This is a genomic window from Streptomyces alboflavus, assembly GCF_000716675.1.
GTDB lineage: Bacteria > Actinomycetota > Actinomycetes > Streptomycetales > Streptomycetaceae > Streptomyces > Streptomyces alboflavus.
In genome coordinates, this window is sequence record NZ_JNXT01000040.1 from 1 (window position 1) to 115,343 (window position 115,343).

At 71.0% G+C, this 115,343-nt stretch carries 91 protein-coding genes and 7 pseudogenes (1 of these 98 running past the window's edge); 43 read left to right on the top strand and 55 right to left on the bottom strand.

What is annotated here, in order from left to right; all coding sequences use genetic code 11:
- Positions 1–169 (top strand): annotated as a pseudogene (locus OO63_RS46985) (transcriptional regulator); the annotation flags it as partial.
- 34 nt (positions 170–203) lie between these two features.
- Here OO63_RS46985 and OO63_RS26980 read toward each other — a convergent pair.
- Positions 204–764, bottom strand: a complete 561-nt coding sequence (locus OO63_RS26980) for a GNAT family N-acetyltransferase (RefSeq protein WP_033264505.1) — start codon at positions 762–764, stop codon at positions 204–206.
- Positions 765–1,040: 276 nt separating this feature from the next.
- Between OO63_RS26980 and OO63_RS26985 the strand changes: the two genes are divergently transcribed.
- From OO63_RS26985 to OO63_RS26995, 3 genes are all read left to right on the top strand, one after another.
- Entirely contained in the window at positions 1,041–1,430 is a 390-nt protein-coding gene (locus OO63_RS26985) for a DUF1330 domain-containing protein (RefSeq protein WP_234311012.1), read from the top strand.
- Positions 1,431–1,461: 31 nt separating this feature from the next.
- Positions 1,462–2,202 carry a class I SAM-dependent methyltransferase gene (locus tag OO63_RS26990; RefSeq protein ID WP_030356629.1) on the top strand — a complete coding sequence of 247 codons (741 nt, stop codon included), beginning with the start codon at positions 1,462–1,464 and terminating at the stop codon, positions 2,200–2,202.
- Between the two features lie 368 nt (positions 2,203–2,570).
- A complete protein-coding gene (locus OO63_RS26995; RefSeq protein ID WP_030356630.1) occupies positions 2,571–3,110 on the top strand; it encodes a YrhB domain-containing protein in 540 nt (179 codons plus the stop codon).
- A gap of 75 nt (positions 3,111–3,185) precedes the next feature.
- Here the strand turns inward: OO63_RS26995 and OO63_RS27000 are convergent, their stop codons facing one another.
- Positions 3,186–3,848, bottom strand: coding sequence for an O-methyltransferase (locus OO63_RS27000; RefSeq protein WP_030356631.1), 663 nt, complete (start codon positions 3,846–3,848; stop codon positions 3,186–3,188).
- Positions 3,849–3,919: 71 nt separating this feature from the next.
- Here OO63_RS27000 and OO63_RS27005 point away from each other — a divergent pair, with 71 nt between their 5' ends.
- Together OO63_RS27005 and OO63_RS27010 are read left to right on the top strand one after the other, a co-directional pair.
- Positions 3,920–4,594, top strand: a complete 675-nt coding sequence (locus OO63_RS27005; protein ID WP_051811234.1) for a TetR/AcrR family transcriptional regulator — start codon at positions 3,920–3,922, stop codon at positions 4,592–4,594.
- Positions 4,591–4,965 (top strand): hypothetical protein, encoded by a 375-nt coding sequence (locus OO63_RS27010; protein WP_030356633.1) that lies wholly within the window; start codon positions 4,591–4,593, stop codon positions 4,963–4,965. The genes OO63_RS27005 and OO63_RS27010 overlap by 4 nt, the downstream gene beginning before the upstream one ends.
- Before the next feature lie 81 nt (positions 4,966–5,046).
- Here the strand turns inward: OO63_RS27010 and OO63_RS27015 are convergent, their stop codons facing one another.
- From OO63_RS27015 to OO63_RS27035, 5 genes are all read right to left on the bottom strand, one after another.
- On the bottom strand, positions 5,047–5,631 hold the full coding sequence (locus OO63_RS27015) for a DinB family protein (RefSeq protein ID WP_030356634.1): 585 nt from the start codon (positions 5,629–5,631) through the stop codon (positions 5,047–5,049).
- Positions 5,632–5,747: 116 nt separating this feature from the next.
- Entirely contained in the window at positions 5,748–6,338 is a 591-nt protein-coding gene (locus OO63_RS27020) for a GrpB family protein (protein WP_030356635.1), read from the bottom strand.
- Between the two features lie 48 nt (positions 6,339–6,386).
- Positions 6,387–7,565 (bottom strand): acyl-CoA dehydrogenase family protein, encoded by a 1,179-nt coding sequence (locus tag OO63_RS27025; protein ID WP_030356636.1) that lies wholly within the window; start codon positions 7,563–7,565, stop codon positions 6,387–6,389.
- A 336-nt stretch (positions 7,566–7,901) separates the two neighbouring features.
- Positions 7,902–8,306: a hypothetical protein gene (locus OO63_RS27030; RefSeq protein WP_030356637.1), complete on the bottom strand. Its 405-nt coding sequence runs from the start codon at positions 8,304–8,306 to the stop codon at positions 7,902–7,904.
- Between the two features lie 168 nt (positions 8,307–8,474).
- Positions 8,475–9,875 (bottom strand): amidohydrolase family protein, encoded by a 1,401-nt coding sequence (locus OO63_RS27035; RefSeq protein WP_234311015.1) that lies wholly within the window; start codon positions 9,873–9,875, stop codon positions 8,475–8,477.
- 295 nt (positions 9,876–10,170) lie between these two features.
- Between OO63_RS27035 and OO63_RS27040 the strand changes: the two genes are divergently transcribed.
- Positions 10,171–10,719, top strand: a complete 549-nt coding sequence (locus OO63_RS27040) for a CGNR zinc finger domain-containing protein (RefSeq protein WP_030356639.1) — start codon at positions 10,171–10,173, stop codon at positions 10,717–10,719.
- 87 nt (positions 10,720–10,806) lie between these two features.
- Here OO63_RS27040 and OO63_RS27045 read toward each other — a convergent pair whose 3' ends face one another.
- The 3 genes from OO63_RS27045 to OO63_RS27055 all read right to left on the bottom strand — a co-directional run bounded on the left by OO63_RS27045 (position 10,807) and on the right by OO63_RS27055 (position 16,375).
- Positions 10,807–11,355 (bottom strand): hypothetical protein, encoded by a 549-nt coding sequence (locus tag OO63_RS27045; RefSeq protein WP_030356640.1) that lies wholly within the window; start codon positions 11,353–11,355, stop codon positions 10,807–10,809.
- Positions 11,356–11,627: 272 nt separating this feature from the next.
- Positions 11,628–13,265 (bottom strand): ABC-F family ATP-binding cassette domain-containing protein, encoded by a 1,638-nt coding sequence (locus OO63_RS27050; RefSeq protein ID WP_030356641.1) that lies wholly within the window; start codon positions 13,263–13,265, stop codon positions 11,628–11,630.
- Positions 13,266–14,104: 839 nt separating this feature from the next.
- Complete coding sequence (locus tag OO63_RS27055; protein WP_030356642.1) at positions 14,105–16,375, bottom strand: MMPL family transporter; 2,271 nt, start codon at positions 16,373–16,375, stop codon at positions 14,105–14,107.
- Positions 16,376–16,551: 176 nt separating this feature from the next.
- Here OO63_RS27055 and OO63_RS27060 point away from each other — a divergent pair, with 176 nt between their 5' ends.
- Together OO63_RS27060 and OO63_RS27065 are read left to right on the top strand one after the other, a co-directional pair.
- Positions 16,552–17,724: a sensor histidine kinase gene (locus OO63_RS27060; protein WP_030356643.1), complete on the top strand. Its 1,173-nt coding sequence runs from the start codon at positions 16,552–16,554 to the stop codon at positions 17,722–17,724.
- Entirely contained in the window at positions 17,699–18,361 is a 663-nt protein-coding gene (locus OO63_RS27065; RefSeq protein WP_030356644.1) for a response regulator, read from the top strand. The genes OO63_RS27060 and OO63_RS27065 overlap by 26 nt, the downstream gene beginning before the upstream one ends.
- Positions 18,362–18,376: 15 nt before the next feature.
- On the opposite strand, the gene OO63_RS27070 is transcribed toward OO63_RS27065, so the two are convergent.
- The 3 genes from OO63_RS27070 to OO63_RS27080 are packed head-to-tail and all read right to left on the bottom strand — an operon-like array spanning position 18,377 to position 21,884.
- Positions 18,377–19,417: a ComEC/Rec2 family competence protein gene (locus OO63_RS27070; RefSeq protein WP_030356645.1), complete on the bottom strand. Its 1,041-nt coding sequence runs from the start codon at positions 19,415–19,417 to the stop codon at positions 18,377–18,379.
- Positions 19,417–20,709 carry a hypothetical protein gene (locus OO63_RS27075; RefSeq protein WP_030356646.1) on the bottom strand — a complete coding sequence of 431 codons (1,293 nt, stop codon included), beginning with the start codon at positions 20,707–20,709 and terminating at the stop codon, positions 19,417–19,419. The genes OO63_RS27070 and OO63_RS27075 overlap by 1 nt, the downstream gene beginning before the upstream one ends.
- Complete coding sequence (locus OO63_RS27080) at positions 20,706–21,884, bottom strand: caspase family protein (RefSeq protein ID WP_030356647.1); 1,179 nt, start codon at positions 21,882–21,884, stop codon at positions 20,706–20,708. The genes OO63_RS27075 and OO63_RS27080 overlap by 4 nt, the downstream gene beginning before the upstream one ends.
- Before the next feature lie 87 nt (positions 21,885–21,971).
- Between OO63_RS27080 and OO63_RS27085 the strand changes: the two genes are divergently transcribed.
- From OO63_RS27085 to OO63_RS27095, 3 genes are all read left to right on the top strand, one after another.
- Complete coding sequence (locus OO63_RS27085; protein WP_234311043.1) at positions 21,972–23,066, top strand: T6SS phospholipase effector Tle1-like catalytic domain-containing protein; 1,095 nt, start codon at positions 21,972–21,974, stop codon at positions 23,064–23,066.
- A gap of 464 nt (positions 23,067–23,530) precedes the next feature.
- Positions 23,531–23,806, top strand: a complete 276-nt coding sequence (locus OO63_RS27090; protein ID WP_030356649.1) for a hypothetical protein — start codon at positions 23,531–23,533, stop codon at positions 23,804–23,806.
- A gap of 212 nt (positions 23,807–24,018) precedes the next feature.
- On the top strand, positions 24,019–24,861 hold the full coding sequence (locus tag OO63_RS27095) for a MerR family transcriptional regulator (RefSeq protein ID WP_030356650.1): 843 nt from the start codon (positions 24,019–24,021) through the stop codon (positions 24,859–24,861).
- Positions 24,862–24,864: 3 nt separating this feature from the next.
- On the opposite strand, the gene OO63_RS27100 is transcribed toward OO63_RS27095, so the two are convergent.
- Together OO63_RS27100 and OO63_RS27105 are read right to left on the bottom strand one after the other, a co-directional pair.
- On the bottom strand, positions 24,865–25,731 hold the full coding sequence (locus OO63_RS27100) for a GNAT family N-acetyltransferase (RefSeq protein WP_030356651.1): 867 nt from the start codon (positions 25,729–25,731) through the stop codon (positions 24,865–24,867).
- A 192-nt stretch (positions 25,732–25,923) separates the two neighbouring features.
- On the bottom strand, positions 25,924–26,490 hold the full coding sequence (locus OO63_RS27105) for a TetR/AcrR family transcriptional regulator (RefSeq protein ID WP_030356652.1): 567 nt from the start codon (positions 26,488–26,490) through the stop codon (positions 25,924–25,926).
- Between the two features lie 37 nt (positions 26,491–26,527).
- Here OO63_RS27105 and OO63_RS27110 point away from each other — a divergent pair, with 37 nt between their 5' ends.
- On the top strand, positions 26,528–27,415 hold the full coding sequence (locus OO63_RS27110) for an SDR family oxidoreductase (protein WP_030356653.1): 888 nt from the start codon (positions 26,528–26,530) through the stop codon (positions 27,413–27,415).
- Between the two features lie 221 nt (positions 27,416–27,636).
- Here the strand turns inward: OO63_RS27110 and OO63_RS27115 are convergent, their stop codons facing one another.
- On the bottom strand, positions 27,637–29,127 hold the full coding sequence (locus OO63_RS27115; RefSeq protein ID WP_030356654.1) for a SulP family inorganic anion transporter: 1,491 nt from the start codon (positions 29,125–29,127) through the stop codon (positions 27,637–27,639).
- Between the two features lie 431 nt (positions 29,128–29,558).
- Between OO63_RS27115 and OO63_RS27120 the strand changes: the two genes are divergently transcribed.
- Positions 29,559–29,972: a MerR family transcriptional regulator gene (locus OO63_RS27120; RefSeq protein WP_030356655.1), complete on the top strand. Its 414-nt coding sequence runs from the start codon at positions 29,559–29,561 to the stop codon at positions 29,970–29,972.
- 441 nt (positions 29,973–30,413) lie between these two features.
- Here the strand turns inward: OO63_RS27120 and OO63_RS27125 are convergent, their stop codons facing one another.
- Both OO63_RS27125 and OO63_RS27130 read right to left on the bottom strand, forming a co-directional pair.
- Positions 30,414–33,548 (bottom strand): hypothetical protein, encoded by a 3,135-nt coding sequence (locus OO63_RS27125; protein WP_030356656.1) that lies wholly within the window; start codon positions 33,546–33,548, stop codon positions 30,414–30,416.
- Positions 33,548–34,030, bottom strand: coding sequence for a hypothetical protein (locus OO63_RS27130; RefSeq protein ID WP_051910198.1), 483 nt, complete (start codon positions 34,028–34,030; stop codon positions 33,548–33,550). The genes OO63_RS27125 and OO63_RS27130 overlap by 1 nt, the downstream gene beginning before the upstream one ends.
- A 279-nt stretch (positions 34,031–34,309) precedes the next feature.
- Between OO63_RS27130 and OO63_RS27135 the strand changes: the two genes are divergently transcribed.
- Both OO63_RS27135 and OO63_RS27140 read left to right on the top strand, forming a co-directional pair.
- Positions 34,310–35,509, top strand: coding sequence for an NAD(P)/FAD-dependent oxidoreductase (locus OO63_RS27135; protein WP_030356658.1), 1,200 nt, complete (start codon positions 34,310–34,312; stop codon positions 35,507–35,509).
- A 16-nt stretch (positions 35,510–35,525) separates the two neighbouring features.
- Positions 35,526–36,479 carry a sigma-70 family RNA polymerase sigma factor gene (locus tag OO63_RS27140; protein ID WP_030356659.1) on the top strand — a complete coding sequence of 318 codons (954 nt, stop codon included), beginning with the start codon at positions 35,526–35,528 and terminating at the stop codon, positions 36,477–36,479.
- Between the two features lie 233 nt (positions 36,480–36,712).
- Here OO63_RS27140 and OO63_RS27145 read toward each other — a convergent pair whose 3' ends face one another.
- The 4 genes from OO63_RS27145 to OO63_RS27160 form a co-directional block, all read right to left on the bottom strand.
- Positions 36,713–37,777 (bottom strand): PucR family transcriptional regulator, encoded by a 1,065-nt coding sequence (locus OO63_RS27145; RefSeq protein ID WP_030356660.1) that lies wholly within the window; start codon positions 37,775–37,777, stop codon positions 36,713–36,715.
- A 131-nt stretch (positions 37,778–37,908) separates the two neighbouring features.
- Positions 37,909–42,735, bottom strand: a complete 4,827-nt coding sequence (locus OO63_RS27150) for a DNA repair ATPase (protein WP_030356661.1) — start codon at positions 42,733–42,735, stop codon at positions 37,909–37,911.
- Positions 42,736–42,855: 120 nt separating this feature from the next.
- Positions 42,856–44,868, bottom strand: a complete 2,013-nt coding sequence (locus tag OO63_RS27155) for an SPFH domain-containing protein (RefSeq protein ID WP_030356662.1) — start codon at positions 44,866–44,868, stop codon at positions 42,856–42,858.
- Positions 44,869–44,930: 62 nt separating this feature from the next.
- Complete coding sequence (locus OO63_RS27160; protein ID WP_030356663.1) at positions 44,931–45,560, bottom strand: hypothetical protein; 630 nt, start codon at positions 45,558–45,560, stop codon at positions 44,931–44,933.
- A gap of 738 nt (positions 45,561–46,298) precedes the next feature.
- Here OO63_RS27160 and OO63_RS41675 point away from each other — a divergent pair.
- On the top strand, positions 46,299–47,006 hold the full coding sequence (locus OO63_RS41675) for an aldo/keto reductase (RefSeq protein ID WP_267885469.1): 708 nt from the start codon (positions 46,299–46,301) through the stop codon (positions 47,004–47,006).
- A gap of 71 nt (positions 47,007–47,077) precedes the next feature.
- Here OO63_RS41675 and OO63_RS27170 read toward each other — a convergent pair whose 3' ends face one another.
- The 3 genes from OO63_RS27170 to OO63_RS27180 all read right to left on the bottom strand — a co-directional run bounded on the left by OO63_RS27170 (position 47,078) and on the right by OO63_RS27180 (position 48,582).
- Positions 47,078–47,452 (bottom strand): hypothetical protein, encoded by a 375-nt coding sequence (locus OO63_RS27170; protein WP_030356664.1) that lies wholly within the window; start codon positions 47,450–47,452, stop codon positions 47,078–47,080.
- On the bottom strand, positions 47,452–47,691 hold the full coding sequence (locus OO63_RS27175) for a hypothetical protein (protein ID WP_030356665.1): 240 nt from the start codon (positions 47,689–47,691) through the stop codon (positions 47,452–47,454). Before OO63_RS27175 ends, OO63_RS27170 begins: the two co-directional genes overlap by 1 nt.
- A 699-nt stretch (positions 47,692–48,390) precedes the next feature.
- Positions 48,391–48,582: a hypothetical protein gene (locus tag OO63_RS27180; protein WP_030356666.1), complete on the bottom strand. Its 192-nt coding sequence runs from the start codon at positions 48,580–48,582 to the stop codon at positions 48,391–48,393.
- Positions 48,583–48,723: 141 nt separating this feature from the next.
- Here OO63_RS27180 and OO63_RS27185 point away from each other — a divergent pair, with 141 nt between their 5' ends.
- The 9 genes from OO63_RS27185 to OO63_RS27225 all read left to right on the top strand — a co-directional run bounded on the left by OO63_RS27185 (position 48,724) and on the right by OO63_RS27225 (position 56,060).
- Positions 48,724–49,254, top strand: a complete 531-nt coding sequence (locus tag OO63_RS27185) for an RNA polymerase sigma factor (protein ID WP_030356667.1) — start codon at positions 48,724–48,726, stop codon at positions 49,252–49,254.
- A complete protein-coding gene (locus OO63_RS27190) occupies positions 49,251–49,814 on the top strand; it encodes a hypothetical protein (protein ID WP_030356668.1) in 564 nt (187 codons plus the stop codon). The genes OO63_RS27185 and OO63_RS27190 overlap by 4 nt, the downstream gene beginning before the upstream one ends.
- 332 nt (positions 49,815–50,146) lie before the next feature.
- Positions 50,147–51,100, top strand: coding sequence for a beta-ketoacyl-ACP synthase III (locus tag OO63_RS27195; RefSeq protein WP_234311020.1), 954 nt, complete (start codon positions 50,147–50,149; stop codon positions 51,098–51,100).
- Between the two features lie 143 nt (positions 51,101–51,243).
- Positions 51,244–51,531, top strand: coding sequence for an acyl carrier protein (locus OO63_RS27200; RefSeq protein WP_030356670.1), 288 nt, complete (start codon positions 51,244–51,246; stop codon positions 51,529–51,531).
- Between the two features lie 43 nt (positions 51,532–51,574).
- On the top strand, positions 51,575–52,483 hold the full coding sequence (locus tag OO63_RS27205) for an alpha/beta fold hydrolase (protein ID WP_030356671.1): 909 nt from the start codon (positions 51,575–51,577) through the stop codon (positions 52,481–52,483).
- Between the two features lie 53 nt (positions 52,484–52,536).
- A complete protein-coding gene (locus OO63_RS27210) occupies positions 52,537–53,529 on the top strand; it encodes a 3-oxoacyl-ACP synthase III family protein (protein WP_030356672.1) in 993 nt (330 codons plus the stop codon).
- Between the two features lie 26 nt (positions 53,530–53,555).
- Complete coding sequence (locus OO63_RS27215; RefSeq protein WP_030356673.1) at positions 53,556–53,807, top strand: acyl carrier protein; 252 nt, start codon at positions 53,556–53,558, stop codon at positions 53,805–53,807.
- Between the two features lie 131 nt (positions 53,808–53,938).
- Positions 53,939–54,793, top strand: coding sequence for an alpha/beta fold hydrolase (locus tag OO63_RS45595; RefSeq protein WP_030356674.1), 855 nt, complete (start codon positions 53,939–53,941; stop codon positions 54,791–54,793).
- Positions 54,794–54,824: 31 nt separating this feature from the next.
- On the top strand, positions 54,825–56,060 hold the full coding sequence (locus OO63_RS27225) for a glycosyltransferase (RefSeq protein ID WP_051811236.1): 1,236 nt from the start codon (positions 54,825–54,827) through the stop codon (positions 56,058–56,060).
- A 451-nt stretch (positions 56,061–56,511) separates the two neighbouring features.
- Here OO63_RS27225 and OO63_RS27230 read toward each other — a convergent pair whose 3' ends face one another.
- Complete coding sequence (locus tag OO63_RS27230; RefSeq protein WP_030356676.1) at positions 56,512–57,597, bottom strand: SPFH domain-containing protein; 1,086 nt, start codon at positions 57,595–57,597, stop codon at positions 56,512–56,514.
- A gap of 51 nt (positions 57,598–57,648) precedes the next feature.
- Complete coding sequence (locus OO63_RS27235; protein WP_030356677.1) at positions 57,649–58,086, bottom strand: NfeD family protein; 438 nt, start codon at positions 58,084–58,086, stop codon at positions 57,649–57,651.
- Positions 58,087–58,224: 138 nt separating this feature from the next.
- Here OO63_RS27235 and OO63_RS43900 point away from each other — a divergent pair.
- From OO63_RS43900 to OO63_RS27245, 3 genes and pseudogenes are all read left to right on the top strand, one after another.
- Positions 58,225–58,351, top strand: a pseudogene (locus tag OO63_RS43900) (IS5/IS1182 family transposase); the annotation flags it as partial.
- A 175-nt stretch (positions 58,352–58,526) separates the two neighbouring features.
- Positions 58,527–59,891, top strand: a complete 1,365-nt coding sequence (locus OO63_RS27240) for an MFS transporter (protein ID WP_234311022.1) — start codon at positions 58,527–58,529, stop codon at positions 59,889–59,891.
- Entirely contained in the window at positions 59,851–70,746 is a 10,896-nt protein-coding gene (locus OO63_RS27245) for a hybrid non-ribosomal peptide synthetase/type I polyketide synthase (protein WP_033264506.1), read from the top strand. Before OO63_RS27240 ends, OO63_RS27245 begins: the two co-directional genes overlap by 41 nt.
- A 72-nt stretch (positions 70,747–70,818) precedes the next feature.
- Here the strand turns inward: OO63_RS27245 and OO63_RS47800 are convergent.
- From OO63_RS47800 to OO63_RS43910, 3 genes and pseudogenes are all read right to left on the bottom strand, one after another.
- Positions 70,819–71,072, bottom strand: a pseudogene (locus tag OO63_RS47800) (transposase family protein); the annotation flags it as partial.
- 332 nt (positions 71,073–71,404) lie between these two features.
- On the bottom strand, positions 71,405–71,560 hold the full coding sequence (locus OO63_RS46080) for a DUF6131 family protein (protein ID WP_169786640.1): 156 nt from the start codon (positions 71,558–71,560) through the stop codon (positions 71,405–71,407).
- 175 nt (positions 71,561–71,735) lie between these two features.
- Positions 71,736–72,265, bottom strand: a pseudogene (locus OO63_RS43910) (FAD-binding oxidoreductase); the annotation flags it as partial.
- Between the two features lie 337 nt (positions 72,266–72,602).
- Here OO63_RS43910 and OO63_RS27270 point away from each other — a divergent pair.
- Positions 72,603–73,562 carry a TIGR03557 family F420-dependent LLM class oxidoreductase gene (locus tag OO63_RS27270; RefSeq protein ID WP_030356684.1) on the top strand — a complete coding sequence of 320 codons (960 nt, stop codon included), beginning with the start codon at positions 72,603–72,605 and terminating at the stop codon, positions 73,560–73,562.
- Between the two features lie 689 nt (positions 73,563–74,251).
- On the opposite strand, the pseudogene OO63_RS46995 reads toward OO63_RS27270, so the two are convergent.
- The 18 genes and pseudogenes from OO63_RS46995 to OO63_RS27345 all read right to left on the bottom strand — a co-directional run.
- A pseudogene (locus tag OO63_RS46995) lies at positions 74,252–74,438 on the bottom strand (ISL3 family transposase); the annotation flags it as partial.
- Between the two features lie 148 nt (positions 74,439–74,586).
- Complete coding sequence (locus OO63_RS45605; protein WP_157854059.1) at positions 74,587–75,000, bottom strand: hypothetical protein; 414 nt, start codon at positions 74,998–75,000, stop codon at positions 74,587–74,589.
- A 397-nt stretch (positions 75,001–75,397) separates the two neighbouring features.
- The gene (locus tag OO63_RS41680; protein WP_157854060.1) at positions 75,398–78,514 is read right to left on the bottom strand and encodes a tetratricopeptide repeat protein; all 3,117 of its coding nucleotides are present in this window, start codon (positions 78,512–78,514) and stop codon (positions 75,398–75,400) included.
- 653 nt (positions 78,515–79,167) lie between these two features.
- A complete protein-coding gene (locus tag OO63_RS27280) occupies positions 79,168–79,938 on the bottom strand; it encodes an MBL fold metallo-hydrolase (protein ID WP_030356685.1) in 771 nt (256 codons plus the stop codon).
- Positions 79,939–79,986: 48 nt separating this feature from the next.
- Positions 79,987–80,315, bottom strand: a pseudogene (locus OO63_RS45610) (IS982 family transposase); the annotation flags it as partial.
- Positions 80,316–80,376: 61 nt separating this feature from the next.
- Positions 80,377–80,793 (bottom strand): SRPBCC family protein, encoded by a 417-nt coding sequence (locus OO63_RS27285; RefSeq protein WP_030356686.1) that lies wholly within the window; start codon positions 80,791–80,793, stop codon positions 80,377–80,379.
- A gap of 256 nt (positions 80,794–81,049) precedes the next feature.
- A complete protein-coding gene (locus tag OO63_RS27290) occupies positions 81,050–81,403 on the bottom strand; it encodes a hypothetical protein (RefSeq protein WP_030356687.1) in 354 nt (117 codons plus the stop codon).
- 41 nt (positions 81,404–81,444) lie between these two features.
- On the bottom strand, positions 81,445–82,605 hold the full coding sequence (locus OO63_RS27295; RefSeq protein ID WP_051811238.1) for a serine hydrolase domain-containing protein: 1,161 nt from the start codon (positions 82,603–82,605) through the stop codon (positions 81,445–81,447).
- 194 nt (positions 82,606–82,799) lie between these two features.
- On the bottom strand, positions 82,800–83,270 hold the full coding sequence (locus OO63_RS27300) for a GNAT family N-acetyltransferase (RefSeq protein ID WP_030356689.1): 471 nt from the start codon (positions 83,268–83,270) through the stop codon (positions 82,800–82,802).
- Positions 83,267–83,785 (bottom strand): hypothetical protein, encoded by a 519-nt coding sequence (locus tag OO63_RS27305; protein ID WP_030356690.1) that lies wholly within the window; start codon positions 83,783–83,785, stop codon positions 83,267–83,269. The genes OO63_RS27300 and OO63_RS27305 overlap by 4 nt, the downstream gene beginning before the upstream one ends.
- Positions 83,786–83,854: 69 nt before the next feature.
- On the bottom strand, positions 83,855–84,466 hold the full coding sequence (locus tag OO63_RS27310; protein ID WP_397622133.1) for a hypothetical protein: 612 nt from the start codon (positions 84,464–84,466) through the stop codon (positions 83,855–83,857).
- Positions 84,467–84,653: 187 nt separating this feature from the next.
- Complete coding sequence (locus OO63_RS27315) at positions 84,654–85,133, bottom strand: carboxymuconolactone decarboxylase family protein (RefSeq protein ID WP_030356692.1); 480 nt, start codon at positions 85,131–85,133, stop codon at positions 84,654–84,656.
- Positions 85,130–86,209, bottom strand: a complete 1,080-nt coding sequence (locus OO63_RS27320) for an NAD(P)H-dependent amine dehydrogenase family protein (RefSeq protein ID WP_030356693.1) — start codon at positions 86,207–86,209, stop codon at positions 85,130–85,132. The genes OO63_RS27315 and OO63_RS27320 overlap by 4 nt, the downstream gene beginning before the upstream one ends.
- A gap of 89 nt (positions 86,210–86,298) precedes the next feature.
- On the bottom strand, positions 86,299–87,246 hold the full coding sequence (locus tag OO63_RS27325) for a GDSL-type esterase/lipase family protein (protein ID WP_234311026.1): 948 nt from the start codon (positions 87,244–87,246) through the stop codon (positions 86,299–86,301).
- A 26-nt stretch (positions 87,247–87,272) separates the two neighbouring features.
- Complete coding sequence (locus tag OO63_RS42475; RefSeq protein ID WP_051811240.1) at positions 87,273–88,616, bottom strand: MFS transporter; 1,344 nt, start codon at positions 88,614–88,616, stop codon at positions 87,273–87,275.
- Entirely contained in the window at positions 88,613–91,186 is a 2,574-nt protein-coding gene (gene lanKC, locus OO63_RS27335; RefSeq protein WP_051811241.1) for a class III lanthionine synthetase LanKC, read from the bottom strand. The genes OO63_RS42475 and lanKC (OO63_RS27335) overlap by 4 nt, the downstream gene beginning before the upstream one ends.
- A 510-nt stretch (positions 91,187–91,696) precedes the next feature.
- Positions 91,697–94,312, bottom strand: a complete 2,616-nt coding sequence (gene lanKC / locus OO63_RS27340) for a class III lanthionine synthetase LanKC (RefSeq protein ID WP_051811242.1) — start codon at positions 94,310–94,312, stop codon at positions 91,697–91,699.
- A gap of 260 nt (positions 94,313–94,572) precedes the next feature.
- Positions 94,573–95,670, bottom strand: coding sequence for a radical SAM protein (locus OO63_RS27345; protein ID WP_030356698.1), 1,098 nt, complete (start codon positions 95,668–95,670; stop codon positions 94,573–94,575).
- Between the two features lie 353 nt (positions 95,671–96,023).
- Here OO63_RS27345 and OO63_RS42480 point away from each other — a divergent pair, with 353 nt between their 5' ends.
- The 9 genes and pseudogenes from OO63_RS42480 to OO63_RS27390 all read left to right on the top strand — a co-directional run bounded on the left by OO63_RS42480 (position 96,024) and on the right by OO63_RS27390 (position 104,796).
- Entirely contained in the window at positions 96,024–97,895 is a 1,872-nt protein-coding gene (locus OO63_RS42480; protein WP_051811243.1) for a sensor histidine kinase, read from the top strand.
- Complete coding sequence (locus OO63_RS27355) at positions 97,888–98,598, top strand: response regulator (protein ID WP_234311029.1); 711 nt, start codon at positions 97,888–97,890, stop codon at positions 98,596–98,598. The genes OO63_RS42480 and OO63_RS27355 overlap by 8 nt, the downstream gene beginning before the upstream one ends.
- Positions 98,599–99,156: 558 nt before the next feature.
- On the top strand, positions 99,157–99,561 hold the full coding sequence (locus tag OO63_RS27360) for a 6-pyruvoyl trahydropterin synthase family protein (protein WP_051811244.1): 405 nt from the start codon (positions 99,157–99,159) through the stop codon (positions 99,559–99,561).
- Positions 99,562–99,754: 193 nt separating this feature from the next.
- A pseudogene (locus tag OO63_RS41685) lies at positions 99,755–100,366 on the top strand (radical SAM protein); the annotation flags it as partial.
- Positions 100,366–100,986, top strand: coding sequence for a GTP cyclohydrolase I (gene folE, locus OO63_RS27370; RefSeq protein WP_030356702.1), 621 nt, complete (start codon positions 100,366–100,368; stop codon positions 100,984–100,986). The pseudogene OO63_RS41685 and the gene folE, both read left to right, overlap by 1 nt.
- Before the next feature lie 184 nt (positions 100,987–101,170).
- Positions 101,171–102,346 (top strand): IMP dehydrogenase, encoded by a 1,176-nt coding sequence (locus tag OO63_RS27375; protein ID WP_030356703.1) that lies wholly within the window; start codon positions 101,171–101,173, stop codon positions 102,344–102,346.
- The gene (locus OO63_RS42485; protein ID WP_051811245.1) at positions 102,343–102,927 is read left to right on the top strand and encodes a phosphoribosyltransferase; all 585 of its coding nucleotides are present in this window, start codon (positions 102,343–102,345) and stop codon (positions 102,925–102,927) included. The genes OO63_RS27375 and OO63_RS42485 overlap by 4 nt, the downstream gene beginning before the upstream one ends.
- Complete coding sequence (locus OO63_RS27385; RefSeq protein ID WP_234311031.1) at positions 102,924–104,219, top strand: UbiD family decarboxylase; 1,296 nt, start codon at positions 102,924–102,926, stop codon at positions 104,217–104,219. Before OO63_RS42485 ends, OO63_RS27385 begins: the two co-directional genes overlap by 4 nt.
- 70 nt (positions 104,220–104,289) lie before the next feature.
- A complete protein-coding gene (locus OO63_RS27390) occupies positions 104,290–104,796 on the top strand; it encodes an NUDIX domain-containing protein (protein WP_030356706.1) in 507 nt (168 codons plus the stop codon).
- On the opposite strand, the gene OO63_RS27395 is transcribed toward OO63_RS27390, so the two are convergent.
- On the bottom strand, positions 104,783–105,718 hold the full coding sequence (locus OO63_RS27395; RefSeq protein WP_030356707.1) for a carbohydrate kinase family protein: 936 nt from the start codon (positions 105,716–105,718) through the stop codon (positions 104,783–104,785). The two genes, OO63_RS27390 and OO63_RS27395, sit on opposite strands and share 14 nt — an antisense overlap.
- Before the next feature lie 109 nt (positions 105,719–105,827).
- On the opposite strand from OO63_RS27395, the gene OO63_RS27400 reads away from it, so the two are divergent.
- Positions 105,828–107,141: an MFS transporter gene (locus tag OO63_RS27400; RefSeq protein ID WP_157854062.1), complete on the top strand. Its 1,314-nt coding sequence runs from the start codon at positions 105,828–105,830 to the stop codon at positions 107,139–107,141.
- Positions 107,142–107,309: 168 nt separating this feature from the next.
- Positions 107,310–108,410, top strand: a complete 1,101-nt coding sequence (locus OO63_RS27405) for a hypothetical protein (RefSeq protein ID WP_030356709.1) — start codon at positions 107,310–107,312, stop codon at positions 108,408–108,410.
- An 8-nt stretch (positions 108,411–108,418) separates the two neighbouring features.
- Here OO63_RS27405 and OO63_RS27410 read toward each other — a convergent pair whose 3' ends face one another.
- A complete protein-coding gene (locus OO63_RS27410) occupies positions 108,419–108,826 on the bottom strand; it encodes a RidA family protein (RefSeq protein WP_030356710.1) in 408 nt (135 codons plus the stop codon).
- A 334-nt stretch (positions 108,827–109,160) separates the two neighbouring features.
- On the opposite strand from OO63_RS27410, the gene OO63_RS27415 reads away from it, so the two are divergent.
- Entirely contained in the window at positions 109,161–110,396 is a 1,236-nt protein-coding gene (locus OO63_RS27415; protein WP_234311033.1) for a lipase family protein, read from the top strand.
- Positions 110,397–110,576: 180 nt separating this feature from the next.
- On the opposite strand, the gene OO63_RS27420 is transcribed toward OO63_RS27415, so the two are convergent.
- Both OO63_RS27420 and OO63_RS27425 read right to left on the bottom strand, forming a co-directional pair.
- The gene (locus OO63_RS27420) at positions 110,577–110,987 is read right to left on the bottom strand and encodes a VOC family protein (RefSeq protein WP_030356712.1); all 411 of its coding nucleotides are present in this window, start codon (positions 110,985–110,987) and stop codon (positions 110,577–110,579) included.
- Positions 110,988–111,054: 67 nt separating this feature from the next.
- Positions 111,055–112,296 (bottom strand): winged helix DNA-binding domain-containing protein, encoded by a 1,242-nt coding sequence (locus OO63_RS27425; RefSeq protein WP_030356713.1) that lies wholly within the window; start codon positions 112,294–112,296, stop codon positions 111,055–111,057.
- Positions 112,297–112,466: 170 nt separating this feature from the next.
- Between OO63_RS27425 and OO63_RS27430 the strand changes: the two genes are divergently transcribed.
- The gene (locus OO63_RS27430) at positions 112,467–112,883 is read left to right on the top strand and encodes an MmpS family transport accessory protein (protein ID WP_030356714.1); all 417 of its coding nucleotides are present in this window, start codon (positions 112,467–112,469) and stop codon (positions 112,881–112,883) included.
- A gap of 85 nt (positions 112,884–112,968) precedes the next feature.
- Here OO63_RS27430 and OO63_RS27435 read toward each other — a convergent pair whose 3' ends face one another.
- The 3 genes in view from OO63_RS27435 to narJ are tightly spaced (each overlapping or abutting the next) and all read right to left on the bottom strand, a layout consistent with a single transcriptional unit that may run on beyond the window.
- Positions 112,969–114,003: a tellurite resistance/C4-dicarboxylate transporter family protein gene (locus tag OO63_RS27435; RefSeq protein ID WP_051811246.1), complete on the bottom strand. Its 1,035-nt coding sequence runs from the start codon at positions 114,001–114,003 to the stop codon at positions 112,969–112,971.
- The gene (gene narI / locus OO63_RS27440) at positions 114,003–114,791 is read right to left on the bottom strand and encodes a respiratory nitrate reductase subunit gamma (RefSeq protein WP_051811247.1); all 789 of its coding nucleotides are present in this window, start codon (positions 114,789–114,791) and stop codon (positions 114,003–114,005) included. Before narI ends, OO63_RS27435 begins: the two co-directional genes overlap by 1 nt.
- Positions 114,788–115,343: the 3' portion of a nitrate reductase molybdenum cofactor assembly chaperone gene (gene narJ / locus OO63_RS27445; RefSeq protein ID WP_033264507.1), read on the bottom strand. The gene runs 71 nt beyond the window's last position; the window shows 556 of its 627 coding nt (coding positions 72–627); the start codon falls outside the window, past its right edge — the gene reads right to left on this strand; its stop codon occupies positions 114,788–114,790. The genes narI and narJ overlap by 4 nt, the downstream gene beginning before the upstream one ends.

Genomic DNA, 115,343 nt, shown 5'->3' on the forward strand with positions numbered 1-115,343 from the left:
GGTCGTGGAATTCCGGAGCTTGAATGTCCGCCAGTGGGACGCGCTGGTAAGGGCCTGGACCGACGCGAACGACGAGGCGCTCGACGACGCCTGGGTGGAGAAGATCGTGGACCTGGGCAGCCAGTGGGGTCAGTACGAGTACGTGACCAACGTGGGATTCGCGGCCTGAGACGGACGGCGCGAAGCCCGCGGACGCCCGACGTTCACGAATACGGCAGGCCGACTGCGGCGGGCGACTCCTGCCCCCTCCCGTCCCGGACGGACTTTTCGAGGAGCGTGAAGGACTTCGCCGTACCGCCCGGCTGCGGCTTGCCCTCCCTATGACCCACCACCTGATAGCCGGCCCTGACGTAGTACGCACTCAGGCGGGCGTTTCCGGCCAAGCAGTCCAGACGTACAAGAGGCCGACCGACCTCGGCGACGCGGCGCTCCGCGACTCGCAAAAGGTGCTGCCCGGTCCCCGACGGAACACGGCTGTGGTCCACCATGAGCCTGTGCACATAGCCGGCCGTCGGAGGCTGCGGCCCCCAGGCATCCTCGTCCTCCCACCACAACTCCCAAGCACCGACCACACGATCAGCCGCCTGCGCGAGCCACACCTCCCCGTTCGCCATGATCCGGCGGAAGTGATCCCTGCCCAACTCGCCGGGCTGCCACTGCCCAGTGATGCCCTGGGCGATCATCCAGCGGGCGGCATCGTCACGGAGCCGGACGAGAGCGGAAAGGTCGGTGTCGTCGGCGAGACGGAAACGTAGATCATTCACGCCGCGATCCTCGCACGGACGCCCTGCTCTCCTCGGCTCCGTCATCGACTGAACCAGGCAGGCGCTCCTCGTCCGAAACCGGTTGGTCCGCTGGAAACACCCAGCTGGATGCTTCAACGCCCGTGCGAGACCGAGGGTGTCAAAGGTTGGGCGAGGCGTTCGTCCACGGCGTTTCCGCAGTGGCGCCGGCACCCGCGCTGCCGAGCAGAGCAACGGTGGTCAATTGCCTCTACCGTGACGGCAGTAGACGCCGTGTCCAAGCGAACGGGGAACCCCATGCCTGCCTACGTCATCGTCAACGTCGATGTGCTCGACGAGGAGGCCGCCCTGGCCTACGCGTCCGTGGCCCAGAAATCCATCCTCAGCCATGGCGGCCGTTACCTGGTCGCGGGCTCCACGCCCGAGCCCGTCGAAGGCACCTGGGACTCGTCCCGGTTCGTGGTCATCGAGTTTCCCGACATGGACCGGATCCGGGAGTGGTACGACTCGCCCGAGTACCGGCGTGCCCGAGAGATACGGGAGGGCAAGGTCCGGGTGGGCATGCTGTTCGTCGAGGGCGCCCCACCCGAGGGCTTCTCCCTCCCGGCCCAGGACCCGTCCGGCGGACCGCGGGCCGAGCCGGGGCCGGAGCGAGGCGAGGGCCGGCCGGCGCCCAAATCGTGTTGACCGCCCCGGCGGGCAGTGCTGGAGTCGGGACGTGGACAGCATCCCCGCCAACCGGCGGCTCTGGAACCAGATCAGCAGCGCCTACCAGGACGTGCACGACCCACGAATCGGCGCCACACCCCGCCTGTGGGGCATGTACTCCATCCCCGACACGCACCTGAAGGCCCTGGGCGACGTCACCGGCAAACGCGTCCTCGAACTCGGCTGCGGCGCCGGCCAGTGGTCCAGGGCGCTCGCCGCCGAGGGCGCCACCGTGGTCGGGCTCGACCTGTCCGAAGCCCAACTCGCCGCGGCGACCCGCGCGATGGGAGCGGCCCGCTACCCGCTGGTGCAAGGCGCCGCCGAACAACTCCCCTTCGCCGCAGGCAGCTTCGACCTGGTGTTCTGCGACTTCGGCGGGCTCAGCTGGGCGCCCCCGCACCTGGCCGTCCCACAGGCCGCACGCGTCCTGGACCGAGGCGGGCGCCTGGTGTTCAATGTCGCCAGCCCATGGTTCGAATCCTGCTACGACGAAGCCGCCAGCCGCGTGACCACGACGCTGCAGCAGGACTACTTCGGTCTGAACACGATCGCCGAAGGCGACGGCGCGACCAGCTATCAGCTGACCTACGGTGACTGGGTCAGGCTCCTGCGCGGCGCGGGTCTCATCATCGACGACCTCATCGAGCCACGACCCGAACCCGGAACACGCAACGGCTACAACGAAACCGACCCACCCGACTGGGCACACCGCTGGCCGGCGGAACTGCTGTGGGTAGCCCACAAACCGTAGGTTCCGCCGCGCGGAAGAGGGCGAACTGCGTGTCCTGGCGCAGATGGACCGCCGGTGAAGTCTCGCACCGCGAGCGCGACCTCCAGAAGCCTGACCAGCCACACGACCTGTGCCGCGACCGCTTCCGTAACCACCAGCGGCAGGGGAGAGGCCGGCGCGAGGTGTGCCTGTGGAACGATCACCGCACATCCGGAGTGCGAGCACGCCTCAGAGGGTGAATGCGGCGCCGAAGCACTCGTCAAAGGCCGACCCGGGGGAAGTCCAAGGGCGCCAGGTCAGCTTCAACAAGGCAGCGAGTGAGAGCAGAGCAACGAACGCAGGGCAGAAACCGGGTGCTCGTGCGCGGGTGCACGAGGGATGCTGCCGACATGATTGATCGCGAGTTCGCCATCCGGCTGACCCAGGAACACCTGGACCACCAGTACTCGGGGTGGCTGGTGGTGACCGAGACTGAGGAGCACGAGCTCGTCTGGATCGTCTACTACCAAAGCGCAGAGTACGTACGAACGGGAGATACCGCTCACATGGTGGGCGGCAACGGCCCTTATCTCGTGGATCGTGCCGACGGCGGCCTCCACCAAATCGGGCCCGTATCCGCGCTGACCGGCGAGTGGGAGGTCGACTACCGGACCCGCATCCGGAAGATGACTGTGCGAACCGCTGTGGATGACATGCACGACGACGTCCGTCGGGCAGCGGCCGCCCGCGGACGGATCCACGCCATGCACCTGCTGCGCCAACGGGTCCCCTCACTCGCTCACGCCGAGGTGATCGAATACGTGACCGCGTTGCAGAGTGGCCCCGCCCCGCTCCGCCTCGTGGCCATCGCCACTGAGGCCCTGGTTCCAGCCCTTAATCCGGTCGTCACAGTCCGGACCATTCGGCCCGGACAGGGCGCAGTTGACTGAACGCGCAACACGAGCCGCCGCGCGCTTCGAGTGACCGGAGCAGCGTGAGCTCGGCGGACTGCCTGGCGCAGGTCTCTAGAGTCGGCAGCTGATCTCCATCCCGTCCTCCACGGGGAACGTGACGCTCTGGTAGCCGTTCCGGGAGTCGCGGACGTAGTCGAGGTACGGCGCGAGGTCCTCCAGGTCGACGTCGTCGGCGACGACGAGGGTGCCGGGTGCGAGGCGTGGTTCGAGGAGTCGCAGGACGGGCAGGCACAGGTCTTTCCAGCCGTCGAGGAGGACGAAGTCCGCGGGGTCGGTGCGTGCGGCGAGGGTGTCGCGGGCATCGCCCTCGAGGACGGTGATCACGTCGTCGAGACCCGTCTCGGCGAACGTCCGGCGAGCGGCCGCGGCCTTGGCGGCGCTCAGCTCTGTACTGATCACGTGTCCCGTCCCGTTGTCGCGCACCGCGGCGGCGAGATGGAGCGTGGAGATGCCGAAGGACGTGCCGAACTCGACGACGGTGGCGGGGCGGACGGCCCGGATCAGGTTGTAGAGGAGGCGGCCGCCCTGGGCGGAAATCGGCATGTACACCTCCGCGTTGACGTCGGCCTGCTCCTGCGGGCCGAGGGGCGCGGAGCCCTGGGGCAGCGCCGCCCGGGCACGCCTGCTGGTCTCCTCGTCCTGCTCGGCATGCCGGAACATCCGGTTGAGGGCGGAGGAGACGCGGGGGTCTTCGAGGGTGTTGGTCGGTGTCATGAAACCTAGGCTAGACGCACCGTTGCGTAGCGTCTAGGGATTCTGGCCTACCCTGGCCCCAGGAGGCAGACATGGAACGAGGGAGTACGGCCGCCACGACGGCCGGGCCGGAACCGGCGGCACGCCACCACGGCAACAGGCACGGCCGCAGCGAACAGGCCCGGCAGGCGGTCCTTGAGGCGGCCGACGACCTCTTGGTCGAGAAGGGCTTCACCGGCGTCACCATCGAGGGCATCGCCGCCCGGGCGGGCGTCGCCAAGCAGACCGTCTACCGCTGGTGGAAGACCAAGACCGACATCCTCCTGGACGCCTTCCTCCAGGACGCGGCCGAAGCCCTGACCCCGCCGGACCACGGCGACCTGGCCCCGGACCTGCGCGCCCACCTGCGCCAACTGGCCCTGTTCCTCACCCGGTCCGACGCGGGCGCCGTCTTCAAGGCCCTCATCGGGCACGCCCAGCACGATCCCGCGTTCGCCGCCGCCCTGCGGTCCGCGTACCTCGACGAACAGCGCCGACGCGACCGACTCCCGCTGGAACGCGCGGTGGAGCGCGGCCAGCTCGCCGCCGGACTCGACCTGGCGGCGGAGGTCGACCAACTCGTGGGACCGGTCTACCACCGCGTCCTGGTCACGGCGGAACCCGTCGACCAGGCGTTCACCGACCGCCTCGTCGAGGATTTCCTGCACCGCGCGGACGTAGCGGACGTAGCCGAAGCCGCTGACGCGGGGGAGATGGGGAGCCGATGACTTTGGAGGCAGGCCAGCGCGTGGTGCTGGCGGCGGACACCCGGCTGACCGATTCGGTCGAGGTGTCGGGGGTCGTCGTCGGGTTCCTGTCCCTGGCGGCGGGCACCGGCGGGACCGTCGAGCAGGTGGTCGTCCACCAGAAGGAGAGCGACGACGGCGTGCGCGAGTACGAGCGGCTCAAGTCGCTGCTCGACTCCTTCGGGGGCCAGATGCCCACGGAGAGCAGGAGGCAGCTCGAGGAGAAGGTCGGCTCCCTGGAACCCGCGTGGACCGCCTTCCAGGAACGGGTGCCTCGCGTGAGCGTGCGGGTCCGCTTCGACAACGGGTTCATCCTCGACGGGGCCCAGGAGGACGTCTTCGTCCCCGCCTGAGGGCGCGTACCGGGCCGTGCCGGTGCCTGGCCGGTGGCGGTGGCCCAGATCCGCCGTCGACAGACCCTGAACGGGGAACTTCTAAGCCGTGACCGGTACGGCCGACCTGGCGGCCTTCTCGATCTTCGCGCGGTGGGCCGCCCGGGCTTCCTCGTCGATCGGCTGCTCGTTCTCGGAGCGCACCCCGGTCCGGCCGTCGACGCTCTCGCGCAGGATGTCGGCGTGCCCGGCATGCCGGATGGACTCGCCGAGGACATGGACCATGACGGCGAAAAGGTTCGTGTTGGGAGATGGCTCCGGCCACCACGGCACGTGGCCGGGGGCGTCGAGGGGAAGCTCGTTGATCGTCGCGTCCGAGTGTTCCCACGTACGTCGGTAGAACGCGATGATCTGTTCGCGGGTCTCGTCCTCGGTCGCCCACTGATCGCTGCCGTCGTGGTCCTGCCACCGGCACAGCGGTTCCGGGGAGGGGCGGTGGAAGACCTCGCCGAAGTATCTGGCCTCGACGGTGGCCACGTGTTTGACCAGACCGAGGAGGTTGGTCCCGGTGGCCGTCAACGGCTGGCGTGCGTCGTACTCGGACAAGCCGTCGAGCTTCCAGAGCAGCGCCTCGCGGTCCCGCCGCAGTCTCCCGTGCAGGATGTCCTTCGCGAATTCATCGATCATGCGGCATGAGCCTGCCACGGGCTGTTGATGGTCTCAAGATCCGTACGTGGTCCGACACGACAGGCAGAGCCGAGGCCGGCCCATGTCCGGCCCCGGCATGCGCAAGATCCCGAGTGCTACGCCACGGTGGGCGCCTGGTCGGCGGGTTCCCAGCCGGTCTCGGTCGCCCAGCGTTCGGCTGCCGTCATCAGAACCTCCGTGGCAGGGGACTTGATCTGCCCGTAGTCCGGCAGGTCCGGCACACTGAGAGCCAGCCGCTGCTTGAACGCCCCCCACGCCTGGCGCGCGGTTTCGTCCGCGCGCAAGTAGTCACGGAACAGGAGGGCGAAGCGAGCGTTCGGGCCGCCTCGCGCACGCAGATGGACGTTGCACCGGCGCACACCGGGCGGCGGCGCGAACACGAGCTTCCGGCATTCCTGCCGCCCGGAGATCTCCACGCGGTTCCATGGTTCGGGGCGGCAACGGAAGCCGATCGCGGCGAAGAGCCCGACGTACCGGGCCTCGTCGATCGTCGTGACCCGCACTTGAATGTCCACGCAGTCCTTGGCCGCCAGTCCTGGCACCGAGGTGGATCCCACATGGTCGATCGCGCAGGCGTGCTCTCCGAGAGCGTCCCGCAGCTTTCCGGCGAGCGACTCGAAGTCCGCTCGCCACTGCGGCTGGTAGTCCAACACGGCCACGGTGTTCGGCTCGTCAGGGAACGGCATGGCTCCAGCATGCACCGGTGGTGCCGAACCCCACCGGCGTTCCCGGGGTCAGGTCAGGTCGAGGAAGCTCCACCGGGCCTCGGGCTGGGCACCACTCAGCCACTTGCCGCAGTTCTGGAGCACGACCGGGCTCGACGTGATGTGCTGCGTGCCCGTCCCGAGGTCGCGCAGGAAGCGGTCGACCGGGCCGCGGCGGATCGCCGCCGAGCCGGCCCAGCGATGTGCAGTGCGGCCCACCTCGTACGCGGACGATGTCGTGTGGTTCAGGGTGAGACGGATCAGAGTGTCCTGCTCCGTGCTCGGCAACGCGCCCTGGTCCAAGGTCTGTTCGACGTCCCGCCAGACGTCGTACACCCAGGCCCGGGCTGCCCGGAGCGTGGCCTCCGCCGTCGCGTACTCGGCGTGGAACTGCGAGGTGTCGACGGCGGCGCCCCGCGAACCGGTCCGCGCCGCGGCGACCCGCTTCAGCTCGTCCAGGAGGCGTCGGCCGACGCCGAGGGCCCAGCCCGTGTGCCCGATGGCGGACATGTTGACCAGGCCGAGGCGGTAGACGGCGCCGCCGTTGACGGGGGTGTCCGTGGTCGCGACGTAGGTGTACTCCTGCGGTACGTACACGTCCGTGCAGTGGTAGTCGATGCTGTGTGTCGCGCGCAGCCCGAGCACGTCCCAGTTGCCGTCCAGCGTCACCTGCGACTTCGGCATCGCGAGGACGCGCAGCTCACCGGTGCCCTCGACCTGGATCGCGCTGTGGATGTGGGTGGCGTGCGCCATCCCGGAGGCGAACTGCCACTGGCCACTGACCCGGAAGCCGCCCGCCACGGGCACGGCACGGCCGGGGCGCGTGCCGTGCCCGGAGAGCAGTGCGTACTTGCCGTTCGCCACGTCGGGGAACAACTCGGCCGCCGCGTCCTCGGCGAGGTACGCCGCGGTGGTCCCTGTCATCAGCTGCAGCGCGAACATCGTCCACCCGGCCGAGGCGTCGTGGTAGCTCGCCCGCTCCACCGTCTCGATCAGCTGCCGCGGCGCGAACTCGAATCCGCCGAGGCTCAGCGGAAGCTCGGCCCGCACGATCCCGGTGTCGAACAGCGCCCGCGCGGTGTCCTCCGGGAGCATCCCCAACTCCTCAGCGGCGTCAGCCCGTTCGTCGAGCATCCCGCCGAGCGCGTCGATCCGCTCCAGCACATCCGCCAGTTCCGCACCGACATGCAGCTGACCCTTGTCCCCCATGAAGTTCCTCTCCTCGTGGCCTGTTCGCCGATCGTCTCACGCACCGGACCGGCGGACCGGGTCGGAGACCGCAACCAGTAGGAGACGTCGGCCTGTTGGAGTGCGATCCGTCTGCCCGGTCACACGCGATGTGCCGCTGCGGAGCAGGACGGCGAGACCCATCAGCGCGACGGCCGCGCACACGGCAACGCCGGTCCTCGGACCTGACCAGGTCCCGAAGACCGACGTCACGCGTGTCGTCCCGGATGGGCGCGAGAGAGCGTCCGGCACAGGACCGGAGCCCACGGTTGTCGCAGCGAGGCTTCTCGCGAGGGCCCGGCCGGGTGACCGGCCGACTCAGCCGCTCAGATACACCTTGGCGTCGGCGGCCTTCCACCAGCCCGTCGAGATCTTCGTGACCTTGCCACCGCAGTCCGTGTACTTGTCGGTCACGCCGGACGGCACGAAGACGATCTTGCCGTGCACGCAACGGCCGTTGCCCTTTGTGTCGTTGAGGGTGCCAGTCACGCTGCGCTTCCCGTTCCAGGCGCACTCCTTGTACTTCAGCTTGCCACCGTCGATCTTGATCGTCTTCTTCCAGCACGTGGGTGCCTGCGCGCCGACGTCCCCGGCCGACGACACGGCGGTCCGTTCGGTCGCCGGTGCGGCAGGCTGCGCCTGTGCGCCCACGGCCGGGAGCGCGAACACGGCCGTCCCCAGGGCAGCGGCACCCACCAGGCTCGTACGGATCTTGCTCATCATGGTTCTTTCCCCTTTGTTCCAGTGCTGCGCTGTGGCAGGTCGTCCTGCACTGGACCAACAAATCCGCCGCCACCAGGCGGGATCAAGGAGTTTCGGAGGCGACCGAAAGACGTGCCTGGAGCGTTTACGTGTCAGTGCTGCAGCACGCCCGCGACCGAACCGTGTCTCCTAGGCGGAAGTCAGGCGGGCCGCGGCCTCTTCGGCCGCGAGGACCACCTTCTCGGTGTTCACGTTGACCAGTTCGCCGCCGGTCTTGCGCAGTCGGCCGTCCACGTACACGTCAGTGACGTTGAGAGGCTGGCCGTTGAGGACGATCTGGCTCGTCCAGTCGAAGCGGGGGGCGAAGTTCAAGGTGCCCGGGTCGAGAACGAGGACGTCGGCGCGTTTCCCGGGGGTCAGCGAGCCCACCTGGTCGGCCATGCCGATGGCCTCGGCACCGCCCAGCGTGCCCATGCGCAGCACGGCGGGCAGCGTGGGGTGGATCTGCGGGTCCTCGTGCACGGCTCGCTGGAGGCCGACGGCGGCCTTCATGAGGGCGAACATGTCGGAGGTGTCGTTCGTCCCGCCGTCGTGGCCCAGACCCGTCTTCACCCCGGCCTTGTGCAGTTTCGGCAGGGGAGCGACTCCCGAGGCGAGGCGCATGTTGCTCAGCGGGCAGTGCGCCACCCGTACGTCGTGGTCGGCCAAGAGCGCGATCTCCTCGCGGTTCAGGTGGACGGCGTGGTTCATCAGCAGGCTGGGGCCGAAGGCGCCGATCTCACGCAGGGTCGCGATCTGTTCGTCGGCGCGGTCGGTGCGGTGCTCCAGGACGTGCGAGTTGAGCATCAGCCCCAGGTCCTGGGCCTGCTTCCAGGAGGCGCGGAGTGTGGCGACGCTTCCCTTGCGCGCGTGCACCGCGATCTGGGCGGAGGCCAGCGGCAGCGGGTCCAGGAGCCGCTCCTTGACCGTGCGGACCTGTTCTTCCGCGCCCTTGAAGGCGGCCATGGCGTAGACGAAACGCAGACCCGCGTCGTCCAGGGCCTGTACGTAGCGCTCGCTCGTCGCGTACGGGATCGCGTGCACCCAGTCGACCAGGGTGGTCACGCCCGCCTGGAGGGCGTCGAGCGCGGACAGGTGCACGAAGGCGTACATGCCAGCGGGGTCGATCTTCGGCAGGGTCGACAGGTTGCACGTCTTGAGCCAGCCGACCAGGTCTTGGTCCGAGCAGCCGCCTCGGATGCTGGACTGCCACAGGTGGTTGTGGATGTCCACGAACCCCGGCAGCACGAACTGCCCCTTCATGTCCCGCACCCGGGCGCCCCGCGGCGCCTTCAACTGCCGTCCGACCTCTGCGATCCTGCCGTCCCGCAAGAGCACATCGGCGTCCTTGAGCAGGCCGAGCTCCCCGTCGCCGATGTGGGGGTCCATGGTGAGGACGAGCGCGGCGCCCCGGAGGAGGGTGGCCTGCCCGGGTCGCTCGGTCACGGCTGCCGCCGGCGCGGCGGTCTTGGAGACAGCGGCCAGAGAGAGACCGCCGGCCCCGGCGAGAAGACTGCGACGGTTGAGGCGCATGGGGTTCTTGAGAGTCATTGCGACGTTATACCGCTCGGCGCGAGGCGATCGACAGACGGCATGAGGACCACAGTTCAAAAGCGAGGTTCCACGATGTGGATGCCGAGGGTGCTGCCGTAAGTATGCAGTCCGTAACCCTATAGACCACGATGATGCTCTCCACGTACGTCGTCGACGAGACCAAGCCCCTGGTGACCATGTACTGATTGAGGGCGGCGGGCCGGAGCGGTGCGCACCGCTCCGGCAAGGGGGTGCGTGGCGTCGACGTGCGTGACGGGTTGTGTTCTCGCCCATCACTGGCCAGTATGGTTACGTGAATCACGCTTTTCCCTGTGGGACGCTCCCTCTCGACTTCGTCGGCACGCTGCGTGCGCGGCGCAACGACGAGCCGATGGAGAAGCTCGCCACCCCCGAGTTGCTCGACGACTGGTTCGTCGAGTCCGGGATGCTCGATCTCGCGCCGTGCGCGAGCGAGGTGGACCTCGCCATCGCGATCGATCTGCGCGAGTCCATCTACGACCTGGTCGCCGCCTGTTTGGACGGCAGGCCGATGCCCACCGAAGCGGTCGCCGAGCTGAACCTCCAGGCGTCGGGCCTGCCGGTGACGCTGCGGCTCGGTCCCCACGGCATGACGCGTACCGGCTCGGTTGCGCAAGGGCTCGCAGCACTGGCCCGCGAGATGATCGTGATCGTCGGCGGCGACGACGGGGCCTTGTTGCGCGAGTGCGCCCGCTCTGAGTGCACCCAGGTCTACCTCGACCGCTCGCGTGGCCGCCGCCGGGAGTGGTGCGCCATGAAGACCTGCGGCAACCGGGTCAAGGCCGCCGCCTACCGGGCTCGCCAGCACGTCAGCCAGGGCTGACCGGCCCGGAGGGCACCCCGGACCCGGATCCGCCGACCGGGGCAGGAGCGGGTGCGTGACTACTTCCAGCTCGGCTACGGCCCGTGCTCACCCCTGCTTCACCAGGGTGTACATGACGGACCGCTGCTGCTTGTGCCGCTGGATGCGTCCCTTGGCGACAAGTGACTCAAGGGTGTTCCGCACCACCTGCGGTGTGGGATTGCGGTCGGGGTGTTTCTTCAGGAGCTCGTCCCGGAGCTCCTTCGCCAGGCGCGGCTCGTCGTACTTGGCGAGCAGCTTCGTGAGCAGGTCACCGAGCAGGGGCTGACGCGGCTTCCCCTTCGTGCCCGACTTCGCCGAGGTACCCGACGACGAACCCTTCGCCCGTTCCGTGCGCGGCGAAGGGGCCCCGGCCGCAGCCTGCTTCGGCCTCGCCGCGACACGCTCGTCCTGTGGCTGCTCGGGCAGTCGGGACGCATCCGTGAAGCCCTTGTAGCGCTCGGCGAGGCTGATGATGTCTCCCAGGAGGGCCTCCTCCTGTTTCAACATCGAGATCCTCTCCTGCAGCTCCTGCTGCAGGCGGCGGTTCTCCTCCAGGTCCGATACGGCTTGTTCCACGTACCGCGACCGGAGCGCGGCGGCTGACTGGCTGGTCACAACCGTTCACTCCCTCGATATGAATGACGTTGCGCATGCTACCCATGCCGAGGGGGCCGTGCAGATAGGTGTCGACGCCCGACGATCCGTCCGGCATGTTTGCTCTTCACGACAGGTGCTGATGTGCTCGCGCACCCAGGCCAGGCAGGCCCGGACGAGTAGACACATGCCTTCAGAGTTCATACGGACATGTGGCCGTCGCGCCACGTGATGGGTGCGACGGTCCGCGCCGGGCACGGAGCCGGGCGCGGACCGTCGCACACGTCGACGGCTCACACCGCCGGGGCCCCCGTCTCCAGGAGCTGCCCGTCGGCAAGCCGCAGCCAGCGGTTCACGCCGATCTCGGTGAGGAACCGTTCGTCGTGGCTGACCACCATGAAGGCGCCCTGGTAGGAGTTGAGCGCGCTCTCCAGTTGGCCCGCGCTGACCAGGTCGAGGTTGTTGGTGGGCTCGTCGAGGAGCAGCAAGTGCGGGGCGGGCTCGGCGCACAGGACGCATGCCAGCGTGGCGCGCAGGCGCTCGCCACCGGAGAGCACCCGGACCGGCAGATGTGCCCGGGCGCCCCGGAAGAGGAAGCGGGCGAGCAGGTTCATCCGCTCCGCGGCGGGCCGCTCGGGTGCGAACGCGGCGAAGTTCTCCGCGACGGTGCGGTCCACGTCCAGCAGGTCCAGGCGCTGCGAGAGGTAGGCGATACGGCCGTCGTTGCGCTTGATGTCCCCGCTGTCCGGCGTGAGTTCACCGGTGATCAGACGCATCAGGGTGGTCTTCCCGGCGCCGTTGGGCCCGGTCAGCGCGATCCGCTCGGGGCCTCGTACGGTCAGGTCGACGCCGCCAGGAGCGAACACGTCGATACCCCCGAGACGGACCTGGGCGCCTTGGCCGAGGAAGAGGTTGCGTCCTGCGGGCACCTGAGTGTCGGGCAGTTCCAGGGCGAGGCGCTGCTCGTCGCGCAGGGCGCGTCCGGCTTCGTCGAGGCGGGCCTTGGCCTCGCTGACCCGGGAGGCGTGCATCGTGCCGGACTTCCCGGCTGCCTCCTGAGCGCCACGCTTCATGTTGCCGGCGAAGATCTTGGGCAGACCGGCGTTCTTGAGGTTCTTGGCGGCGTTGCTCGCGCGGCGCTCGGCGCGTTCGCGGGCCTGCTGCAACTCCCGCTTCTCGCGCTTGAGGTCCTGCTCGGCGTTGCGGACGTTCTTCTCGGCGACCTCCTGCTCGGCGCGCACGGCTTCCTCGTACGCGGTGAAGTCGCCACCGTACAGGCGCAGTTCGTCGCTGCCGAGCTCGGCGATGCGTTCCATCCGGTCGAGCAGCTCGCGGTCGTGGCTGACCAGCAGCAGACAGCCGGAGAAGTCGGAGAGCACGTCGTAGAGCTTGTGCCGGGCTTCGAGGTCGAGGTTGTTCGTGGGCTCGTCGAGCAGCAGCACGTCGGGACGCTTGACCAACTGGGCGGCGAGGCCGAGGGAGACGACCTGGCCGCCGCTGAGGGTGCTGAGCCTGCGGTCCAGGGCGAGGCCGGCGAGGCCCAGTCGGTCGAGGTGGCCGCGGGTGCGTTCCTCGATGTCCCAGTCATCGCCGATCGTGGCGAAGTGCTCCTCGGCGACGTCGCCGGCCTCCACGGCGTCGATGGCGCGGATCACCGCGTCGACGCCGAGCACCTCGGCGACCGTGAGGCCGCCGGTCAGGGGGAGGCTCTGCGGCAGATGGCCGAGGGTGCCGCTGACGGTCAACGAGCCGGTGACGGGCTTGAGTTCGCCCGCGATCAGCTTGAGGAGGGTGCTCTTGCCGGCTCCGTTGGGTGCGACGAGCCCCGTGCGGCCGGTGGGCACGGTGAAGGACAGGTCGTGGAAGACCGGGGTGTCGTCGGGCCAGGCGAAGGACACGTTCGAGCAGACGACGGCGGCGGTGTGGGACATGGAGGTGACCTCGAGGGGTGTGAGGGCGGAGAACAGACCTCTGCCCTGGGCAGACGTGCGAAAAGGGGTACGACGAGACGGACCACGTCAGCGGCGCTCCTGAGCGCCTGCCGGTGGTCGTCGGAACGGGGTCTCACCCCGAGATGTCGTCGTCACCCGCCACGTCTGCGACTCCTCGATAGACAGTCGATGTGCCGCACAGAGTATCAGCTGCGTGAGACGTGGATCCGGGCTCGCCCGACGTGCTGGGAGCGGCCCAACCTCATCTGTGCGTGTGTCGATTCACGTCGGCTGTGTGTTCGCCGCGGATCTCCTGTGACGCCGCCGTTGACACCCACAGGAGGGACGTGTCACGTTCATAACCATTTAGGCGGGTGACGAATGCGGCCTCCTGTGAGGGACCGTCAATTGACCGATGTCCCGCCGCGAACTCGTGGCCAGAGCAGTAGCGGGTCGACGCCGCGCCGCCCGCCCCCAGTGGTCCCGTAAGACGTGACACATGTGTCGTCGCAACCAGACGCACACCTACCTCTTGGATGGGAAAGCAATGAAGAAGGCTCTGACGGCACTTGCGGCCGGTGTGCCGCTGGTCGCCGCGGCGGTGTACCTGCCGACTGCCTCGGCGGTGGACACCAGGGACAGCGCCACCACTGCCGTGTGCGCGGCGCCGTCCGTGCGGGCTCCGGCCGGCACTGACCTGCCGACGACACCTCCCGATCCGAGAAGGGCCGAACCGAGATGAGCACCCGTACCGCGCCCTTGACCGGCCAGGTGGCCACGGACGGACGGTCCGCGATGACGCACTGAGGCGCAGGACACCAAGGGCGGGCAGAACTGAGTCAACGGTCAACCAGCCGTGGACGCGGGGCCTCACCCGTGGGTTCGGCGTCGGTGCTGACCGGGCCGCGGGGAAGCAGCCGGTCCAGCCACCCCGGCAGCCACCAGTTGGCCCGGCCGAGGAGGGTCATGGTCGCCGGTACCAGCACCATGCGGACGACCGTCGCGTCGATGAGGATCGCGGTGGCCAGGCCGAGCCCGAACATCTTGGTGGAGGGGTCCTCGGTGACGGCGAAGGACAGGAAGACCGCCACCATGATGAGGGCGGCCGACGTGATGATCCGGGCGGTGCCCGCGACGCCCTCCACGATCGCCGTGCCGTTGTCGCCGGTGCGCACATACTCCTCGCGTACGCGGGAGAGGAGGAACACCTCGTAGTCCATCGACAGGCCGAACAGGATGGCGAAGAGGAACATCGGGATGAACGACACGATCGGAACCGTCGCTTCCAGCCCGATGAGTGCGCCTCCCCAGCCCCACTGGAAGACCGCGACCATCACGCCGTAGGCCGCGCCGATGCTCAGCAGATTCAGCAGTACCGCCTTGAGCGGTACGAGTATCGAGCGGAAGACCAGCATCAGCAGCAGGAACGACATCGCAAGCACGGCGGCGACGAACACCGGCAGGCGCTCGCTGGTGCGTTGGCCCACATCGGACAGGCTCGCGGCGGCGCCGCCGACGTGGGCCCTGGCCTGGCCGTGCCCGATCGCCGCGGGCAGCACCTCGGTGCGCAGCCGGGAAAGGGTGTCGGCCGTGGCCTTGTCCTGAGGGCTGGTGGTCGGGAACACCACGAGGGTCGCGACGCCGGTGGCCCGGTCGATGCGCGCCGGCGCGACGGACGCGATGCCCGGATCCGCCGTGACCGTCGCGACGAGACGGTCCACTACTCCTGGATCACCGGCGGGGTCCGCGGCGACGACGAGGGGACCGTTGGTGCCCGGGCCGAACCCCTCGGCGACGAGGTCGTAGGCCCGGCGCTCGGTACGGCTGTGGGGCAGTGAGCCGTCGTCGGGCAGGCCGACGCTCAGGCCGAGCACGGGCAGCGTCGCGGTCAGCAGCAGCCCCGCCGCGCCGACCGCGTACGGCACCGGGTGCCGGCTGACGTGCCCGATCCAGCGACGCCACCCGGCGGCGGGGGCGGCGCCTGCCGCCGGGGCCCGCCGTCGGCCGAGGCGGCCCGACCGCCCGGCCCGAAGTGCCCGGCCGATCCGGCCGATCCGGCCGGCCCGGGCAAGGCGCGGGCCCGCCGCGCCGAGGAAGGCCGGCAGCAGCGTCACCGACGCGAGCACCATCGTCAGGACGACGATCGAGACGGCAAGCCCGCCCACCGTCATGAACGGCACGTTCGCGACCGCCATACCGAGGATCGACACGACGACGGTGCCGCCGGCGAAGACCACCGGCCGCCCCGCCGTGGCCACGGCTCGTCCGGCCGCCTCGTGCGGATCGAGCCCGCGCGCGAGGTACTCCCGGTGCCTGGCGAGCACGAACAGCGCGTAGTCGATGCCCACTCCGAGCCCCACCATGCTGCCCAGGACCGGCGCGAAGGTGGGGACCTCTGTCACCCCCGCCAGTACCGTCATCGTGGCGACCCCGACGGTCAGCCCGAAGACCGCCATGCCGATCGGCAGCGCGGCGGCGACAAGCGAACCGAACGCCAGGAACAGGATCGCGGCCGCGGCGAGGAGGCCGATCAACTCGCTCGCGCCGCCGTCGGGGTCGGAGAAGGCGTAGAAGAGGCTCCCGCCCATCTCGATGCGGAGGGGCAGTTCGGCGCGCAGCCGGTCGCCGAGTTCGACGAGGGCGTCGAGGTCCTCGGCCGAAAGGCGGCTCTGGTCGGGGTACTGCACCCGGACGACCGCGGTGCGCCCGTCGGCCGAGACGAGGCCGCCGCGCACGGCGGTGTCCCCGCCCGCGTCGAGCGCACCCGCCGGGTCGCTCGCGCCGAGCACGTGCGGCAGCCGCTTCACCTCGGCCCGCAGCCGCGTGAGAGCGGTGCGCGCGCTGTCGTCGTCGAGGAACGTCGCACCGTCGTCGAGGGGGGTGACGACCACTTGGGCGGTCATCCCCTCCTGGCCGCTGCCGGCCCGTTCGATCAGTTCGGCGGCCCGCCCGGAGTCCAGTCCCGGAGCGGTCATCGAGTCCGCGGTCCGCCCGCCGAAGGCGACGGCGGCGAGGACGGCGAGCGTGGCGGCGATCAGCCATGCCGCGATCACCCGCCAGGGATGGCGGGCGGCGCCGGCGCCCAGGCGCAACAGGGCTTTCGAGAGCATCGGGTCCTCCAACCGCCTCGGCGGCCGTCCTTGTGCGGCCGCCGATGCGTAAGGTTCGTCGCCACGGCGCTCCGCGGCATCGGCCCGCGGGCCGCGGATCCGTGGGCCCCGGGGCGGAGTGACGACCCGTCCTTTCGGCCGATGCGCCCCGCGCCGCGGTCCCTAGGCTGAGAACCGTGCTCCGTGACGACCTGCGAACCCTGTGGACCGAACCCCGGCCGCCCGCCGCACGCGCCCGCGTGGGGCGGGACTGGGCGCTGCTCGCGGCGGGCCTCGCCGGCGTGGCGCTGGAGGCCACCCTGCGCGAGAACGTCGTGTGGCGGCCGGTGGCGGTGGTGTTCACCGTAGGGCTGTTCCTGCTGCCCCTGTGGCGCCGGACCCGGCCGCTGGCGACGGTGACGCTGGCGTTCGGCTCGGTGATCCTGCTTCAGACGGCCTCGCTGGTCGCCGCACCGCGCGAGCCCGTCGGCCTGTACACCGGCGCGGTCGTACTCGTGCTGGTGTACGCGCTGCCCCGGTGGGGATCGGGACGCGAGACCGTGCTGGGCGGCTCGGTGATCCTCGCGGCCGGCGCGCTGTGTTCCGTCACGGACCAGACCCCGGTCGGCGAGAACGTCGTGGGCTTCGTCTTCCTGCTGTTGCCCGGCGTGGTCGGAGCTGCCGTTCGGTTCCGGGGGAGCGCACGCGAGCGGCAGTTGGAGCAGTTGCGCTCCCGCGAGCGCGAGCAACTCGCCCGGGAACTGCACGACACGGTGGCCCACCACGTGTCGGCCATGGTGATCATCGCCCAGGCGGGCCGGGTGCTCGCGGGCACCGACACGTCCGCCGCCGTCGAGGCGCTGGCGGGGGTCGAGGAGGAAGGGGCGCGCACGCTGGAGGAAATGCGCGCCATGGTCGCCGCGCTGCGCGACCGCGGGGTCGGCGCCGAGCTGGCGCCCCCTGCCGGAGTCGCGGATCTGGAGCGCCTGGTGCGCACCCCGGGTGGCCGCCTCAGGGTCGACCTGGGGCTCGACGGCGAACTGGACGCGCTGCCCCCGGCCGTGGACGCGGCCGTCTACCGGATCGTGCAGGAGTCGGTGACCAACGCGCTGCGCCATGCGGTCGACGCGACCGAGCTCTTCGTTCGGGTCGCCGCGGAACGGCACACGGTACGGGTGAGCGTGCGCGACAACGGGCGGCGCACCGGCCGGGGTCGCGACGGATACGGACTGACCGGACTGCGCGAGCGCGCGACCCTGCTCGGCGGCACACTACGAGTCGGCCCGGGTACCGACCAGGGCTGGCATGTCGAAGCCGAACTGCCGAGAGCGAGGAGCGAGAGCGGTGTCCATTCGCGTCCTCGTCGCTGACGACCAGACGATCATCCGCACCGGGTTGCGGATCATGCTCAACGCCCAGCCCGGCATTGAGGTGGTCGGCGAGGCCGCCGACGGACAGGAAGCGGTACGTCTGGCCCGCGAACTGCGCCCCGACGTCAGCCTGTTCGACATCCGCATGCCCATACTCGACGGGCTCGAGGCCACCCGTTCGGTCGCAGGCCCGGGCGTCGTCGACCCGCTGGCCGTGGTCGTCATCACCACGTTCGACCTTGACGAGTACGTCTACGGCGCGCTGCGTGCCGGCGCCCGCGGATTCCTCCTCAAGGACACGGGGCCGGACCTTCTGGCGCAGGCCGTACGGTCGGCGTCCGACGGTGAGGCGCTCATCGCGCCCAGCGTCACCGTCCGGCTGCTCCAGGCCTTCGCGGACCTGCCCGCCGGCCGTCCCGTGGCCCAGCCGGTCTCCCCCGTCACCGCCCGCGAGGAGCAGGTGCTCCTCGCCGTCGCTCGCGGGCTGACCAACACCGAGGTCGCCGACGCACTGCACATCAGCCTCAGCACGGTGAAGACACATCTGGCCAGCCTGATGGCCAAACTCGGCGCCCGCAACCGGGTCGAGATCGCGATGTGGGCCTACGAAACACGCCGTATCCTCCCCGGAACCTGAGCCGGATCTCCACGGTCAGAACTCCACCGTGAAAAAGCCGTCCTCGTCGGCCGGTGCTGGTGCAAGCACGCGGTAGCCGAACTCCTGCTTCAGGTCGGCGAGGTCCCAGTTCTCCGCCCGGTCCCGGTAGTTGAAGACGAGTTCCTTGCTCGCCCCGCCGTTCTTGAGGATCCGGGCGATGGCGATGTCGTCCGGATGGCCGTGGACCTTTCCGTTGGTGGAGATCAGGTAGCGCCCGCAGTCGAGGAGGCCGAGGAGATCGTTCGACACGTTCTTGGAGCTGCCGTGGTGGGCGACCTTCAAGGCGTCGATCCGCAGGCGCCCGCCCTCGTCCTCGGCCCGCGGCCGGATGGACGCCACCAGGCGCGGGTCGTCCGCGTCGCCGGTGAAGACGATCCGGGTGCCCTCGAACTCGAAGAGCAGGGCGATGCTGGTCGGGTTCGTCGGGGACCTGTCCCGCTTGAACGGCACGGCGGCCAGCTCGTCGATGTCGATCGCGCCGAAACGCTCGATGCCGGGCACCGCCTCCCTCTCGACGGGGTCCACGCCCGGCATCAGCCCTGCCTCCGCACACTTCGCCTTCCACGTGGGAATCAGCGACTCCAGCAGCCGGCGGTCCGGCGCGAGCACTTCCATCGTGGAACCGTCGTCGAACCAGGTCAGGGGATGGCCGACTTCGATGCTGCGGCCCTCGAATGCCTTGTTCCAGGGGAGCTGTTGGGCGATGAGCTCGGTGGTGAGTTTCTCGCCGTCCACCGCGCCGAAGATCTCGCGGTCGTGGAGGTGGTCGAAGCCGTTGAACCACACGTCGCCGAACTCGACCGTCCGGTCGACGTCTTCGAGCAGTGCCAGTACGCCGAGGATGTGGTCCTGGTCGACGTGGGTCACCACGAGCACGTCGATCAGGCCGTCCAGCTCGGCGAGCAGGGGCTTGATCCGCCCATAGGTGCCGTGCCGTCCACCGTCGAAGAGGATCCTCCGGACGAAGGTGTCGTCGCCGTACTCGAGGAGCAGGCAGTCGCCGTCCTCCGCGGGCAGCATCCTGAGCCGGATCATCACGCACTCCCTTGCCTCAGGTCGAGAATCACGAACGGCTGACGCATGTCGGCCTGCCACGACAGGCGGCGCACCTCGTCGAGGCGGCGTACGCACGCGGGATCGTCGGGGAAGGCGGAGAGCCCGTCGACGAGCCAGACGAGCCCCAGCGTGTAGAAGGGGATGCCGCGGTCGCACGCCTCGATCAGGCCGTCCCGCGCCCGCCGCAGGTCCGGTGAGGCGCGGCGCAGCATCCGGATCGCCCGCAGGATCGCCCCGTCGCTGATCCAGGGGAAGGAGTCGGCGAGCCGCTCCAGCCAGGGATCCCAGTAGGTCTCGCCCCTCGTGTGGTCGGTGCCGATGAGGACGTAGGCCCCGGCCGCCGCCGCGAGCGGGTTCTGGTGCTTGGAGTACAGCATCGCCTCGACATCGGTGAAGAGCTGGGCGGCCATGTCGAGGGCGCCCAGGGACATGTACGCCAGACCGGCTCCGATCGCAGGATCGCGGACGGCGATGGCGACGGCGCTGCCGGTCGGGCTCTGCCGCAGATTGACCAGGACCTCGACCTCGCTGCCGCCCCAGGGCAGGGGGAGGGTGACCAGGCGTACGGATTCCTCGGCCTCCACGACCAGGAACTGCCGCTCCCCGGGTGGATCGCTGACGGCTCCGACGGGCCCGGTCGGGCCGAAGCGGTAGAGCGGTGAGACCGCCTCCCCGCGCACGTCGGGCTCAGGGAGGACGAGAGGTTCGCCCCGGGCGATCTGCCGGGCGACCGGCTCGTCCCGAGGGTTGTCCCCCAGAGCCAGCATCGACGCGAAGGTGCAGATCGCGGGCGAGGCGTCGCCGATCCAGGTGGCGAGCCCGGTCAGGTCCGCATCGGCCTGGACGGCGGCATCGCGCGGCGCGGACGCGGGGGCGACCATGGACCGCGAGGCGACCGAGGTGGCGAGCGGGACCTCGGCGGGGCTGTGGTAGACCCTGTCCGACTCGATGTTGCCCATGAGGTACTGCCAGGAGTGCGTCTCGTACGGCGAGTTCGTCATGTCGAACTCCACCGGCGTCTCCTCGCCCTCCACCGCCACGGCGTCCTCCGTCAGCACCAGCCCCGACGGCAGCGTCGCCGACACGAGGTAGCGGCCGGGCGTCACGGGGTACACCGCGGGGCGGCGATCGATCCCGCAGGGGATCAGGATGTTGCGTCGGCTCTGGCCCTTGAGGTCGGCCGAGAGGATGTCACCGACGATCACCGCCTCGTTGGACTCCCCGGTGGGGGAGCGGGCGAGGTGGAGCCTGACGGCGAGTGCGGTGCTCATGGCCGGGCCAATCGGACGCGGAAGAACGGCGGGCGGGCGTCGAGCTTCTTGCTGCGCAGGTCTTCGGGGCCCAGGACGGCCTCGACCTTGTACTGGCCGAGCGGCAGGAACGGGGCCCACTCGCGGAGGTCGGGTTCTTCGTCGGGGTCGGGAGGCGGGCGGCGCAGCGTCTCCGCGCCGCGCCGCTTGCACAGGAACTCGGCGCGCGCGTTGTCCTCGGGGTCCGTGCAGCCGATGTACACCGGGACGACCGGGGTGCCCTTCAGCTCGTGGAAGTCGAAGTCGAACGACTCGCCGCTCGTCGGTGTCGAGGCGCCCACGAGGGTGCCCGCGAACGAAGGCTCCTGCATGAAGCGGACGACCGAGCGCAGCAGGGTGGAGGTGGTCACCCGCCACACGCTGTCTTCGGTGTTCTCGCTCGCCGAGCCGTCGAAGCTCCGCAGCAGAGCGTCGGTGAACAGACTGACGCCACCGGCACGTCCGACGGCCGCCGCGCGGAGCATGGTCGAGTAGAGGACGGCGTGCACGCGCGGATCGAACCCGTCGGGGCGGAGGTTCCCGCCGATGACGACCCGTCCGAGCGTGTCCCTGCCCACCGTGTTGACGAGCGTGTCGGAGCCTTCCCGGCAGGCGTCGACGAAGAAGACCTGCTGGGCGGCCCTGCAGTTGTTGAGCCCCCGGACCAGCGCCTCGAAGTGCAGTGCGCCGTTCAGCGGGCTGTTGCGGTCGGCGAACATGTCCGCCGCCAGGAGGGAGGAGTCGGTGCCGAGCGAGACGCCGTGGCCGCAGAAGTAGAAGACGAGCCGAGCCTCGTCGTGGTCGCCCCGGTCCTTCCACTCCTCGATGGCGTGCACGATGTTGTCGATGGTTGCCGGTTCCACCACATGCTCCGCCTGCGTCTTCGGGTGGACGAAGGGGGTGGGATCCGCTTCGCTCAGCAGGAGTGCGAGCGTCGCCAGCGGCCTGCGCGCGTCGTGATACTGATCGATCATCCACGTGGCGAACGCGCGAGCCGAGAGAGGTGGTGAGGTCAGCTGCCTCAATCGCGCGGCGCCCGGGTGGTCCGTCGGCGAGGGACCACCGTTCAGATGTGTGTACGCCCCGACCCCGATGACGAGCGCGTGCGTGGACGAGGGCCCCGCGTTCTCGTCCATGTGCACCGTGAAACCGGCCATGGGACCTCCGCATGATGCACCGGCACGCCGGTAGGAGGCTTTGCTCCTATTATAGAAGTAGATGCGGACAACTGTCCCTTGGAGACCGTGATGGGCAAGAACATCGTGGTGTGCCTGGACGGTACGGGTAATCAGTTCAAGGCGCGCGGCAACACCAACGTCGTCAAGCTCTACGAGATGCTCGACCTCCGCGACCCCACCGCGCAGATCGCCTACTACGACCCCGGCGTCGGCACGTTCTCCGCCGCCGGTGCCTGGTCGCTCCCGGCCCGCAAGCTCTCCAAGCTGTTCGGGCTCGCCTTCGGCTCCGGACTCAAGGCCAATCTCGCCGAGGCCTATACGTATCTGATGCACCATTACGAACCCGGCGACCGGATCCATCTCTTCGGCTTCCGTCGGGGCGCCTACACCGCCCGCGCCCTCGCGGGGCTGCTCAAGTCCGTCGGCCTGCTGCGCCCCGGCTTGGAGAACCTCGTCCCGTACGCCATCGGCGTCTACGCCAAGAACCGCACCTTCAGCAAGGACGACTGGAAGCAACTGCACCAGTTCGCCGACGCGTTCAGCAGGAAGGTCGACGAACGGACGGGCGTCCCCGTCCACTTCATGGGGCTGTGGGACTCGGTGAAGGCCGCCGGACTGCTGCGCTGGAACCTGCGCTGGCTCTACACCCGGCGGATCTCCAACGTCGACCGGGTCCGCCACGCCGTCTCCATCGACGAGAAGCGCCGACCGTACGAGGAGTACCTCGTCCTCCCCCCGGAGGAACCGGCGGCACCGGGCCCGCTGATCGAGGAGGTCTGGTTCGCCGGCGTCCACTCCGACGTGGGCGGCACCTTCGAGGGCGACAAACCGAAGCAGCCAGGTACAGAACCCGCGAAGCTGTCCACGGTCACCCTCAAGTGGGTCGTGGACGGCGCCCTCGACTCCGGCCTGCTGCTCAAAGACGGGGCGTACGCGAAGCACGTCACACTCAGCCCCGCTCACGCAGAGGGCAGGGTGCACCGCATGGGCCGTGTCTGGGCCCTGCTCACCTACCGGCGCCGCCGCGTCCCCGACGGCGCCCGGGTACACGAGACCGTGCGGCTGCGCATCGAATCCGATGCCACGTACGGGAAGCGGATCCCGGCCGGTGTCGGGTGGGCGGACAAGGAATGGCTGTCGCCGCACCCGGGCGCCCGCTGACGGGATCACACCGTTCGATCCGGGCGCGGGAGCTCCATCGGTGTATCCCGACCGGGTTCTCGTTCGCCCAGACCCACCCCCACGCGGCGTGTACTTCGCGTACGAGGGGCAGTGCGGGACGCAGCTCGCGTTGCCCACGCACCGGCTGTCCGGGGCGGGCCGCCCGTGCCGCCCGCGCGGGACATGGCCGCGCCCGCCGCCGTAGCGGGGGTTGGGGGGCCCGACGTGCTCGCGCTGTTCGTCGGCATCGGCGGCCACCCCCAACTCCTCCTCGGCCGCCCGGTAGTGGCGCTCCAGGCCGTCGTACGTGATGGGCCACCGCCGTCCGTACCCGAAGGGCTCGGTGTCGAAGTCCTCCGGGAGCATGCGCGGCGCCAGGCCGGTCCAGACGTTGCCGGTGCCACGAGTCGACGCTTGGGCCCTGCCTGCTGCATCCTGGACACACCGACTGACAAGGGGCAGCGATGATCGCGCGCGTGGCCGTTTGGGAACCGATGCCGACCGACGATCGTGACTGGGTGCTGGACGCTGCCGCCGGCGTGCCCGGCGTCCACGGCAGCTATCACCTCATCGATCCCGTCACCGGCAACGGCCTGAGCGTCGCCTTCTTCGAGGATGAAGCCGCTGCTCAATCCGCGCGAGAGGCGATCGAGAAGCGCGCGGAGGAGATCGGCTGGAACAGTGCTCCGCATCCGGCGCCCGCTTCCACGACCATCTATGACGTCATCCGCCACACGTAGCTCGGCAAGGCCACTGCACGCGGCGTCGCGGCCGACTCGGTCGAAACCGACATCGGCTGCCTGAGCCGATCGCTTGCCGAGGCGTGGACGTGGCCTGCGGTGGTGGTGTTCTCGCGGGCGGACTTCCGTGCGGAGCTGGGGGCGTGGTTGCACCTGCCGTAGCGGCATGTGTTGTCCTCGGAGGCACCACCGCACGAAAGGCTCCGTCTGCGATGTACCCCTCCGTCACACCTCCCCGCCAGGTCAAGATCGGTGATGCCGCGGCCTTCGCCGGGACCACCCCGCGCGCGATCCGCCACTACCACCAGATCGGTCTGCTGCCGGAGCCCGAGCGAGGCGGGGACGGCCGCCGCCGCTACGGCTACGACGACATGATCCGCCTGCTGTGGATCCGCAAGATGGCAGAGGCCGGCATCAGCCTCGACGACATGCGGGCCGCCTTCGACGAAACCCGGGGCATCGAGGAGAACCTGGGCCGACTGGAGGAATCCCTGGCCGCCCAGGAAGCGGACATCAGGCGTCAGCGCGCCGCCGTCCAGCGCCTGCGGGTCGTGGGCAACCCGCTGGGGTTGCTCTCCGACCTGGTGACGGACCGGCTCAGCGACCTGCCCCCTGGAGCGCTACGCCCCTCCGACCTGGAATCCCTGCTGGTCACGGAACGGGTCTTCGGCCCGCTGGGCGCCGCTGTGCAGGCCAGCGTGTTCATCGTGCTGGCCACCCACCCCGACCTGCGGGCTGAGGAGGACCGTCTCGACGCGGCCGAGGCCGCCCTCGACGACGGCGTCGACCCCGATGACCCACGCGTCGAGGAACTCGCCGCACGGCGATTCGCCCACCACAAGGCCCTGCATCAGGCCATCGAGGCTGCCGGGCTGGACACGGCCGAGGAGAAGCTCTTCGACATCTACGATGCCGACCTGCAAGGGGAGGAAACCATCCGGATGAGCGCCTTCGAAGCCGTCACCAAGATGCCGTACGACTTCTCTCCCGCCCGGATGCGCTGCATGGAACTCACGGCACAACTCCTCGGCCGGGACGACTCCGCGGGCAGCTGATTCTCAGGCGGCCCGGCTGACGTCCAGCCGTTCGGGCGACGGCTCGTACCCAGCAGCCCTGTAGGCGGCGACGGCGGCAGCGTTCGAGCTCGGGGTGCTGACGAGAGCGCTTGACGCACCCAGTTCACGCAGCGCCGCCGCAGCGGCGACGCTGATCGCCGTCCCGTAGCCGTGACCGCGATGGTCGGCGTGTACGCCGACCGGCTCCAGCAGGCCGGGCTTGCCGGGCCCGGCCGACCAGACCGTCGCCGCGGCCACCGCGGTGTCCTGGTCGTCGTAGCCGATCAGGCAGCGCGCGTCGGCGTAGACCGGCCCGGCCGCGAGGACGTGCCAGATCTCCTCGGTGAACATCGGGCTGCTGAACGCCGAGCGGTGCACCGCGGTCCGCACCCCCGCCGTCTGCGGACCGGCTACCTCGATCCGCAGGCCGGAGTCCTGCACCGGCCCGGAGAGGTCGCGGCGCAGCGGCGTCCACGGCTCGTCCAGTTTCCAGCCCGCCTCCAACAGGACCTCGCGGAGCAGGGCGCCGTCCGGGATCTCGAGACCGACCTTCCCGGGCGGCAGGACCCCGCTCTCCGGATCACTGAGGTCCGCCAGCAGCCGGCGCGCCAGAGCGCCGTCCTGTCGCAGGTCCGGCGCGGTCGTCAGGCGCAGCACGTTGGGGCCGTCCAGGTACCCGACAGCGATGATCCGTCCGTCCACACTCCAGGTGCGCACGGCCGCGGCCAGCCGCTCCGCGCCCAGCGCCCAGGCCCAGCCGAGGTCGCCCGGATGGAGCTGCAGCGGAGTGCGGTCGTCCTGCCATGCGCGCAGGGCATCCACGGCCCCCGTCAGCCCGTCGACACCGGGCTCGTTCAGAGCGATCGTCATGCCCGCATCTCACACCGCCCCGGCGACCGGCCGCACTTGGTTTTACCCAGCCAGGCAGACCGACAGGGCACGCCCTGGGCACCCCCAGGCTCCTCAGAGACCGGGACGCTCTCGCTGAGATCACCATGGACATGGAGCTGAACGTCAGCGTCCTCTCCACTATGTTGGGGTTGAACTCCCTGGCCCGGACCGCTACTTGGGCTGCTCGCTCACCGCTCGGTGAAGAGTTCGCCGTACGAGTTCGTCCACGCTGTGCCGTGGTACGAGTCCGTCGGCGGCGGCCCGCAGGCCCGTGTAGACGGTGCTCCAGATCGTCAGCTCTATCCACCTCGCGGGAACCGCCGAGTCGAGTGCCCCTTCACGCTGGCCTCGTTCGATCTCGGCGAGGATCAGCTCGTCGACCTCTCGTGCGATACCGGCGTCAGCCTCAGAAGGCGTGCCTTCGGTGCTGGTGAACAAGAAGCTCATCCGATCACCGGCGTGCACCATCGCGGTGACGATCCGTTGGATCACCTGGAGCGCCGAGTCTGTGGCGGGGCCGGCCTGCTCGATCGCGGCTCGAAGCGTCGTCCACGAGTCGGTGATGAGTGCTGCGTGCAGGACCTGACGGTCGGAGAAGTACCGGTGAACGGTTGCTCGCCCCACGCCGGCAGCGGCGGCGATGTCTCCCAGGCCGACGGTGGGATCGCGAGACCACTGCGCTGCTGCGGCGTCGAGGATCGCCTGACGGGTCCGTGCGCGCTGAGGGGAGAGGGCCATTGCGTCATGATACTTCGACGTCTTACTGTGAGAATCTATGTCTCATTTAAAGAAGGCCTCTCCCATTACCGTCACCGGGGCCACAGGAGCGATCGGCCGCCTGGTCGTCGCAGGACTGCTTGACGCCGGTCACACGGTGCGCGGAATGTCGCGACACCCGCAACGTGCCTCACTCCCGGATGGCGTGGACGTGGTCTTCGGCGACCTGGACGACCCGTCCACACTGACGCACGCGTTCGACGGTGCCGCGCAACTCGTCCTGATCGCGGTCCCCGAGACCGTCGAGGCGGTCGTCTCTCGCGCAGAGCAGGCGGGAGTCGAGCACGTGGTCGTGGTCTCCTCCGCCGCCGTGACGGCCGGCTACGACACCACGTACAACGCCGTCGTCGAGCAGGCCGTCATGGACTCGGGACTGGACTGGTGCATCGTGCGGCCCGGTGAGTTCGCGACAAACTCACTCCTCATATGGGGGCCAGCGATCAAGGCGAAGCGCCGAGCTGTGGAGCCCTTTCCCGATCAGATCGGGCACCCCATCCATGAGGCCGACGTTGCCGACGTCGTCCTGGCCGACCTGCTCGACCCACACCGCCGCGGACGGATCGACACGATCATCGGACCGGACAGCCTCACCAAACGCGAACAGGTCGCAGTGATCGCAGACGCGATCGGAGAACAGATCACGCTCGATGAGGTCTCCGCCGAACAAGCCCGCAACTTCTACCGAGACCAAGGAGGCTTCGCGGCCGCGAACGCAGACTTCCTGTTCGGCTTCGCAAGCTACGACGGCGTCGCAGGCATCACAGACGAACCCCATGACACGAGGGCCCCGGACGACGATGCCTACCTCACACTCGACCAGATAACAGGAACGCAGGCTCGCACCTTCCGCCAGTGGGCGCACGATCACGCCCCCGACTTCACTTGAGCACTGCATCGTGTGACGCCACGAGATGGTGCTTCGCCGGTGAGGCTGCGGGGCATCAGGTCCGCCGTACCCGCGGCCCGCTGTTCCTCACCGGCCGCAGGGCACCGGAAGGGCGCCGTCGCTGGACGTGTGCGAGAACACGAGGCTGCCGGACACCCCGCTGGCCTGCCCGGACGGCGTCGGGAACCTGGCCGGGGTCCCCTCACTGTCTGCGTGCCGTGTCAGTGGCTGCCGGTGAGTTCGCCGGTGAGCTTGCCGTGGAGATCGGCGCTGGGGTCGTTCAGCCCGGTGATCTCCACGGTCTTGCCGCGCCGGGCGTACTTCGTCTCGATCGCGTCCAGGGCCGCCACCGACGAGGCGTCCCAGATGTGTGCGGCGGACAGGTCGATGACGACCTTGTCGGGGTCGGTGGCGTAGTCGAACTGGCTGACGAGGTCGTTGGAGGAGGCGAAGAACAGCTCGCCGGTGACCCGGTAGACCACCGTCTTGCCGTCGGGGTCGACGACGGCGGTCACCTCGGCGAGGTGGGCGACCCGCTTGGCGAAGACGACCATGGCGGTGATCGAGCCCACGACGACACCGATGGCGAGGTTGTGGGTGGCGACCACGCAAGCGACGGTGATCACCATGACGGCGATCTCCCCGGCGGGCAGCCGCCGAAGCGTCTTGGGGGCGATGGAGTGCCAGTCGAACGTCGCGAACGACACCATGACCATCACGGCGACCAAGGCAGCCATGGGGATGTCAGAGACGACGGGGCCGAAGACGATGCACAGCACCATCAGGAACGCGCCGGCGAGGAACGTCGAGACGCGGGTGCGGGCGCCGGAGACCTTCACGTTGATCATCGTCTGGCCGATCATGGCGCAGCCGCCCATGCCGCCGAAGAAGCCGGTGACGATGTTGGCGATGCCCTGCCCGATGGACTCGCGGGTCTTGTTCGAGTGGGTGTCGGTGATGCCGTCGACCAGCTTCGCGGTCATCAGCGACTCCATCAGACCTACCAGCGCCATGGCGAACGCGTACGGGGCGATCGTCGTCAGCGTGTCCAGCGTGAAGGGCACGTCCGGCAGGCCCGGAACGGGGAGGGAGGACGGCAGCGCGCCCTTGTCGCCGACGGTCGGCACGGCGATGGCCGCGGCGACGGTGATGGCGGTGAGGATGACGATCGAGACGAGCGGCGCCGGAATCACGGTGGTGATCTTCGGGAAGAAGACCATCAGGACCAGGCCGGCAGCGATCAGCGGGTAGACGGCCCACGGCACGTCGGTCATCTCGGGGACCTGCGCCATGAAGATGAGGATGGCGAGGGAGTTGACGAAGCCGACCATCACCGAGCGGGGGATGAAACGCATCAGCTTCGCCACCCCGAGGGCCCCCAGGACCACCTGGAAGACGCCGGCCAGGATGACCGCGGCGACCAGGTAGCCGAAGCCGTGCTCACGGTTGAGCGGAGCGATGACCAAGGCGACAGCGCCCGTGGCGGCGGAGATCATCGCCCGGCGTCCGCCGACGATCGAGATGACAACGGCCATCGTGAACGAGGCGAACAAGCCGATCGCCGGGTCGACGCCCGCGATGATCGAGAACGAGATCGCCTCGGGAATCAGCGCGAGCGCGACGACCAGGCCCGCGAGGACCTCGGTGCGCCAGACCTTCGGGTCGGAGATCCAGTCGGGCTTCAAGCCGCGCAGGCGCGCGGCCGGGGACACAGCAGTGGCAGCGGAAGACACAGGGAGAGAGAACCTGTCGTGCTCGGGCACACCCCTACGGCAGGCCGAGGCGTGCGGGAAGGACGCGCAGGGGCCGGGCCGGCACCCCGCGGACGGCCCCGTGAAGTGCGGAGCCGGACGTCGAAGACGGACGGGTCGGGGCCTGCGCGAGGGCGCGGCCTTACCTCACTTCCGGGGGCGAAGCCTCACGGCGGGCAGGCGGCGGCGCCGGGCGTCATGGGCTCGCGCACGCTTCTCTCCTGCAAGAGTCAGATCTTCGCCGGGGGCACCATCGGCCCCGACACGGGAACGGCGGGGCAGCGGCACGCCACCCTCACCACCAGGAACTCTACCCTAACGTTAGGGTAGAGATCGGCGGTGCCCACCCGGGGCGAGAACGCCGACGACGAGAAGGCCAGAGGATCGCGGGCGTGGACGGCAAGCACATGCAGATCGGCGAGGTCGCCGCGCGCACGGAGCTGTCCCTGCGCACCATCCGGCACTACGAGGAGACGGGCCTGGTCGTCCCGTCCGCCCGTTCGCAGGGCGGCTTCCGTCTCTACACCGAAGCCGACGTCGCCCGCCTCATGGTCATCCGCCGCATGAAGCCCCTCGGTTTCACCCTGGACCAGATGCGCGACCTGCTGGACGCCACCGACCGCCTCGACGCCGGCACCAGCCTCGACGCCGGTGAACGCGAAGCCCTCCTGGAACGCGTACGGACCTACCAGCAGGCCGCAGCCGAGCAGGTGGAAAAGCTCCGGGTCCAGCTGGCCCGCGCCGAGGACTTCGCCGCCGCCCTGGGTACCCGCCTGGAGCAGAACGCTCCGGGCGCCCGAGCCTAGAACCGGGCGTCACCTCCCGGCCGGTACCGCGTCGTCCTGCGGGCGGCGCGGACTGGGCGGGCATGGCCGCGGCCGGGATGGTCGGGTGTCAGGTCCAGGTGAAGGCGATTGTTCGTGTCCAGCTCGAACCGGCCGAGGGGTTCACGTGCGTTCAGAACAGCGGGGACAGTGCCCGCCGGTCGGTCGGCACAGGTCGACGTCGGCCGGGTAGTCGCATACGAACGCCGCACGCACCACCCGCCGCCCGTTGTTCCCCTCGCGCCAAGGACCGGCACACCCATGCCCCAGGCCCCCGAGGACGCCAGCATGGATGCCACCGCCGTGGGCGGCGTCGTGTCCGGCGCCGTGGTCCTGCTCGTCGTCATCGCCCCGCTGCTGGTGGTGACGGCGGCAGCCGTCACACCGCGTGCTTCGGCCGACTGTCCTTCCCCCCCCCGTGGCTCAGGGGGAACTCCTGTCGTGAGCCGCCGACGGGAAGACCGCGTAGACACCGGAGTCGAGGGCTTTTCGGTCATCTCCTTCCGCGCGCACGAGGACGAGGCCGTTGGCTCTGGTGGCGAGGGCGATCCGTGCTCCGCCAGAGGCGGCGAGGACCCTTTCGGGCTGCCCCGCCGAGCGCTTCCAGGAGTCGGCCCCGGGCGCGAGGGTGAAGTGGGCGGACGTGCCGCCGACGTCGATGGAGCACGTCGCCGCGTCGGCGCCCTTCTCCTTCCGGTAGGTCACGTGGGCCGTACCGTCGGGGTCGAACCACGTCTCGTGGACGCGCCATCCGACGCCGGGCCCCTTCAGCGCGACCGTGGCGCCGGAGGTGAGGTCGAGACCCGCCATCGGGTACGACCCCTCGCCGCACGAGCCGTACGGCGGCTGGCCCGTGGGCGGATCGAAGACGGCTCTGTCGCCGTCGGGGCTCACGGCCCAGACGCCGCCCGTGTATCCCAGCGGGGGAAGGTCCTTGACCCGCCGGGCCTTGGTCGGCGACATCAGCTCGGACAGGACGGACCGGCCTTCGGTCGTCGCTCCCACCTGGGACACGGCGTAGGTCTGCAGCCGAGAGCCGTTCCAGGCGCTCAGGAGTCTTGTGTTGGGCGGCCCGTCGTGGGCCGGCCCGACCGGAATCTCGGGCACGTCGTGGTCCTTGGCCTCTCCGCCGTCGGCAGGGTGTCGGCGGACGTCGTTTCCGCCGGAGACGAGCTCTCCGTCCACGAAGGCGATCGTGCAGGCGAAGCACGTCCAGGTGCGCTCGGTCCTGGACTTCAGGTCACGCAACGTGACCTTCGTGTCGTCGGAAAGGCCGTCGCCGTTGGAGGCGGTGTTCACCTCCGTCCAGGCCACCCGGGAGGCGTCCTCGGACCAGACGACCTGGCCCGGCTTGGCCTGCCCCTCCGTGGTCGCCAGGACCTGGGGCCGGCCGTTCGGCTCGGTGAGGACCTTGACCTGTGTCCGCGTCGTCCAGGCCAGTGGTCGGAAGGCGACGCCGGGAGCGGGGGAGTCGGTGAGGGAGGCGCACCGTCTGCGGGCGGCTTCGTCCTTGGGGCTCGTCGTGGTGACGCACACACGGCGGTCGTGGTCGGCGGTGACCGAGCAGGAGTCGGCCTGCGCGCCCTCGTCGCAGCCCCAGTAGACGAGGCTGACCCCCGCGGGGAGGGGCTGTGCGGGGTCCACGGAAACAGGCCCGGACTCGCCCTTCTTGGACGACACCACTGTGGTGCAGTCCGTCGCGCCCTTGCCCACCGAGCACGTTCCCTCGGGCTCCCCGGGCATGGTCGCTTCCAGGACGCGGGTCGCCACGGTGACCCGGACCGCGACGGAGTCCGCCCCGGCCTGCTGGCTGAGCACCACGCCACCCGCCGTCACGGACGCAGCCAGGCCGCCGCCGATGACCACCTTGGCCGTCACGCTCAGGCCGGTCTTGGCGGCCACGCCGCCCTTCAGGGCGATCGCCGCCGAGCCCGGGTCGACGGGAGGCGCCGAGGAGATCGCCTGGGACACCGTCTCGTGCCCGATGTCGCCCAGCGAGCCCGGATCACCGGCAGCGCCCGGATCGGGCGAGACCGAGGTCTCCGGGCCGGAGCCCGCGGCGTCGGGCTGCGCCCCGCCGTCACGCGGGGCGGCCGTGTCGGCCCCTGGGCCCGGATCCGCTCCACCGGCCTGGTCCCCACCGCACGATCGTGCGGCATCGTCGGCGGCGGCCGCATGGCCGCTGTCGCCCAGCTCGCGCCAGTAGGCCGCGGCCGCGGCGAAGGCGGCCGCCGCGAGGAGCCGCTTGCCGGTGACGAGTTTGCGTACGCCGTCCTCATGCGTCAGGTAGGCCACGATGTCCCGCAGGCCCGCGCGCACCGCGGCGTCGATGCCGTGCTCCAGGACCCGGCCCCAGGCGCCGGTGCGCAGGGAGCAGGCGACCACAGGGGAGGCCGCCCGGGCGAGCCGTGCCGCTTCCTCCGGGTGCCCGGCCTCGGTGGCCGCGTCCATGACGGCCGTGAGCAGTTCGGTCTCTTCGGCCACCGCCACGGGCTCCGTGCCCGTCGCGGTCACCCAGTGCGTCAAACGTGTGGCGAGTACCGCCAGTTCCGCAGGGCCGGGCCGAAGGCCCGCGAGCTGCCGCCCGCTGATCTCCGGTGCCAGGCGGTGGCCGCGCTCCGTGGGCACGAGCAGGCCTTGGGCCGCGAGCCGGTCGCACGTCGTGGTGAGGTCGCCGGCATCGCTCACCAGCGTGGTGAGCAGCCGTGTACTGACACCCCCGCCGCGGGCGAGGGCGAGGATCTCGACGACGTCCCGCTCGGCTCCTGCCAGGGCTGTCAGAAGTCGGGGCAGCAGGCCGTCGAGTTGGGCGGCGGGTCTCAACCGGTCCGTGGCCGCCGCCCGCAGCATCGGCAGCGGGGCGCCCGACGTGGCTCGCCACAACTCCTCGGCCACCGGTTCCTCACTCGTGGCCAAGGGGCGCCCGAGCCCCTGGGACAGCAGCATCAGGGCTTCTTCGTGGCCGAGGCCGCCCAGCGCCAAGGCCCGCCCCTTGCCGAGCAGGGTGCGTCGGCCGCTCGCGCACAGCAGTGCCGAGGACGGGAGTACGTCGAGCACCGTGTCCAGCTCCGCTGCCTCCCCTTCCAGGTCGTCCAGGACGACGTCCAGCTCGACTGCGGCCATGAGACGACGCAGTTCGACGGGGGAGGGGCGGTATCCGGGGGCGTCGTAGCAGGCTTCGAAGACGTCCTGGAGCACGTCGCCCGCTTCGCGTCCCGCCGCGTCCACGAACACCACAGGGCGGTCCGTGCCGGCCAGCAGGTGGGCCGCGAGGCGCAGCAGCGTGCTCTTGCCGATGCCGGACGGGCCGTGCACCTGGCAGAGGCCGTGCTCGGTGAGCCCGCGTACCAGGTCACCGAGTTCTCGCTCCCGGCCGACGGCCGCGCGTGGCCGTCGGGGCAGCAGTGTCCTGTCCTCGCGGGCGACCGGTACGGGGCGCTGCCCCGCCTGGACGACCTGGACGTACGACCGGTCACCTGAGACGACCACGTTGTTGTCACCGATGGTGACGTGTCCCCGGACGTCGCTGATCTCCACCGACGTGACCGGGCCGGGCATCAGCTCTCACCTGGTGAGGCCGCTCCGAAGCTCTGGAGGAGCGCGTCGAAGCCGGCGGCGACCTCGTCGCCCGCGGCCTGTGCCAGCAGGGCGACCGTGGGGAGCATCAGCAGGTCCGTGACGGCGCCGAGCGCGGCCGGGAGCTTCTCGGCGAACCAGGTGCGCACCCTCCCCATGGTCCGTACGTCGGGCTCGCCGTCGGTGACCGCTGCCTGCAGCTCCTCCAGACGGTCCACCGCGGCGCCCTTCTCCCGCTCCCCGGCGTCGTCGAGCTGTTCGACGAGCTCACGCACCCGGTCGAACTCGCGGCGCAATGCGTCCAGTTGGGCTTGCGTCACCTGGCTCTCCGCTCGCGCCGGAGCGCCGATGCTGCCGGTGACGGTGTTGCCGCGCCCCAATGTGGTGTGGCCGGTGACGTTCTGCACCGTCACTCTGTACGTGGTGTTGTCCTTCTCGTCCTGAGTGTCTCCGTGAGCAGCCATGCGAATGTGCCTCCCCCTCGACGTGCGGCGCGTCGGCCCAGCACTCCAACGCCGGCTCGCGCGCCAACGCTGGCGGCGACGGCGGGACCTGGCGTGCCCCGAGAGTAGTCAAGCAGTCACGCGGATGGCAGAGAATCGCCGGAGTTCGTCGCGGGGCGCCGGTCAACGGGAAGCTGCAGACTCAGGCAATGTGACGCACGTCACCTGGAGTTCCTGTCAGCAATCAGTGCGCTGTTCCGCTCAAGTCACCGAGAGGAAGCGAACAGGCAGGAGCAACACATGAAGCACCGCATCGTCGTCCTCGGCGCCGGCTATGCCGGGGCCTACGCGGCCGGGATCCTGAGCCGTCGGCTGTCCCCGGCGGGCACCGAGATCACCGTGGTCAACGCTGTGCCGGATTTCGTCGAGCGGATGCGGATGCACCAGTTGGCGGCCGGCCACCAGGTCGAGCCCCGGAAGCTCGCCGACGTCTTCGCGGGCACCGGGATCCGGCTGCGCCTGGCCCGTGTCACCGCCGTCGATCCCGAGCGCCGGATCGTCACCGTGGCGGACGCCGACGGCGGCGGCGAACTCCGTTACGACACGCTTTTCTACGCACTCGGCAGCCATGTCGCCGACCATGGCGTCCCCGGAGTGGCCGAGCACGCCTTCGACGTCGCAGGGCGACCCTCGGCGCTGCGCCTGCGCGAACGCCTGGACAGCCTGGACAGGGCGGGCACAGGCGGGAGTGTGCTGGTCGTCGGCGACGGGCTGACCGGCATCGAGACCGCCACCGAGCTCGCCGAGGCTCGGCCTGGCCTGTCGGTGACGCTGATCGCCCCCGGTGAGCTGGGCGCCCGGCTCTCCACCGGAGCCCGCGGTCACCTGCGCCGAGCCTGTGACCGGCTGCGCGTCACCGCCCTGGAGCACACCAGCGTCGAAGCCGTCGAAGCGACACGTGTGCTGTGCGACGACGGCAGGGCCCTGGCATCCGACGCGACCGTGTGGACGGCCGGGTTCGAGGTCAGCCCCATCGCCGCCGCCAGCGGTCTCGAGGTCGCCGAGAACGGTCAGATCGTCGTCGACCGCACCATGAGGTCGGTCTCGCACCCGAACGTCTACGCCATCGGCGACGCCGTCCATGCCATCGGCGACAACGGCCGGCCGATGCCGATGTCCTGCGGCTCGGCCGGGTACACCGGCCGACAGGCGATCGAAGCGATCGTGGGACGCTTGACCGGTGGCAAGGTTCCCCACACCAAGCTGGTCTACCTGTTCAACCACATCAGCCTCGGGCGGCGGGACGGGATGCTGCAGATGGTCGACGACGAAGGGCGGGCGAAGCCGAGGTATGTGGGCGGCTGGAAGGCCGCGCGGATCAAGGTGGGCATCATCAAGGGGTCGCTGTGGGCCACCGCTCACCCGACCTTGGGCCTGCCCAAGCGCAAGCACCGCCTGGCCACCGCGCCGGACGGCTCCGTCGAGAAGGCGGCGGCGTAGCCGCCAGGGGGTTCGCGTGGACGGCACCGCCACTGATCGCTTCGACCTCAGTCGGTTCGAGGCCAGCCGGAACCGGCTGGCCTCGCTGGCCTACCGTCTGCTCGGCTCGGCCGCCGACGCCGAAGACTCCGTTCAGGACGCGTTCCTGCAATGGCAGGCCGCCGACCGGCAGCTGATCAAGGTGCCGGAGGCATGGCTGACCAAGGTCGTCACCAACCTGTGCCTGGACCGGCTCCGCTCGGCACAGGCCCGCCGTGAACGCGCCGTCGGCTCCTGGCTGCCCGAGCCGCTCCTCGACGGCGACCCGATGCTCGGCCCCGCCGACACGTTCGAGCAGCGCGAATCGGTCTCCCTGGCCGTGCTGACTCTCGTCGAACGCCTGTCACCCGTCGAGCGGGCCGTCTACGTCCTGCGCGAAGCGTTCTCCTACAGTCACGCCGAGATCGCCGAGATCCTCGACATCACCAAGCCCGCAAGCCAGCAGCACCTCCACCGGGCCCGGCACCGCATCACCGCCGCACGCCGCAGCGGCGGCGAAGCCGACCCGGCATCCGCCCGCAGGATCGTCGAGGAATTCCTCGCCGCTGCCTCCTCGGGCCGCACCGAACGGCTGGTGGCGCTGCTCACCGACGACGCGACCGCGATCTCCGACGGTGCGGGCCTGACCGAGAAGCTTCTGCGGTACGACACTCCGCAGCGCATCGCCGCGATCGCACAGGCGGGCTTCAAACCCACCACTGCGAAGCGGCGTTTCGCCGACGCCACGATGAGGGTGCACTACGCGCTCGTCAACGGCGCCCCCGCCACTCTCTTCGTGGTCGGCGGCCAGGTCGTCGGAGCGGTGACGTTCGACATCGCCAACGGCAAGATCGCAACCGTGCGCGGCATCGCCGCCCCCACCCGCATCGCCCGCCTCACCGAAGCCTGGCGGCAGCACGAGTCGGACACGCCGCTCATCGCCCAGTGGTAACGGGCCTGCGTTTCCCAGGTGGTCGCCTGTGAAACGGCACGCCGCCCGCAACCTGCGCCGCCCCCGCGGGCTCGCCGGGCCGCACGGCATGGGCGAGGTGGCCGTGCAGGACCACACCGCCCGCTTCCGGCTGGTGTGTCAACGCGCCAAGGGCCGGGCGCTCACGCATCGGTCGCCCGCGTCAGGTGCCGAAGCCGCGACGGCGGACGCGAGAGTGCCCGGGCCTCCTGCCGTCAGAACTGCTGGACCGGCCAGTCGAGGAGCCGTGCGCCGATCACCGCGGTCTGCAGCGTGTAACGCTGCATCGGGTCGGCCGGATCGGCGCCGGTGAGGCTGCGGATGCGCGACAGGCGGTAGGTGAAGGCGCGCACGCTCAGCGAGAGTCGGCGGGCCGCCTCCGCCGCGACGCAGCCCGAGTCGAAGTAGGCGGTGAGGGTGTCGACGAGTGGCTGTGCGCCGCCGCGGGCGTTCTGCAGCGGTCCGAGTGTGTTGAGCACGAGGTCGGCCATGGCTTGGCGGTCGCGGGTGAGGACGGGGTAGACGAGGAGGTCGGCGGCGTGCAGGACGGGGGCGTCGAGTTCCAGGCGTGCTGCCAGGTCCAGGGCGTTGAGAGCTTCCTCGTACGACTGGACGACGCCGCCCGGGCCGGGCTGGGGGCGCCCCAGCGCGACGCGGCCGCCGTCAGTGGCGGCATAAGCCTGCTTCGCGAAGTAGGCGAGGACGTCGCTCTGGTCGCCGGGGGCGATGCAGATGAGGCAGCCGTCCTTGGTGGTGAGCAGGATGCTGCGGTCTCCGAAGCGGCCGATCAAGGCCCGCTCGACGTCGCGGGGCACGGCGTCGCCGTCTTCATAGCCGGTCTCCCCCTGGGCCACCGCGACGGCGTGCTCGTAGGAGAGGCGCAGTCCGAAGCGTTCCGCACGCTCGGCGAGCAGGCCCAGGTCGCTGCGTCCGTAGAGCAGGTCGTCGATGAACTCACGCCGCGTGGCCTCCTCCTGGCGCACAGCCAGACGCAGGGCTCGTTCATGGCCCTCCGCGAAGGCGTCGAGGGCCTGGGTGGCGACGGCGAGGACGCTGTCGGCTGACGTCGCGTCGCCGGGCCAGTTCACGCGGGTCGCGGTCAGGTGCGCCGTGATCAGGGTGCGCAGGCCGTGACCCGCTTCGGCGGCCCGCTCCCCGAGGGCCCGTCGGGAGTCGAGCTCGTCGCGGGTGAGGCGCCGCCCGGTCGCGGCGGCGTCCGCGAGGATGGGGGCGTACCCGGCCAGGTACTCCTCCGGTATGTCGTCGTCCTGTGCTGCCACGCTCGCCCCCGGGTTCTTCTTGATGGTTCCTTCACGCCTTTCTAGCGCAGCCCCGGGGCGCGCGTACCAGCGGGTGCGGGTGTCGTTGCCGGAGTCCGGCAATCCGGGAGGGCGGTCGGCCGAGAACTTGATCACGGGCGCTGGGCGTGTCGGGCGGCGGGGTTGGCGAGGGCGTTCCGCGGGTCGGCGGCCCTGGTGATGGCGGACTCCACGGCTGCGACACGGTCGGCGAGCAGGCCGAGGGCGGCGACGGCGCGGATCAGGGGGTCCTCGTCAGGGCCGCCGAGGGTGCTGGTCCGGACGTGGGTCGCCTTGATCTCTGCCCAGCGGTCGGCCTGGGCCGGTGTGAGGGTGCCGCGCAGTTCGGCGAGCTTGAGGAGATTGGACTCGGCGCCGGTGGTGAGCGTCTGCGCCTCGCCGGTGTAGTGGTCGTCGATCACCGCGGCGAGCTCGGCGTCGTTCATGGCCGGGTCGATGCGGGCGGCGATCTTGTTCATGTCCCGGTAGGAGCCCTGGAGATGGAAGGGTGGCTCGGTGCGGTTGGCGTCGTCCTGTCCGGCCGATGCGATGTACGCGGCGTTCACCGCGAGGACGGTCGTGCGCGCGGTCAGCAGGTGTCGGAGCACGGCCACGATGCGCTCCACCTCGGCGGGGGCATACGGATGTGTGAGCAGGTCGGTGCGCGCGGTGGGGTCGTTCTCCGCGAGGCGGATCAGCAGGTCGAGGTCGGTGCGGTCGCGCCCGGCGAGGGGGGCGAGGACCGGGTGGGCGGTGAGGGCGTTCTCGACGAAGCTGACGGCGAAGGCGTCCTCCTTGCCGGTCAGGACGTCACCGAGGTTCCACACGTCGGCGCGGTTGGCGAGCATGTCGGGGATGCGGAAGCGGGTGCCGGACTCGGTGTAGGGGTTGCCCGCCATGCAGACCGCGAAGCGCTTGCCCCGCAGGTCGTACGTGCGTGAGGCGCCGTCCCAGACCCCTTCCATGCGGCGCTGGGCGTCGCACAGGGAGATGAACTTCTGCAGGAGTTCGGGCGAGGTGTGCTGGATGTCGTCCAGATAGAGGAGGACGTTGTTGCCCGCTTCGAGCGCGAAGTTGACCTTGTCGACCTCCTGGCGGGCGGTGGCGTTGGGGGCCTCGGCCGGGTCGAGGGAGGTGACGGCGTGGCCGAGGGCCGGTCCGTTGACCTTGACCAGGACCATGCCGAGCCGGTCGGCGACGTACTCCATGAGCGTCGTCTTGCCGTATCCGGGCGGCGAGACGAGCAGCAACAGGCCCCCTGCGGAGCCGAGTTGCTTGCTGAGGCTGTCGCCGATGAGGGGCAGGTACACCTCATCGATGAGGCGGTTGCGCACGAAGGCCGACATGACCCTGGGCCGGTATTCGTCCAGGCGGAGCCGGGCGCGCTCGGCGGCGACGAGCTCGGTGCGCCGGGCCTGGTACGCACGGAAGCCGGGCGCTGTCCGGGTGCGGAAGTCATGGGCGCGGGCCAGGAGTTCGTCGATGCGGACGGTGAGACGGCGGGCGGTGACGCGCGGGTGCGTACCGAGAAGTCCCTCCACGGTCTCGGTGAGCGGAGCGGCGCAGTCGTAGCGGTCCAGGTCCGGGCAGAGTTCGACGGCGACGGCCTCGGCCAGGTCGACACTCTCGCCCGCGGCGGTCGTGTACGCGGACAGCCAGGCCTCGGCCAGTTGTCGTCGCTTGGACACGTCGGTGATGGTGGCCAGGTCGGCCTCGTACGCGGAACTGTCCATGGCGCGGCGGAACTTGTCGAGGAAGGTGCGGGTCGCCGTCGAGGTGATGAAGCCGACGGGTGCGGTGGTGAGTTCGTCGAAGAGGTACGCGGCAGCCGGCGCACCCACGTGGGTGGCGAGTTCGGCGCGGAAGTCGTCGATGGCGGGCGCGAGGCCGAAGGTGTCGCGGGCGCGGGCCAGGGACACCGCACGCCGGGTCCACACCTCGCGGTCTTCCGGCGGGGTGTCATGGGCCCAGAACATCTGGGCGGCCGCGCGCGCTTCGGGGGTGTGGCGCAGCAGGCCCGCACCGTCGTGCAGGCGCAGGAGCGCGGTCAGGATCAGCGTCGCGTCGTGGTCGTGGACACCGCGTTCATGGCCTTCGTCGTACGCCGCCTCCGCCGCCGCGCGCACGAGGGCGGGCAGGTCCTCGCAGGCGGCCAGGGCTGTGGGGCCGTGTTCGTCGAGGAGGCGGGCCGCGAGATGTTCGGCCCGGTAGATCTCGGGCGTCTCGGAGGGCAGCAGCTGGCCCCAGTAGGGGCGCAGGTCGGTGAAGGACGGGTCGGTGACGGGGGAGCGGTAGTCCGTGCCGGTCAGGGCGAGAGCCATGCCGGTGCCGTCGGCGGTCGGGACCAGCGTGAGGTCGAGCGGCTGGGTGTTGACGGCGAAACGGTGACGGCCCAGGCGGATGGTGTCGCCGTCGTACAGCTCGGTGCGGTCGCGCAGGGAGCGTGCGGCCTCCTGCCGGGCGGCGGCGAGACGCCCCTCCAGCTCGTCGGCCCGGACCTGGTCGCCGAGACCGCGCAGCTCGTCGACCGTACGGCGGACCTTGCCCACCATCGGATCGGAGCCGAAGTACGTGTGGACCTCGTCGGCGGAGGTGAGCGTGGCCAGCCGGCGGGTGATGGTGTCCAGGACGCGTCCGGCCGATGTCGCGAGGCGTTCCGTGTGCCGGGCCGTGGAGTCGATGAGGGTCTGCTTGCGGGAGGCGAACGCCTCGTAGACCTCGGTGCGTTTGGCGTCCAGCTCGGTGAGGAAGTCGTCGGCTTCGGCGAACCGCCCTTCCAGGTTCTCCAGTTGGAGAAGGAGGCGGGCCAGTTGGTCGTCGCAGCTCTCGGGGGTGGTGGCGGTGGCGAGCGCCCCGGTGACGGCTTGACCGAGCAGGGAGAACTCGGCGGCGAATTCGGCGCGCCCCTCACGCGTGGCCAGTTCGCGGCGGCGGGCGTCGAGGGTGGCGCGTGCGCGGTTGACGCCCGCGAGGACCTCGCCGACGCGCTCCAGGATGCCGGTGCGGACGGTCGCGTGGTCGATGTCGAGGCCGGCGACGACCTCCGTGACGGTCTGGAGCTGTTCGGTGAGTTCCTGGAGGCGGTCGGAGATCGGCGTGGCCTCGGCGGCCGCGGCGATCTCGGAGGCGTCGACGGTGAGCTGCTCGATGTCGGTGTGGTGGGCGGCGAAGGCGTCCGCGCGCCCCAGGAAAGCGACGGCACGGTGCCCGGCCGCAGTGATGTCGCCGGCCAGGTCGTCGGCCAGCGAGTCGATGCGGTCCTCATCGGCGTACCGCATGTCCTTCAAGGTCAGCAGACGGCCCTGCGCCTGCCGGAGCTCGGTGATCCGCTCGACCCATTCGGGGGCGGTGCGCGGTGCCTCGCCGCGGATGCGGCGAACGAGGGCGGCGATGTGCACGGCGGATTCGGCGAGCGCGTCGGTGGCCTGCCGGGTGAGGGCCTGGACGGTCTCGAACTCGGTGAGAACCTGTTCGGCGGTGGCGCGGATCGCTTCGAGAGGCGTGCGCAGGTCTCCCAGCTCGCTCTCGCCGAGCCAGTGAGAGGAGTCGGCGGCCCGGACGCAGGACGCGGCCAGCGTCTCGTACATCCCGGAGGTGGGCGTGGTGCCGGTGACGGCGCGGGCGATGGAGAGGCAGTCGGAGATGCCACGCACGAGGTCGGCGTTGCCGACGCGGGCGAGGGGCCCCTCGCCGACGGGCTCGGCCGCCGCGTGGGTGTCGGAGACGTACGGAGACTGCCAGCTCTGCAAGGGGTGCACACGGGAGGGTTCGTCCGCGTCGGCGCGTAGCACGGTCAGGGTGCCGTCGTCGAACAGCGCGTACCCGTGGCAGGACAGCGGGGTCGCGATCTCCTTGCGGATCATGTTGTACGAAAGGAGGAGGTTGCGCCCCGCCGCGCGCGCGTGGAAGGCGAAAAGGACGTCCTCGCCGTTGGGTGAGCGCACCGCGCGCTCGAATGCGAGGTCGGCGGTGTCGATGCCGTCGAAGACCTTGGACGCTCCCATGGCCAGGCAGTAGCCGCCGGGGAAGATGATGCCCTGGTCCTCGGGGAGGCGCCGGCAGGCCTGTCCGATGCCGTCGAGGCGTACGACGGTCTTGGTGAGGGTGTTGAAGACGAGGTGACGCCAGGCGTCCTCCTTGTAGGGACGGACGCGCAGCAGGATCAGGGCGCCCACGCGCGCGTGGGCGACATCCGCGTCCGCGAGGGACTGAAGCGGTTCGTCGACCGGCTCTTCGTACACCCCCGCTCCGGTCTCCGTGTCGTCCTCGGTCTTGACCGTGAGCGTGCCGCCGACCGTCTCGACGAAGACCTCGCCGCCGATGGAGATGTGCGGGTGGCGGCCCAGGACGTGATCCTCACGGGTCGCCTCGGTCCACGTGAAGTCATGGGACGGCGGGAAGATGTGGTCGCGCTCGCCGCGCGCGTCCAGGAACTCCGCCCGGCCGTCGGTCGACAGCGCCCAGCGCAGGACCCGGATGTCCGCTGCCTTCTCCCCGGTCTGGAAGACGGCGAGCAGCTTGTCCTCGACGCGGCGGAGTTGGCGCAGGCGGGCGCCACGGTAGTAGCGGAAGAGGGCGGCGAACTCCCGCTCGAAGGCCGGATCGTCGAGGAGGCCGGGGACCGCGTCCTCAGGCAGCCGGTTCAGGCCACGGTCGTGCAGCGCGAAGACATGGCCGACCGCGGTATGGGGCTTCGGCCCCGGATTGACGTGGTAGCCGAAGAGGAGGACGTCACCGATGGCGACAATGTCGCGGGGCACACAGCTGTGCTCGGTGCGGATGCTCTCGGTGCCGGTGAGCGTGAGCTCGGTGGAGCCGAAGGCTGCCACACGGCGTTCGTTGAGGGCGGCGGCGCGTTCGGCCAGCATCCGGGACTGGGCCGCGAGCCGGTCGCGCAGTACCTCGTACGTTCCCGCGTCCAGACCAGTTCCGGCGTCCATGCCCGGCTTCCTTCCGTGTGGCGTATCGGTGTGCGTGTGCGTGTGCGTGTGCGTGTGTGTGCGTGTGCGTGTGTGAGGCCGGGGCCGCTCACCCCCGTAGAGCGGCCCCGGCCGGTCTGGTCAGCCCTTGAGCGAGCCGTTCAGCTCGGCGAGCGGCATGTCCGCGAGGCCCAACTGGCCTGCCTTGTCGAGCAGCTCACGCAGCTGCCCGGCCTGCTCGCCGCCGCCCTTCATGAGCCTCATCAGCAGGGCGGAGACGGTGAGATTCTGCACGTCGGAGGTGGAGACGGAACCGAGCAGCCGGGTGAGGTCGTCGGTGAAGCTCGCGGTGCCGTCGAGCCACGGGCCGGCCAGGGCCTGTGCGGTCTCGGAGTTCTGGACGAATCCGTCGACGCTCTTGCCGAGCGAGATCGAGGAGACGAGGCGGTCGAAGAAGACCGACTCACCGCCGACGATGCTGATGTCGGCGTTCTCCAGGCCGGTGGCAAGGACCGTCGCCTGTGCCTCGGCGACCTGGCGCTGCACTTCGATCCCGGCCAGGCGGACGTCCTTCTCGGCCTCCAGGCGGAGCCGGTACTCCTCGTGGGTGCGGGAGGCCTCGTCCAGCGCGGCCATCGCGGCCGCCTTCTCGGTCAGGCCCGCGGCCTCGGCCTTGAGCTTGGCCTCGATGCCCTCGGCCTCCGCGCGCATCCGGGCCTCGGTGGCCTCGGCCTCGGCACGGCCCGCCTTCTCGACGGCGTCGGCCTCCTTCTCCCGGACCTGTACCGCGGCCAGGCCCTCGGCGGCGCACTCCGCCTGCACGCCCTCGGCCAGCCGGAGCTTGGCCTGTGCGTCCAGGTCGGATGCCTTCAACCGGGCTTCGGCGAGGGTCAGTTCCTCGGCCGCACGGTGCGTGGCCGCCTGCTCCGCGGCCTCCGCCGCCTTGATGCTCTTGACCAGGCCTTCCTGTGCCTGTGCCTCCGCGGCGATGATGACGGCCTGGCGCTCGCGCTCCGCCTCCTCCACGGCGCGCAGCTTCTTGATGGACTCCTCCTGCTCGGCGACCGTGCGGTCGACGGCGACGCGCTCCCGTACGACCTCGGCGATCTCACGCTTCTCCGCCTCGACCTCCTTCTCGGCGGCGATGCGCGTCAGCTCGGTCTCCCGGTCGCGGGCGATGACTTCAAGGAGGCGGTCCTTCTCGATGCGCTCGTTCTCGATGGCGATGACCCGCTCGCGGTTCTTCTGCGCGACGGCCACCTCCCGGGCCTGGTTCTCACGCTGCACACCGAGCTTCTCCTCGGTGGCGAGGAAGGCGCTCTGTGCGCGCAGCCGCTCCTCCTCCACCACCCTCGCCGTCTCGGCTTCCTCGCGCGCCCGCACCGTGTCGACCTCGCGCTTCTGCTTGATCTCGGCATCGGCCTGACGGCGTTCCAGCTCCAGGATGGCCTCGCGGGCGTCGACGTTCTGCCGGGTGATCTCCTTCTCTTCGTGGCGCGTGTACTCGTTGGTGCGCACGTGCTCGACGGCCGTCAGCTCGGTGATCTTCCGGATGCCCTGGGCGTCCAGGATGTTGGACGGGTCGAGCTGGTTCAGCGGCGTCTGCTCCAGGTGGTCGATCGCCGCGTCCTCCAGGCTGTAGCCGTTCAGATCGGTGCCGATGACCTGGATGATGCGGTCCCGCAGCTCGTCGCGCTTGGTGTACAGATCGGCGAAGTCCATCTGCTTGCCGACGGTCTTGAGCGCCTCGGAGAACTTGGCGTTGAACAGCTCCTGCAGCGTGTTCTGGTCGCTGGCCCGCGCCGTGCCGATGGCCTGCGCGACCCGGATCACGTCCTCGACGGTCTTGTTGACGCGTACGAAGAACGAGATGCGGATGTCGGCGCGGATGTTGTCACGGCAGATCAGACCGTCACGGCCGGTCCGCGTGATGTCGATGGTCTTCACCGAGATGTCCATGACCTCGGCCTTGTGCAGCACCGGCAGCACGACCTGTCCGGTGAAGGTGACATCGACCTTCCGCATCTTGGAGACGATCAACGCTTTCCCCTGTTCCACCTTGCGGAACAAGCGGGTGACCGTGAACAGCAGCACGATGACGATGAGCAGGACAGCGGCGACGGACACGCCGATGCCCAGGGTGATGGCATCCATGTGAAGTCCTCAGAGTTCCCGGGGCCTTCGGAGCACCGGGGGATTGATGAGAAGAGCCTGCGTCAGCCGTGGTCGGCGCGCGGGCCGGGGTCGAGCGCCGCCTCGTAGGGCGCGGCCCAGAAGAACTCGCCTGTGTCGTCGTAGGCGTACAGCAGCGCACTGCTGCCGGCGGACAGCGCGGGCTCGCCGGCCCGCGGATCCTGCCTGACCTGGACGACGGCGACAGCGCCGTCCCTGGCCTCGACCTCAGCCTGACCGAACTCCGCGTTCACCCACCCCGTGCGGATGGTGCAGATCGACCCGATGAAGTCGTGCCGGGACGGCCCGGGTTCGTCAGGGAAGAGCTTCGCCAAGGGGCGTACCAGACCGCGCGCCACCCACCAGGCGACCAGCAGGGAAAGCAGCAGCAGGGCGATGTGGGCCACCGCGTGGGTGAGTCCGGACAGCCCGGCCCGTCCGATCGACACGGATCCGGTGAGGCTGATGAACCAGGCGGTCACGACGGTCAGCGACACGGTCACCGTGACCGGCACTCCGCCGAGTCCCGCTGCGTCGAAGTCCACGTCCGAGTCGAAGCTGTCGGCGCCGGCCGCACCGAGCGCGACGAGCAACCAGAAGGCAAGGACGACGACCAGAGCAGAGCTGAAGACGACGGTGGGAAACCCCGTGGCGGCACCGAGAAACTCGCCCATCACACGTCCCCCCTCGCTGTTGCAGCTCCGGCCCCGACGCCGGGTTCGCTTCCTCAACCCGGCATCGGGGCCAGGCCCCCGTCTCTGCCGGAACCATCATGGGGCGGTGGGCGTGCCTGGCGCATTGCCGTGTTCCGGCAATCTTTACGCATCGTTGATGCCGGTCGGCGATACGTTTCAGCGCCCGCTCAAGTTCCGCACCCCTGGCTGGCGGGGCAGGGACCTGTGCGGGCCCCACCTGCTTCTTTGCGTCCCATCGGCCCACCGCTGCCCGATTGGCCTCGACAGCATCGGGGGACGTAACCGCCCACTGGGTCGCCAGCGTTCGGCAGTCACCGCCGACGACAGCCCGGCCGTCCCCATGCATGCGTCGACTGGAGGCCATCGGGGGCATCCCCAGGCGAAGCTCGACCACGACGACACCCAGGACTCCAGCCTGACTTCGCGATCTTGTCGCCGACCCTGCTGCGAGCGGGCCGGGCGCGGTGCTGCTGTACCCGCTGGTGAAGACGGCCGGGAGATACGCGGTGTCCGGGCCCTGCCGCGACCTGCTGCCGTTGGACCGCTTCCCCCTCACCCGTTCCCCTCACCCGTTCCCGCCGCGCCTGACCCGCCGACGCCTACGGCACCGGGCACAACGAGGTGCTGGTGGGCCGGGCCGTCCACCGCCGCCGGAACCAGGTGCAGCTGGCCACCAAGTTCGGCATCGACCGCAGCGCCGGCGGCTAGGCACGCCACATCCGCGGTGCCCGGGACTACGTGCTGCGCTCCTGCGACGCCTCGCTGCTGCGGCTGGGCGTCGAGGTGATCGACCTGTACTACGCCCACCGCCCGCCCCAGGACGTGGAGATCGAGGAGACCGTCGGGGCGATGGCCGAGCTGGTCGAGGCAGGCAAGGTCCGCCATCTGGGCCGGTCCGAGGTCGACGGCGAACTGCTGGGCCGGGCGCACGCGGTGCACCCGATCACCGCGGTGCAGAGCGAGTACTCGCTGTGGACCCGCGACGTCGAGGCAGTCACCCCGGTGTTGGCCGAGCTGGGGGTCGGTCTTGTGCCGTACTCGCCGCTGGGGCGGGGGTTCCTGACCGGCGCCCTGGACCGCTCCACACTGGGCGAGAAGGACTTCCGGCGCACCAACCCCCGCTTCGCCGGCGAGGCGGGGGAGGCCAACGAGAAGATCGCGCAGACCGTGCGCGAGGTGGCTGACCGGCTGGGCGCCACCCCGGCCCAGGTGGCGCTGGCATGGGTGTATGCCCAGGCCGAGCGGCTCGGGGTGGCGGTGGCTACCATTCCGGGCACCCGCAGCCCTGCCCGGCTGGAGCAGAACGCGGCCGCGCTGGAGCTCACCCTGGACGCCGAGGCGCTGGCCGCGCTGGACCCGCTGAGCGACCAGGTAAGGGGCGAGCGCTACGCCCCCGCGCACACCGCTGAGGTCGCTCGGGGTTAGGACTCCAGTCCGACTTCGCGATCTTGTCGGGGACCCGGCCGGGAACGGGTACGGCGAGGTTCGAAGCCCTGTCAGACCCGCCACGTACGGATGCGGTCGGATGCTTGGTAGACGGTGGCCTTGCGGCCCTGGATGTCACGCACCAGCTCGACCAGCGCCCCGTACGGCGGGTCGATGCCCTCCCCGCAGGCATGCATATAGGCGACGGCGACCTGGCAGGCATACAGCGAGTTCCGATACGGCAGCGGCTCAAGCCGCACCACCGTGTGCAAGAGCGCAGCCGCCCGCCAGGCGGCATCGGGCGGAGTAACGCCGGGACGGGGGATGCGGGTCTTGTGGCGAGCCACCGCAGCCACCAGAGCGGAGTAGTCCGCCACTGTCACATCCTCGGGAACTGCCTGTTCCTGGACGTCGAGCAGCCAGGCAACGTCGATGTGCAGCACCATCAGGCGGCTTCGGCTCCCCGCTGACGACCGGCCGGGGGCACCTCGTCGGGGAAGGCCTCGTCGAACTCGCCCCGATGCTGCTCCCCCCAGGAAACGGCGTACCGCACGAACTGCGCCCGCTGGCGCTCACGCAGCGACAGATCATGGACGTACTGCTTGAGGGAGACCCCTGCGGCGGCCGCGGCGGCCCGCAGTTCCTCCATCTCCTCGTCGCTGTAACTGATGTTCAAAGACGGCATACCCTGATGGTACCTACTAGGTACCTGATGCGGCACGGAAAGGTGTCGGACCGGGCGACCTGGACCGCCTCTAGGCTCCGTAACCCCGATACAACGCCCCCTCCGACCGCGGCGTGCTCACTCGCGAACTGCATCGCTCCCACCAGCGCTCCCGCTCCCGCCCGTGCGGGCTCTGAACGGCTGGACGGGTGCCGGTGCGAAGATGCGATGCGTCTCTGCACCGCGTGGATCGGTCTCCGGGCGGCCTACCGACACGGCTACCGACTCCAGCCGCTGGGCGGGGTCCTCCAACGCTGGGCAGCACTCGTCGGCTGCACTGCAGACTCTCCGCCGCATCAGCGAGGCCGCACCGCCGCGCGGACGGCCGTGCTGCCCGTCCGCATGGGCGCGGGCAGGGCGGGGCGCAGTCGTGTCGAACGTACGCGCTGCTCCCCGGCGGGCGCCGCCTCGCGGTGTCGCCCAAGCGCGGCGTGTCCGCGGTCGAACCGTGCGCTGAACCTGCAGCGCGAGTGAAGTCACCGGGCGCATATGGATGTTGCTTCGCCTGCTCCGCGGGATCGTCCACGAAGTCGCCCCCAACCGATTCGTCTGCCGGCCCCTTATTACTCCGACGGGTGCAGGCGACGAGAGGGGCCCACAGATGGGACTCTGGAGGACCTTGGCCGGAAGTCTCCTCCACCGCGGTGGAGGCTTCTGGTCCTACATGACCGAGCGGACGAAGAGCCGCACGGCCATCGAGTTGGAGCGGGAGCGCAACGCGGCCACCGCGAACGTCATCCCGTTGCTGCCCCCGGGCATCGACTTCATGGAGTCCGAGGACGGCGGGCGCACCCGGGTGATCCGCACGGCTCCGCAGACCTCGCCCGACAGCACCACCGAGGCCCCGCCCACGCCTTCCTCTCCCCTGCCTGTCAATGAACCGGATACCTCAGCACCCGCCCGGCTCGCTCTCCAACGAGCCGACGGAGGATCGGCTCCGATCACCACGCCGCACGGACGCCAGGACAACCTTCCAGTGAGCGAGCCGCCCAGGTGAACGAGAACCTCAAAGATCTCTACGACAACGAGGTCATCGACCTCTTCCGCGGAAACTACTCGATCATGCTGGGGTCGCTCATCCGCAGAGGAGTCCCAAAGCCGATCGCCGAAGAGATCGTCAACGACACCTTCGCAGCAGTCCGTCGCAGATGGCCCAAAATCCGAGGCGGTCGCCCCCTCAACTACGCCTACGTCATTGCGCAGAACGAGAGCAAGAAATGGTGGCATCAAAAACAGAAGGAGGATAACCACCTCTATCACGGCGAATGCGACGCACAATGCGAACGTGATGAAATTAATGAAATCATCAACCGCCTAACCCTGAAGCAGGCGATCGCCGACCTGTCACCACGAGAGCAAGAAGTCATTCAGCTCCGATTCTTCGAACAACTCACGGTGAAAGAGTCCGCCGAGAAGCTCGGGATTTCGGAAGGATCAATCAAAAGCTACACCCATACCGCCATCAACAGGCTGCGTAAGCAAGTCGATCTGGACTGCAAAGGGAACGGGGAGGAGGGGAAGTGAACACGGACGAGGAGAACATTCACACCCAGGAGAATAATTCCCCTGAAGAGGAGCGCGTCACGGCATTCATGCAGGCCCTCCAGCGGATGCACGAGGACCCCGCTGAGGCTGCCCGCATCGACAAAATCATTGAGGACGCCGAGCACCTCACCGACGAAACCGTCAGACAAGATCTGCCTCTCGCCGTCCACATCCACAACCAGGGCGGCAGCTACGTCGTCAACCTTTCCCCTTCTTTCCGGCGCATCCTCGACGAACCGGATCCACGCAAATCAATCCGCCAGAGAATCAAACTGAGGCGCCCCAACAATCGGACTCTTTGGCAGCTGGGATTGATCCCGACTATCGTCGCTCTGAGCGCCATCCTCGCCACCTTCATGTCAGGCCATGAATCGCAAAGACTTTGGGCAGTCGTCACATCCGCGGTCTCTGTGATTGCGCTGATTCAGGTTTGGGCCATGGAGAGATTCAATGCTCAGACTCGGCGGCCAAAAACAGAATGGCGAGTCGAGATCTCACATTCAAAGGAAGTGGAGGCGAGAGAGTTCAATAATCTCTGATTAGCGCTTGGGCACATCAGGAAGGTCTGCCATCCAAGCATTCAACGCGCCACACCCGCGAGTGGTTGCGCCACACCTGTTGCACTAGATAGTGCACGACACTTCGGCGTCGGCTGTGCCGTTGGCGGGCACGCGGTTCGCGCCCATCCGTGGGATGAGCTCGCCCGATCGGGTGGATGGCCACAAGTGTTGACGGTTCGAGAAGTTTCGGCGCTCTACGGTGGCGACGGCGCTGAATGTGCCGTTTATGCCAAGCCGTTGGTTGGAGTTCGATGTCGTCTCACCCGGCCGCAGTCGTTGCGGGAACCGGCGCGCATCTGCCACGGCGCGTCGTGGGCAACACCGATGATCCCCTCGCCCGGCTCGACACCACGGACGAGTGGATCCGGTCGCGTACCGGAATCAAGGCGCGGCGATGGGTCGAACCCGGGGAGAGCACGGGCGATCTCGCCGTGCAGGCGGGTCACCAGGCGCTGCGCAGCGCGGGGATCAAGGGCGTGGACCTGGTGCTTTTGTCCACGACCACCCCGGACCACCACTCTCCGGGCACGGCGCCATGGGTCGCGGCGCAGTTGGGATTGGGCACAGTGCCCGCCTTCGATGTCGCGGCTGCGTGTGCGGGGTTCACCTACGCCGTCGCGGCCGGTGATGCCTGGATCAGAGCCGGAATGGCGGACAGTGTCCTGGTGATCGGCGCGGAGACGTTGTCCACGATCACGGACAAGTCCGACCGCGGCACGGCCGTCGTCTTCGCGGACGGGGCGGGCGCCGTCGTGCTGCGGCGCGGCACCGTCGAGGAGGCGGGCGCGGTCCTGGCCACGCGCCTGGGGAGCGACGGCACACAGAAGGACCTGGCGATCATCGCCGCCGGCGGGGCGCGCTGGCCGGAGGAGAATCAGACCGCGGCCCGCGGCGAGCGATGTCTACGCATGCAGGGCCCACAGATGTTCACGCACGCGGTGCGCCGTATGACGGAGGTCTCCCGGATGCTCCTGGAGACGGTCGGCTGGCAGGTGTCCGATGTCGAGGCGTTCATCGGGCACCAGGCCAACCAGCGCATCCTCGACAAGGTCGCCGACCTGGTCGGCATCCCGCCCGCTCACTGCCTGGGAAACCTCCACCGCGTCGGCAACACCTCCTCCGCCTCCATTCCACTCGTCATGGACGAGGCGGTGCGCGACAAGTCGGTGAGCCCCGGCGCCCGCACCCTGCTGACCGCCTTCGGTGGGGGAGCGGTGTGGGGAGCGGTCGCGATGACGTGGCCCGACATCCAGGTGTCGCACTGACCGCTCGTATCAAGACAGCGAACCCGACCGCTCACATCGAAGAAAGAGATCCGACCGCTCACATCGAAGATGCCGGCCCGTGGTCCCACGACTGCCTGCCGTCTCGACATCTACGTCTTGTTCTGTGAAAGGGAGCCACGAGCATGGACGCACACAGCCCGGAACCACTGGACTTCATCACCGCCTACCTGGCGCAGACCTTCGCGGTGCCGCCGGAGAAGCTCACCGCCGAGGCCACCTTCGCCAGCCTCGACCTGGACTCCATCGCCCAGGTGGAACTCTTCGTCACCCTCTCCGACCACTACGGCGTGGAGTTGGACGACTCCCAGGCGTCCGGAAGGCTCACACTCGGCCAGACCGCCGATCTCCTGCGCGCCGAGCTGGCCCGGGCGCGCGTCGGCGGCGCGTCCGCCATGCGGACCCACGGCTGATCACAAACCCGCTGTCGCCGTCCATCGAGCAAGCCGGGAACCCATGAGTGACATCACCAGGCGCACGCTGCAGTACGACGGGCTGTCCTTCTCCTACCAGTTGATCCGCGCCCGCAGTCCCTCGACGGAGCCCGTTCTGGCCATCGGAGGAGTGCTGCAGGGCATGCACGGCTGGTCCCTCATGCAGCAGCACGTTCTTCCCTACGCCGACCTGGTCTCCGTGGATCTGCCGGGCTCCGGGGAGGCGACCCCCCTGCGTCCCCGGCAGAAGATGGAGACGATGTGCCGTGCCGTCGAAGTCATCCTCGACGACCTCGATGTCGCGCGCGTCAACTTCCTCGGCTACTCCTTCGGCTCAGCGGTCGCCTACCGGTGCGCTCAGAACCGCCCCGAACGCATCGCCCGGCTGGCCTTGGGTGGCGTACCGGTACGCATCAGCGACAGGCTGATCGAGCTGTGGACGCGTGGGGCGGCACGCATGAAGGCGGGCGACGCCGAAGGACTGGTGGACATCCTGATGGAGATGTTCCTGTGCCCGCCTGGCCGGGCCCCCGTCCACAACCGGGACATCGTGCGCCGTCTGGTGCGGCGCATGACGCTGCGCGCGCTGACCGACAACCCTCACGGATTCGTCACCATGGAGCGGTCCGTGCTGGAGAACCTCGACCCGGTCGGAGGCCTGGACGGCGTTCCCACTCTCGTCTTCTGCGGAGAGCACGACACCATCAGCACCCTGACCGAACAGCGGGACTTCGCCTCCGGCATCGAGGACTGCCGGTTCGCCGCGATCGCCGAGGCGGACCACTGGGTCTTCCTGGAGCGCCGTGCGGAAGCCAGCGACCTGGTGATGCGCCACTTCACCGAACGACCACTGACCGAGTTGCCCTACGCGCTCGGCGGAAGCGCCACAGGTCCGACGGCGCCCGACCCATCGGCCGCCGCCGTCCGCTGACCGGACCCAAGTCGGAGGCAGCCGCCCGGTCCCAGTGACATCAAGGAGCATGCGTGACAGAGACGATTCTGTGCGGGCTCGGGAGTTGGCTGCCGCCGACCGTGGTGGACAACACCCACATCATGGCGCCCCAGACAGCTGACTTCGTGCGCCGCCGCCTGGGTATCAGCCGGCGCCACCGGGTCACCCCGGGCACCGCGACCGTCCACCTCGCGCACGAGGCGGGCCGTCGCGCGCTGAGCTCCGCCGCGGCAGAGGAGGTCGACGCACTCGTCCTGGCCACCACGACTCCCGACCGGCTCTGCCCGGCGGCGGCCCCCGAAGTCGCCAGCCTCCTCGGCCTGACCGGCATCCCGGCCTTCGACGTCAACGCCGGCTGCTCGGGATTCCTGTACGCCTGCGAACTCGCGCGCGGCCTGATCAGCACCGCCCGCACCAGCAGCGTCCTGGTCATCGGCGCGGAGTGCGCGTCGGCGATGGTCAATCCGAACGACCCCAGCACCGCACCGCTCTTCGGCGACGGTGCCGGGGCCGCCGTCCTGCGGGCGGCCCGGCCGCACGAGACACCCACGTTCGGTGCGGCTGTGTGGGGAAGCGACGGCTCTCTCGCCGACATCATCGCCATCCCCGCCGGCGGTGCCCGCCAGCGAACCCCCGTCGACGCGGCCGACGAGATGTTCCTGCACATGCGCGGCAGCGACGTGCTGCGCAACGCCGTGCGCCGCATGAGCGACGCGGTACGCGACGTCACGGCCGCCACCGGATGGGCGCTGGACGAAGTGGACGTACTCCTCGCCCACCAGGCGAATGCCGCCATCACCCACGCCGTCGCTGCCTCTTTGGGCTTCCCCACCGAGCGGATGCCGTCCAACATCGCAACCGTCGGCAACACCGCGGCCGCCTCAATCCCCCTGCTGCTCGCACACGCCGCGGCCGACGGCACGCTCAAACCCGCCCAGCGCGCCGTCCTCGTCTCGTTCGGCAGTGGCCTGACCTGGGCCGCCGCCACTGCCACCTGGCCCTCGGACATCACCCCCCATACCTGACACCGCTCCTGGAAGGAGCCCTGCGCATGGCCGACATGCTCACCATCGTCATGGACACCCTCACCAACGCGGCGGCCCTGCCGGCGGGACCCGTCACCCCCGAGGCGACCCTCGCGGAGGCCGGGGTGGACTCCATGGCTGTCGCAGTCCTCGCCATGGTCCTGGAGGAGGACCACGGCCTGGTCATCCCCGAATCCGACATCACCGGCCTGTCCAGCACCTCCACCCTCACCGAACTGGCCGCCTTCCTCGAGCACTACCAGGTGACCACCGCATGACCTCCGCACCCTGCGCCGCCGTCACCGCGAGAGCGCCGTACGCTGGCGCCGCCATGACGGCCCCGTGGGCTGCTGCCACCACCGCGACCGACCACCTCATCCCCTGGCGGGGCGGAAGTTACAGCTGCCGTGTGACCCTTCCCCGCACCGCGCCGGCCTCGGTCCCTGTGCTCGTTCTCGGCGGCGGCCTGCAGAACCGCCACTCCTGGTCGCGCCTTGAACGCCACCTCGGTCACCGGCACCCCCTCCTCATCCCGGAGCTGCCCCCGGCCCGGTGCCGTTCCGACCTGACATGGGACGACCTCACCGACGCCGCGCTCCGTGCCACGGACCATCTCGGGATCGGGCACTTCGCCACTCTCGGTGTCTCTTCCGGCTACCCCGTCGCCTACCGGCTCGCGCAGCAGCACCCCGAACGTCTCACCGCTCTGCTGCTCTTCGGCGCCTCTCCCCGCCCGGGGCCGCGCCTGACCGCACTCATCCACGAAGGCATCCGTCGGCAGGCGCCCACCGCGTCCCCGGTCCCGCTCCGGGAAGCCGCAGGTGACCCGCACGGGGCAGCCGCCGGACAAAGGGAATCCGCCGAGCAACTCGTCGACGTCCTGACCAACCCCCAAGCGGGCAGCGGTTGCCTGATGATCCGGGCCGCCGCCCGCGTACTGCTCAGGCAGCTCGCCGACTCCGACCAGGACCCCCTCGTCCGGTACGTCACGGACCGCGGACACCTCCTCCTCGACCAACCCCTCCCCGAAGGGGGAATCGAGCATGTGCGCGCCCTCGTCGGCGTAGGTGAACACGACACGATCACCACGATCGACGACAACCGCGCCGTCGCCCGGACCATCGGCGACGCCACCCTCGCGGTGATGAAGCACGCCGACCACCTGCTGCACATGGAACGCGACGCCGACTTCGCCGACCTCATCGGCCGCTTCCTCCACCAGCAGCCCCTCACCACCAGGGACACCACCACCACACCTCCTTGACCCGCCTTCATGACCGTTCGGAGCACTCACCGTGGACCCGACACCACTGGACGGCCCCGCCCTGCGCGTGCTGCTCACCACCTGGGGCACGATGGGCGACGTAGCCCCCTACACCGGACTCGCCGTCGGGCTGCGGAACGCCGGCCACGACGTCACCGTCGTCACCTCCACCCGCTATGCCCCCCGCTTCAGCGCCCGCGGCCTGCGGGTACGTGACATCCCCCTGGACCACCAGCAAGAGTTGACAGGCCGCGCGAAACCCTGGCGTGAACGCCTGCGCAACGGGCAGGACATCGCCTCCACCTCCGCGCAGGTCCTCCTGGAGACAGCCGCCGAGGGGACCGACATCCTGCTCGCGCATCCCCTGATGCACCCGCTGTGCTCCGTCATCGGGGAAGGGCTGCGCGTGGCATGCCGCGGCGTGTACACCGTCACGCACGCCATGATGCTGCCGGGACTGATGGTCGCCGCGCCCTGGAGAGGGCACACGCTCGCCGACACCACCGTGAAGCTGCTGCTCAACCCCATGTACGCACCCGCCGTGCGCGAGCTCCGCCGCGAACTCGCCCTGTCCGAGGGCCGGGTCGAGGCCCTCTCCCGTACGCTGCGGCACCACCCCGCTTGGTACGGCATCAGCGATGCCCTGCTGCCCCTGCGCTACCCCCTGCCTCCCGGACACCACACCACCGGCTACTGGCCCCCGGCCCGCCCGCCCGGCTGGAAACCCGACAGCCGGCTGCGGGACTTCCTCGACAACGGCCCGGCCCCTGTCTACTTCGGTTTCGGCAGCATGCACCGCGTCGATCGCGAAGCCCTCGGCCGGACTATCACGGCCGCCGCCCAGAAGCTGCGCGTCCGCGCCGTCGTCCAGGCGGGGTGGGCGGAACTCTCCGGGCATACGGACGACGTCCTCACCATCGGCGAATGCCCCCACGACTGGCTCTTTCCGAGAATGAGGGCAGCTGTGCACCACGCCGGCCCCGGCACGGTCCACGCTTCCCTGAACGCCGCCGTCCCCACCCTCCCTGTCCCGATGGGCCTGGATCAGCCCTACTGGGGCGCGCGCCTGACAGCCCTGGGCCTGACCCCCGCCGCCATCCCGGCGCGTCGTCTCACCGCCGACCGCCTCACGCACTCGTTGGCGCAGCTGCTCCAGCGGGAGTGCTTCCGCGACAGAACCCGAGCCGTTTCCGCGAGCATGCGGCAACAGCCCGGAATCGCGAACCTGCTCGCCCGCCTGAGCTCGACCGGCCGACTCCACCACTGAGCTCGTGTTCTTAATCGTGGCAACCGGCACAGCCCCGTACCCCGTCAGTCCCCCTATTCGGTCGGAGGCGGGGGCGGCGCGTCGGGGAGAGTGGGCTCGCCAGGCTCCATTGGCAGAAGTTCCCCCGGCTCCGCCGGCTGCGGAGCGTCCGGGTCAGGCTGATGCGGAGTGCTCACTTTCGGACTCCTTCAGTCGTCGGTCCAACTGGAAGGGATGCTCCCGCGTCCAGCGGCACGCGACCCCCTGCCCTTCGACGCCGATGCGGCCGGGGCAGGAGGAGGACATGCGCGACAGCGGTGCGGCTCACTCCCGGGCAAACCCGAGCGGCGACACGAGCAGGAGGACAACGTGAAGCGCGGCAGGCCCCCGCGGGCTGCGCTGTCACCACTGAGGCTGCGCCGAAGCCCCGTTGAGCCGATTGGAATCGTGAAACAACAATTCCTAAGGCTGGTCACGGGCCCTGCGGTGCTTTCGCAGCCTCGGCTTCGGCTTTGGCGTTGCTTACCGCTGCGGCGGCCTGTTTCGTGGCCTCGTCAGCGGCCGCAGCGGCGTCGAGTGAAAGCGTGGAGCCTGTTTCGAGCTCCGGAGCTGCGACATCGCCGTGTGCGTCGTCAGTCTCCGAAGTCGCTGCTTGCTCAGGTTGTGCGGGTGTGGGGCCAGCCGGCGTTGACTGATCGCCGAATGCGCCGGTGACGGTGCGAATGGCTTCCGTCAGCTCTCCAGGGATCACCCAGAAGGTGTTGTTGTCGCTCTTGGCCAGGTGCGGGAGCGTCTCGAGGTACTTGTAGGCAAGGATCTTCGGGTCGGCGTTGTTGCGGTGGACGGCCTGGAAGACGAGCTCCACTGCCTTCGCCTCACCGTCCGCCCGCAAGATCATGGCTTGCTGTGTGCCCTGGGCCTCCAGGATGTCCTTCTGCTTCGTTCCCTCCGCAGTGAGGATCTTGGCCTGCCGATCTCCTTCGGCATGCAGGATGGCCGCGCGTTTGTCCCGCTCGGCGCGCATCTGCTTCTCCATGGCCTCCTTGATGGTGTTCGGCGGATCGATGGCTTTGATCTCGACGCGGTTGACCCGAATGCCCCACTTGCCAGTGGCCTCGTCGAGGACGGTGCGGAGGCGGGAGTTGATCTCCTCGCGTGAGGTCAGCGTCTGCTCCAGGTCCATGCTGCCGATCACGTTCCGCAGCGTGGTCACGGTGAGCTGATCGATGGCCTGCAGATAGTCAGCGACCTCGTAGGCCGCCGCCCGGGGATCGGTGATCTGGTAGTAGAGCACCGTGTCGATGTTCACCACCAGGTTGTCCTCGGTGATGACCGGCCTGGGGTCGGACGAATACACCTGCTCGCGCACGTCGAGCTTGGTGTTGACACGGTCCGCCACCGGCAGGACGAAGTTCAGGCCCGGCTGCAGGGTCCGGCGGTACCGGCCGAACCGCTCGATGTTGTAACGGCGCGCCTGCGGCACAATCCGCACCGTGGCGGCCATCAGGAAGACGACAGCAATCGCAGCCACAAGAATCAGAATGACGACCGGATCCATGCTTCCTCCGTTGCTATGTCTTCAGCTGCTATGTCTTCAGCCGTTCACCGTTCACGGAAGGAGTTCGCGGGGGTAGACGATGGCGGTAGCGCCTTCGATCTCCATGACATCCACCAGTGCTCCCACCGGGATCACATGGCTCTCGTCGAGGGCACGGGCGGACCATTCCTCGCCGGAAAGTTTGATCAATCCGTGGGTCGCAGTGACCTCCTGCATGACCTCGGCCCGCTTGCCGATCAGCGCGTCACTGCCCTCGTGTGTCAGCGGCGCCTGCGCCATGTGCCGGAGCGCGATGGGGCGGACGACAAGGAGCCCCGCTGACGCTGCCAGGACGAGCGCCACAAGCTGACCGAGAAGGCCGACGCCCAGGCCGGCGACCACGGCGACAATCAGAGCAGCGCCGGCCAGCAACCCGAAGACCAGCGTCAGCGTAAGAAACTCCGCAGCGCCAAGCACCCCGGCGGCGAATAGCCATACGAACCACGGCATCGCATCGGCCTCCCCTCGGGGGACTCATCTTCCAAAGTACCTCCCGGAACATCGGTAAGCACAGGGGTGTGTCCCGCCCCGGGCAGATCGAGGGGGTTCCACCGGGCGAGTCGAGACGGCTGCTGCAACCAGTACCGCCGGGCGCCCGGACTGCTGCGGGTCCTGCGAGCGGCCGATCCTGATCACGTCCTGCTCGACGGGACACCCGCCGCGTGCGACCGCGTCGGCGACAGCCGGGCCGACTCCTCGCACAAGCACGTCCGGCGCCGGCACCGCTCGGTCACGGACCTCCCCGGCTGCGCGCCGTGGCGCACGGGAGCGGAACCCTAGGTGCAGTAACCCTAGGTGCAGACGCCAGCAATGTGGCAGGGGAGATGTGCGCAGCCCGTAGTAGTGTTCACCGCCATCCCGCCCGCGCCGTTTCCAAGTTGGGGAGTTCAGTGGAACTAGCTCAGCGACCCTCGATCAGCTGGCGGTTCCGGGCCCTGGTGGCGAGCTATGCCCTGTCGGCGTACGGAAACTTCCTCAACCTGATCGCCCTGAGCCTGTTCACGTACGAGGCCGTGGGCAGCGCCCTGGGCATCGGTGTGGTGATGGCGCTCCGGCTGTTCTCCGGCATGCTCGCCGGCCTGGTCGCGGGTGCGCTCACCACGGCCCTCGGCCGCCGTACCGTGATGATCGGCGCCGACGTGGCGCAGGCCCTGGCGATGGTGCTGCTCGCGGTCGGCTCCCGTGATCCCGCGCTCGGCCTCCTCCTGGGCGCGGTCGTCGTCCTCGGCGCGGGGAACACCTTCTTCACGGTGGCGCTGCGCAGCGCCGTGCCCGTGATCGTCGGCCATGACGCGCGGACGCGGGCCAACGGGCTGCTGGTGACGGCGCGTTCGGTCGCCACCGTCCTCGGCTACGGCTCGGCCGCGGCCATCATCGCCCTCGGCGGGTACGCACTCGCCTTCGCGGTCAACGGAGCGACCTTCGTGGTGTCGGCCGCGGCGGTGCTGGTGCTGCGGCCGCGCACCGATACCGAGGACGGCACGGGCGACGAGACCGTGGCCGAGGACGGCACCGGCGACGAGCCCGGGCCGCAGACGAGCCCGGCGCGGCAGCGGGGCAGCCTCGGTGTTCGGCTCGGGATGGGGGGAATCCCCGCGCTGTTGCTCGGGACGATCCTGCTGCGCGGCACCGACGCGTTCGCTTCCTCCTCCCACAACGTGGCCCTGCCGATCGTGGCCTCCCTCGAGTCCCCGGACGATCCGGCACTGTTCATGACCCAGTTCTGGGCGGCCTGGGCGATCGGCACCTTCCTCTCCCACCAGCTGCTCAAGCGGCTGTGGCGTGAAAAGGCGTACGGCGAGCGCGCGTTCGCGATCGGCACCGGCGCCATGGCGGTCTTCTTCGTGTGCGCCTTCACCGGACTGCCGGTTCCCGCACTGATCGCGGCCGCCCTCGCCGCGGGCATCGCCGACGGCTGCACCGAGATCGTGTACGTCTCGCGGTTGCAGGCGGCGCCCGAGCGGGAGCGCAACCGGCTGTTCGGCCTGTCGGCTTCCGCCGAGACCGCCGGTTTCACCCTCGGTATGATCGCCGCGGCCGCCGCGCTGGAGGGCTTCCCCGTGCTCGCGGTTGTCGCCACGTTCCACGGCGCCGCCCTGTGCGGGGCGTTGGCGCTCTTCCTGGTCACCCTCGCCCGCCGCCACGGCGGGGCCGAGCGCACCACGCGCAGTCCTGGTTCCACGGCACCACTGTCAGCTGATGAAGGGGAGACACATGGCACGCGTACGGGGGCAGGCCCTTTGCCGAGGGCCTGAGTCGCAGCTCACCGGGGACGACCCTCGCGACGCGCTCCAGGCCCTGCTCCGGGCGGCGGCCGCCACGGGCGGCGCGGGAGTGGTGGCGGTGGGCCCCGAAGGCCGGGCCACCACGCATGCGTACCCCCAACTCCTCGACCTGGCACGGCGGTTCCTGACCGGGCTGCGCGCACACGGGGTGCGGCCCGGGGACCCGGTGGTGCTGTGCGGGCTGCCGCTCGACGAGTTCTTCCCGGCCTTCTGGGGATGCGTACTGGCCGGAGCCGTGCCCGTGGCCGTCACCGACCCGCCCGCCGTGGGCTCGGTGGCCGCGCAACGCCTGGCGCACACCCGCGCCTTGCTGAAGGATCCCCTCGTCCTCACCGACGCCCCGGGCCTGGCCGACCTCGCGCGCGCCGGTCTGGACGAGCGGGCGGGCCTCGCCGCCGACTGCCTGCGACATTCGCCGTCGTACGACGAGTACCTGCCGAAGCCGTCCGACACCGCGCTGCTGATGCTCTCCTCCGGCAGCACGGGCGCACCCAAGGCCGTGCGGCTCACGCATGCCGGACTCGCCGACTTCGCCGCCAGTACGCGCCGGATCCTGCCGGTGCGGGCGGGCGACGCCTTCGTCAACTGGCTGCCGGTGGACCACAGCGGGGCGTTCCTGCTCTACCACGTACTCCCGGTCTTCACGGGCTGCACCAACGTGCACGTGCCCACCCAAGCGGTGCTGACCGACCCGCTGCGCTGGCTCGACCTGCTCCACGAGCACCGCGCCCAGCACAGTTGGGCGCCCACGTTCGCGTACCGGCTGGTGGCCGACGCGCTTGCCGAACAGCCGTACCGGACCTGGGACTTGAGCGCACTGACCTCGCTGCTGTGCGGCGGCGAGCAGATCACGTTGCCCGTCCTGCGGGCCTTCCTCGACGCGACCGGCGGCTTCGGCGTCCGCGAGCGCCACCTCTTCCCCGTCTGGGGCATGGCCGAGACCGTCACCGCGATCACCTACGGCCGCCTCGACCGGCCGGGCACCGTGCACCGACTGGTCAAGTCCAGCCTCGACGGGGAGCTCCGGAGCGCGGCCGTGGACACCCCCGACGACCAGTGCGTGACCTTCGTCGCGGCCGGTTCGCCCGCCCATGGCACGGCTCTGCGGATCGTCGACAGCGGGGGCCGGCCGCTGGCGGGCGGCAGGATCGGGCAGTTGCAGGTGCGGGCGCCCGCGCGTCTGACACCGGGATACTTCGACAACCCGGACGCCGACGCCGCTGCCTATCCGCAGGGCCAGGAGTGGCTGGACACCGGGGACTTGGCGTTCCTCGCCGAGGACCAGGTAGTGATCACCGGGCGCCGCAAGGACGTGATCATCCTCAACGGGCACAACGTGTACGCCCACGAGGTCGAGACCGCCGCCGAGGCCGTGGTGGGGGTGTGCGCCGGCGAGGTGGCCGCCTGCGGCATACCCGACGCGGAGCGCGGCACCGAGCAGCTTGCCGTGTTCTTCGTCGGCCGCGGCGCGGAGGACGACGCCCGCATCGCACGGGAGGTCAAGGCGGAGCTGTTCACGCGCCTGGGCCTGACCGCCGCGCACGTCCAGGCTGTCGAGCGGGCTGAGTTCCCGCGTACGCCTGCGGGGAAGGTACGGCGCACCGAGCTGCGCGACCGGTTCGTCGAAGGGCGCCTGCGCACGGACCCCGGGACCGCCGGTGACTCCGAGAGTCCCGCGGCAGCGGGCGACGACGTCGGGCGAGCGGTGCGCGAGGAGCTGGCCGAGGTGCTGGGCCGTCCCGCCGCGCGAGACATGCCCTTCTATGAACTCGGGATGACCTCGCTGCAGTTGGTGCGGCTGCGTGGACGGCTCGAAGAGCGCCTGGGCCGGGCGATCGCCCCGATCGCGGTGTTCGAGCACCCCACGGCGGCGGAGCTCACCGAGCACCTCACCGCGGAAGGAGCCAACGTCACTACGGATGCGGCCCACGTCGCCACGGACGCTGCCCACCCCGCCACGGGCGCGGCGCACCTGGCCTCGGACACGGCGAGCCCGACCCGGCTCGCGCGTCAGTCCGAGACCGCCCCGGCGGGCACGGATCAGCGGATCGCCGTCATCGGCATGGCGCTGCGCTTCCCCGGTGCCGACTCGCCCGAGGAGTTCTGGCGCAACCTCCGGGACGGCGTCAACTGCCTCACCGTCTTCGACGACGGCCAACTGCGGGCCGCGGGTCTCACCGCCGAGCAGGCCACGGCCGCCGACCGGGTGCCGGTCGCCGGAGTGCTCGACGGCGCACTGGACTTCGACGCCGACTACTTCGGCCTCAACCCCAAGGAGGCCCGGCTCACCCACCCGGCACACCGCCTCTTCCTGGAGTGCTGCCATCGGGCGCTGGAGGACGGCGGCTACGCGGGCCCCCAACGGGACATCAGGGTCGGCGTGTTCGCCGGTACGGGCATGCACCTTTACGACCACCAGCAGACGGGGCCGTCCGCGACCGCCGCCCCTTCCGCGGACGTGTACGCCGACGAGGACCCTGCGACCGCGATGCAGAGCACGCTCGGACAGCAGCCCGACTTCGTGGCCACCCGGGTCGCCTACCGCCTGGGCCTCACCGGGCCCGCCATCGGCGTGCAGACGGCCTGCTCCACGTCGCTGGTCGCCGTGCACCTGGCGGCGCAGGCCCTGCTGACCGGCGACGCGGACATCGCGCTCGCCGGCGCGGCGGCCGTGCACCTGCCGCAAGAGACCGGCTACCGCAGCCATCCGGGCTCCATCCTGTCGCCCACCGGCCGCTGCCGGGCCTTCGACGCGGACGCCGACGGCACCGTGGGCGGCAACGGAGTGGCGGCCGTGCTGCTCAAGCGCCTGGACCGGGCGCTCGCCGACGGGGACACGGTGCACGCGGTGATCCTCGGCTCGGCGGTCAACAACGACGGCGCCCAGAAGGCCGGCTTCAGCGCCCCCGGCATGGCCGGGCAGGTCGAGGTCGTCCGTGCGGCGCTGCGCCGGGCCGCGGTACCGGCCGACACCCTCAGCTATGTGGAGGCGCACGGCACGGGGACGCCGCTGGGGGATCCGGTGGAGTTCGAGGCGCTGGGGCGGGCGCTGGGAGAGGGGACGGGACGCTCCGCGTTCTGCGCGGTGGGCTCGGTGAAGCCCGCCATCGGGCACCTCGACAGCTGCGCGGGCATGGCGGGCCTGATCAAGACCGTGCTGATGCTGCGCCACCGCACCCTGGTGCCGACCCTGCACCTCACCCGCCCCAATCCCCACCTCCAGCTGGACGGCGGGCCCTTGCGGCTCGTCGGCAAGACGCAGCCGTGGACCGTACCGGCGGGGACGCCGCGGCGCGCCGGGGTCAGCGCGCTCGGGGTGGGCGGCACCAACGCCCACGTCATCCTGGAAGAAGCCCCGCTCCGCCGCCCCGGGACGAGCCTCGGCAGGCCCGCCCTCGTCCCCGTCTCGGCGCGCGACACCGAGGCGCTGGGGGAGTTGACCGGGCTCTTGCGCACCCGTCTGCGGTCCGCGCCGGACACGTCCCCCGCCGACGTGGCGGCCACGCTGGGGTGCGGCCGCCCGCACCACGCCGTGCGCAGCGTGGTCGTGGGCGGCGACGCGGCTGAGCTCGCGCGCGCCCTGGAACAACTGCCTGCCCCGCCCCAGCCGTTCGGTCGGCCGGCGTTCGCCTTTCCCGGCCAGGGCAGCGCGCGCGGCGGCATGGCCCGCGGGATCCATGCCGGGTTCGCCGAGGCCCGTGCGGTCCTTGACCGCTGTGAGCGGGTCTACGCCGACGAGTTCGGCGGCACCCTGCTGCCACTGCTGCTCGGCGAGAACGGCGACGCCGACCAGGTCTGGCCCACGGAAGTGGCCCAACCCGCCCTGTTCGCGCACCAGGCGGCGCTGCTCGCGGTCTGGCGGGCCTGCGGGGTGCACCCTGCCGTGCTCCTCGGCCACAGCGTCGGCGAGTACGCGGCGCTGCACGCGGCCGGAGCACTCACCGTCGACGACGGACTGCGCCTCACCGCCCGTCGCGGCCGCCTCATGCACCGGGACGGCAAGCCCGGCGGGATGCTCGCGGTACGCACCGACCTGGCGACCGCCCACCGCACCGCCGCCACCTCGGGCGCCGAGGTGGCGGCGGTCAACGGGCCGCGCTCGCAGGTGCTTTCCGGCACGCCCACGGCACTCGCCGAGGCGGTACGTCTCCTCGACCGGGACGGCATCCAGTGGCGCGCGCTCCCGGTGGACCGGGCCTTCCACTCGGCAGAGCTCGACGCCGCGCTGGCCGCCTTCCGGGAAGCCGCCGACGACGTGACGTACGCACCCTTGCGCGTGCCCTTCGTCAGTGGTCTCGACGGCGCGGTGCGCCCCGTGGGATGGCTGGTCGACGCGCAGTACCTGTGCGCGCAGGCGCGCCGGCCGGTCCGCTTCGACCTGGCCGTGGCCTCGGCGGCACAACGGGATCGGGGCGGCTTCGTCGAGCTCGGCGCCGGGGAGACGCTCACCGGTCTGGGCCGGCACTGTCTGCCGGAGAGCCGCTGGCTGAGCGGCCAGGGCGCGGGCGACGAGCCGGCCGGGCAGCAGCGCGGCCTGCTGCACTCGCTCGGTGAGCTGTACCGCGCGGGGGCGGACCTGGACTGGGCGGCGCTCGCGGACGGCGGCGGTCGGATCTCGCTGCCGGGGTATCCGCTGCGGCGTCGCGCGATGGCTCCGCCCGCCGAGACCCCCGTGCCCCCGACGGCCGTCGCGCAGCCCGCGAACGCGCATCCGAAGGAGACGCCGATGGAGATACCGAGGCAGACTCCCCTCCTGTCCACCGACACTGAACCCCTGCTCGGTGTACGGGAGTTGACCGCACAGAAGCTGGGCGTGGAGGTCGCGGTGATCACGCCGGACCGCTCGTTCTTCGAGCTGGGCGCGGACTCGCTCTCCCTCATGGGCATGGCCACGGAGCTGGAGCGGCGCTACGGGGTGCGCGTCCCCGTCCGGGACTTCTTCGACGCGGCGGACACGCCGCGCAAGCTCGCGGACCGCCTCGCCCAGCTGCACACCGAGCCGACGGGGGAGCCGGTGCGGCCCGCTCCGGAGGCGGCACCGGAACCGACGCCGCGGCCCACACCCCGTCCGGCCACGACAGCTCAGCCAGTACCTCCACAGTCCACAACGGCTCAGCCCACGCCCTCACCGCCCCCCTCCACGGACATCGCACCGGACGTACGCGACCTCTTCGCCGAGCAGTTGAAACTCACCCGGCACCTGGTCGACCAGGTCACCGGCGTCATCAACCGGCAGCTGGATGCCCTCGCCCCCGCAGAGACACCGCCGCCCGCCGCGCCCGAGGCGCCCGCCGCACCGCTCGTACCCGCCGCACCGCTCGTTCCCGCCGCGCCAGTCGTACGCACCGCGCCTGTCGTACGCACCGCGCCTGTCACTCCCGCCGTCGCCGACCGGCACGGGTTTCACGCGCTCTGGTTCCCCGAGCGGCACTTCAACTCGTTCGGCGCGCTCTTCCCCAACCCCTCCGTCCTCGCCGCCGCCCTGGCCGCCCGCACCCGGCGCGTCCGGCTGCACGCCGGGTCCGTGGTCCTGCCGTTGCACCACCCCGTCCGGGTCGCCGAGGAGTGGTCGGTGGTCGACAACATCTCCGGCGGCCGGGCAGGCCTGTGCTTCGCCAGCGGCTGGCACGCCACCGACTTCGCACTCGCCCCGGACGCCTTCGGACGGCACCGCGAGGCGATGTACGAGCAGCTGGAGACCGTACGCCGACTGTGGGCGGGCGAGCCCCTCACGCTGACCGGCGGGGACGGCGAGCCCGTTGACATACAGCTGCACCCGAAGCCACTGCAGGACCAACCACCCCTGTACGCCGCCGTGGTGGGCAACCCTGACAGCTACCGCCGGGCCGCCGCCCACGACCTGGGCGTCGTCACCAACCTGATGGCGCAGACGGTGGAGCAACTGGCGGAGAACATCGCCCTGTACCGCCGCACCCGTGCCGAGCACGGCCTCGACCCGGCCGCCGGCCGCGTCGTCGTCCTCGTACACACCTATCTGGAGCAGGACGCGGTCCGGGCGCGGGCGGAGGCCTACCGGCCCTTCGTGTCATATCTGCGGTCCTCGCTGTCCCTGTTCAACCAGGTCACCAACAGCCTCGGCTTCGACGTGGACCTCGCGAACACCCCTGAGGACGATGTCGAGTTCCTGCTCGGCCGCGCCTACGAGCGCTACTGCGAATCGCGTGCACTGATCGGCGACGAGTCGACGGCCGCCGAGACGGCGGCCCGGCTGACGGCGGCGGGCGCCGACGAGATCGCGTGCTTCGTGGACTTCGGCGTGCCGGCCGACAAGGTGCTCGCCGCCCTGCCGCTCATCGACGGCCTGCGCACCCGCCAACAGCCCACCACAGGCCCACAGTTGAAATCCGCCGCGAGTGAGCGCCGACCGCTCACCCCGGCCCAGCGCCGCATCTGGTTCCTGGAACAGCTGCACCCCGGCACCAGCATGTACCACGAGCCCAAAGCTATTCGTCTGGACGGCACGCTGAACACCGAGGCGCTGCACTGGGCCCTGCAGCAGGTGGCCGACCGCCATGCGTCGCTGCGGACCGTCTTCCGCGACGCCGACGGCGTCCCCTACCGGCAGGTGCTGCCGCGACTGACGCTCGACTGTCCGGTCGACGACCACACCGGAGCCGCCGAGGAGGAGGCCCTGCGGGCCGTCCTGGCCGCCGAGGGCCGACGCGTCTTCGACCTGGGCGAGGGCCCCCTCGTCTCGTTCCGGCTGCTGCGCCTCGCCCCCGAGCGCCACCTGCTGTTCCTGCTGGCCCACCACATCGCCTTCGACTCGTCCTCCACCCAGGTGCTCGCCCGCGACCTCGCCGCGTACTACCGAGCCTGGCCCGACGGCGACCCCCAGCTCCCCGCGCTGCGCGACGACATGGCCGAGGAAACCTCCGACCCGGTGGCCGCCGCCGAGAGCCTCGACTTCTGGCGGCGCGAGCTGACCGGCGTGCCGGACCTGGAGCTGCCCACCGACCGCCCGCGCCCACCGGTGCGGTCGGGCGCGGGTGCGAGCCTGACGCACGCACTGGACGGCGAACTCGTCGAGCGCATACGGCAGTTCGCCGCGTCCCGGCGGTCCACCGTGTTCATGGCGCTGACCGCCGCGATCGGTGCGGTACTCGGCCGCTTCGCCGGGCAGAGCCACTTCGCGCTCGGCACCGCGGTCGCGGCCAGGCCCGAGGGCGCCGAGCACGCGATCGGACTCTTCCTCGACACCGTCCCGCTGCGCCTGGATCTCAGCGACGCCCCGGACTTCGCGGCTCTGCTGCACCGCGTCCGAGACACCAGCACCGCGGCGTACGAACACCGGGACCTGCCCTTCGACGAGCTGGTCGGCGCGCTGGCCCCGCACCGCGACCCCGGCCGCAACCCGCTGTTCCAGGTCATGGTGGAGTACGAACACGAGGGCGAGGTCGACTTCGACCCACCCCGGCTCACCGCCACACTCCTGGACGCGCCGAGCGAGCGGGCCCCCTTCGACCTCAGCATCTATCTGACGCACCACCGCGCCGGACTGCGGTTCATGGTCGAGTACGACACGGCGCTCTTCGACGCGGCCACGGTGCGCCGCATCGTGGAGTACGTCGAGCACCTGCTGCGCCGGGTCCTCGATGCCCCCGGCGCCCCGATCGCCGAGCTGACCGCCCCCACACCGGCCGACCGCTCCGTGCTCGCACGGTGGGGCGGCGCCGGCGAGCAGCCGCCCGCCGGGCCGGAGACCCTGCACGGCCTGTTCGAGGAACAGGCCCGGCGCACACCGGCCGCCCCCGCGCTCATCGGTGACGAACTGACGTATTCCTACGCAGAGTTGGAGACACGCTCCAATCGCCTCGCCCACCGGCTCCGGCAGCTGGGCGCGGGGCGCGGCGAGCGCGTGGCGATTCTGCTGCCGCGCGGCCCCGAACTGATCACCACGCTGCTCGCCGCACTCAAGAGCGGCGCCGCCTATCTGCCCCTCGACCCGTCCACCCCGACGCCCCGTCTGCAAGGACTCCTCGACGACGGCGGGCCCGTCCTGCTGCTCACCGGCGCCGCCACCCTCGAACAGCACCCCGAGCTGGCGACCCCGGCCGTCCTGCTGGCCGAGGACACTGACGCGCTGACGGCCCTCCCGGACACGCCACCGGACATCGAGGTGCGGCCCGAGGACCCCGCGTACTGCATCTACACCTCGGGCTCCACCGGCAGCCCCAAGGGCGTCGTCGTCCCGCACCGCGGACCGGCCGCCCTGGTGCGCGGACAGCTGGCGCGGCACATGCCGCTGCGCACCCTGCAGTGGACCTCGCCCGCCTTCGACATCAGCGTCCAGGAGATCTTCACGACCCTCGCGGCCGGGGCCGCCCTGGTCCTGATCGACGACGAGCTGCGGCACGACCCGGCGGCGCTCACCCGGACAGTGCGCCGCCACGCGGTGCAGCGCCTGTACATGCCGTGCACCCCGCTGCGCTACCTGATGGAGACCGGGCCCGAACTACCCGATCTGCGCGAGGTGTTGCACTGCGGCGAGGCGCTGCAGCTCAGCCCGGCGCTGCGGCGCTTCCTCGCCGACCACCCGCAGTGCACGCTGCACAACCAGTACGGCCCCACCGAGACCTCGATCGTCGTCACCTCGCACCGCGTCGCACCCGACGGGGAGCAGTGGCCGCCCATCGGAACCCCGGTGCCCGGCGCCCGGATCCGGCTCCTCGACCCGGACGGGACCGAGGTGCCGGTCGGCGCCGTCGGCGAGATCCACGTGGGCGGCCCGCCGGTCGCGCACGGCTACCACGGCCGCCCCGAGGAAACGACGGCCCGCTTCGCCGCCGACTCCACCGGCGCGACGCACTACCGCACCGGCGACCTGGCGCGCTGGCGCGCGGACGGCACCCTGGAATACCGGGGCCGGATCGATGATCAGGTCAAGATCCGCGGTCACCGGGTCGAACCCGCGGAAGCGCAGGGGGCGTTGAGCGCGCTGCCCGAGGTCCGGGACGCGGCCGTGGTACCGCGCCGCGACGCGCACGGCGACACGGAACTCGTCGCGTACGTCGTCCCGCACAGCACCGGGACGGACCTGACCCGGCTGCGGGCCGCACTCGCCGCCGAGCTTCCCGACCCGCTGGTGCCCGGCCGCTGGGTGGCGCTGGAGCGGCTGCCGGTCAACACCTCGGGCAAGCTCGACCGCGGCCGCCTCCCGGAGCCCCGCGGGGACGACGCCTCGCAAGCCACCGGCGCGGAGCCCACCACCGTGCTGGAGAAGTCCCTGCACGAGTTGTGGTGCGCCGAGCTGGGCACCCGGTCCCTGCCGGTCGACCGCTCCTTCTTCCAGCTGGGCGGCCACTCGCTCAGCGCGATCCGCCTCCTGCACCGTATGGCCGACGAGCTGGACGTACGACTGTCGATGGCGGACTTCTTCCGTACGCCGACGATCACAGCCCTCGCCGCACGGGCCGACGGAGCGCGGGGAGACACGGGCGAGGTCGTCGAGACCGTCCCGATGACGTCGAGCCTGCGCCGACTCTGGCGGCGCCACCACGAACGGGACGACCCGGCCGTCTACAACGTGCCCCACCGCGTCGACCTGCACGGGGAACTGGATCCGCACCACCTGGCGCAGGCCCTGACCGCCCTGGTCGCCCGGCACGACGCGCTGCGCAGCCGCTTCGTCGAGCGGGACGGGGCCCACCTCGTCGAGGTCCTCGGCGAGGTGCCCGTGGAGGTACCGGTCACCGATCTGAGCGCGTACGCCGACGACCCCGAAGGCCTCGCGCGCTGGTGCCGCGACGAGGCGGCGCGGCCCTTCGCGATGCACCGCGCCCCGCTGTTCCGCTTCCGCCTGGCCCAAGTCGCCGCGGACCGCTGGATCCTGCTCACGGTCCTGCACCACGCGATATGCGACGGCTGGTCGATCAACGTGCTGTGGCACGAGCTGCAGGAGCTGTACAACGCCGCACGCCGGGGCGGCGACGCGGCGCTGCGGCCGCCGTCGGTCCAGTTCACCGACGTGGCGCGCGCCGAGCACGCACTCGCCCCGCTCCGTCGCCGGCAACTGGAGGAGCACTGGCGCCGTGAACTGCGTGGCGCCCCACTGACGTTGAGCCTGCCCTACGACCACCCCCGCCCGGCCACGTTGTCGGGACGTGGCGCGCTGCTCACCCGGACCGTCGACAGCGACACCGGCGCACGGGTGGCCGCGGTGGCGGAACGCCTGGGCACCACGCCGTACGTGATCTGGGCGGCGGCCTTCGCGGCCTGGACGGCCCGCCTGTGTGAGGCAGCCGATGACGTGGTCCTCGCCGCATCCAGTGCCAACCGCGCGCAGGAAGGCCGGGAGGGAGCCGTCGGGTTCATCGGGGACGCCGTGCTGCTGCGGGCCCGGGTCGGCGGTGCGGGCACCTTTGCCGAGCTGGTGGACCAGTTGGGGACCGCGCTGTTCACGGCGCTTGATCACCAGGACCTGCCGCTCAGCGAGGTGGTCGGACTCCTGGACGACCGATTCACCCGCGAGCTGTTCCCCACGGTGCTGTTCACCGTGGTCACCGCGCAGCCACCCGCCCTGGAGCTGCACAGGCTGTCGGCCACGGTCAGGGACGTCTCGGTGCAGGCCAGTGCCCGAAACGAGCTGTACGTCGTCGTGCAGCCCGGCCCGGAGCAGACCACGCTCACCTTCGAATACTCCACCGACCTGTTCGAGCCGGCCACGATCGAGGCCTGGATGTCCGACTTCTGCGATGTCCTGGCGCAGGCGAACGCCGACCCTGAAACCCCCCTTGCCTCGCTCGGCCATGGGGCTGCCGGGGACGTCAGTCGCCGTGCGGCGCCGACGCGATCTCGTCCTTGATCGGGTGGCGGGCTGCCCGGTGCGGCGGCAGGGCCTCGATGACGACCTCGCGCAGGATCCCGGTCGATGGATGCGTTCGCAGGTCCGGATGATGCGGTGGGTGCGGGCTTGCGGTCAGGTCGTGGGTGCGGCCGGGCAGCGCGGGTGAGATCCACGGCAGCTTGCCCGCGGGGTCGGCCACGACCTGCACCTTCACGCCGTGACGACGGTGCTTGTGCGAGGAGTCGGCCCGGCTGTCGCCGACGCGGTCGCACGCGGGGGTGTCCCTCGAGCAGGACGTGATCAGGATCGGCCTCTCGCAGGACCCGCAGCAGTCCGGGCGCACGGCGGCCGCGCGGGCCGCGAGCCGCTGGGCCGTCGAACGCCTCATCCCGCTCCGGACCTCGCTGAGCGCCCAGTTCAGCGTCGAGGGAACAGCCACCCGCTGGGAGTTCGACGGCACGATGACCGTGCTTGACGCGGGAGAAGGCGTCGTGCTGTACGCGGACGTGTACCCCGACGTCCCCGTCCGCTACCTGGTGATCGCCGCCACGACCGCGCGGGCGGCCGAACTGGAGCGCCTCGCGCGCCGAGCGCTCGACGGGCGATCGCCCGGCCCTTGACTCGGCGAGAGGTCATCGGGCCGCCGCCGTGCATCAGTTGGCCGGACCGCTGAGCGTCACCAGTAGTGTCGCCGACCTCGGAACGCGTGCCCCATACCGCCGAGGACCCACAACACGACGCCGATCGCGACAAGGATGATCCCGATGGTCCACAGAATTCCGATACCGGCCACCAGGCCGACAATCAGCAGGATTACGCCAAGAATGACCATGACGCCTCCGATCGGAAGGCCCCTGAAGCAAGTGTCCTCCCGTGCGTGCCCCTCGCGCAAACATCGTCGACCGGGAGCCGCCGTGCCGCCGACAGCGATGCCTGCCGGGGCCGTCTGTCAGAAGTACGCCTCGTACTGCGCCTGCGTCGCGTAGATCCGGGCCCACCAGTTCCTAGGCCCGGTCGAAGCCGTTCTCGGGCAGCAGGGAGTCGAGGTCGTAGCCCGAGACCGGGCGAGGGATGTAGGGAAAGCCCGGGCGGATGTCCGCCAGGTGCGTCGACGCGATCCGCTCCAGACCCGCGTAAAAGTCCGCCCGCCGCCCGCCCTCCTCGGCGATCCGACTCCACGACGCACGCACGGGCTTCGCGGTCGACCGACATAGACGCGTCGCAGTACGTGGTCCAGTCGACGATCACGGCGGCATTCGTGCTCTGCCCCGCCTGGCTGGTGCCACTACCGTGGGAGAGAACGGGGCTCCGTGGCGCGCGCAGACGCGTACAGCCTGCGCCCCGTCGTCCACAGAGCGTGGTGCTACGAGGCCGAGCGGCACCTGGCGGTAGTTCGAACCGCCGCTGACGTGCGCCCCCGGCTGCCCGCGTTGAAGCGGACCTCCCCGTCGGCTGCCTCGCGCAGCACCGCCTCCAGCTCTCTGAGTGCCTTCGTGCCGATCGTCGCGTGCTGTTCGCCGTGTTCGAGGTGGGCCACTTGGGAGGGCGTCGCCACCCAGTACCCATCATCGCGCCGGGCAAAGGTCCTGTCCTGGGTGCGGCCGACGCGGGCCGTGGCTGGGGGACAAGGACCGGTGACCTCGGGTTCTGTGGTCGCCGGGGGCTTCATGACTTGGATCGTGGCTTCTGGGTACACGGGCCACTCGGACCCGCTGGTGTGGTGCCATTTGCCGGGATCGCGCAGGCTGAGGAGGGCGACGCCGAGGGAACCACGTGCCCCGCGCCGGACCGGGACGGGGGTTGTGCGAGGCGTGCGAAGGGCGGCACGAGGTGGGCGTCGGTGTCTCCAGGGACAAGGCAATGAGGAGCAGGTAATGACGCGTTTCGGATACTTCCTGGCGAGTGAGGAGTTCACACCGGCCGAGTTGCTGGAGCAGGCGCGCGCCGCTGAGCAGGCGGGATTCACCTGCCTGGCCATTTCCGACCACTACCACCCATGGACGGATGAGCAGGGGCAGAGCCCTTTCGTGTGGTCGATGATCGGCGCGCTCGCCCAGGCGACGTCACTGCCTGTGACGACATTCGTCACCTGTCCCACCGTACGTATGCACCCAGCGGTCAACGCTCAGGCCGTCGCGACCGCGGGCGTGCTCACCGGCAACCGCTTCCGCTTCGGCGTGGGCAGCGGTGAGGCCCTCAACGAGCACATCCTGGGTGACGCCTGGCCGGCCGTCGACGTGCGCCTGGAGATGCTGGAGGAGGCCGTCCACGTCATCCGGGCTCTGCAGAGCGGCGACGAGGTCACCCACCGCGGCAAGCACTACACGGTGGAGAACGCCCGCCTGTACACGGTGCCCGACGAGCCCGTTCCGATCTACGTGTCCGGGTTCGGGCCCAAGGCCGCCGCGCTGGCCGGTCGGATCGGGGACGGGTTCGTCACGATGACGCCCGAGGCTGATCTTGTGGGGCAGTTCCGGCGCGCGGGAGGCGGCCAGAAGCCCGTACTGGGTGGGACGAAGGTGTGCTGGGGAACCGATCGCGATCAGGCGGTCAAGACGGCCCACCGGCTGTGGCCGACGCAGTTCCTGCCGGGGGAGCTCGGGCAGGTGCTTCCCGACCCCGCCCATTTCGAGCAGGCGGCGACGCTCGTGACCGAAGAGGTCGTCGCCGACGGCATGGTCTGCGGCGCCGACGCGGACGAGCACGTCCGCGCCGTGGCCGCGTACGTCGATGCGGGATTCGACGAGGTGTATGTCGGCCAGATCGGGCCCGACCAGCAGGGCTTCTTCGACTTCTACCGCAGCGATGTCCTGCCGAGGCTGGATACCCGGTGACCCCGCGTGCGTGGCCATGTCGATGAGTTCGGGGCTCTGGGACAGATCTTGGGGAGCCGTCGCGGAGCGTTACCCCGGTGTTCGAGGGCGCGGGAGGGGCTGAGGCTCGGATCCGTACCTGTTGATCTGCCCCACGCGCTCCGGCAGTGATCAGGCGATGGTGATGTCTCGTGCATGGACCCGTGCTGGGTCAAGGTGGAGTTCGTACGCGGTGCAGCACTCGCTAGATCTCTGTTCCCACTGCAGTGCCGCAAGGGCACCGTCGATTCAGCCCGTCCTGGCCGTGCAGCCCGCAGCAGCCTCCGTGGTCCCCCTTCAGGTCGGGCAGCAGGTCCGGCGCGTCGTTGGGATGGAGAACGATGGTATTTCGGGGGCCTGCGGACGTGAGGAACCCGTTTCCGCCGGGATCGGCAACAGCCGGACCTCCGGGAAATACTGCGACGCATTCGTCCGTGGGAAGGAACGGGGCGCCCCGTGGCTCGGGCTTCAGAGCATAAGACCCCTGGTTCATGGTGGCCGGGGCCCGGCGGGACCCGTCGGGCCCTATCCGTCCGTCGGACTCGGGCCTGACCGGCGTCTCGGACGGCTGCACAGCCCTGGTCAGAGGGCGAGCACAGGCAGCACATACAAAAGTGATCACACGAAGTTCTAGCCCGCCGAACCTGCATCGGCAAGAGTCCGCTTCCGGACTACTGCAGCAGGATCATCTTGCGTAGGAGTTTGAATCCGGGCTCGGCCGTAGAGCTGTCTCTTGATCTTCTTGATGCGGTTGACGGTGCCTTCGATGCTGCCGGAGCTCCAGTCGAGAGTGAGGCCGGCGGTCACGGCGTCGAGGTCTCGGCGCAGGTGGAGTGCGAAGTCGGTGAGCCCAGGCAGGGAGCGTGGCACCGAGGCGGCCGGTGAGTATCTCACCGAAATCACGGACGTTCCCGGCGGCAGCCCGCTGGCATGGCGGGCGGCGCTTCGGTGTGTTACCGGGGCTTACCGGAGCCTGTGTGCGGGCTGTTGGATACCAGATACCGACTTAGCTCACGTCCCAGGGGTGCCCTAGACCTTGCGGGAATTCATTGACGAATTGTTCCACTGCCCATCGAGCCGCCTCCTTGTCAACGAGATCCGCTTGCGAGAATTTCCCTTCCTGCCCCCCGACGTCCAAGACGACCTCCTGTTCTCTGCCTTCTCCTGACTCGCTCTGCAGTTGCAGCAGTTCTCCGCTTTCTAGCTCGCCGGCAACCAAGAACCTTTGAGGGCCGCCACCGATTCCGAGGTATTCCAAACTCTCTTCGCCGCGCGAAATCGACAGCTCGGTACATACCGATCCGTCGAGTGCGTCGAGCAGCTCGTGAATCTCGGCAACGGAAGGGTCCCTGACCTCCCTGCAACGCTTTTCCTGCCCAAGCCAAGAGTTCAATACGGCAATCAATTTATCCCCATGCATTTAGGATGCGATCGGTGTGGCGAGCTCGGAGGCTGCAGTGAGAAAGCCCGCGGGGGAGGCCTTGCTGACTGTGACGTCCTCGGCGCAGACCACACCCTCTGGCACAGGAAGCCCGAGACGGCGCAGTCGGGATCGTGCGGTCTCGTCCGGCTGGATGTCACCACTCCCCACGAGCGCTCAGGCAAGGCGCGCTGGGGTGAGCTTGTCGTCGCGTCGACCAGTGTTGACGAGGACCGTCCCGATCTTCACCCCCGCGACGCCCTCACTCGCGCCATGCCCCCGCAGCCGTCAGCGCTCCGCTGACGCGACAAGGCTCCTCCGCATTATTTCGAGGTACTGAAGGTGCTGCTCACGGGCGTGGAACGGCCGTTCCGCCGCCAGGTTGGCCGCCCACTTGTCATGGTGTATCCGGCTGCCCGCCTCCCAGCGCTCCTGGCGAGCGTGCCTTCAGGCCGCTGCTGCGTCTCCGGTGGCTTCGCGGGAGCCCGTCCTCTTCACGCCACCGCCGCAGCGTTTCCGTCCGGTCCCTCGTGTCGGGGTGCTCGCTGCCCAGAACCTGCTGGGAGAGCCCGGCAGCCGTTTGCATCTGCTGGACAGCTTCCTCCCGACGCTCTGCATCCCAGTAGCCGTGGGCGAGGCTGGCGTGGGTGTTCAGAGTGTCGGGATGCTCAGGGCCGAGGAGGCGTTCGCGGTCGGCCAGGACCTGTTCCTCCAGCGCGATGGCCTCGCTCAAGCGCCCGGCAGATCGGTAGCTGGCAGCGAGACTTGCGTGGGCGAGGAGTGCTTCAGGATGTTCAGGGCCAAGGACCCGCACGCGGTCGGCCAGGACCTGTTCCCCCAGCGGTATGGCATCATCCAGGCGCCCTGCCGTCCGGTAGCTGGAGGCAAGGTTGCCGCGGACGCGCAAGGTATCGGGATGCTCGGGCCCGAGGATGCGCTCGCGGTCGGCCAGCACTTGTTCGTTGAGCGCGATGGATTCCCCGATACGCCCGGCTTTCCAGAAGCTACCGGCGAGGTTGGCGCGGGCGGTCAAGGTATTGGGATGCTCGGGTCCCAGGATCCGTTCGCGGTCGGCCAGTACCTGCTCCTCCAGCACGAGTGCCTCAGCCAGTCTGCCAGCCTGCCAGAAACTCTCAGCGAGGTTGGCGCGGGCGCTCAGGGTGTTGGGGTGCTCAGTTCCCAGGATCCGCTCGTAGTCGTCCGCCACTTGCACTTCGAGCGTGATGGCCTCACTCAGCCGCCCTGCTGTCCGGTAGCTGGTGGCGAGGTTGGCGCGGGAGGCCAGGGTGTCGGGGTGCTCGGGTCCCAGGATCCGTTCGCGGTCGGCCAGCACCTGCTCCTCCAGTGTGATGGCCGCATCGCCACGCCCCGCTACCCGGTAACTGACAGCGAGGTTGGCGGTGGAGCGCAGAGTCTGGGGGTGCTCGGGTCCGAGGATCCGTTCGCGGTCGGCCAGTACTTGTTCGTTGAGTGTGATGGCCTCAGCTGTGCGTCCGGCGTCCTGGTAGTTGGTGGCGAGGTTGGCACGTGTGATCAGAGTGTCGGGGTGCTGGTGGCCGAGGAGGCGTTCGCGGTCGACCAGGATCTGTTCCTCCAGTGCGATGGCCTCAGTGGTGCGCCCGGCAGCCCAGAAGCAGGAGGCCAGATTGGCGCGGCACGTCAGGGTGTCGGGGTGCTGGCTACCCAGAAGTTGTTCATAACCAGCCTGCGCCCGCTCCTGAAGCATGATCGCCTCACTGATTCGCCCGGCGTCCTTGTAGCTGGAGGCGAGGTAAGAACAAGCAGCCAGGGCGTCCGAATGCCCAGCGTGCAGCAGCCTCTCCGCCGTCGCCATCTGATGCTGCCAGTAGGTGACGGCTGCTGCCGGGAGCCCGTTGTGCAAGTAACTTTCGCCTGCGCGGAAAAGGAGCGGGTGCCCGCCCGTCTTCCAGAGGTGCTCGTCGGCCAGGGGGTAGAGGTGGTCGGTGTTCGCGCGCAGGACCGTTGCCCTGGCCATGTCGTGGTGGTCTTCCTTTGGCCACAGTTCCAGCAGCGCGTTGGCGACTGCCCGCACCAAAGCGCCCTCGTTTTCCTTAGGGAAGGCTTCGCGTGCGGCGCGCGCGGTCAGTGCGTGGATCCGCACCGCATGGTGCGGATCCTCACGGCGGGTGGTGATCAGGCCGTAGCGGTGCAGGAGCCGCATCGCTCTGCGTGCGGTCACCTCGTCCACCGCCAGGGTGCCAGCACTCTCGTCAGGGCTTTCGGCGGTCCCGACTGCCACCGCACCCTGCGATCCCGCCAGGGACGCCACACCTGCATCCGCACCATGTTCCTGGCCGACACCACCAGAGACGCCGCCTGCCCGGGCGTGGGTGAGGTAGACGGTGACAGCCTGGGTCTGCCAGAACTCCTCGGGGTGTCCGGCGGGGTCGAGGAACGCGGCCAGGTCGAGTGCTGGTGCGGCGAGCCCGACGGGCTCAGCGGCCTGTGCCGTTGCCAGCGACAGCAGCAGTGCCGCTGCGACGTCCCGTTCGTACGCCTCCCCGCTCCATCTGGCTGGCAGTGCCTGGCCGAGTTTCTGCTTCTGGTCGTGGAAGTGCTCCACGTACACAGCGCAGGGCTGGTCTTCGTTGATCATCCATGCGGCCGCGTACCCGAGGGCGAGAGGCAGATGCCCCAGCACCTCCCCGACCTCCTCCACAGCCTCGTCCAGGAGGTGTCCGGCGTCCGCGAGGACAAGCCGCTCCCGGAGGAACGCCGCGGCCTCGGTGGTCGTGTAGGTGCCGACGTCCAGGACGTGGCGTCCGCCGCCGCTGATGTCGGCGCCCTTCAGCCTGGTGGTGATCACCGCCCGATGTCGCACCCCGCCACCGCGTTGATCTCCCGATTTCTGCTCTTCTCCGTCACCGTGAATGCTGGTCGGCGGCCACCAGCCGCGCAGAGCGGCAGGTTCGGTGACATCGTCGAGGACGATCAGCCACGACCTGCTGGTGGTGGCAGCCCAGTTCAGGAACGCCCTCGCTGCGGTCTCCACGTCCTGTTCGGCCGCTCCTGGAGCCTGGACGCGGTGTGCGGCGGCCGCATACGTGCCCAGAAGCTGTTCGATCCTGGTGGCGTCGGCCCACAGCACGAGGTCGATTCCGGTGCGTCCTGCGTGGTGGGTGAGGTCGACGGCGAGCTGGGTCTTGCCGACCCCGCCCCCGCCGGACAGCACCTGGCTCAACACGACCGTACCCGCGGCGCCTTGAGCGCGGTCGACTTGTTCCCGCAAGTCCAGCCGGGGCTGGTACGCAGTGGCCAGGTCGGGGACAGCGCCGACGAGCAGGGGCCACGCCACTTCAGCGCGGGGCGGTGGCGGAGAGGTGTGATGGACGTAGGTGCCGATGGACCCGGCCTGGACGACGGGGCCGTTGACCGTTGCTTCTGAGACGCTGTTGCTGGCCCGGACCACATCATCCTGGCCTGGGCTGGAACCCGGCCCGTCCCAGGGTATCTGCCCGCCAGTAGTGTCCGGTTCATCCTCCTGGTCCGCCATCAACTCCACCCCCAAGCACAGCTGTTCACCATCAGCCTGATCCCACGGTAGAAGGCTGTGCAGGCTTCGGCAGGGCAATTGTCGACAGTGCGACAGGACCGTGACCGCCCGTCCGCTCACTCCGACCGAGGCAATACGGGTTCCGCTACTGGCTGGACGAGCGCAGGGCGTTCCAGTGCGCCCTGCTCATTCGCAATGTCCGGGTCGCTGAATGCATCCCTTCCCCGAGCCACGCCTGCGGAGGCAGCCTCGGGGCCAGCGCCGGGACGTGGCTCGGCGACGAGGCGACCGAGGTGCGCCCTGAGCCGGTATTGCGGGCGCTTCCGGAGCGCGTGCTCGGTTTGCTGGATGCGGCCCCGTTGCGCCCGCCGGAGCAGCTCATCCCCACCCGCACGGTGGTCCTGTACGACGTGACCGACGGGGCCGCCAGGCTGGGGCCACGGGATGAGTCCGGTGGCCCCAGCCGGATGTGTCAGCGGGGGTTTCGCCGGCAGCAGGCGCTGGCGCGGCGCGTGCCGACTGCCGATCGCGTCGAAGACTGCGGACGTATTCGACGGCTCAACGTGGCCCCTGCCCGCTGCCGTCGTTCTCGTTCGCGCGGGAGCCTGCTGCGAGCGTGGCCGCTTTGTCGAACGGACCAAGGTAGTTGCGGTCTAGCCAATCGAGAAGGTGACACCGGGTGCGGCGTAGTCGACGGGACCGTCGAACCGGGCCGAGGCACGCGCCACCGCCTGCTGCGGGGTGAGGAAACGGCCTACGTGGGTGACGATCAACCGGCCTGCCCGGGCCCTGCTGGCCGTGTCGCCGGTGTCTTCGGGCGTGTGGTGCACCTGTTCGCCCTCGGTCGGCGCCTGGGCGCTTTCGGCCTCGCACAGCAGCACATCGCATCCCTCGGCCAGCCGCGTGAGGTTCGCGCACGGTGCGGTGTCTCCGGAGTAGACCAGCGATCGGTCCTCGGCCTCGATGCGCACGGCGAAGGCCGGGATGCCGTGCGCCACCGCCCGGCTGGTCAACGTGAGCGCGCTGACGCGCGCCTGATGCCCGTCCTCCAGCTCATGGACGGCGAAAGCGGACTCGACCGGGCTGCGCGTCGAGGTGTTGGTCAGGAAGTGGGCGAGCCGGTCAGCGATGCCCGGCGGCCCGTACAGGGGGATGGGTGCGGCAAGCTGAATGTCCGCGAAGAGTGCCGCGTAATAGGCGGTGAGCAGGTCCGCGCTGTGATCGGCATGCAGGTGCGAGATCCAGATCGCGTCTACCTCGTCGAGCCGGACGTGCCGCTGCAACTGCGCCAGCGTCCCACTGCCCGCATCCACCCAGACCCGGGTGCCGCCGCTGGATACCAGGTAGCCGGAGCACGGGTTGTCCATGGTTGCGTAGGGCGTGGCACACCCCAGGACAGTGAGTCGGAGAAGATCACTACTCATGCGAGGAATCTATAGAACGCCTGATCCACAGGCGCTGACAATTTCTCGGCTGGAGCAGTAGCCGTGCTCAGCCCATCCGGCCAGGTCGGAACTCTTGACCGTCAGGCGGCAGCGCCCGCACTTCACCGAGGTGGAGTCGACCACCCACACACCGTCGGTCCGCAGTGCGGTGTCGACCGCCAGCAGATGAGTGACCTGTTGCATCAGCCCCGCGGCCGTGCGTTGACGCTTGTCGTAGCCAGGCTGCTTGGGCAGGTAAGGGAACACCTGCCGCCCCCCACGTCTGGCCGCCACGGCGCGGGATGCGGGAAGCACTTCAGCAGGTCGTCCGCCTTCACATGCAGTGCGACGGCGAGGGAGCCCAAGTCAGCCTTCACACACCGGCATTGGACTCCCTCACCCCCCACGCGCAGCCGATCGCCCTTAGGGGTAGATTGCCTAGCGGGCGGCGGTCCGGGTCTCCAACGTCTGCTTGAGCAGGCTCATGCCCCGATCCATCCCGCCGCCGATCGTTTCGGCGAGGCCGTCCGGCTGCACCTGGTGGCTCCACACGAACCGGCTGCGGTCATCCCCATCGGCGACCACCTGCATGATCGAGATATCGGACTCGGGTTGCATGGAGCCGCCGACGACGGAGTAGACCAGGCGACACGCCTGATGGTCGATCTCCACCAGCCGTTCGTGCACCACGGTCCCATCGACAAACGTGACGACCCGTTCGTCCGGCTTCTCCAGCCGACTCGCGGTCACGAATCCCGGCGCCATCCGCACGGGGCCGTCGGTGAAGTCACCGATGACCTCCCATACCCGCTGCGCACCGACCTCGATGACGGTCTCCTTCTCCACGAACGCCATATCTTTTCCCCTTAGCAATGAGCATGGGCGCGTTGCCGTGCAGGCCGCGCCGGCGGCTTCCTTCGCTGCCACCGGCAATCTAGGGGCCATTGAGGACAGCCGGTGTCCTAAAGGACGGCGTTCTGCCACGGTCTTGCCGGTGCCGCGTGGGCGCCGACCGGGCGCGGCGGCCCTGGCCCTCACACGCCCTGGACTCCCTGCACCGGCGCACGGCGCACGGCGCGCGCCCACGAGCACCGAGGGCCGGTCGGGCTGCTCAGCGCCCCAAGCGCTTGATCCGCTCGAACGGATACCCGGCGACGGCCACCACGACCAGACCGTAGGCCGCGACGATCAGCAGTCCCGCCGTGCCGATCGCCCGGTCGCCGTCGGAGAGGAGCACGCTGCCGAGCGGCACCAGCGGGGCGACGCTGAGGATCGCCGCGCCGGTGCACCAGTGCGCGACCAGGTGGTTGGCCCGGGCGCGCAGCTCGGGGTCGCGCTTGACCTCGTCCGGGACGTCGTAGCCGACCCCGCGCTCCCCGACCTCACCCCGGCGTCCGACGCGGGCGGCGAGGAGCGACACCCCCGTCATGAGGAGGAAGCAGCAGAGGATGAAGACGTACGCCATGAGTGTGCGGGCCCCGGAGGTCTGGTGAGGTTACGTGATGATCAACAGTACTCGGCTTCCATGATCCTGAGCATGGAGTCCGACTCCCAGTCGCCGTTGTAGTTGAAGGCGAGCTGATGGCGGCCGTCCTCGCTGGTGACGGCCAGGGAGAGCCAGCCCACCATGCCCCCGCCGTGACCCCAGACGGAGGCGCCGCAGCTCGTCTTGAACCGCTGCAGGCCTAGTCCGTAGCCCGTGTCCGGGCTTGCGGGGGTGCTGACGGTGGTCTTCATCGCCTTCAGCTGGCGCGGCGGCAGGAGCTTCCCGCGCAGCAGCGCCCGGTAGAACCGGGTCAGGTCGCCGGCCGAGGAGATGATGTCGCCGTCGCCCCAGCCCTGTGAGCCGTTCATCTCGGTGATGTCGTCGATCCGGTCGGGCTGGTCCCTGAACAGCTTGGAGTAGCCGCGGCTGCTCGGCCGGGGCAGGTGAACGCTGTTGCCCGGGTTGGTGGTCGCCGTCAGGCCCAGGGGCTTGATGATGCGGTCGCGGACCTCGTCCTCGTACGTCCGCTTGCCGACCTTCTCCACGATCAGCCCGGCGAGGACGTAATTGGTGTTGGAGTAGGAGTGCTTGGTGCCGGGCTTGAACAGCGGCCGGTGGGAGAGGGCCACCCTGATGTGCTTCTCGGGCGGCAGGGTGTCGTAGCGGTGCTTGAGGTAGCCCTCGCCCTCCATGTACGTCTCGCTGTACTTCTTGTCGGCGAGGTAGTCGAAGAGGCCGCTGGTGTGGTTGAGGAGCCGGCGCACGGTGATCTTGCGGCCGTCGTTGCCGTTGCCGCGCACCAGGCCGGGCAGATGGTCGTCCACGGTGTCGTCGAGACTGAGCCTGCCCTCCGCCTCCATCTGCAGGAGCACGGTCGCCATGAACGTCTTGGTGATGCTGCCGACGCGGAACCGGTCGTTCTTGCCGCGCGGCTCGCCCGTCCTCATGTTGCCGACGCCCGACGCCGCCTTCCACACGCCGCGGCCGTCCCGCGCCTGGGCCGTGACGCCGGGGATGCCCGCCCGCACGGCCGCGTCCATCGCGCGCTGCGTCGCCCCATGGCCGGGCGCCGTGGCCGCGGGGTCCTGCGAGGCCTGGGCGGGGGCCGTGAAGGCCGTGGCCGCCAGCGCGGCCGCCGCGAGACTCCCCACGCCGATTCTGGAACTCCTGCGTAACGCCATCCCGTACTCCTCACCGTCGTCTGCACTGGGCCGTGCGCGTGCGGTCCCGTCGCGGCAGCACTGGCTCCTCGCCGGTGGTGCGGACGGGCCGCCCGCACAGCAAGACCGCAGGGGGTGACGAAGTGGTTGAGAAGGACCCGAACTCCGTTTTCCTGTACGGGGGGTGGGGGCGCCGCGCGGTACGGGCCCGGCGGTCAGGCCCGCACCGGCAGGGAGTAGCGGAGCTTCTCCTTCGCCCGGGCGCCCAGGCGGTCGTAGAAGCGGATCGCGCCCTCGTTCCACGCGGGCGTCTGCCACTGCACCTCGTCGGCACCGAGGGCGCGCGCCTCGGCCACGACGGCCTCCATCAGCGCCGCGCCGAGGCCCGAGCCGCGGCTGGCCGAGCGCAGGAAGAGGCAGTCCATGTGGAGGTACTCGCGGCCGTCCCACGTCGAGATCTCCGGCGCGCAGGTGGCGTAGCCGACGACCTCGCCGTCGTCCGCCTCCGCCACGAGGCAGCGCAGACGCGGCGCGGGCGTCTCGAAGAGGAGGACGCCGAGCCGCTCCGCGAGGTCGGGCACGGGCGGCGCCGCCTTCTCGTACACGGCGTGCTCCGCGGCCAGTTCCGCCACCCGGGCCAGGTCGGCGGGGCGCGCGTGCCGCACCACCGGCCGGGCGGACGTCATCGGACCTCTCCCGACAGGACGTCCTTGCTCCACGCCACCACCCGGTCCGCGACCCGGCCGCCCCCGTCCAGGACGTGCCGCGTGAACGCCTCGCGCTCATGGGCGAGAAGCGCCGCCTCCCACACGCAGGGCGCGAGCCCCACCCGCCCCGGCCGCAACTGGTCGGGCTGTCCGGCCGGGCCGACGAACACCGCCAGGTCGGACATGTGGCCCTCGATCCAGGTGGAGACGAGGACGTAGTCACCGTCGCCGCCCGCGTGCACGATCAGCACCGCGAGGCCCAGCGAACCGCGGGCGCGCCCCAGTTCCAGATGGGCCCCCGCGAGCCGCAGCGCGGCCGCCTCGTCCTGCGGCGTGACCGTACGGCCCGGCGCCTCCAGCGTGTACACCTTCACCACGTGCCCACCGGCCTCGCGGACGGGGCGGGCGCGGGCGGTCCGGGCGTGGTGCCCGTCGGCCAGGGCCAGCAGCGCCTCGGTGTCGAGGCCGGGCGGCATCTCTCGGAGATCGCTCATCCGGACATGATGCCCTGGTCCCCGGCCGACAGGAGGCCGGGGACCAGGGCAACTGCGCGGCACCGTCCGTCAGTACAGCTTCTTCACTGCCGTGGCCGTCGTGGTCCTGAACGCGGACACCGGGGCGTCGGAGAAGTCGCCCATCTGTCCCCAGTGCACGAGCGTCACCGTCCTGCCGTCCCGGCCGACCGCGTACATGTTGATGTCGGACGCACCCCAACTCGCCTCGGTGTGGACGCCGTAGACGTGCGCGCCCTCCTCGGCATTCACCTTGCCGTAGTACTTCTGCGCCGCGGTGACGTCGGGGTACTGCGCCATCACCTTCTTCGCACAGCCCGCGAGGTCCTTGCGGAGCAACTCGGCGAAGGCCTTGGCACGCTGCACGTCGCGCTCGACCACCGTCACCTGCAGGGCGCCGGTGTCCAGGTCCGTGCGGAAGGCACGGTGCACGGACGTCGACGGCAGCGCGTCGCCGCCGCACATCGGCAGCGGGTCCGGCTGGCCGGAGGTGACCGGACCGGCGTGCCAGGCCGACGACGCGTGCGGCGGCAGATCGGACGCGGACAGGAAGCGGGGCGTGCCCTCCGCGGCAGCGGCCGGAACGGTCCCCACCGCCACGCCCGACGCGGCCACCACGGCGGCCATCGCCAGCAGCTTCACGTTCACACGCACACTCATCATCGACATCTCCCCACGTCGGATGCGTCGGCCCACCGTTCCGCGCCGACAGGGCCGCCCCACGGCGACCTACGCCCCGTACGACCCGCGGGCCCCCGAACCCGTTGCCCCCGCGCGCGTCACGGCTCTGTCCGTCATGTCACCGAACGGCAACAGCCTTACGCGGCACGGGAGTCGGGGTGCGGCACCGTCAGTGCGTGGGCAGGACGCACACGCTGTCGATGCCGAGCACGTGGTTGAGCCTGCCGAACGCGAGCCACGAGCCGATGCTCATGCTCAGCTCCACGATCTCCGCCTGGCTGTAGTGCGCCCGCATCCGCTCCCAGAACGCCTCGTCGAGACCGTGGTGGTCCAGGGCGTACCGCTCGGCGTACTCGGCGGCGAGCCGGGTGCGGTCGTCGAAGGCGTCGGTGGTGCGCCACGCGGTGACCGCGTCCGCGAAGCCGTCCTCGACCTTCTTCCCGTCGCGCTCGGTGCGCCAGTCCAGGCAGAAGACACACCCGTTGATCTGCGCGGTCCGCAGCCGCGCCGCCTCGAACTCGCGCAGTCCGAGGGTCGTGTGCTCGTAGACCGCCATCGAGAAGTTCGCGGCGGCGGCACCGATGCCGGGGACCATCTCGCCCCACACGTACCCGATCGGTTCCTTGCCTTCGGGAATGTCGATGATCATGGCAGCTTCCTTCCCAGGCTGCCCACCGCGGGCCGCAGCGGGACGTCGAGGGCGTCGTAGAGTCCGGGCTCCGCCGCCGCGAGCCAGTCGATGGCGCCCACCAGGCGGCCCACCGCGGTGGCGTTGCCGCCCGCCGACCGGTTCTCGCCCTCGTCGCTCGCCTCGACGGTGACCGCGATGCGCGGACGGCCCTCGATGAGGACCCGGTGCGCGCCGTCGCCGTCCGGGGGAGTCGGCCAGTCCGGGGCGCAGGAGGGGTGGATGCGTGTGACGTGCTCGATGACGATCCGGGGCTCGCCCGCGACGACGCCCTGCACCTCGAACCGCACGGCGCCCTGCGTGCCCGCCTCGAACCGCCCCATGGTGCGGGTGGTCACGGCCGCGTCGAGCGGGCGGCGCTCCACCGTCTCGCGGATCTCGTCGAGTTCGACGCCGAGGGCGCGGCACATCAGCCGTATCTGCCCGCCCCACACCATGGTCGGCACCGACTCCGCGAGCATCAAAGGCTCGTACGCCATCGGGTGCCCCATCCCGATCAGATCGCGGACCGAGGTCTCCTGGTCGTACGTCGAGTAGTCGAAGATCTCCTGACAGCGGATCACGTCCATGGTGGTGCCGAGTCCGCTGACCAGGAGCGGCAGCACGTCGTTGGCCCAGCCCGGGTCGACACCGGACACGAACAGCGAGCCGCCCCCGGCCGCGACCGCGGCGAGGACCGGATCCCGCAGTTCGGGCGGGGCGCCCACCTTGTCGTAGAGCGCGTACAGCGAGGGCGTCACGACCACGGCCCCGGCGCCGATCGCCCTGATGACGTCGGCCATCGCCTCGTCCGGGCGGATGTCACCGGACGCCGCGTACACCACGGCCCGCGGCCGGGCGGCGAGCACCGCCTCGACGTCGTCGGTGGCCGCGACCCCGAGCCCCCGGTCGAGCCCGGCGAGCTCCCCGGCGTCGCGGCCGACCTTGGCGGGGTCGTGCACCACCACGGCCGCCAGCTCCAGCGCCGGATGGGCGTCGACAGCGCGGATCGCCGCGCGCCCCACATTGCCCGTGCCCCAGACCACCGTGGAAATCATGCGGCGGAGGGTAACGACAGGGCCTCGCACTTCCTAGAGGCACGACCGCACCTTGTGCGCGCGACGCGGGGCGGGGCAGCGCCCGGACGTCAGCGGCCGAGGGCGTACAGGTGCCGGTGCAGCGCCTGATGGCCCTCGGCGGTGGGGTGCAGGCCGTCCACGAGGAGACCGGCGTTGTCGCGCAGCGGCTCCCACACGTCGAGGTGGTCGACGTGGTGGTCCGCGCACCAGTCCCGCAGGAACGCGCGCAGGGCCAGGGCCCTGTCCTGGGTGAAGCGCAGGCCTTCGTAGGCGTGGGTCCGGGACTCGTCGACCCAGGTCGGCCCCGCGACGACGAGGCGCGCGTTGTGGCTGAGGGCCGTGGCGGCCAGCGCGCGCAGACTGGCGGCGATGTCCGTCAGCCAGTCCTCGGGGGCCGGGCCGGTGAGCGGGAGCGCGGAGTCGTTGATGCCGGCGGCGACGAGGAGCGTGTCGGGCAGGCGCGGGGCGAGCAGGGCGGGCGTCTGCGCGCTGACGTCGCGCAGGGTGCTTCCGGGGACGGCGAGGTTGAACACCCGGTGCTCGGTCTCGTTCGCGGCGATGTGGGTGGCCGCGAGGCGGGCCGCCCAGCCGCCGTCGGGATCGCAGCGGCCGTACGCGATGCTGTCGCCGACGATCACGATGCGGGCGGCCGGGCGCAGCGGCTTCGCGTCCAGGTAGGCCCAGGCGCTCTCCCCGGACGACAGCAGGACCCGGCGGCGGACGTAGTCGTCGACCTCGTAGGCGTCGGCCGCGGCGAGGTCGTCGTCGGTGAGGTGCAGGACGGCGCCCTCGACCGCGGAGCCGTGCTTGCGGGCCAGGGTGAGGTGGACGTCGAGGCCGCTGGTGGCGATGACGGCGGGGTCGGTGATCGGCAGGGGCCTGGTGGTGTGGCCCGCGAGGGACGCGGGGGTGCTGGGGACGGCCCGGCCGAACAGGGAGGTCTGGACCCGCTCGTCCAGCAGGGTGCCGAAGGAGAACAGGGTGTGCGGGCGAAGCGGGTTCACCTCGGGCGCCAAGGCCTTTCTTCCGGGAAAGTGGAAGATCATCCTATGTGCGCGTCACCGGCCCCGTCCGGCCGGGGGACCTGCGGCGTCGCAGGTGGGGGCGGCGAGGGGCGGCTGGCGTCGGCCGCGTTCTCCGCATTCCCCGCCTCGCCGTCGGGCGACCGGAACGTCCCCTCGCCCGGCGACACCGCGGCCAGCATCGCGAGCAGCCCCCCGAAGACCAGGAACACCGCGGGCGTCGGCATCCCCTCCAGCATCACCCCGGCCAGCGCCGCCCCCAGCGGCGGCGTGGCCATGAACAGCAGCCCGATCGTGCTGTTCGTACGGCCCTGGAGGTGGCCCGGGGTGTGGCGCAGGCGGGCGAGGGTCAGCACCGAAGCGGAGACGGCCACCGCGAGGGCGCACCCCGCGAGCAGCGCGGCGAGCGCCGTCGCCGCCGAGGTCAGGGCCATCGCGGCGACCAGGGCCGCGCACACGACGCCGGTGGCGAGCAGGAGCGTGGCCGGCGGCAGGCGTCTGCCCGCGAGCGGGGCCAGCATCACCCCGGCCATCGCACCGACCGCCGAAGTCGCCGTGACCATCCCGACGGACAGCGCCGACACCCCCTGCCGGGCGATGGTCACGACGATCGCCAGATACACCCCGTCGAAGACGAAGTTCTGCGCCGACGCCACCAACGTCAGCCGCCGCAGCAGGCGTTGGCGCCACAGAAAGCGCAGCCCCGTCGTGAACGACGGCCACCAGCCCTCCCGCGCCCCCGGCGGAGCGCCCGGACGCACCCGGAGCGCAAGGACGCAGCACACCGAGACCGTGTACGAGGCGCAGTCCAGCCAGAACGGCCAGCTCGCCCCTACGCCGAACAGGGCGCCGCCGACCACAGGACCCAACAGGTAGGCGGCCTGCCCGCGCACCTGGTTGACGGCGAGGGCCGTGGGCAGCCTGGACTCGGGCACGACCTCCCGCACCAGCGGCAGCACCGCCGCGTTGAACGGGGCGGTGAGGAACCCGAGGACCGCCCCCGCGACCAGCAGCACCGGCAGGGACGCGAGTCCGGCGAGGACCGCCGCCGCGAGCGCCGCGCTCGCCACCGCCCGGCCCGCCTCGCAGAGCAGCAGCACCGTGCGGCGGTCGAACCGGTCGGCGATCGGCCCCGCGGGAAGGCACGCGAGCGCGAGCGAACCCGTCCACACCGCCTCCACCAGGCCGACGTGCAACGGCGATCCCGTGGAGCGCAGCACGAGCAGCGGCAGCGCGATGGCGGACGCGCCCGAGCCGAGCAGGGACAACCCCTGTCCGGCGCACAGGAGTTGGAAGTCCCGGTTGCGGCGGAGGCTGTCGGGCGCGACGGCCCCCCGCCGCACGGCGACACCCCCCTGCCTCACCTCGGCACCCCGACCGGCGTCCGCGCCTCCAGGAACGGCAGCGCGGTGCGGCGCGGGTCCCGCGGACCGCCCCGCAGCGCGGTGTGCACGGCGAGCAGCACCCCCGCCGTGCCGGTGGCGAGGTCCATGGACAGGCGCAGCAGGCCGTCGAGCGCGAAGGCCCGCCGCCCCCGGAAGCGCACGCTGTGGAGGCCCAGGCCGCGCAGGTGCGGAGCCAGTGCGGGGCCTGGGCCGGTCAGATGGGCGGTGGCGTGCAGGAGCCCCGCCTGACCGTCCAGGAGGCCGGGGGAGAGCAGGAGTTCCGTGCCCAGTCCGTCGCGGATGCGGTCGCGTACACGTGCGTAGCAGGGGTCGTCGGTGCGCCGGACGTACGCGTCGAGGACCAGGCCGATCCCGGCGCTGCCGCGGTCGAGGGTCGAGAGCCACCGCTGCCCGTCCCTGACCTGGACCCGGCCCTCGCGGGGCGCCCCGCAGCGGCCGAGGTCGCGGGCAAGCGCGGTCTCCGCGAGGCGCAGCCACCGGTCGTCGTCCGTCGCCGCGTGCAGGTGGACGAAGAGCAGGGCCGGGCCCGACCAGCCGTGGGCGAGCCCCACGGCGTCGGTCGGGCCCGGCAGCCGCCCCCCGCCGGTGACGGTCCGCGCGAGGCGCTCCCCCAGAGCCCGCGCGGCGTCCACGTCACCGAAGCGCAGCCGCGCCAGACCGATCCCCGCGAGGCCGCCGAACAGGCCCGCGCCGCACCGGTCGAGCCCGATGCCGTCGATCCGGTCGAGGGCCGCGCGCCCCTGGTCGGTCCGGCCCAGCTCGTCCAGGACGTACGCGACGCCCGCGAGCCCGTCGTACAGCCCCGGGCGCGGCCAGCGGGTGCGCTCTGCTGCCCGCGCCAGCCAGTCCACGTACTCCTCGAAGGCCCCCTCGAACGCGGGGGCCTCGCCGTACCCGCAGACGAGCAGCGCGTGCAGGACGCCCGCCGCGCCGAACGCGAGCGACGCGCCCTGGTTGTCGAACTGCCGCACGTCGCCCGGGAAGAGACGGTCCTCGCGCTCCGGCGTCGCGCTGAGCCGGATTGCCTCGGCCAGCGAGTCCAGGGCGGGGCCGACGTCGGCACCGGGCGCCTCCGGCCAGGGCGAGCCGTCCGGCGGGACGTCGTGGTCGGCGCGCGGCCAGTGCGGCGGCGGGGTCAGCCGTTCGCACAGCGCGGCGGTGAACTCGGGCCGCACCGGGAAGCGCCTCCGCGTCCAGTCCGTCAGCTGGACGTACTTGTCCCGGTCGAAGCGCAGCAGCGGTGTCAGCGGACAGAACAGCGCGAGGCTCACCGCAGCGAGCCCGTATTCGTCCACGGACCGCCCCGACCGCGCCCAGCGGGCGGTGAACCCGGGCGTGCCGAGCGCGGGCCGGTGGTCGTCGGCCTCCGCGAACGCCGTCTCGAAGTCGACGAGGCACACGCTGTCGTCCGGACGCACCATGATGTTGCCGGGCTGGAGGTCCCCGAAGACGACGCCCCGCGCGTGCAGTGCGGCCACCGCCTCCTCGACGCGGCCGATGAGACCCAGGGCCCAGAGCGTGTACGCGGCGACGTCCGACTCGTCCGCGCCGTCCCTGAACAGCGGGTGCCGACGGCCCACCGCCTCCTGCAGGGTCTCGCCCTCGACCAGCTCCTCCACCAGGAAGTGGTGCTCCCAGTGCCGGACGCGCCCGTACAGCGCGGGCACGCACCCGAGCCCGGCAAGGTGCTCCAGCATCTTCTGCTCGTGCGCGAGCCGGGCCACGGCGTCCGCGCCCCGGTCGTCGAGACCGGCGTGCGGCCGCGCCTCGCGGAGGACCACGCGGCGGCCGGTGCTCTGGTCCACGGCGCGGTAGACCCCGCCGCCGTTGGAGAAGTGCAGCGCCTTCTCCACCCGGTACGGGAAGCCACCGGGCGCGACCGCCCGGGACGCCTCGATGCGCGCCGCGAGGAAGCCCGGCGGCTCCACCCACGGCGGCACCCGGAACGACGTGCCCCGCACATCGGGCAGCAGGACGCCGTCGGGGCCCTCGATCGCCGGGACGTACTCGCCGTCCGGCGCGAAGCAGTAGGCCAGGTGGAACCCGCCGTAGCGCACGTACAGCGGGCCGTCCTGCCAGCGCAGGTCGCTCAGGACGTACGCGCCCTCGATCCCGCCGAGGAGTGCGGTGAGCCCGGTCAGCGTCCGTTCCAGCTCCCGCTCGTCGGCCGGGTAGACGGTGACGAGCTTGCCGCTTGCCGAGCGTGGTGCCTGCTTGCTGTTCATGTGGTGGAAGAGCACGGGGCTGCGCAGGAACTTGAAGCTGACGGAGTGCCTGGTGCAGTGGTCCCAGACGGTGTTGACGACGTGCTCGGCGCGGTCCGCCGTGGCCGAGGCGTGGATCTTCCAGCCCTGGCGGGGCAGCGGGACGCCGTCGCGGTGCAGGCTGATCCAGCCGCCGCGCTCCGTTCGCACCCACCCCGAGGGCGCCGGACTGCCGGTGCGCGCGAAGCGCTGCCCGGTGTCGTCGATGCGGTCGAGCGCGTCCACGAAGCAGTCGTCGGCGACGAGGTGGCCCTGAGCGAGCATGGTGCGTGCTCCTTTCCGGAGTCGTTCGGAGTGCGGGGGCAGGGACGCGGAGCCGTGCGGTGCCAGGGGTGCGGAGCCGTGCGGTGCCAGGGGCGGCGATGACGTTCCGGGTCACGGGTGGCGAAGGCGGCGGCGCACGGGGCTCCTGGACCGGGAGAGGTCCAGGAGCCCCGGCTGCCACCGGTGGCACCGGTCGCCCGCCGGCCGAGAGGGGCCACGGCCGGAAGGCGATCGGGGTGGCAAGCTGTGCGTCAGGCGACGCCGCGGGCGCTCTCGAAGCTGTTGGCGCAGGGCCACAGGGAGGGGGTCTCCTCCTCGAGTTCCTGCAGTTCCAGGATCTCCGCCATGTGTGTCACCTCCTCGGGACGGTCGCCGTGGTGGCGGGTGGACGCGTGGTGCGGCGCGCGTCAGCCCATGCCGATGCTGCTGTGCGAGCTGTTGGCGCAGGGCCACAGGGAGGGGGTCTCCTCCTCGAGCTCCTGCAGGTCCAAGATCTCCGACATCCGGGAATCACCTCCTCCCGCCTGCTCGTGCGGACGGGGACCGCGGGTCGAGGTAGGGCAGGACGGGCCCTCCCCCCTCGAACGCGGAGTCAAGGGCGAGCAGGACGCCCGCCGCGCCGGTCGCGAGGTCCGAGGACAGGCGCAGCATCCGGAAGCCGGGGAACGCGAGCTGCCCGCGGTAGGAGTGCGCGTACCAGGCCATGCGGCGCACCTGGGCGCGTGCGGCCTCCCGGTCACCGGGGCCGTCCATGGCGGCGAGCACGGCGACGGCGCCCGCCCGGCCGCGCAGCAGCCCGGCGTTGCGCACGTACAGGGCGCGGCAGGTGTGCCGCACGGCGTCGAGCGTGGCGGCTAGGCCCGGGTCGGGGCGGCGCCGCAGCAGCGCCCGCAGCGGGAAGGCGAGCCCGCCGCTGCCGCCGTGCAGGTACGGCAGGTGGTGGGTGCCGTCGAAGAGCGTGAGGGCGCCGTCGGGTCCGGTCGCGCACCGGGCGATGTCGAACCCGAGCGCGCGGTCGGCGAGTTCCAGGAAGCGGGCCCCGCCGCCGTCCTCGTACAGGTGCAGGAAGAGCAGGGCGATCCCGGCCGGGCCGTGCAGCAGGCCGTAGGGCGGGGGCGTGCCGGTCCGGGGCGCGGGCGGGCCTTCCAGGACGAGCGCGGCGAGGTCGTCGGCGATGCGCAGGGCCGCGTCGTGCAGCGCGGTGTCGTGGGTGACGCGGGCGAACCGCAGCAGGTTCAGGGCGATCCCGGCCTGGCCGCCCGCGAGGTCGGGACGGACTACGCGGGCGTCGAGCGGACGGGAGCGTTCGAGGACGGCGAGGGCCCGGTCCCGGTGGCCGAGCAGGTCCAGGGTGAGGGCCACGCCGTGCAGGCCGTCGTAGAGGCCGGGCCGGGGGTCGGGGTCGCGGGTCGCCGCGTCCGCGAGCCAGTCGGCGTACGCGCCGGGGACGGGCGCGCCCACCCGGTGCAGCGCGTACAGCACACCGGCCGCTCCGTGGCCGAACGACGTCCCGCCGAGCGACGCCGGGCCGAAAGGCGTGCCGGGGAACAGCCGGTCGGTGCGCTCGGGCGTGGCCATGGCGTGCAGCCCGGCCACCAGCCGCTCGCGGAGGGCGGGCCAGTCGGGCTGCTCCGCGGCGAGTGCCCGGGCGTCGTCCACGGCGTCGGCGGCGCGGTCGGTGTCGCCCGGCCCCGCGCCCCGGCGCAGGCGTGACAGGAGGGTGGCGCCGAAGTCCGGGGGCAGCGGGTAGAGCTCGTCGACCGTCTCCGTGAGGACGCGCAGCGTCGCGGGGGCGCGGTGCGGCACGGGAAGGAGGAGCCACAGCCGCAGCACGTCCAGGAGATGACGGTGGGCGGCGGCGCCGCGCAGGCCGACCGGCGCGGTGAAGCCCTCCTCGCCGACGGTCGGTGGCCGGTCGTCCGTGAGATCGGTGGCCGTGCGCAGCCGGGTGAGGACGACGCGGCCGTCGGGGCGCAGGACGATGTGCTCCGGGTCGAGCTCGCCGAGGCGTACGCCGCGCCGCTGGAGGGCGGTCAGGGCGTCGGCGACACGGTCGGCGACGTCGAGGGCCCACTTCGCGTAGTCCGCGGCCTCGCTCCGCGCCCGGGCCTCGGTGGTCAGCGGGAAGGCGGCGGCAGCGGCCTCGGCGAGGGTGCGGCCCTCGGGGACCTCGACGGCGAGGAAGTGGTGCCCCGCCCGGACGTGCCGGCCGACGACGTCGGGCACGCAGTCCAGGTCCGCGAGGCGTTCCAGGAGGGCGCGTTCGCGGGTGAGGCGGGCGACGGCGTCGTCGCCCCGGACGTCGAGGCCGGCGTGCGGGCGTGCCTCGTGCAGGAGGACGGGCCGGTCGGTGTCGGACGCGGTGGCGCGGTACGTGCCCTCGCCGGTGGTCAGGGACACGGCCCGGACACCGAGGTAGGGGAACGGGGACCGCGGCGGGGCGAGCAGGGCCTCCAGGTCGGCGTGCAGGACCTCGGGCAGGGCGACCCAGTCCGGGAGGCGGAAGACCGGGCGCCGGTCCTCGGGCACGAGGGTGCCGTCGGGCCGTTCGAGTGCGGGCACCAGGTCGTGCTCGTCGCCGGGGGCGGCCGGGTGGCCGCCGGCGGGACATCGCCGGTCCTCCGCGGCGGCGTAGCGCACGTACAGCGGGCCCGGGCCGTGCCGCAGCGCGCCCGGGACGTACGGTCCTGGCAGCGGTTCGAGGAGCGCGGCCAGGTCCCCGAGGGCGGTGGCGAGCCCGGCCTCGTCGGCGGGGTGCAGGACCATCAGGTCGGCGCTGGTGAGGCGGTCGGCGCGGACGTCGGCGAGCGCGCGGGCCGCGGTGACGCCGCGGACCAGGTCGCACGCGAGGCCCCGGTGCACGCAGTACTCCCGGACGATCTCCGCCGTCCGCTCCAGCTGCGGCAGCGTCACCGAGACGTGGATCCGCCAGCCCTGGCCGGCCGTCCGCACGCCGGGCGGCCGCAGCCGCGCCCACCAGCCGGCCTCCGTGCGCTCCCAGCCGCGCGGCGGTTCGCGCAGGACGGCGGACAGCCGGTCCGCGGCGTCGTCGGCCAGTCGCTCCGGGAATTCGAAGAAGTCCGGGTCCGCGCGGTAGAAGCGGTCGTAGTCCTGAAGTTTCATCATGGCGCGGTCCTTTCAGCCGGAATGAGGAGCCGAACCCGCTGCGGGGCGGCGGCTCGGGGGACTGGGTGACGCGGGGAATCCGGGGGAGAACCCGGGCGGAATACGGACGAGTTCCGGTCACAAGCCAGCTGCTTTCTGGACAGCGGACGCAAGGGGTGGCGGGCCGGAAGCGGAGGGGTGACTGCGGGGCAATGGCCGGCCGGTGTCCGGCGCGGAATGCCGCTGTGCGACGGCGATATGACGGTGGAATAGCCGCGGCGTCAGGCGGAGTGCCGCCCCGCCGCCCCCTGGGCGGTCACGGCAGCCGGAGTGATGAATTCAGGCGGATTGGTGCGGACCGAACGCCGGTCGAAGCGGGCGATGTCCTCGGCGCTCCCGAAGCGCCGGTCCATGAGCCGGACGGCCTCCGCCCAGGTCCCCATGGAGTGCACGGAGGACAGGGTCTCCACGACGAACGGATCCTCGAGGCGCGCGAGCGTGCGCTCCCACAGCACCGAACCCGGCTCCTCCAGGAGGCTTCCGACCGTGCCCTCGTACACGGGGATCCCCCGCACCAGGCCGTCCGGCTCCACCTGCATCACCAGGGTGTCGACGCGCCGGGCCACCCGCTCCGGGTTCATCACCAGGTTCATGTTGTCGGTGGTGTGGACGGACACCGAAGGCGGCGCCAGGGCGCGCAGCCTGGAGCGGAGCGTCTCACTGGTCAGACGGGCGACCTGGTCGTCGTCGAGGAGCTCGTGCGCGCAGAACTCCGGGCGGCTGGCGAGGCCTTCGGGCACGGCGGCGTTGAACCCCAGGGTGGTCAGGTGCGGGAACCGGTGGGCGATGTCGGCGGCGAAGGCCTCCAACTGCGGTAAGTTGCTGCGGATCACCACACAGTCGATGCCGAAGCGCAGCCGCCCCCGTGCGGCCGCGCTCCGTTCCCCCGCCACCTCGTCGAGGAGTGCCAACGTCGCAAGGACCCGGTCGAAGGAACCCTTGCGGCCCCGGATGCGGTCGTGCACCTCGGGCGTCGCCCCGTCGAGGCTGACGATCACCTCGTCGAACCGGTCCGCGAGCCGTTCGGCGAGTGCCCGGCTCATCACCCAGCCGCTGGTGTTGATCGACAGCTTCACCCCGCCGGCCCGCAGCCGCTCCGCGACGTCGAACACGCCCCGGACGACGAGCGGTTCGCCTCCGGACAGCGCCACGACCCGCGGTCCGAGCGTGACGAGCGCGTCCGCGACCCGCAGCATGTCCTCAGGACCGAGCTGCCGCGACGGCCGCCGCCCCGATTCCGAATAGCAGTGCGAGCACCGCAGCGGGCAGGCGTACGTGGTGTCCCACACGACCACTTCCGGACCGGAACAACGACTCATGACAGCCACCCGTTCTCGAGGAATCCGCGCCGGCGATTGAGTTCAGAGTCTTCTCGCCGACGCCATTCCGCGGCACCCGGGCACCCCCCAAACCGTATGGCGGTTTTCCTCCATGCGCGGTGGATTATTTCCGTGGACGACCGTCGTGACGACGGCCGATAATGACGCCCGTGGCAGGCAGAAGCAGGGGGATGTACCTTGTCGCGGTAAGTGGCGGAGTGTTCATGCTCTGGGCAACGCTTATCGGGACAACGCAGTTGGAGAACCGGTATGTTCTGCCCTGGGTCCTCGGATCCGTACTACCGTGCTATTTCGCCGGGCTTTTCACCTGGTGGCACGCCCCGTCGAGCCCCGTGGCCCGCCGCCTCCTGCTGCTCGGCACCTGGCTGTCCATCGCCAGCGCCGTGCGCCACACCACGAACCTGATGATCCGTGAGCTCGGCTGGCATCTGCGCCCGAAGGTCGTCGGCCCGGTCCTTCCGCTCGACCTCGGCCTGCAGATCACCCACGAGATGTGCAACCTCGCGGTGAGCATCATCATCCTGCGCCTGCTCGCCCTGCTGCCCGACGGACGCTACGCCTTCCGCTACGAACGCCACGTCCTGCGCGCCCTGTGGGGCCTGTTCGCCCTGCCGATCCTGCTGCCGCTGGCCGGAGTCCCGCAGCACATCGTGTACTACATCGTCTTCTACTACCCCGAGGCCTGGCTCCCCGGCATCGGCGCCGCCCTCCTCACGGTGCGCTGCCTGCGCGCCCGGGCCACGGGCCGCGCCGACGTCGCCGCGCTGCTGCCCTGGGCCGCGCTCGGCGCCACCGTCCTGCTGGCCCGGGCCGCCACCCGGCTGTTCCGCTCCTGGCAGGGCGAAGAGGGCATGTTCTTCTTCATCGGCGCGCTGCTCGGCGCCCTGCCCTACATCTCGATCTCCGTCACCCTCGTCTACGCCGCCTTCCGGCACCGGCTGCTCGGCGTCGACATCGTGCTGCGGCCCTCCGCCGTCTACGGCTCGCTGTGGTTCATCATCAACAGCTGGTATCTCGGCATGGCCCTCACCCTCGGGCTCACCGCCGGCCTCTTCTTCCCCGTCGGCCTGTCCCTGCTGGTCGCCGTCGTTGCCACCGCCCTGTTCCGGCCCCTGCGCGACCGGCTCAACACGCTCGTCGAGCGGCGCGTCTTCGGCAAACGCCTGAGCAGGTTCGAACTCCTCGTCCAGTTCAGCACCACCCTGGAACACGCCTACGACCTCGACCGCCTCGCCCCCCAGCTCGCCACCGGCCTGCGCGAAGGCCTCGGCCTCAGATGGGTGCGCGTCCGCCTCGGCGGGAACGGCCTTCCCGTGTCCACCGCCGAGTCCGGCGAACGGCCCGCCGCGGCCCGGCCCGTCAAACAGTTCCCGCTCTTCTACGGCGACGACACCCTCGGCCTCATCGAGTACGGCCCGAGGACCGAGGGCCGCTCCACCCCCGAGGACCACGCCATCGGCGGCACCCTCGCCCGCTCCGCCGCCCTCGCCGTGCACAACGTCCGGCTCGCCGCCGAACTGTGCGCCCACGCCGACGAGATGCAGCGCCAGGCCGCCGAACTCGCCGCGTCCCGCGCCCGCATCGTGCACGCCCAGGACACCGAGCGCCGCCGCATCGAACGCCGCCTCCACGACGGCATCCAGCAGGACGTCGTCGCCCTCGTCGCCAAGCTCGCCCTCGCCCGCAACCGACTCCACCGCGGCGGCGGCATCGACAGCGCCCTGACCGAGATGCAGGACGACGCCTACCGCGTCATCGACGAACTCCGCGAACTCGCCCACGGCATCCACCCGCCGATCCTCACCGACCAGGGCCTCGTCGCCGCCGTCACCTCCTGCGCCCGCCGCATGCCCATCCCCGTCACCGTCCAGAGCGGGCAGTCCCTGGCCGGCGTGCGCTACGCCCTCGACATCGAGGAGTCCGCCTTCTACCTGGTCTCCGAAGCACTCACCAACGTCCTCAAGCACGCCCGCGCCGGACACGTCACCGTCCGCATCACCCGCTCCGACGGCCGCCTCCAGGTCGAGGTGACCGACGACGGCACGGGCTTTCCCACCGCCACCACCCACGGCTCCGGCCTCACCGGCATGCGGGACCGCACCGAGGCCGTGGGCGGCGAACTCACCATCACCAGCCGCGCGGGCACGGGCACCGTCATCCGCGCCCGGCTCCCGGAACACGTCAGGGAGGACACCCGTGCCTGAACCCACGCCCGCGCCCGGCCCCCAGGGCCCGCTGCGCGTCGTCATCGCCGAGGACCACTACCTGGTGCGCGAGGGCACCCGCCGCCTCCTGGAGGACACCGGCGAGGCCGACGTCCTCGCCGCCGTCGGCACGGCCGCCGAACTCCTCGACGCCGTCGCACGCCTGCGCCCCGACGTCGTCGTCGCCGACATCCGGATGCCGCCGAGCCACCACACCGAGGGCATCACCGCCGCCCACGCCATCCGCGAGGCCCACCCCGGCATCGGTGTCGTCGTGCTCTCCCAGCACGCCAACGAGAACTACGCCTTCGAGCTGTTCCGGCGCGGCACCGACGGCCTCGCCTACCTCCTCAAGGAGCGCATCGGCGAGGTCGACGAACTCCTGCGCGCCCTGCACGAGGTCGCCGCGGGACGCTCCGTCGTCGACCCACGCATCGTGGAGGTCCTCATGGGCAGCCACGCCCGTGGCGCCGACGCGCCCCTGTCCCGCCTCACCCGCAGGGAGCTGGACGTCCTGCGGCACATGGCGGAGGGCAAGACCAACCGCGCGATCGCCGACTCCCTGCGCCTGTCCGAGTCGACCATCGAGAAGCACGTGAACTCCACCTTCGCCAAGCTCGGCCTCGCCGAGATACCGCAACTGCACCGCAGGGTCAGCGCGGTCCTCGCCTACCTGCGGCACGCGCCCCCGGGCCCGCGGTGAGCCCGGCCGCTGTCCGCCGTCGGCGCACTCGTGCCGCACGGCGGGGTGTGCGGGAGAGCGCCCCCGCGAAGCGCACTGCGCCGTTCTGCGCCGCTCGGCACCCGTGGATTCGCGCCGTCCACGCGCCCAATACCCTCCTGTGCTGACCGCGTCGGCTGTACGACGATGGTGTGCGCACACCGGCCTGTGCCGGAGTGTGTCTGAGGCGGCGCGCGTTCCCTCCCGTACGCGGGAGGGACACGCCTCGCGCCAGTTGTGCCAGTACGGGGCCAGGGGCGGCCCCGAGGGCTCGGGGCGCTGACCGTGTCGGCGCCCTTTCCGCGGTGGTGAAACCCAAGGGGGAGGGTCAGCACCAGCCATCATCCGCGTCGCCCCGCATCCGGCAGCGAGCCGTGGTGGGGCCTTTCCTCGCGGAGGCGAACCGCGCTGTCGTCTCCGCTTCCCTCCTTCCGACGCGGCTCGAAAGACGCCGCCGCGGGACGTGCAGTGCAGCAGTGGTGAAAAAGTCCGCCCGGTCACCGCGGTGCGGTGTGCCCGGACGAGAAAAGGAGTGAGGGCTTGTTCTCCATCACGAAGGAATTCCACTTCTCGGCCAGTCATCAATTGGCCCACCTGCCTCCGGACCATCCTTGCGGGAGGCTGCACGGACACAACTACATCGTGGTGCTCGAACTCTCCGCCGGGGCCGACGATTTGACCGAACCCGGTTTCGTACGCGACTACGGAGAACTCGGGCAGTTCAAGAAATGGCTCGACGAGACGCTGGACCACCGGCACCTGAACGACGCCATCGGCGGCGACCGGAATCCCTCCGCGGAGAACATCGCCCTGTGGATCTACCAGACCTGGACCGGCGACTATCCGGAACTCACCGCCGTGCGGGTCTCGGAGACGCCGAAGACATGGGCGACCTACCGGCCCGCGACGGCCGTGGCCGCGCGCACGGGTCATGCGGACGACTGACCGCCGACGCGCCGTGCACGGCGGACGACTCCGGCACGCGATGCGAGGCGCCCCGGCGCGGGCGCGAGGGGGGTGATGCCAATGTCGGTTCCGAACCTCGTGGTCAACGAGATCTTCGGACCCACCTAGCGCCGTCCAGGGCGAGGGTCCTTCCACGGGAAGGTCGTGCGCGTTCCTCAGGCTCGGCGGCTGCAATCTGACGTGCCGGTGGTGCGACACGCCGTACACCTGGGACTGGAAGGGCGAGTCGGACACCGGGATCGCCTACCGGGCGGCCGATGAGCTGCACACGCTTCCCACCGACGAGGTGACGGAGCGGCTCCTCGGATTCGGCGTCGAGCTGATCGTCATCTCCGGCGGTGAGCCGCTCAGCCAGCAGGACCGGGTGCTGCCGGCGGTCCGCGCGCTGCGGGCACACGGCGTCGCCGTGGAATTCGAGACGAACGGCACCGTCATTCCCACCACCGACCTGGTGGCCACCGGAGCGCGCTTCAACGTGTCGCCGAAGCTCGCCCACTCCGGAGTGGCCGAACACCGCCGCAAGGTCCCCGAGGCACTCACGTGCTTCGCGCGTCTTCCGAACGCGGCGTTCAAGTTCGTCTGCGGCGACACAAGCGATCTCGACGAAGTCGACGCGTTCGTGACGGAATTCGGACTGCGCAATGTCTGGATCATGCCGAGGGGGCAGTCGCCCGAGGAAATCGACCTCGGTATCCGCACGTTGGCGGACGCGGTGATCGCACGGAAATGGAATCTGTCCGGAAGACTGCACGTGAACATCTGGGGAAACAAACGGGGGGTCTGATGACCAGCAGCATCGAGGTACTTGCCGAGGAAGAGGTTCTGGCCGAGGAGGTGGCGCTCGGCGGCGAGGCGCACGGACCGGATCCGTTGGAGGACATCGCCCGCCGACTGCTCCTGGAGATCGGGGAGGACCCGCAGCGCGACGGACTGCGCGACACCCCCAGGCGATTCGCGCGCTGGTGGCGCGAGTTCACCCAGCACGACCCGGGCTCCGTCGACACGGTCTTCGAGACCACGGCGAGCGGCAGCCTGGTCGCCGTGTCCGGGATCGACGTGTGGTCGCTGTGCGAGCATCACCTGCTGCCGTTCTCCTGCCGCGTCACCATCGGCTATCTGCCGCGCGAGCACATCCTCGGGCTGAGCAAGTTCGCCCGGGTCGCGCACCAGCACGCCCACCGGCTCCAGTCCCAGGAGCAGTTGACGCAGGACATCGCCGACGACATCGAGAAGCTGACGGGCTCGCCCGACGTCGCCGTCATCGGCCGCGGCGAGCACCTGTGCATGGCCATGCGCGGCGTCCGCACCCCCGCCACCATGACCACGGCGGTGTGGCGCGGCGCCCTGAAGGACACCGGCCTGCGCCAGGAGCTCACGGCTCTCACCGGCGACAACCGGCACTGACCGGTCCGGCGGGCCCGGCGGGCGGCGGGGACCGACCCGCCCCCGCCAGGCCCACCGGAACCGAAGAGGCCGCCGAGCCCAGCCAACGAGCGGCAATGCCCAAGGGTCCGAAGACACCAGAAGGACCCGAAGAGACCAGAGAGACCAGAGAGACCAGAGAGACCAGAGAGAGGGGACCGCACCCATGCGCCTCACCGACCCGCCACGGACGGGCCTGAGCTTCGACGACGTCCTGCTCGTGCCCCAGCGCACCGCGCTCACCAGCAGACGCCAGGCCGACCCGGCGACGGAACTCCTCCCGGGCCTGCGGCTGCGGCTGCCCGTGATCTCCGCCAACACCCAGTGGTGCACGGGCGACCGGATGGCACGCGCCATGGCCCTGCAGGGCGGCGTCGGCATCCTGCACCGCATGCAGACCGTGGACCAGCAGGCGCAGCAGCTCGACGCCGTGAAGTCCGTCCAACCGGGCGCCGAGGACGCCGAGAACGCCGAGAACAAGGGCCGGGCGACGCTGGACGCCGACGGGCGCCTCGTGGTGGGCGCGGCGGTCGGCGTCACGGGGGACTGGCGGGAGCGTGCCCGCGCGCTCGCCGCGCTCGGCGTCGACATCCTGCTGGTCGACGTGGCGCACGGCCACAGCGACCAGGTCATCGACACCGTGCGGGAACTGACCGCCGCCTACCCCCGGATCCCGCTCGTCGCGGGCAACGTGGCGACCGCCGCGGGTGTGCGCGACCTCGCGGCGGCGGGCGCCCAGGCGGTGAAGGTCGGCATCGGACCCGGCGGTGTCTGCACGACGCGGCTCGTCGCCGGGACCGGCGTGCCGCAGCTGACCGCGGTGCTCGACTGTGCCGCAGCGGCGGCGGACGCGGGCGTGCGGATCATCGCCGACGGCGGCATCCGGCAGGCCGGCGACCTGGCGAAGGCCCTGGCGGCGGGGGCGCACGCCGTGATGCTCGGCTCCGCGCTCGCGGGCGCCGACGAGAGCGCCGCCACGCCCGTGGAGCGGGACGGGCGGTCGTACCGCGTCAGCAACGGCTTCGTGTCGCTCGGCATGGAGCTGACGCTGCGCCGGGCGAACGGCGGCAAGGTGACCCAGGAGGAGGTCGACGACTACGTCCCCGAGGGCGTGGAGGCGACCTTCCCCGCGTCCGGCCCGCTGGCCACGACGCTGCGTCAGCTCGTCGGCGGCGTGCAGTCGGCGATGAGCTACTCCGGAGCGCCCGACCTGGCGACCTTCCGGGAGAAGGCGGAGTTCATCCGCGTCACCGGCGCGGGGCGCGCGGAGAACGGGCCGCACGCCCGGGAGCGTTCGGTGCAGATCGATGTCGACCACGTCGCGGAGGCGGTACGGACATGACGGACACCCCCCTCACCCAGGAGTCACGCGATCGGGCCGCGGCGCCCGCCATGTGGTCGCGGCAGGGGCCCTACCTCCTGGACTGGGCCTCCTTCGGCGTCCTCGTCGACGACCTCGCGGACCAGGTGCGCGCCGACGGCTTCGTGCCCGACGCGGTGCTCGCGCTCGCCCGCGGCGGACTCACCCCCGCCGGACATCTGACGTGCGCCCTCGACGTCCCCGTGACGCATGTCGTACGCGTCCGGCGCACGGCCGACGACAGCCGGTACGCCACGAAGAACCCGCCCGTCATCGACAGCGCGACCCCGCTGCCGCTCGGCGCGGGCAGGCGGGTCCTGGTCGTCGACGACATCGTCGGCACCGGCGAGACGGCCGCGGTGGTCCTCGGCCATCTCGCGGCCGCGGGTGTCGCGGCGGACGACGTCAGGTTCGCCGCGGTCGTCCGCAACCACCAGAGCTCCTACGTGCCCGAGTACTGCGCCGCCGTCATCGACGACTGGATCGTCTTCCCCTGGGAGACGGCCCGCGAGTCCACCGCGGACTGCCGCCCGTTCCCGGCCGCACTGCGGGTGCGGACATGAGCGCGGACACGGCCGGAGGGAGCGGACAGCGGCACATGGGGGGCGACTTCCCCGGCAGCGGCCTCACGCGCGTCGTCTGCGCCGCCGAGATCGGCCTGCCCGGCTGCTACGACGCCGTCGACCTGTACACGTACGACGCTCCGGTCAGCACCCGCGTCGAGGCGGCCCGTACCGTCGCCGACATCGAGCGGACGCACGGCTCCCGGCCCACGGTGGTGTTCACGAACCTCACCGAACGGCCGGGGGCGCGCGTCCTGTGCCACCCCTATCCGCGGGCCGTCCTGCTGGCGGCGCTCACCACGTCCGAGGAGAAGCACCTGCCGGAGATGGCCGACCGCCTTGCCCGCCCCGTCCCCACCGAGCCCGTGCCCGGCCAGGGCGTCGTGGTCCGGCGGGACGTGCCGGGCCTGCTGGCCGGTCTTCCGCTGCTCCAGCACCGCCCCGGCGACGCGGGGCCCTACCTCACCGCGGGGGTGGGCGTGACGACCCGCCCGGACGGCGGCGGCGTCAACATGGGGTTCTACCGCGCCCAGGTGGTGGGCCCCGACCGGGCCCGGATCTTCCTCGACCCGCGCACGGACGGACACCGCAACCTGCGGGAGTGGCTGGCGACCGGTCGCCCCATGCCGATCTCGGTCTTCCTCGGCGCGGACCCGGCGGTCACCGTCGTCGCGGCGTCCCGCCTCCCCGCCGAGGGCGACGACTACGAAATCGCCTCGCGGCTGCTCGGCCACCGCATCGGCGTCGCGGGCAGCCCGCCGGTGCCGGACGACGCGACCCACGTCATCACCGGCCTCGTGCACGAGGAGGACGAAGTCGAGGGCCCCTTCGGGGAGTTCAAGGGCTACTACGCGGAGGCCCGGCGCAGCAACGTCCTCACGGTGACCGGTGTCTTCGCCACGCCGGGGGCGCCGATGCCGACGATCGTGGCGGGCGCCGAGTCGGGGCTCACCCTGATGAGCTTCCAGAACGAGTACCTGATGTACGCGCACCTGCGCGGCGCCGGTCACCCGATCAGGTCGGTCCGCTACTCCCTGAAGGCCCGGGGCGAGTTCGTCGCGTACATCGAGTGCGACGAACCGAGCGCGGAACTGGTGCGGGAGGCGATGGCCTTCGACGTCCGTTCGAAGGTGGTCGTCTGCGGCCCGGACCTGTCCAACCCCGGCCAGGCGCTTGCGACCTATGGTTTCACCACACGCACCGAGCCCTACTACCGCAAGGGCAGGGTGGAGGGGCAACGTATAGGTCTGGCCCTGGTCATCCCACCCGAGGGCCGGCCGACCGAGTACTGACCGAGCACGTACGGCACGACCGATCACCGACAAAGCGCTCGACGACGACGGAACGAGGACGCAGAGCACGATGAGCCGATTCGCAGAGGCGCTGCCCGCGGCGCTGTTGGTGGTTCCCGGCCCCGGTGGGACCGTGACGTTCATCCACCAGCTGAAGGGCCCGTACGCCGGGAGCTGGCTGCTGCCCGGCGGTGGCATCGAGCGCGGGGAGGCCGCCGAGGCCGCCGCGCTGCGGGAGGCCCGTGAGGAGACCGGCATCGCGGTGGAGTCCTGCTCCCTCTTCGCCGTCTACGAGTTCACAGGCAAGTGGGAGCAGGGCGACTACCACCTGCTGATGTTCGCCTGCCTCGCCGACCGCGCGTACGAGCTGCCCGCGGGCTACGAGGGCCACAACGTCGGGGAGATCAGGCAGGCGCGGCTCGGGGAGATCGCCATGCACTCGACGGACTACCAGATCCTCACCGACGCCGGTGTCGCCGCGTACGACGACGAGACCATCGCGCGCGGGCTCGCGGAGGACGGCATCACGATGCGCGCCCACCGGGTGGGCTCCACCAAGCGGTTCATCGCGCCTTGAGACCCGCGGCCGCCGACACGGCACGGCAGGTGCTCTGCCGGCACCCGATGGTCACCCGGGCCGCCCGCAGCCCCTGGGCGAGGGCGGCCCGGGGGCTCGCGCCGGTGCTGAGCCCCAGCACGAAGGCGGCCGCGAGCGCGTCGCCCGCTCCCGTGTCGTCCGCGCAGGCGCCGGGCTCGGCGGGCAGGAACAGGACCTCGTCGTACTCCGCCGAGGCCACGGCGGCCCCGTCCGCGCCCGACGTGACCACGACCACGCGGGGGCCCAGATGACGCAGCCGCGCGGCCTGCTCGGCGGGCGTCCCGGCCCGGCACAGGAGGTGCCGGGCCTCGCGCGCGTTCAGGAGCAGGACGTCGTACAGCGGCAGAAGACGGGGGCGCGGCCCGAAGTCGGCCTGGCGCGTGGGCATGCAGCACATGAGCGTGCCGTGCCGTCGGGCCTGCCGGGACGTCCAGGTCAGCAGGTCCTCGTCGAGGCCGCCTTCGGCGACGACGGCTCGGGCGCGGGCGACGCGGGTGTCGAGGGCGGGGCCGCGCAGGGCGGTGGCCGCCGCCGGGTCGGGCAGAGCGATGCGCGAGGTGATCTGCCGGCGCAGGCCGTCCAGGGTGACGTCGAAGCGGCCGACGCCGCCGTCGGTGCGGAGCACCTGGAGGCGGACGCCGAGGCGCGTCAGCTCGTCCTCGAGGGCCTCGGCGTCCGGGCCGAACCCGGACAGGCCCACGAAGCTCGGCCGGGCTCCCAGTCTGGCCAGATTGACCGCGACGTTGCGGCCCACGCCGCCGTGATGCCGCTCCACGCTCCAGACCGCCTGCGTCCGGCGGCCCGCGGCCGCGGTGTGGGTGCCCGCGCTGAAGTACTTGCGGTCCATCACGAGCGAGCCCATGACGACGATGTCGCCGAGGCCGTCGCGCCGTTCACGCATCGGATCGTCCCCCCGAGCCAAGTCGTGCCCCCGAACCAAGTCGTGCCCCCGAGACGAGCAGTGCCGCCCAGTCCATCCGTGTCCCCGGACCCAGAGGAAACCCCACGTCGTGGAAGAGAAGGCTGAGAAAGCCGCACAGAGCCACGGAGTCGACGCGTCTTCGGACACCGCGGAGGCGTCCGGTTTTTGGTGGAAGTTCTGGCTGATCTATCTCGCGGGCGTCACCGCGGCCACCAGTATGGGGAAGATTACGCCGGTTTCCGTAGAAATGCGAGAGGAGTTGTCGCTCTCTCTCAGTCAAGTGGCGCTCATCGCCTCCTTGGTGACGGCCGTCGCCGCCGTGCTCGGCCTGCTCGTCAGTTATCTGCTGCGTCCCTACGACCCGCGCCGGATGCTGGTGGGCGGCCTGGTCGTCATGGGCGTCGCGGGCCTCTTCTGCGCCCACACGGGGAGCTTCGGCGCGCTGTTCGGCGGACGGCTCCTGGAGAGCGTCGGCTACGTGATCGTGGTGATCGTCGCACCGGTCCTGCTGTTCGGCCTGGGCAGCGGGAGCCGGCTGACGTCGGCGCTCGCCATCTGGGGCACATTCATGCCCGTGGGCCTCGCGGTCGGGTCGTTCGCGGGCGGTGTCCTGTCCACGTGGTTCGACTGGCAGGCCTGGCTGACGATCGCGGGCGCCGTGACGCTGGTGGTCGCGGCCGCGACGACGCGGCTGCCCGCGGACATCGCCCGCCACCGCCCCGCACCCGCGCGCGCCGCACGCCTCGCCCGCGGGGGCCGCCCGCCGGGGCGCCCCCGGGACCTGCGCGGGCGGGCCCGCAGGCTGGCGCGCCCCATCGCCCTGGGCGCGGGCTTCGCCACGATCAGCGGCGCGATCGTCACCTGCGTCACCCTCTACCCCACTTATCTGCACGAGGAGTTCGACGTCCCCACCGAGACCGCGGGAACCCTCACCGGCATCGTGTCGTTCGTCGGCGTCGCCGGTGGCTTCCTGGCGAGCGCCCTGTTGCGCCGGGGCAAGGACGTGAAGCACCTGTTCCTGGTGGCGCTCCTGATGCCGGCCGGAGCGTTCGCCGCCTTTGGCGGGGTGGGCGGCACCTGGGGCTCCGTGAGCAGCGCCCTGGTGGTCGCGCTCAGCAACGAACTGGTCGTGGCGTCGGTCTTCGCCGCCATTCCCCTCGCCGTCCGCGCCACCTCCGACATGGACGCCGCGAACGGCCTGGTCGCCCAGCTCGGCAGCATCGGCGCGCTCGCCGCCCCGCCCCTGGTCGGCCTCGCCGTCACCGCGGCGGACGGCTGGTGGGCGGTCGGGCCCTGCCTGCTGGTGGGGACCGGTGCGGGGACGGTGCTGCTGTGCCTCGCGACGCGCGGGGGACGGGAGGAGGGGCACAGGGAGGAGGAGAAGGTGGCGGAGTCGACGTAGGGCCCGTAGGAGCGTCGCGAACCCAACTCGGCGTCCCCGCACCGGATTTGTCACACGGGTGGCTAGTCCTTCGTGCCTCCCTCGTCGACGGTGGTCCCTCCTGTGCGCGTGGAAGGACTCGGCCGTGAGAGGGGTTCAACCGTGAGACGTAGGCGTTTTGTGGCAGGGATGACCGGGGCGCTGGCGGGGATCGCACTCGGCGCGGACCCGGTCCGGGCCGCCACGTCGGGATCGCGCGCACCGGGCTGGCAGCCCGTGCCGGCGCCCGGCAGCACCCCCGCCGCCCAGCTGCGCCGCATCGCCGCCGCGAGCGCTCGACTGGCGTGGTCCGTGGGCGAGGAGAACCTGGCAGGACCCTCGCGCGGCCGCGCGCTCGCCATGGTGTGGAACGGCACCGCCTGGACCAAGACCGACCTGTCGCACCTGGAGCACAGCCGGTTGAGCGACGTCTCGGGGACGTGCGCGACCTCGGCGTGGAGCGTCGGCATGCCGACGGGGACGGCGAGCCCGCTGCTGCGGTGGGACGGCGCGACCTGGCGCACGGCCACGTTCCCGGGACAGGGCGAGTCGGGCGTCCGCCTGGAGGGGGTCGCCGTCGGCGCCGACCGGCAGGTGTGGATCTGCGGCACCCGGGGCGGCGCTGCCCGGCTGCTGCACGGGGACGGGCGGCAGTGGCGGTGGCTGGACCCGCTGCCCGTCGCGAGCGCCAACCTGTACCGGGTCGTCCTCGCCCCGTCGGGCGCGGTGTGGGTGAGCGGTGACCAGGCGTCAGGCGGCGGCTGGGCGGGGCTCGTCGCCCGCTGGGACGGGGCGTGGACGGTCCTGCCCCCGGTCACGGGAGCCCGGCTCAGCATCAGCGACGTGCACGCGGCCGCCCCCGACGACGTGTGGGCGGTGGGCACCGACGCGGGCGTCGGCGGCCCGCCAGGACGCCCCGGCAACCCGGCCCTGAGCCACTGGGACGGCACGGCCTGGACCCGGGTGCCACCGGGCTTCACCGTCGGCGCGCTGTCCGGCATCGCCGCCGACGGTGAGGGCCGCGCCGCGTGGATCTCGGGCTGGAACTACCAGGACCAGAGCCGCACCACCTACCTGCGCAGGGACGGCGACACCTGGACGGTGGCGCGCGGTCCCGCAGGACCGGCGTCGGCGCCCTACCTCAACGACGTGGTCCCCGTCCCGGGCACCACGGGCTACTGGTCGGCGGGGATGACGAGGCCCGTCCCGGCCCCGCCGACCGAGGCCTACACGGAACGCTTCGAAGCCTGAGCCCGACTTCAGTCGACGACGGCGGTGGCCTCCAGCTCGACCAGATGATCGGGGACGTCCAGTGCCGCGATGCCCAACAGCGTGGCGGGCGGCACGGGCGTGCTCCCCAGCTTCGCGCCCGCTCGGGAGATCCCCTCCAGGAGCTCCGGCATCTTCTCGGGGCTCCAGTCGACGACGTACACGGTCATCTTCGCCACGTCCGCGAAGGAAGCGCCGACCTCGGCGAGGGCGGTGGCGACATTGAGGTAGCACTGCTCGACCTGGGCGGCGAGGTCACCCGCGCCGACGGTGTTCCCCTCGGCGTCCCAGGAGACCTGCCCGGCGAGGAACACGAGCTTCGACCCGGTCGCGATCGACACCTGCCGGTACGCGTCGATCTCGGGCAATCCGCTGGGGTTGACCAGGGTGATGGCCATGCTGTCCGCCTCCTTGCCATGAGCGCTTGCGAGCTCCTTGCCGTGAGCGCTTGCGAGGCCGCACACCGCCGCCCGTACCAGAGCACTCCGGGGTTCCTGTGGTTACTCGTAAACGCTAAGAGAGCACGCGCTGACCTGGAAGAACGCACTTTTCGGTGACTGGGGAACCCGAAGGTGACCCAGTAGCTCAGCGGCACGCCCGGGTCAGGAGCGACGCGCACCGTAGGGCCAACCCCCGGATCTCGCAGTGGCCAACCCCCTTGCCGATGCGGTGGATCACCCCAGTGCGCCCGGGTACCGGGGACGGCAGAGTCCAGTCATGACCTTGACTCGCTTGAGCGGAAGAATCTCGACGTCCGGTGTGCTCGCCCTGGTGTGCGCCGCGACCGTACTGGCAGGCACCGGGCACGCGGACGGCCGCGACGCCTCCGCACCCGGCACCTCGGCCACCCACCCGCAGCAAGCCGCCGCGCGCGGCTCGGTCGTCTCGGTGACGCCCGTTCTCGACCTGGACGCCAAAGAGGTCGAGGCCCGCCTGAAGAAGGCCGGAATCGACGAACGGCAGGTGCGCCACGGCGTGCGGGCGTACCGGATCGTGTACCGCACGGTCGACACCCAGGGCCGTCCCACCACGGCCAGCCAACTGGTCGCGGTGCCGAGGAACGGCGACCGCCACCTGCGGGTGGTGTCCTGGCTGCACGGCACCGAGGTGTTCCGGGGCGAGGTGGCCTCGGTCAACGACGAATCGACGGACCGGGCCACGGCACTGCTGTTCGCCTCGACCGGCCTCGCGGTGTCCGCGCCGGACTACCTCGGCCTGGGGGAGGGCCCCGGATCCCACCCCTACGGCCATCCCAAGGCGACCGTCACCGCGCCGGTCGACGGGCTGCGGGCCGCGCGCTCCTTCGTCCGGCGTGACGGCCGCGACCTGGACCGGCGCGTCCTCATCAGCGGCTTCTCACAGGGCGGGCCCGCCACGATGATGCTGGGCCGGGCCCTGCAACGGGGCACCGACCCGTACTTCCGCCTCGGCGCCCTCGCTCCGATCGCGGGCCCGTTCGACCTGACCGGGTTCGAGGCGGCCGCGGCGGACGACGGCATCGCCCGCTCCTCGCTCTACCTCGCCTACTTCGCGACCGCGTGGAACCGCATGTACGGCCTCTACGCCACGCCGAAGGACGCCTTCCGCGCCCCGTACGACAAGACGGTGGAGTCGCTCTTCGACGGGAACCACACCGGGGAGGAGATCGGGGCCGCGCTGCCGCGGACGTCGAAGGAACTGTTCACCGCGGACTTCCTCGACAAGATCCGCAACCCCACGGGCGAACTCCGGCGCAACCTGCGGGTCCTGGACACCACCTGTGACTGGCGCCCGCAGGTCCCCGTCCACGTCTTCCACTCCAAGGCCGACGAGGACGTCCCCTTCAAGAACGCCGAGCACTGCGCGCGCCAACTGGCCGTCAACGGCGCCGCGCACCAGCTCACCGAGGTCGACGAGGCCACCAGCCACAGCACGACGGTCGTGAAGGCGCTGCCGGAGGTGGTACGCGACTTCCACGCCGTCCGCTGATCCACGCCGCGTGTACGTGATCCGGGGCGGGGCCTCGTGAGCACCCTGCCCACCGCCGCGAGCGAGGTCACCGTCAGCGCCGACGGCAGCGAACTCGGCACCCTCGCCGTGCTGCGGCGCGACGGCACCCCGCTGACCACCAAGGACCTCAAGCCGCCCGCGAAGTCCGCGCCCGTCTTCTCAGGCGCGCTCGGGCCACACCGGGCCCTGGTCGGTCCAGACGACGCCCTTGTTGCGGCACAGGCAGAAGGGGTGGCCGATGGGGTCGGTGTAGATCCGCCAGCCGTAGCCGTTGGGGCCGATGAAGTCCTGCTTCAGCGTCGCGCCGAGGTCGAGGACGCGGCGCTGCTCGGCCTCGATGTCGTCCACCTCGAAGTCGAGGTGGAACTGCTTGGGGTGCTCGGTGTCGGGCCACTGCGGAGCGCGGTAGTCATCCACCTGGATGAACGCCAGCTCGATCTCGCCGAACCGGATGCCGGCCCACTCCGCCGAGCTGCCCTTCTTGATCGGACGGCCCGTTACCTCGGAGTAGAAGGCGGCCAGCTTCATCGTGTCCGGGCAGTCGATGATGAAATCGGTGAGTCGCAGCATTCCGCGATCTTGCCAAAAGCTCGCACGTGTCTTCGAGAGCTATCCCTGAGAGCTTCGGCGGAACCACTCAGGCGTGCGGGCCCACCGTGACCGGACCGACGGTCACCCGCAGTGTCGTGGTGTCCAGGAACGCCCCGATCCGCGCCGCCTCCTCGTCCAGCGCGCGCCGCCGCGCCGCGCTGAGCCGGGCGAGGGGCTCGACGGTCAGGTCCGCCGTGCGTCCGGAGCGCCGCAGGTGCCAGACCCCGGCGACCGTGCCGTCGACGAGCAGGACCGGGTAGTTGCCCGCCTGGCCGGTGCGGGACAGGGCGCGTGCGGCGGCCGGGCCGGGGAAGAGCTGGTCGCGCGGGTGGCAGCCCACCACGTACGCGTCGAAGTAGGGCAGGAGCCGCAGCGTCCCCGCGGCGGGGGTCTCCGTGTCCGGCTCCTGGTCGTCGGCGGCGTTCAGCCAGCCGGTGCTGCCCTCGACGTCGACGGGGCGCAGGCTTCCCGCGGCGGCGAGGGTGTCGAAGAGGGCGGCCGCCCACACGGGAGGCGCGCCCAGCCACTGGGCGAACTGCCGTGGTGTCGCCGGGCCGTAGGCGTGCAGGTAGCGCGCGACCAGGGAGTGCAGGGCCTCGTCGGCGGGCGCGGGGCGGAATCCGGGCAGTCGTCGCTCCGGGGAGAGGTAGGTGGCCTTGCGGCCGCGGTCGGGGCCGAAGCACAGCGCGCCCCGGTGGGCCGCCAGGTGCAGTGCCTGGCGCCAGCGCGGCCACATCCCCTGGAACGCGGGCATGACCAGGTCGCCCGCCCACGGCCCGGTGGCCGCGACGACCGCGTCGCTCAACTCCTCGGCGGTCAGCCCCTCGTCGCCGGCGTCCGCGAGGGCGACGGCGACGGCCGCGACGACCTCCTCGGTCTGCCGGTCCGTGAGGCGCGACGCCTGCGGCAGCCCGTTCGGGCCGGAGGGCAGGGCGGACAGCGCCCCCGTCCACATCGGCAGGTCGCGCGCCGCGAGGAGATGCACGGTGCCCCGCGGCCCGTAGGTCTTCACGAGCCCTTCCGCCCCGTCGAGCGCCGCCCGGACATCCGCGCGGGTGCCGCCGCCGAGGCGCGCACCGATCGACAGTTCGGCGGCGGACATCACCTGGGCGTGCGCGCCGCACATGGCGGCCACGACGTCGGCGACCCGGGAAGGCGTCGGGGCGGGGGACGCCGTACCGGGGGAGGGCACGCCGGTGAGTCCGTGCCGGGCCATGCGCCGGTCCCAGACCTGCCGCCACGACAGGTGCGAGCCCTCGGTGGTGTCGATGCCGTTGTCGATGTCCATGGCCGCCACCGTAGAAGCAATAGAGGTCAGACCCTGTCCTAAAATGGGGTCGTGCCGCGGCGCGGGTCCTGCGGCCCGTGCCGCGAAGGCGTTCCTCCATCCCCCTCTGAACTGGGGTTATGACGGAGACGCAGATTGACTTTGCGTGCTCTTTACTGTTGTCTGCCGCCATGAACAGACGCATTCGCACCGCCGTGTGCACCCTCGCCGCCGCCGGTCTCGCGCTCACGCTCGGGGCCTGCTCGGAGGCCGAGAAGAAGGCCGTCGACGCCGTGGACAAGGCCGTCAACGAGAAGTACGAGGTGACCTACGAGGTCTCCGGCAAGAGCGTCGACGAGATCGAGTTCGCCGCCGGTGAGGGTTCCGCGTCCAACCCGAAGCTGGAGAAGGTCAGCAAGGCGGAGCTGCCGTGGAAGAAGACGGTGACGCTGCGCGGCATCATGCCGCCCACCGTCGTCCCGATCTCGACGGACCCGACCGGCTCCGACCTCACCTGCAAGGTGATCTACAAGGGCAAGGTCATCAAGGAGGCCTCCGGCGAGAACGTCGTGGCGGGCTGCATCGCCGTCTCGCCGATGGGCAAGTAGCGCTCCCGCCCGGTGGGAAGCGACGAAGCCGGTACGACGCCTCCCGCGCCGCGCCCGGGAGGCGGGCCGAGGGCCTGGGCACCGCTCAGGCCCCGGCCGAGGGCCGACCCGTGGCCCACCGCGTCGTGAGCCACCGCGCCCCGACCGCGAGCCACGCTGCCATGGCCGCCCACGCCAAGGGCCGCTGAGGGAGCGTCAGGGCGCCGATGCGCTGTGCGGCCGCGAGCTGCGCGGTCGCGGTGGCGTACATCCCCAGCGGGAAGACGACGCACCACAGCGTGGGCTCGTAGGCCAGCGGGACGCGGTGGCGCAGATGCCGCCAGACGCCCGTGGCCAGCAGGAGCGGGATCAGGAAGGTGGCCCAGGCCCACAGGCCGACGACCGTGCCGCCGAGCGGGGCGCGGACCGGGGCGGGCAGGAGCCCGTCGTGGGCGAGGAGCCGGGCACCGGCGAGGGTGCTGACGGCGGCGGCGCCCATGGTCACCCAGTAGCTGGGCGCGAGGAGTTCGGGCGCCGGCGGGTCGGACCGCAGGCGCCGGACGACGGCCGCCAGCGTGGCCGCGTACAGCAGGACCCCGCACACCCACAGCGTGAGCGCGAGCGTGACGACGGGGCGGTCGGGACGGAGACCGACGAGCGTCAGGACGAGCGCCTGCAGGCCGACCGTGGCCAGGAACCAGGTGCCGTCGGCCTGCCGCAGCGCGGTGCGCGAGCCGAAGCCCCGCAGTCGCACGACCGCGCGCGCGAGCACCGCCCACACGACCGCCGCGACGACGAACAGCGCGCACCCCACGACCCGGGCGGGCCCCGAGCCGAGGCGTGCGGCAAGGACACCGCTCGCCGCGACCAGGGTGAAGTGCCCGAACACCCGCGCGGGGTCACCGAGTTCCGCCCGGATGACGGACGGGTGATACCGGGCCTTGAGCACGGTGGCGCACAGCAGCACGGCGTACAGGGCCGCCGCCGCGCCGAACAGCACGAGGGACAGCGCCCGGGCGCCCGTCTGCGTCAGCGCCCGGGAGACGATGCCCGTGGCCATGACCGGCGCGAAACACGCGGGCGCGAGCCCCCGGCACCGGTCGGCGAGCCCTTGGCGCGGGCCCGCGAGTGCGCGCCGCATCAGCGCCGGGCGAGGGTGTCCCGCGCCGACCGGGGCCGCTTGCCCGGCGGGCCGGAACGGGCGGCGAAAGGCCGACCTGGGCCTGGACGGCCGGGCGCGGGCACGCGCCGCCCGCCCCGCGACCGGTACACGACATAGGGACGCACGAGGTAGCCGACCGGCGCGGCGAAGGCGTGGACGAGACGGCTGAACGGCCACGCGGCGAACAGGGCCATCGCGAGGAGGGCGTGCACCCGGTAGGCGAGCGGTGCGTGCGCCATCGCCGACACGTCCGGATCGAGCATGAACAGCGAGCGGAACCACACCGAGACACCACGCCGGTAGTCGTAGGGGTGGGGCTTCATCGTGGTGGCCGTCGCGGTGAGGCCCGCCAGGAGCACACACAGCAGGACGGGGTAGACGGCGCGGTCGCTGCGGCTCGTCGCCGCCCGGACGGCGGGCACCCGCAGCCGCCGGTACAGCAGGATCACCAGCCCGGCGAGCGTCGCGAGGCCCGCCGTGCCGCCGACGAGCAGCGCGTTCGCGTGGTACAGCCACTCGTGGACGTGCACGCGCTCCGTGAACGACTCCGGCACCAGCAGGCCGATGACGTGCCCGGCGATCACGAACAGCAGCCCGAAGTGGAACAGCGGGCCGCCGACCCGCAGCAGCCGGCTCTCGTGCAGCTGACTGGACCGGGTCGTGAAGCCGAAGCGGTCGTAGCGGTAGCGCCAGGCAGTGCCGGTGACGAGGACGGCGACGACGAGATAGGGCAGGACGCCCCACAGGGCGATGCGCAGGTGGTTCACCGGGAAGTCTCCTCCGCGTGCGGGGCGTCGGGAGCGCGTGGGGGATACGGCAGCAGGCCGACGGTCTCGGCGGGCGGCCCGGTGCGGGCGAGCCGCAGGGCCGCCTCCCGGGTCGCAGGGGAAGGACCGGGCAGGGTGCGGCAGACCGCGTCGACGACACCGGCATACGGGCTGCGGTACGAGGCCAGCGCGAGGCGCAGCAGTTCCAGGGCGGGCCGGTGCGCGACGAGCAGGGACGCCTTCAGGTCCGGTGTGCGGGCGGCGAACTCCAGCATCAGCGGCAGGAAGTCGGGCAGCTCGTCCTCGGGCGGATGCCACCCGTGCCGCCGGTAGAGCGCCTTGAGCTCCGCCAGCGACGCGCCCCGCCTGCGCGTGTCCCCGTCGGTGTAGTACGTCAGATACAGACACCGGCGGCGGCTGCGGTCGAACGTGACGACGTACCTGGCCGCCAGATCCAGCGGCGCCGTCGCACCGACCTCGTCGCAGAACCGCAGGAGCAGCCCCACCTCCGTGCCGGGCACCGGCTCAAGGGCCGCACGCACCGCGCGCAGC

Excerpts from the sequence above, each read along its gene's own strand:
- OO63_RS27270 (WP_030356684.1), top strand. The coding sequence starts at position 72,603 with ATGACGCGTTTCGGATACTTCCTGGCGAGTGAGGAGTTCACACCGGCC.
- OO63_RS27435 (WP_051811246.1), bottom strand. The coding sequence starts at position 114,003 with ATGCGGCGCGCACTCGCGGGCCCGCGCCAAGGGCTCGCCGACCGGTGC.
- OO63_RS27200 (WP_030356670.1), top strand. The coding sequence starts at position 51,244 with ATGGACGCACACAGCCCGGAACCACTGGACTTCATCACCGCCTACCTG.
- OO63_RS27420 (WP_030356712.1), bottom strand. The coding sequence starts at position 110,987 with ATGCTGCGACTCACCGATTTCATCATCGACTGCCCGGACACGATGAAG.
- OO63_RS45605 (WP_157854059.1), bottom strand. The coding sequence starts at position 75,000 with ATGCATGGGGATAAATTGATTGCCGTATTGAACTCTTGGCTTGGGCAG.
- OO63_RS27070 (WP_030356645.1), bottom strand. The coding sequence starts at position 19,417 with ATGATCCGGCTCAGGATGCTGCCCGCGGAGGACGGCGACTGCCTGCTC.
- OO63_RS27170 (WP_030356664.1), bottom strand. The coding sequence starts at position 47,452 with ATGGTGCTGCACATCGACGTTGCCTGGCTGCTCGACGTCCAGGAACAG.
- OO63_RS27300 (WP_030356689.1), bottom strand. The coding sequence starts at position 83,270 with ATGACGTCCGCCCGGCCGGTGGTGCGGCACGCGCGCCCCGCCGACCTG.
- OO63_RS27055 (WP_030356642.1), bottom strand. The coding sequence starts at position 16,375 with ATGCTCTCGAAAGCCCTGTTGCGCCTGGGCGCCGGCGCCGCCCGCCAT.
- OO63_RS27245 (WP_033264506.1), top strand. The coding sequence starts at position 59,851 with ATGGCACGCGTACGGGGGCAGGCCCTTTGCCGAGGGCCTGAGTCGCAG.
- OO63_RS27075 (WP_030356646.1), bottom strand. The coding sequence starts at position 20,709 with ATGAGCACCGCACTCGCCGTCAGGCTCCACCTCGCCCGCTCCCCCACC.
- OO63_RS27425 (WP_030356713.1), bottom strand. The coding sequence starts at position 112,296 with ATGGACATCGACAACGGCATCGACACCACCGAGGGCTCGCACCTGTCG.
- OO63_RS27280 (WP_030356685.1), bottom strand. The coding sequence starts at position 79,938 with ATGAGTAGTGATCTTCTCCGACTCACTGTCCTGGGGTGTGCCACGCCC.
- OO63_RS27090 (WP_030356649.1), top strand. The coding sequence starts at position 23,531 with ATGATCGCGCGCGTGGCCGTTTGGGAACCGATGCCGACCGACGATCGT.
- lanKC (WP_051811242.1), bottom strand. The coding sequence starts at position 94,312 with ATGATGAAACTTCAGGACTACGACCGCTTCTACCGCGCGGACCCGGAC.
- OO63_RS27315 (WP_030356692.1), bottom strand. The coding sequence starts at position 85,133 with ATGATCATCGACATTCCCGAAGGCAAGGAACCGATCGGGTACGTGTGG.
- OO63_RS27130 (WP_051910198.1), bottom strand. The coding sequence starts at position 34,030 with ATGGCTGCTCACGGAGACACTCAGGACGAGAAGGACAACACCACGTAC.
- OO63_RS26985 (WP_234311012.1), top strand. The coding sequence starts at position 1,041 with ATGCCTGCCTACGTCATCGTCAACGTCGATGTGCTCGACGAGGAGGCC.
- OO63_RS41680 (WP_157854060.1), bottom strand. The coding sequence starts at position 78,514 with ATGGCGGACCAGGAGGATGAACCGGACACTACTGGCGGGCAGATACCC.
- OO63_RS27395 (WP_030356707.1), bottom strand. The coding sequence starts at position 105,718 with ATGCGTGAACGGCGCGACGGCCTCGGCGACATCGTCGTCATGGGCTCG.
- OO63_RS42485 (WP_051811245.1), top strand. The coding sequence starts at position 102,343 with ATGACGGACACCCCCCTCACCCAGGAGTCACGCGATCGGGCCGCGGCG.
- OO63_RS27305 (WP_030356690.1), bottom strand. The coding sequence starts at position 83,785 with ATGAGCGATCTCCGAGAGATGCCGCCCGGCCTCGACACCGAGGCGCTG.
- OO63_RS27050 (WP_030356641.1), bottom strand. The coding sequence starts at position 13,265 with ATGTCCCACACCGCCGCCGTCGTCTGCTCGAACGTGTCCTTCGCCTGG.
- lanKC (WP_051811241.1), bottom strand. The coding sequence starts at position 91,186 with ATGCTCGCTCAGGGCCACCTCGTCGCCGACGACTGCTTCGTGGACGCG.
- OO63_RS27310 (WP_397622133.1), bottom strand. The coding sequence starts at position 84,466 with ATGATGAGTGTGCGTGTGAACGTGAAGCTGCTGGCGATGGCCGCCGTG.
- OO63_RS27080 (WP_030356647.1), bottom strand. The coding sequence starts at position 21,884 with ATGGCCGGTTTCACGGTGCACATGGACGAGAACGCGGGGCCCTCGTCC.
- OO63_RS27345 (WP_030356698.1), bottom strand. The coding sequence starts at position 95,670 with ATGAGTCGTTGTTCCGGTCCGGAAGTGGTCGTGTGGGACACCACGTAC.
- OO63_RS27235 (WP_030356677.1), bottom strand. The coding sequence starts at position 58,086 with ATGCCGTGGTTCGTATGGCTATTCGCCGCCGGGGTGCTTGGCGCTGCG.
- OO63_RS27175 (WP_030356665.1), bottom strand. The coding sequence starts at position 47,691 with ATGCCGTCTTTGAACATCAGTTACAGCGACGAGGAGATGGAGGAACTG.
- OO63_RS27000 (WP_030356631.1), bottom strand. The coding sequence starts at position 3,848 with ATGACACCGACCAACACCCTCGAAGACCCCCGCGTCTCCTCCGCCCTC.
- OO63_RS27230 (WP_030356676.1), bottom strand. The coding sequence starts at position 57,597 with ATGGATCCGGTCGTCATTCTGATTCTTGTGGCTGCGATTGCTGTCGTC.
- OO63_RS27390 (WP_030356706.1), top strand. The coding sequence starts at position 104,290 with ATGAGCCGATTCGCAGAGGCGCTGCCCGCGGCGCTGTTGGTGGTTCCC.
- OO63_RS27290 (WP_030356687.1), bottom strand. The coding sequence starts at position 81,403 with ATGGCGTACGTCTTCATCCTCTGCTGCTTCCTCCTCATGACGGGGGTG.
- OO63_RS27005 (WP_051811234.1), top strand. The coding sequence starts at position 3,920 with ATGGAACGAGGGAGTACGGCCGCCACGACGGCCGGGCCGGAACCGGCG.
- OO63_RS26995 (WP_030356630.1), top strand. The coding sequence starts at position 2,571 with ATGATTGATCGCGAGTTCGCCATCCGGCTGACCCAGGAACACCTGGAC.
- OO63_RS27430 (WP_030356714.1), top strand. The coding sequence starts at position 112,467 with ATGAACAGACGCATTCGCACCGCCGTGTGCACCCTCGCCGCCGCCGGT.
- OO63_RS27285 (WP_030356686.1), bottom strand. The coding sequence starts at position 80,793 with ATGGCGTTCGTGGAGAAGGAGACCGTCATCGAGGTCGGTGCGCAGCGG.
- OO63_RS27025 (WP_030356636.1), bottom strand. The coding sequence starts at position 7,565 with ATGGGGGACAAGGGTCAGCTGCATGTCGGTGCGGAACTGGCGGATGTG.
- OO63_RS27125 (WP_030356656.1), bottom strand. The coding sequence starts at position 33,548 with ATGCCCGGCCCGGTCACGTCGGTGGAGATCAGCGACGTCCGGGGACAC.
- OO63_RS27030 (WP_030356637.1), bottom strand. The coding sequence starts at position 8,306 with ATGATGAGCAAGATCCGTACGAGCCTGGTGGGTGCCGCTGCCCTGGGG.
- OO63_RS27150 (WP_030356661.1), bottom strand. The coding sequence starts at position 42,735 with ATGGACGCCGGAACTGGTCTGGACGCGGGAACGTACGAGGTACTGCGC.
- OO63_RS27135 (WP_030356658.1), top strand. The coding sequence starts at position 34,310 with ATGAAGCACCGCATCGTCGTCCTCGGCGCCGGCTATGCCGGGGCCTAC.
- OO63_RS27020 (WP_030356635.1), bottom strand. The coding sequence starts at position 6,338 with ATGCCGTTCCCTGACGAGCCGAACACCGTGGCCGTGTTGGACTACCAG.
- OO63_RS27015 (WP_030356634.1), bottom strand. The coding sequence starts at position 5,631 with ATGATCGATGAATTCGCGAAGGACATCCTGCACGGGAGACTGCGGCGG.
- OO63_RS27155 (WP_030356662.1), bottom strand. The coding sequence starts at position 44,868 with ATGGATGCCATCACCCTGGGCATCGGCGTGTCCGTCGCCGCTGTCCTG.
- OO63_RS27100 (WP_030356651.1), bottom strand. The coding sequence starts at position 25,731 with ATGACGATCGCTCTGAACGAGCCCGGTGTCGACGGGCTGACGGGGGCC.
- OO63_RS27320 (WP_030356693.1), bottom strand. The coding sequence starts at position 86,209 with ATGATTTCCACGGTGGTCTGGGGCACGGGCAATGTGGGGCGCGCGGCG.
- OO63_RS27160 (WP_030356663.1), bottom strand. The coding sequence starts at position 45,560 with ATGGGCGAGTTTCTCGGTGCCGCCACGGGGTTTCCCACCGTCGTCTTC.
- OO63_RS46080 (WP_169786640.1), bottom strand. The coding sequence starts at position 71,560 with ATGGTCATTCTTGGCGTAATCCTGCTGATTGTCGGCCTGGTGGCCGGT.
- OO63_RS27095 (WP_030356650.1), top strand. The coding sequence starts at position 24,019 with ATGTACCCCTCCGTCACACCTCCCCGCCAGGTCAAGATCGGTGATGCC.
- folE (WP_030356702.1), top strand. The coding sequence starts at position 100,366 with ATGACCAGCAGCATCGAGGTACTTGCCGAGGAAGAGGTTCTGGCCGAG.
- OO63_RS27410 (WP_030356710.1), bottom strand. The coding sequence starts at position 108,826 with ATGGCCATCACCCTGGTCAACCCCAGCGGATTGCCCGAGATCGACGCG.
- OO63_RS27205 (WP_030356671.1), top strand. The coding sequence starts at position 51,575 with ATGAGTGACATCACCAGGCGCACGCTGCAGTACGACGGGCTGTCCTTC.
- OO63_RS27010 (WP_030356633.1), top strand. The coding sequence starts at position 4,591 with ATGACTTTGGAGGCAGGCCAGCGCGTGGTGCTGGCGGCGGACACCCGG.
- OO63_RS27405 (WP_030356709.1), top strand. The coding sequence starts at position 107,310 with ATGACCGGGGCGCTGGCGGGGATCGCACTCGGCGCGGACCCGGTCCGG.
- OO63_RS27035 (WP_234311015.1), bottom strand. The coding sequence starts at position 9,875 with ATGACTCTCAAGAACCCCATGCGCCTCAACCGTCGCAGTCTTCTCGCC.
- OO63_RS27385 (WP_234311031.1), top strand. The coding sequence starts at position 102,924 with ATGAGCGCGGACACGGCCGGAGGGAGCGGACAGCGGCACATGGGGGGC.
- OO63_RS27105 (WP_030356652.1), bottom strand. The coding sequence starts at position 26,490 with ATGGCCCTCTCCCCTCAGCGCGCACGGACCCGTCAGGCGATCCTCGAC.
- OO63_RS27295 (WP_051811238.1), bottom strand. The coding sequence starts at position 82,605 with ATGGCGTTACGCAGGAGTTCCAGAATCGGCGTGGGGAGTCTCGCGGCG.
- OO63_RS27215 (WP_030356673.1), top strand. The coding sequence starts at position 53,556 with ATGGCCGACATGCTCACCATCGTCATGGACACCCTCACCAACGCGGCG.
- OO63_RS27110 (WP_030356653.1), top strand. The coding sequence starts at position 26,528 with ATGTCTCATTTAAAGAAGGCCTCTCCCATTACCGTCACCGGGGCCACA.
- OO63_RS27375 (WP_030356703.1), top strand. The coding sequence starts at position 101,171 with ATGCGCCTCACCGACCCGCCACGGACGGGCCTGAGCTTCGACGACGTC.